Source organism: Allobosea sp. NPDC003192 (assembly GCF_050275675.1).
Classification (GTDB): Bacteria; Pseudomonadota; Alphaproteobacteria; order Rhizobiales; family Beijerinckiaceae; genus Allobosea.
Genome location: NZ_JBNNPK010000002.1, coordinates 167,326 through 278,501, shown reverse-complemented (window position 1 = coordinate 278,501; position 111,176 = coordinate 167,326). Strand labels below are relative to the sequence as shown.

104 protein-coding genes, 1 pseudogene and 1 CRISPR repeat array (2 of these 106 only partly in view) are annotated in these 111,176 nt (G+C 65.9%); of the genes and pseudogenes, 64 read left to right on the top strand and 41 right to left on the bottom strand.

Annotation, left to right across the window (positions count from 1 at the left end):
- A protein-coding gene (locus ACQKLX_RS04055; protein ID WP_427359719.1) for an NAD(P)/FAD-dependent oxidoreductase crosses the window boundary here: on the bottom strand, positions 1-186 show its start. It extends 1,155 nt beyond the left edge of the window; 186 of the gene's 1,341 nt are visible here — the first part of the coding sequence; it begins with the start codon at positions 184-186; its stop codon lies off the left edge, out of view.
- 141 nt (positions 187-327) lie between these two features.
- Here ACQKLX_RS04055 and ACQKLX_RS04050 point away from each other — a divergent pair, with 141 nt between their 5' ends.
- From ACQKLX_RS04050 to ACQKLX_RS04025, 6 genes are read left to right on the top strand one after another with little or no spacing between them, the layout of a single operon-like run.
- Positions 328-927, top strand: a complete 600-nt coding sequence (locus ACQKLX_RS04050) for a hypothetical protein (protein ID WP_427359717.1) — start codon at positions 328-330, stop codon at positions 925-927.
- Between the two features lie 30 nt (positions 928-957).
- Positions 958-1,320, top strand: a complete 363-nt coding sequence (locus ACQKLX_RS04045) for a DUF2147 domain-containing protein (protein WP_427359715.1) — start codon at positions 958-960, stop codon at positions 1,318-1,320.
- A gap of 50 nt (positions 1,321-1,370) precedes the next feature.
- Positions 1,371-1,988 carry a sigma-70 family RNA polymerase sigma factor gene (locus tag ACQKLX_RS04040; RefSeq protein WP_427359713.1) on the top strand — a complete coding sequence of 206 codons (618 nt, stop codon included), beginning with the start codon at positions 1,371-1,373 and terminating at the stop codon, positions 1,986-1,988.
- On the top strand, positions 1,985-2,608 hold the full coding sequence (locus ACQKLX_RS04035) for a ChrR family anti-sigma-E factor (RefSeq protein WP_427359712.1): 624 nt from the start codon (positions 1,985-1,987) through the stop codon (positions 2,606-2,608). The genes ACQKLX_RS04040 and ACQKLX_RS04035 overlap by 4 nt, the downstream gene beginning before the upstream one ends.
- Positions 2,605-3,408, top strand: a complete 804-nt coding sequence (locus ACQKLX_RS04030; protein WP_427359711.1) for a DUF1295 domain-containing protein — start codon at positions 2,605-2,607, stop codon at positions 3,406-3,408. Before ACQKLX_RS04035 ends, ACQKLX_RS04030 begins: the two co-directional genes overlap by 4 nt.
- A complete protein-coding gene (locus ACQKLX_RS04025; RefSeq protein WP_427359709.1) occupies positions 3,405-4,427 on the top strand; it encodes an SAM-dependent methyltransferase in 1,023 nt (340 codons plus the stop codon). Before ACQKLX_RS04030 ends, ACQKLX_RS04025 begins: the two co-directional genes overlap by 4 nt.
- A 33-nt stretch (positions 4,428-4,460) precedes the next feature.
- On the opposite strand, the gene ACQKLX_RS04020 is transcribed toward ACQKLX_RS04025, so the two are convergent.
- Positions 4,461-4,862 carry a DUF2177 family protein gene (locus ACQKLX_RS04020; protein ID WP_427359707.1) on the bottom strand — a complete coding sequence of 134 codons (402 nt, stop codon included), beginning with the start codon at positions 4,860-4,862 and terminating at the stop codon, positions 4,461-4,463.
- A gap of 137 nt (positions 4,863-4,999) precedes the next feature.
- On the opposite strand from ACQKLX_RS04020, the gene ACQKLX_RS04015 reads away from it, so the two are divergent.
- Together ACQKLX_RS04015 and ACQKLX_RS04010 are read left to right on the top strand one after the other, a co-directional pair.
- Positions 5,000-5,842 carry an alpha/beta hydrolase gene (locus ACQKLX_RS04015; RefSeq protein WP_427359705.1) on the top strand — a complete coding sequence of 281 codons (843 nt, stop codon included), beginning with the start codon at positions 5,000-5,002 and terminating at the stop codon, positions 5,840-5,842.
- A 162-nt stretch (positions 5,843-6,004) separates the two neighbouring features.
- Entirely contained in the window at positions 6,005-6,631 is a 627-nt protein-coding gene (locus ACQKLX_RS04010; RefSeq protein ID WP_427359703.1) for a tyrosine-type recombinase/integrase, read from the top strand.
- Positions 6,632-6,795: 164 nt separating this feature from the next.
- Here the strand turns inward: ACQKLX_RS04010 and ACQKLX_RS04005 are convergent, their stop codons facing one another.
- Entirely contained in the window at positions 6,796-7,734 is a 939-nt protein-coding gene (locus ACQKLX_RS04005) for a cucumopine synthase-related protein (protein ID WP_427359702.1), read from the bottom strand.
- Positions 7,735-7,822: 88 nt separating this feature from the next.
- The gene (locus ACQKLX_RS04000; RefSeq protein WP_427359700.1) at positions 7,823-9,040 is read right to left on the bottom strand and encodes a M24 family metallopeptidase; all 1,218 of its coding nucleotides are present in this window, start codon (positions 9,038-9,040) and stop codon (positions 7,823-7,825) included.
- A 208-nt stretch (positions 9,041-9,248) separates the two neighbouring features.
- On the opposite strand from ACQKLX_RS04000, the gene ACQKLX_RS03995 reads away from it, so the two are divergent.
- From ACQKLX_RS03995 to ACQKLX_RS03965, 7 genes are all read left to right on the top strand, one after another.
- Positions 9,249-10,151: a MurR/RpiR family transcriptional regulator gene (locus ACQKLX_RS03995; protein ID WP_427359698.1), complete on the top strand. Its 903-nt coding sequence runs from the start codon at positions 9,249-9,251 to the stop codon at positions 10,149-10,151.
- A 240-nt stretch (positions 10,152-10,391) separates the two neighbouring features.
- The gene (locus ACQKLX_RS03990; protein WP_326876521.1) at positions 10,392-11,102 is read left to right on the top strand and encodes an ABC transporter permease; all 711 of its coding nucleotides are present in this window, start codon (positions 10,392-10,394) and stop codon (positions 11,100-11,102) included.
- Positions 11,102-11,809: an ABC transporter permease gene (locus ACQKLX_RS03985; protein ID WP_427359695.1), complete on the top strand. Its 708-nt coding sequence runs from the start codon at positions 11,102-11,104 to the stop codon at positions 11,807-11,809. The genes ACQKLX_RS03990 and ACQKLX_RS03985 overlap by 1 nt, the downstream gene beginning before the upstream one ends.
- A 22-nt stretch (positions 11,810-11,831) precedes the next feature.
- A complete protein-coding gene (locus ACQKLX_RS03980) occupies positions 11,832-12,590 on the top strand; it encodes an ABC transporter ATP-binding protein (protein WP_326876523.1) in 759 nt (252 codons plus the stop codon).
- Positions 12,591-12,627: 37 nt separating this feature from the next.
- Positions 12,628-13,476 carry a transporter substrate-binding domain-containing protein gene (locus ACQKLX_RS03975; RefSeq protein ID WP_427359693.1) on the top strand — a complete coding sequence of 283 codons (849 nt, stop codon included), beginning with the start codon at positions 12,628-12,630 and terminating at the stop codon, positions 13,474-13,476.
- Between the two features lie 115 nt (positions 13,477-13,591).
- Complete coding sequence (locus tag ACQKLX_RS03970) at positions 13,592-14,035, top strand: RidA family protein (RefSeq protein WP_427359691.1); 444 nt, start codon at positions 13,592-13,594, stop codon at positions 14,033-14,035.
- A 458-nt stretch (positions 14,036-14,493) separates the two neighbouring features.
- Positions 14,494-14,718 carry a hypothetical protein gene (locus ACQKLX_RS03965; protein ID WP_427359689.1) on the top strand — a complete coding sequence of 75 codons (225 nt, stop codon included), beginning with the start codon at positions 14,494-14,496 and terminating at the stop codon, positions 14,716-14,718.
- A gap of 18 nt (positions 14,719-14,736) precedes the next feature.
- On the opposite strand, the gene ACQKLX_RS03960 is transcribed toward ACQKLX_RS03965, so the two are convergent.
- From ACQKLX_RS03960 to ACQKLX_RS03935, 6 genes are all read right to left on the bottom strand, one after another.
- Positions 14,737-14,949, bottom strand: coding sequence for a hypothetical protein (locus tag ACQKLX_RS03960; RefSeq protein ID WP_427359688.1), 213 nt, complete (start codon positions 14,947-14,949; stop codon positions 14,737-14,739).
- Between the two features lie 68 nt (positions 14,950-15,017).
- Complete coding sequence (locus tag ACQKLX_RS03955; RefSeq protein WP_326876508.1) at positions 15,018-15,311, bottom strand: DUF982 domain-containing protein; 294 nt, start codon at positions 15,309-15,311, stop codon at positions 15,018-15,020.
- Between the two features lie 126 nt (positions 15,312-15,437).
- Positions 15,438-15,914 (bottom strand): Hsp20 family protein, encoded by a 477-nt coding sequence (locus ACQKLX_RS03950; protein ID WP_427359686.1) that lies wholly within the window; start codon positions 15,912-15,914, stop codon positions 15,438-15,440.
- Positions 15,915-16,170: 256 nt separating this feature from the next.
- Positions 16,171-16,293: a hypothetical protein gene (locus ACQKLX_RS03945; RefSeq protein ID WP_427359685.1), complete on the bottom strand. Its 123-nt coding sequence runs from the start codon at positions 16,291-16,293 to the stop codon at positions 16,171-16,173.
- 14 nt (positions 16,294-16,307) lie between these two features.
- Positions 16,308-16,658 carry a hypothetical protein gene (locus ACQKLX_RS03940; protein ID WP_427359683.1) on the bottom strand — a complete coding sequence of 117 codons (351 nt, stop codon included), beginning with the start codon at positions 16,656-16,658 and terminating at the stop codon, positions 16,308-16,310.
- 108 nt (positions 16,659-16,766) lie between these two features.
- A complete protein-coding gene (locus ACQKLX_RS03935) occupies positions 16,767-17,036 on the bottom strand; it encodes an usg protein (protein WP_427359682.1) in 270 nt (89 codons plus the stop codon).
- Positions 17,037-17,298: 262 nt separating this feature from the next.
- Between ACQKLX_RS03935 and groES the strand changes: the two genes are divergently transcribed.
- The 14 genes from groES to ACQKLX_RS03865 all read left to right on the top strand — a co-directional run bounded on the left by groES (position 17,299) and on the right by ACQKLX_RS03865 (position 41,155).
- A complete protein-coding gene (groES, locus tag ACQKLX_RS03930) occupies positions 17,299-17,613 on the top strand; it encodes a co-chaperone GroES (protein WP_427359680.1) in 315 nt (104 codons plus the stop codon).
- A gap of 58 nt (positions 17,614-17,671) precedes the next feature.
- Positions 17,672-19,297, top strand: coding sequence for a chaperonin GroEL (gene groL / locus ACQKLX_RS03925; protein ID WP_427359679.1), 1,626 nt, complete (start codon positions 17,672-17,674; stop codon positions 19,295-19,297).
- Between the two features lie 656 nt (positions 19,298-19,953).
- On the top strand, positions 19,954-21,837 hold the full coding sequence (htpG, locus tag ACQKLX_RS03920) for a molecular chaperone HtpG (protein ID WP_427359677.1): 1,884 nt from the start codon (positions 19,954-19,956) through the stop codon (positions 21,835-21,837).
- A 114-nt stretch (positions 21,838-21,951) separates the two neighbouring features.
- Positions 21,952-22,977 (top strand): IS110 family RNA-guided transposase, encoded by a 1,026-nt coding sequence (locus ACQKLX_RS03915; protein ID WP_427359675.1) that lies wholly within the window; start codon positions 21,952-21,954, stop codon positions 22,975-22,977.
- Between the two features lie 503 nt (positions 22,978-23,480).
- Positions 23,481-24,248: a hypothetical protein gene (locus ACQKLX_RS03910; protein WP_427359673.1), complete on the top strand. Its 768-nt coding sequence runs from the start codon at positions 23,481-23,483 to the stop codon at positions 24,246-24,248.
- 1,297 nt (positions 24,249-25,545) lie between these two features.
- Positions 25,546-28,833 carry a type II CRISPR RNA-guided endonuclease Cas9 gene (gene cas9, locus ACQKLX_RS03905; protein WP_427359671.1) on the top strand — a complete coding sequence of 1,096 codons (3,288 nt, stop codon included), beginning with the start codon at positions 25,546-25,548 and terminating at the stop codon, positions 28,831-28,833.
- 2 nt (positions 28,834-28,835) lie between these two features.
- On the top strand, positions 28,836-29,810 hold the full coding sequence (gene cas1 / locus ACQKLX_RS03900) for a type II CRISPR-associated endonuclease Cas1 (RefSeq protein WP_427359669.1): 975 nt from the start codon (positions 28,836-28,838) through the stop codon (positions 29,808-29,810).
- A complete protein-coding gene (gene cas2, locus ACQKLX_RS03895; protein ID WP_427359667.1) occupies positions 29,807-30,145 on the top strand; it encodes a CRISPR-associated endonuclease Cas2 in 339 nt (112 codons plus the stop codon). The genes cas1 and cas2 overlap by 4 nt, the downstream gene beginning before the upstream one ends.
- A gap of 72 nt (positions 30,146-30,217) precedes the next feature.
- Positions 30,218-32,697: a CRISPR direct-repeat array (repeat unit 36 nt; unit sequence AGATTAGCGCTTCAGAGATCGCGGTCCAGCGGCAAC).
- Positions 32,698-33,042: 345 nt separating this feature from the next.
- Positions 33,043-33,696: a LuxR C-terminal-related transcriptional regulator gene (locus ACQKLX_RS03890; protein ID WP_427359665.1), complete on the top strand. Its 654-nt coding sequence runs from the start codon at positions 33,043-33,045 to the stop codon at positions 33,694-33,696.
- A gap of 125 nt (positions 33,697-33,821) precedes the next feature.
- The gene (locus ACQKLX_RS03885) at positions 33,822-34,541 is read left to right on the top strand and encodes a hypothetical protein (RefSeq protein ID WP_427359664.1); all 720 of its coding nucleotides are present in this window, start codon (positions 33,822-33,824) and stop codon (positions 34,539-34,541) included.
- 154 nt (positions 34,542-34,695) lie between these two features.
- Positions 34,696-34,926 carry a hypothetical protein gene (locus ACQKLX_RS03880; protein ID WP_427359662.1) on the top strand — a complete coding sequence of 77 codons (231 nt, stop codon included), beginning with the start codon at positions 34,696-34,698 and terminating at the stop codon, positions 34,924-34,926.
- Between the two features lie 229 nt (positions 34,927-35,155).
- Complete coding sequence (locus tag ACQKLX_RS03875; RefSeq protein ID WP_427359661.1) at positions 35,156-37,804, top strand: hypothetical protein; 2,649 nt, start codon at positions 35,156-35,158, stop codon at positions 37,802-37,804.
- Between the two features lie 47 nt (positions 37,805-37,851).
- A complete protein-coding gene (locus tag ACQKLX_RS03870) occupies positions 37,852-39,738 on the top strand; it encodes a type I secretion system permease/ATPase (protein ID WP_427359659.1) in 1,887 nt (628 codons plus the stop codon).
- Positions 39,739-39,805: 67 nt separating this feature from the next.
- Positions 39,806-41,155, top strand: a complete 1,350-nt coding sequence (locus tag ACQKLX_RS03865; protein ID WP_427359658.1) for an HlyD family type I secretion periplasmic adaptor subunit — start codon at positions 39,806-39,808, stop codon at positions 41,153-41,155.
- A gap of 141 nt (positions 41,156-41,296) precedes the next feature.
- On the opposite strand, the gene ACQKLX_RS03860 is transcribed toward ACQKLX_RS03865, so the two are convergent.
- The 3 genes from ACQKLX_RS03860 to ACQKLX_RS03850 are packed head-to-tail and all read right to left on the bottom strand — an operon-like array spanning position 41,297 to position 46,102.
- Positions 41,297-43,351 (bottom strand): S8/S53 family peptidase, encoded by a 2,055-nt coding sequence (locus ACQKLX_RS03860; protein WP_427359656.1) that lies wholly within the window; start codon positions 43,349-43,351, stop codon positions 41,297-41,299.
- Between the two features lie 10 nt (positions 43,352-43,361).
- The gene (locus ACQKLX_RS03855; RefSeq protein WP_427359654.1) at positions 43,362-44,483 is read right to left on the bottom strand and encodes a phosphatase PAP2 family protein; all 1,122 of its coding nucleotides are present in this window, start codon (positions 44,481-44,483) and stop codon (positions 43,362-43,364) included.
- 20 nt (positions 44,484-44,503) lie between these two features.
- A complete protein-coding gene (locus ACQKLX_RS03850) occupies positions 44,504-46,102 on the bottom strand; it encodes a tetratricopeptide repeat protein (RefSeq protein ID WP_427359652.1) in 1,599 nt (532 codons plus the stop codon).
- Between the two features lie 209 nt (positions 46,103-46,311).
- On the opposite strand from ACQKLX_RS03850, the gene ACQKLX_RS03845 reads away from it, so the two are divergent.
- Positions 46,312-46,527 carry a hypothetical protein gene (locus ACQKLX_RS03845; RefSeq protein ID WP_427359650.1) on the top strand — a complete coding sequence of 72 codons (216 nt, stop codon included), beginning with the start codon at positions 46,312-46,314 and terminating at the stop codon, positions 46,525-46,527.
- Positions 46,528-46,650: 123 nt separating this feature from the next.
- Here the strand turns inward: ACQKLX_RS03845 and ACQKLX_RS03840 are convergent.
- A pseudogene (locus ACQKLX_RS03840) lies at positions 46,651-47,100 on the bottom strand (HlyD family secretion protein); the annotation flags it as partial.
- A gap of 566 nt (positions 47,101-47,666) precedes the next feature.
- Between ACQKLX_RS03840 and ACQKLX_RS03835 the strand changes: the two are divergent.
- The 8 genes from ACQKLX_RS03835 (at position 47,667) to ACQKLX_RS03800 (ending at position 56,920) form a co-directional block, all read left to right on the top strand.
- A complete protein-coding gene (locus ACQKLX_RS03835) occupies positions 47,667-47,831 on the top strand; it encodes a hypothetical protein (protein ID WP_427359648.1) in 165 nt (54 codons plus the stop codon).
- A 159-nt stretch (positions 47,832-47,990) separates the two neighbouring features.
- On the top strand, positions 47,991-48,905 hold the full coding sequence (locus ACQKLX_RS03830) for a LysR family transcriptional regulator (protein WP_427359646.1): 915 nt from the start codon (positions 47,991-47,993) through the stop codon (positions 48,903-48,905).
- 227 nt (positions 48,906-49,132) lie between these two features.
- Positions 49,133-49,603 carry an NAD(P)H-dependent oxidoreductase subunit E gene (locus ACQKLX_RS03825; protein ID WP_427359644.1) on the top strand — a complete coding sequence of 157 codons (471 nt, stop codon included), beginning with the start codon at positions 49,133-49,135 and terminating at the stop codon, positions 49,601-49,603.
- Entirely contained in the window at positions 49,600-51,171 is a 1,572-nt protein-coding gene (locus ACQKLX_RS03820; protein WP_427359642.1) for a formate dehydrogenase beta subunit, read from the top strand. Before ACQKLX_RS03825 ends, ACQKLX_RS03820 begins: the two co-directional genes overlap by 4 nt.
- A gap of 10 nt (positions 51,172-51,181) precedes the next feature.
- Positions 51,182-54,064: a formate dehydrogenase subunit alpha gene (fdhF, locus tag ACQKLX_RS03815; RefSeq protein WP_427359640.1), complete on the top strand. Its 2,883-nt coding sequence runs from the start codon at positions 51,182-51,184 to the stop codon at positions 54,062-54,064.
- Entirely contained in the window at positions 54,051-54,896 is an 846-nt protein-coding gene (gene fdhD, locus ACQKLX_RS03810; RefSeq protein WP_427359638.1) for a formate dehydrogenase accessory sulfurtransferase FdhD, read from the top strand. Before fdhF ends, fdhD begins: the two co-directional genes overlap by 14 nt.
- Complete coding sequence (locus ACQKLX_RS03805; RefSeq protein WP_427359636.1) at positions 54,893-55,162, top strand: formate dehydrogenase subunit delta; 270 nt, start codon at positions 54,893-54,895, stop codon at positions 55,160-55,162. Before fdhD ends, ACQKLX_RS03805 begins: the two co-directional genes overlap by 4 nt.
- Before the next feature lie 99 nt (positions 55,163-55,261).
- Positions 55,262-56,920 (top strand): OFA family MFS transporter, encoded by a 1,659-nt coding sequence (locus tag ACQKLX_RS03800; RefSeq protein ID WP_427359635.1) that lies wholly within the window; start codon positions 55,262-55,264, stop codon positions 56,918-56,920.
- A gap of 43 nt (positions 56,921-56,963) precedes the next feature.
- On the opposite strand, the gene ACQKLX_RS03795 is transcribed toward ACQKLX_RS03800, so the two are convergent.
- From ACQKLX_RS03795 to ACQKLX_RS03760, 8 genes are all read right to left on the bottom strand, one after another.
- The gene (locus ACQKLX_RS03795; RefSeq protein WP_427359633.1) at positions 56,964-57,731 is read right to left on the bottom strand and encodes an amino acid ABC transporter ATP-binding protein; all 768 of its coding nucleotides are present in this window, start codon (positions 57,729-57,731) and stop codon (positions 56,964-56,966) included.
- A gap of 10 nt (positions 57,732-57,741) precedes the next feature.
- A complete protein-coding gene (locus tag ACQKLX_RS03790) occupies positions 57,742-58,386 on the bottom strand; it encodes an amino acid ABC transporter permease (RefSeq protein WP_427359631.1) in 645 nt (214 codons plus the stop codon).
- A gap of 10 nt (positions 58,387-58,396) precedes the next feature.
- The gene (locus ACQKLX_RS03785; RefSeq protein ID WP_427359629.1) at positions 58,397-59,059 is read right to left on the bottom strand and encodes an amino acid ABC transporter permease; all 663 of its coding nucleotides are present in this window, start codon (positions 59,057-59,059) and stop codon (positions 58,397-58,399) included.
- 27 nt (positions 59,060-59,086) lie between these two features.
- On the bottom strand, positions 59,087-59,905 hold the full coding sequence (locus ACQKLX_RS03780) for an aldo/keto reductase (protein ID WP_427359627.1): 819 nt from the start codon (positions 59,903-59,905) through the stop codon (positions 59,087-59,089).
- Positions 59,906-59,913: 8 nt separating this feature from the next.
- A complete protein-coding gene (gene aroQ / locus ACQKLX_RS03775) occupies positions 59,914-60,348 on the bottom strand; it encodes a type II 3-dehydroquinate dehydratase (RefSeq protein ID WP_427359625.1) in 435 nt (144 codons plus the stop codon).
- Positions 60,349-60,437: 89 nt separating this feature from the next.
- Positions 60,438-61,268 carry a transporter substrate-binding domain-containing protein gene (locus ACQKLX_RS03770; protein WP_427359623.1) on the bottom strand — a complete coding sequence of 277 codons (831 nt, stop codon included), beginning with the start codon at positions 61,266-61,268 and terminating at the stop codon, positions 60,438-60,440.
- Between the two features lie 122 nt (positions 61,269-61,390).
- Entirely contained in the window at positions 61,391-62,296 is a 906-nt protein-coding gene (locus tag ACQKLX_RS03765; protein WP_427359621.1) for an NAD-dependent epimerase/dehydratase family protein, read from the bottom strand.
- Positions 62,293-63,006 (bottom strand): hypothetical protein, encoded by a 714-nt coding sequence (locus tag ACQKLX_RS03760; protein ID WP_427359619.1) that lies wholly within the window; start codon positions 63,004-63,006, stop codon positions 62,293-62,295. The genes ACQKLX_RS03765 and ACQKLX_RS03760 overlap by 4 nt, the downstream gene beginning before the upstream one ends.
- A 154-nt stretch (positions 63,007-63,160) precedes the next feature.
- On the opposite strand from ACQKLX_RS03760, the gene ACQKLX_RS03755 reads away from it, so the two are divergent.
- The 3 genes from ACQKLX_RS03755 (at position 63,161) to ACQKLX_RS03745 (ending at position 65,551) form a co-directional block, all read left to right on the top strand.
- Positions 63,161-63,901 (top strand): SDR family NAD(P)-dependent oxidoreductase, encoded by a 741-nt coding sequence (locus ACQKLX_RS03755; protein ID WP_427359617.1) that lies wholly within the window; start codon positions 63,161-63,163, stop codon positions 63,899-63,901.
- 10 nt (positions 63,902-63,911) lie between these two features.
- Positions 63,912-64,727 carry a sugar phosphate isomerase/epimerase family protein gene (locus ACQKLX_RS03750; RefSeq protein WP_427359615.1) on the top strand — a complete coding sequence of 272 codons (816 nt, stop codon included), beginning with the start codon at positions 63,912-63,914 and terminating at the stop codon, positions 64,725-64,727.
- 134 nt (positions 64,728-64,861) lie between these two features.
- On the top strand, positions 64,862-65,551 hold the full coding sequence (locus ACQKLX_RS03745) for a GntR family transcriptional regulator (RefSeq protein ID WP_427359613.1): 690 nt from the start codon (positions 64,862-64,864) through the stop codon (positions 65,549-65,551).
- On the opposite strand, the gene ACQKLX_RS03740 is transcribed toward ACQKLX_RS03745, so the two are convergent.
- The 5 genes from ACQKLX_RS03740 to ACQKLX_RS03720 form a co-directional block, all read right to left on the bottom strand.
- Positions 65,540-66,319 (bottom strand): SDR family NAD(P)-dependent oxidoreductase, encoded by a 780-nt coding sequence (locus ACQKLX_RS03740; protein WP_427359611.1) that lies wholly within the window; start codon positions 66,317-66,319, stop codon positions 65,540-65,542. The genes ACQKLX_RS03745 and ACQKLX_RS03740 overlap by 12 nt on opposite strands.
- Positions 66,320-66,332: 13 nt before the next feature.
- On the bottom strand, positions 66,333-67,421 hold the full coding sequence (locus ACQKLX_RS03735; protein ID WP_427359609.1) for an ABC transporter permease: 1,089 nt from the start codon (positions 67,419-67,421) through the stop codon (positions 66,333-66,335).
- On the bottom strand, positions 67,418-68,224 hold the full coding sequence (locus ACQKLX_RS03730) for an ABC transporter ATP-binding protein (protein ID WP_427359607.1): 807 nt from the start codon (positions 68,222-68,224) through the stop codon (positions 67,418-67,420). The genes ACQKLX_RS03735 and ACQKLX_RS03730 overlap by 4 nt, the downstream gene beginning before the upstream one ends.
- Positions 68,225-68,258: 34 nt before the next feature.
- Positions 68,259-69,311, bottom strand: a complete 1,053-nt coding sequence (locus ACQKLX_RS03725; RefSeq protein ID WP_427359605.1) for an ABC transporter substrate-binding protein — start codon at positions 69,309-69,311, stop codon at positions 68,259-68,261.
- A gap of 115 nt (positions 69,312-69,426) precedes the next feature.
- Positions 69,427-70,854 (bottom strand): FAD-dependent oxidoreductase, encoded by a 1,428-nt coding sequence (locus ACQKLX_RS03720; protein ID WP_427359603.1) that lies wholly within the window; start codon positions 70,852-70,854, stop codon positions 69,427-69,429.
- Between the two features lie 165 nt (positions 70,855-71,019).
- On the opposite strand from ACQKLX_RS03720, the gene ACQKLX_RS03715 reads away from it, so the two are divergent.
- Entirely contained in the window at positions 71,020-71,991 is a 972-nt protein-coding gene (locus tag ACQKLX_RS03715) for a LysR family transcriptional regulator (protein ID WP_427359601.1), read from the top strand.
- Here ACQKLX_RS03715 and ACQKLX_RS03710 read toward each other — a convergent pair.
- Genes ACQKLX_RS03710 through ACQKLX_RS03695 form a run of 4 tightly spaced genes read right to left on the bottom strand, consistent with a single transcriptional unit; the run spans position 71,931 to position 75,417 of the window.
- Positions 71,931-72,629, bottom strand: coding sequence for a hypothetical protein (locus tag ACQKLX_RS03710; protein WP_427359599.1), 699 nt, complete (start codon positions 72,627-72,629; stop codon positions 71,931-71,933). The two genes, ACQKLX_RS03715 and ACQKLX_RS03710, sit on opposite strands and share 61 nt — an antisense overlap.
- Positions 72,630-72,648: 19 nt before the next feature.
- The gene (locus ACQKLX_RS03705) at positions 72,649-73,479 is read right to left on the bottom strand and encodes a sugar phosphate isomerase/epimerase family protein (protein ID WP_427359598.1); all 831 of its coding nucleotides are present in this window, start codon (positions 73,477-73,479) and stop codon (positions 72,649-72,651) included.
- Positions 73,480-73,508: 29 nt separating this feature from the next.
- Positions 73,509-74,366 carry an IclR family transcriptional regulator gene (locus tag ACQKLX_RS03700; protein WP_427359596.1) on the bottom strand — a complete coding sequence of 286 codons (858 nt, stop codon included), beginning with the start codon at positions 74,364-74,366 and terminating at the stop codon, positions 73,509-73,511.
- A gap of 4 nt (positions 74,367-74,370) precedes the next feature.
- On the bottom strand, positions 74,371-75,417 hold the full coding sequence (locus ACQKLX_RS03695) for a Gfo/Idh/MocA family protein (RefSeq protein ID WP_427359594.1): 1,047 nt from the start codon (positions 75,415-75,417) through the stop codon (positions 74,371-74,373).
- A 201-nt stretch (positions 75,418-75,618) separates the two neighbouring features.
- Between ACQKLX_RS03695 and ACQKLX_RS03690 the strand changes: the two genes are divergently transcribed.
- The 8 genes from ACQKLX_RS03690 (at position 75,619) to ACQKLX_RS03655 (ending at position 86,200) form a co-directional block, all read left to right on the top strand.
- Positions 75,619-76,890 carry an ABC transporter substrate-binding protein gene (locus ACQKLX_RS03690; protein ID WP_326874661.1) on the top strand — a complete coding sequence of 424 codons (1,272 nt, stop codon included), beginning with the start codon at positions 75,619-75,621 and terminating at the stop codon, positions 76,888-76,890.
- Positions 76,891-76,982: 92 nt separating this feature from the next.
- On the top strand, positions 76,983-77,852 hold the full coding sequence (locus ACQKLX_RS03685) for a branched-chain amino acid ABC transporter permease (RefSeq protein ID WP_427359592.1): 870 nt from the start codon (positions 76,983-76,985) through the stop codon (positions 77,850-77,852).
- Positions 77,849-80,371, top strand: a complete 2,523-nt coding sequence (locus ACQKLX_RS03680; RefSeq protein WP_427359590.1) for a branched-chain amino acid ABC transporter ATP-binding protein/permease — start codon at positions 77,849-77,851, stop codon at positions 80,369-80,371. The genes ACQKLX_RS03685 and ACQKLX_RS03680 overlap by 4 nt, the downstream gene beginning before the upstream one ends.
- 81 nt (positions 80,372-80,452) lie before the next feature.
- Positions 80,453-81,259, top strand: a complete 807-nt coding sequence (locus ACQKLX_RS03675) for a shikimate dehydrogenase family protein (protein WP_427359588.1) — start codon at positions 80,453-80,455, stop codon at positions 81,257-81,259.
- Between the two features lie 8 nt (positions 81,260-81,267).
- On the top strand, positions 81,268-82,989 hold the full coding sequence (locus ACQKLX_RS03670; protein ID WP_427359586.1) for an FAD-dependent oxidoreductase: 1,722 nt from the start codon (positions 81,268-81,270) through the stop codon (positions 82,987-82,989).
- Entirely contained in the window at positions 82,986-84,704 is a 1,719-nt protein-coding gene (locus ACQKLX_RS03665) for an FAD-dependent oxidoreductase (RefSeq protein WP_427359584.1), read from the top strand. The genes ACQKLX_RS03670 and ACQKLX_RS03665 overlap by 4 nt, the downstream gene beginning before the upstream one ends.
- A 21-nt stretch (positions 84,705-84,725) precedes the next feature.
- Entirely contained in the window at positions 84,726-85,340 is a 615-nt protein-coding gene (locus tag ACQKLX_RS03660) for an NIPSNAP family protein (RefSeq protein WP_427359582.1), read from the top strand.
- Positions 85,341-85,354: 14 nt separating this feature from the next.
- Positions 85,355-86,200, top strand: a complete 846-nt coding sequence (locus ACQKLX_RS03655; RefSeq protein ID WP_427359581.1) for a sugar phosphate isomerase/epimerase family protein — start codon at positions 85,355-85,357, stop codon at positions 86,198-86,200.
- A gap of 54 nt (positions 86,201-86,254) precedes the next feature.
- On the opposite strand, the gene ACQKLX_RS03650 is transcribed toward ACQKLX_RS03655, so the two are convergent.
- Complete coding sequence (locus ACQKLX_RS03650; RefSeq protein ID WP_427359579.1) at positions 86,255-87,256, bottom strand: 4-hydroxyproline epimerase; 1,002 nt, start codon at positions 87,254-87,256, stop codon at positions 86,255-86,257.
- A gap of 97 nt (positions 87,257-87,353) precedes the next feature.
- Between ACQKLX_RS03650 and ACQKLX_RS03645 the strand changes: the two genes are divergently transcribed.
- Positions 87,354-88,388, top strand: coding sequence for an Ldh family oxidoreductase (locus ACQKLX_RS03645; protein WP_427359578.1), 1,035 nt, complete (start codon positions 87,354-87,356; stop codon positions 88,386-88,388).
- Between the two features lie 48 nt (positions 88,389-88,436).
- On the opposite strand, the gene ACQKLX_RS03640 is transcribed toward ACQKLX_RS03645, so the two are convergent.
- Positions 88,437-89,396, bottom strand: coding sequence for a dihydrodipicolinate synthase family protein (locus ACQKLX_RS03640; protein WP_427359577.1), 960 nt, complete (start codon positions 89,394-89,396; stop codon positions 88,437-88,439).
- Between the two features lie 176 nt (positions 89,397-89,572).
- Positions 89,573-90,277: a GntR family transcriptional regulator gene (locus tag ACQKLX_RS03635; RefSeq protein WP_427359576.1), complete on the bottom strand. Its 705-nt coding sequence runs from the start codon at positions 90,275-90,277 to the stop codon at positions 89,573-89,575.
- Positions 90,278-90,424: 147 nt separating this feature from the next.
- Here ACQKLX_RS03635 and ACQKLX_RS03630 point away from each other — a divergent pair, with 147 nt between their 5' ends.
- Genes ACQKLX_RS03630 through ACQKLX_RS03610 form a run of 5 tightly spaced genes read left to right on the top strand, consistent with a single transcriptional unit; the run spans position 90,425 to position 95,495 of the window.
- Complete coding sequence (locus ACQKLX_RS03630; RefSeq protein ID WP_326874649.1) at positions 90,425-91,108, top strand: GntR family transcriptional regulator; 684 nt, start codon at positions 90,425-90,427, stop codon at positions 91,106-91,108.
- A gap of 24 nt (positions 91,109-91,132) precedes the next feature.
- On the top strand, positions 91,133-92,263 hold the full coding sequence (locus ACQKLX_RS03625; RefSeq protein ID WP_427359575.1) for a mandelate racemase/muconate lactonizing enzyme family protein: 1,131 nt from the start codon (positions 91,133-91,135) through the stop codon (positions 92,261-92,263).
- Between the two features lies 1 nt (position 92,264).
- On the top strand, positions 92,265-92,996 hold the full coding sequence (locus ACQKLX_RS03620) for an SDR family oxidoreductase (protein ID WP_427359574.1): 732 nt from the start codon (positions 92,265-92,267) through the stop codon (positions 92,994-92,996).
- A gap of 44 nt (positions 92,997-93,040) precedes the next feature.
- Complete coding sequence (locus ACQKLX_RS03615) at positions 93,041-94,117, top strand: Ldh family oxidoreductase (RefSeq protein WP_427359572.1); 1,077 nt, start codon at positions 93,041-93,043, stop codon at positions 94,115-94,117.
- A gap of 55 nt (positions 94,118-94,172) precedes the next feature.
- On the top strand, positions 94,173-95,495 hold the full coding sequence (locus ACQKLX_RS03610) for an MFS transporter (protein WP_427359570.1): 1,323 nt from the start codon (positions 94,173-94,175) through the stop codon (positions 95,493-95,495).
- A gap of 57 nt (positions 95,496-95,552) precedes the next feature.
- Here ACQKLX_RS03610 and ACQKLX_RS03605 read toward each other — a convergent pair whose 3' ends face one another.
- Genes ACQKLX_RS03605 through ACQKLX_RS03585 form a run of 5 tightly spaced genes read right to left on the bottom strand, consistent with a single transcriptional unit; the run spans position 95,553 to position 102,277 of the window.
- Positions 95,553-97,829 (bottom strand): glycoside hydrolase family 31 protein, encoded by a 2,277-nt coding sequence (locus tag ACQKLX_RS03605; protein WP_427359568.1) that lies wholly within the window; start codon positions 97,827-97,829, stop codon positions 95,553-95,555.
- Positions 97,830-97,849: 20 nt separating this feature from the next.
- Positions 97,850-98,920, bottom strand: a complete 1,071-nt coding sequence (locus tag ACQKLX_RS03600) for an ABC transporter ATP-binding protein (protein WP_427360090.1) — start codon at positions 98,918-98,920, stop codon at positions 97,850-97,852.
- Positions 98,917-99,969: a carbohydrate ABC transporter permease gene (locus ACQKLX_RS03595; RefSeq protein WP_427359566.1), complete on the bottom strand. Its 1,053-nt coding sequence runs from the start codon at positions 99,967-99,969 to the stop codon at positions 98,917-98,919. The genes ACQKLX_RS03600 and ACQKLX_RS03595 overlap by 4 nt, the downstream gene beginning before the upstream one ends.
- Positions 99,966-100,994: a carbohydrate ABC transporter permease gene (locus tag ACQKLX_RS03590; protein WP_427359564.1), complete on the bottom strand. Its 1,029-nt coding sequence runs from the start codon at positions 100,992-100,994 to the stop codon at positions 99,966-99,968. The genes ACQKLX_RS03595 and ACQKLX_RS03590 overlap by 4 nt, the downstream gene beginning before the upstream one ends.
- Before the next feature lie 5 nt (positions 100,995-100,999).
- The gene (locus ACQKLX_RS03585) at positions 101,000-102,277 is read right to left on the bottom strand and encodes an ABC transporter substrate-binding protein (protein ID WP_427359562.1); all 1,278 of its coding nucleotides are present in this window, start codon (positions 102,275-102,277) and stop codon (positions 101,000-101,002) included.
- Between the two features lie 146 nt (positions 102,278-102,423).
- On the opposite strand from ACQKLX_RS03585, the gene ACQKLX_RS03580 reads away from it, so the two are divergent.
- From ACQKLX_RS03580 to ACQKLX_RS03565, 4 genes are all read left to right on the top strand, one after another.
- Positions 102,424-103,461, top strand: coding sequence for a LacI family DNA-binding transcriptional regulator (locus ACQKLX_RS03580; protein ID WP_427359560.1), 1,038 nt, complete (start codon positions 102,424-102,426; stop codon positions 103,459-103,461).
- Positions 103,458-103,838 carry a cupin domain-containing protein gene (locus ACQKLX_RS03575; protein ID WP_427359559.1) on the top strand — a complete coding sequence of 127 codons (381 nt, stop codon included), beginning with the start codon at positions 103,458-103,460 and terminating at the stop codon, positions 103,836-103,838. Before ACQKLX_RS03580 ends, ACQKLX_RS03575 begins: the two co-directional genes overlap by 4 nt.
- Positions 103,839-103,859: 21 nt before the next feature.
- The gene (locus ACQKLX_RS03570; protein ID WP_427359557.1) at positions 103,860-104,240 is read left to right on the top strand and encodes a methylglyoxal synthase; all 381 of its coding nucleotides are present in this window, start codon (positions 103,860-103,862) and stop codon (positions 104,238-104,240) included.
- A 64-nt stretch (positions 104,241-104,304) separates the two neighbouring features.
- Positions 104,305-105,576, top strand: coding sequence for an NAD(P)/FAD-dependent oxidoreductase (locus ACQKLX_RS03565; RefSeq protein WP_427359555.1), 1,272 nt, complete (start codon positions 104,305-104,307; stop codon positions 105,574-105,576).
- Between the two features lie 6 nt (positions 105,577-105,582).
- Here ACQKLX_RS03565 and pgi read toward each other — a convergent pair whose 3' ends face one another.
- Together pgi and ACQKLX_RS03555 are read right to left on the bottom strand one after the other, a co-directional pair.
- Positions 105,583-107,211: a glucose-6-phosphate isomerase gene (gene pgi, locus ACQKLX_RS03560; protein ID WP_427360088.1), complete on the bottom strand. Its 1,629-nt coding sequence runs from the start codon at positions 107,209-107,211 to the stop codon at positions 105,583-105,585.
- A 181-nt stretch (positions 107,212-107,392) separates the two neighbouring features.
- Entirely contained in the window at positions 107,393-108,202 is an 810-nt protein-coding gene (locus tag ACQKLX_RS03555) for an IclR family transcriptional regulator (RefSeq protein ID WP_427359553.1), read from the bottom strand.
- A gap of 179 nt (positions 108,203-108,381) precedes the next feature.
- Here ACQKLX_RS03555 and ACQKLX_RS03550 point away from each other — a divergent pair, with 179 nt between their 5' ends.
- The 4 genes in view from ACQKLX_RS03550 to ACQKLX_RS03535 are tightly spaced (at most 5 nt apart) and all read left to right on the top strand, a layout consistent with a single transcriptional unit that may run on beyond the window.
- A complete protein-coding gene (locus ACQKLX_RS03550) occupies positions 108,382-109,437 on the top strand; it encodes an ABC transporter ATP-binding protein (RefSeq protein WP_427359551.1) in 1,056 nt (351 codons plus the stop codon).
- Complete coding sequence (locus ACQKLX_RS03545; protein ID WP_427359549.1) at positions 109,434-110,291, top strand: ABC transporter permease; 858 nt, start codon at positions 109,434-109,436, stop codon at positions 110,289-110,291. Before ACQKLX_RS03550 ends, ACQKLX_RS03545 begins: the two co-directional genes overlap by 4 nt.
- A gap of 5 nt (positions 110,292-110,296) precedes the next feature.
- Positions 110,297-111,091, top strand: a complete 795-nt coding sequence (locus tag ACQKLX_RS03540; RefSeq protein WP_427359547.1) for an ABC transporter permease — start codon at positions 110,297-110,299, stop codon at positions 111,089-111,091.
- A 1-nt stretch (position 111,092) separates the two neighbouring features.
- A protein-coding gene (locus ACQKLX_RS03535; protein ID WP_427359545.1) for a (2Fe-2S)-binding protein crosses the window boundary here: on the top strand, positions 111,093-111,176 show its beginning. Its footprint extends 207 nt past the window's final position; 84 of the gene's 291 nt are visible here — the first part of the coding sequence; the start codon lies at positions 111,093-111,095; its stop codon lies beyond the right edge, outside the window.

Sequence of the window (111,176 nt, the reverse complement as noted above, 5' to 3'; positions counted from 1 at the left end):
GTCGACCGCCGTCTCGCCGCCATCCCGGCCCGGCACCAAGACCGTGTTGGCATGCCCACCGAGACGCGGCTCGGCCTCGATCAGCACGACGTCGTGAGCCTGACCCAACAGCCAGGCTGCCGAAAGGCCAGAGATGCCGCCGCCAATGACGGCGATCTTCTTCGCATGTCCCTGAACCCGCGCCATGGCCACTCCTTACTCGTTTGAAGGCTATACGCCGGGCACCTGGCTTTGGATTTGCCGCCAGCTCGCAGAAATCGACGTGGACAGGTGAGCCGATCGCCACTGCCGGACGTAAGCTGACTGAGGCAACCGGGAGGCGGATCGATGCCCGCGACGGGTCTGAAGCGTCTGTTCGCAGCGATAGGCGCCTATGCCGCCCACCCCGGAGCACGCGAGGCGGTCGCGAACACGGTCGCGCTGGTGATCGTTTCGAACCAGCCCTTCTATCCGCTCTATCTCTATTGGGCGGTATCGCCCGTGATCGGCCCGTCCTTCCTGACCTTCCTGTCGACGCCCCTGTTTGCACTGGTGCCGGCCGTGATGCGGCGCAATTCCAAGCTCGGCCGCTCCCTGATGCTCTGCGCCGGCATCGGCAACACGCTGCTCTGTCGCTTCGTCTTCGGCAGCGCGTCGGGCGTCGAAGCCTTCCTGTTCCCCTGCCTGATGCTGGCGGTCCTGCTCTTTCGCAGCGACGAACGCCTCTATGCCGCCGGTTTCGCGGCGCTGGGCTTCGGAGCCTATCTCCTACCCGTCGACGTCATGGGGGGCCCGCTGCATCTCTATGAACGGCAGGAATATGTCGCCCTGCAGCGCCTGAACTTTCTGAGCGCAGCCTCGCTGACGGTCCTGATCGGCTGGCTCTTCGTCCAACGGCACCCCGATATCGGCAGGAGCGATGAAACCGGAAAGGGTCGACCAACGTAGAAGGGGCGCAACCTGCGGAAAGGACATCGCATGAGACGTCTTTTGCTCGCCCTGATCATCGCCTCGCCATCGGCTGCCAGCGCGACCACCCTGGACGGCACCTGGCTGCGCGACGACGGCAACGCCCGTGTCCGTATCGCGCCCTGCGGCGACAAGATCTGCGCCACCAATCTCTGGATTGGCGATACCAGCCAGGGCGAGGCGGCCGGCGATAAGCTCGTGATGACGCTGACGCGGCAGGCCGAAGGCAGCTTCTCCGGCACCGCCTACGATCCGAAGCGTGACTGGACTTACTCATTGACCGTCAGGAGGGGAGCTGGCGAGCTGAACACCCGTGGCTGCATTCTTGGCCGCCTGATCTGCCGCGATGTCGGCTGGAAGGCTGCCGACTAGCGTTTCGGCTGTGCGGTGATCCGTTCCCGCACCGTCGCCGTATCTTGGACATGGCCGCCGCATTTGCCTTCTCCGTCGAAGACATGCGCACAAGGTCAGCAGCGCAGGGGCACCGGTTTTTCGCCTTGTTTGACCCTAATGCCTTGATCGCCGCGATTGCGCGCTCGGGTGACCGGGACGCTTTCGTAGCTCTGTTCGACCATTTCGCGCCGCGCGTGAAAGGGTTGCTGATGCGCGGCGGGGCCTCGCCGGAATTGGCGGAGGAGATTGCGCAGGAGACGCTGCTCTCGGTCTGGCGCAAGGCCGCGATGTTCGATCCCGACAAGGCGAGCGCCTCGACCTGGATCGCCACGATCGCACGCAACCGGCGCATCGACATCGCCCGGCGCGAGACCCGCTCGCGGCTTTCACAGGTTTACGAGATTCTGGATGAAGAAGGCCCTCAACAACCTGACGAGACGATCTCTGGAGCTGAGCGTGACGCTCGGGTCAGGGCAGCGATGACCGGATTGTCAATTGACCAGTATCGGGTCGTCGAGCTCGCCTTCCTGGAAGGGTTCACCCATCAGGACGTGGCGAAGCATCTGGCGATCCCGCTCGGCACAGTGAAGTCGCGGCTGCGGCTGGCTCTGTCGCATCTGCGCGGCAAGCTGGAGGATCTGCGATGAGCGTCGTCCATCGTGCTTCTGACGAGACACTCGCCGCCTTCGCCGCCGGCCGGCTCGACGAAGGGCTAGCGCTCGTCGTCGCGGCCCATGTCGAGCTGGACGGCCAGAGCCGGCGCCGCGTGCAGGAATTCCAGGCAATCCAGGGTGCCATTCTCGATGCCGCAGAGCCTGTGGCGATGACGGCAGGGCCGCTGGACCCAGCCGAGCTGCGCTCGCTGCCGGATGCTGGCGTAGCGCCCCATCTGACCGAAGCAGACCTGCCCCATGCGTTGCGTCCCTATGCTCTAGGGCCGTGGCGGCCGATCGGCATCCGGATCGCGATGCGGCGGGTCGAAGTGCCTGGATCGGAGTCACGCGTGTTCATGCTGCGGGCCGGGCCAGGGATCGCGCTGCCGCACCATAAGCATACCGGCCTTGAATGGACGACGATCCTGTCCGGCGCCTACGAGCATGAGTATGGTCGCTACGCCGCGGGTGATTTCGACGAGGCGGACGCCGAGCACGAGCACACGCCGCGCGTCGATCCGGTCGAAGGCTGTACCTGCCTCGTCGCCATGACCGGTAACGTCCTGTTCCAGGGTTGGCTCGGCCGCCTGCTGCAGCCGCTGGTGCGGCTGTGACGCTGGCCTCCTTCGCGGCGGCACTGCTCTTTGCCGCCGTCGCGATGTCGGCCGCCATGAGCCTGGCGACCCGGGTCGAACGCCAGACCGGCAATTCCGGCTGGATCGATGTGGTCTGGACCTTCGGACTCGGTGCGACCGGCATTGCCGGCGCTCTGCTACCGTTCGGCGATGGGCCGCTCGCGCGGCGCCTCTTCGTTGCGGCGCTCGTTGCGGCATGGGCTCTGCGCCTCGGCCTGCATATCGCCGGACGCACGACAGGGATTTCCGATGATCCTCGCTATGCCCGCATGAAGCGCGACTGGGGGGCCCAGGCACCCAAGAAAATGGCCCGGTTGCTTCAATTGCAGGCGCTTGCGAGCATTCCACTCGCTATCGGCATCGTCCTGGCGGCGCATAACCCGGTGGCATTCGGCCAGCCTCAGGATTGGCTAGGTCTCGGCCTGTTCCTTGCCGGGATCATCGGCGGGGGCATCGCCGACCGGCAGCTTCGCGCTTTTGCACGCTCCGGCCGCGGTGGCGTCTGTGATGAGGGGCTTTGGGCTTATTCGCGGCATCCCAACTACTTCTTCGAATGCGTGCTCTGGAGCGCCTATGCGGTGATTGCTTCCGGCGCGGCTCACCCCTTTGGCTGGCTCGCCTGGCTCGCACCCGTGGCGATCACGCTGCTGCTTGTGCGCGTATCCGGCATTCCGCCGCTTGAGGAGCACATGCTCGCCAAGCACGGGGATGCCTATCGCGATTATCAGCTCCGGACCAGCGCCTTCATTCCACTCCCACCCAAAGGAGCCGGGCGATGACGATCATGCAGAGGCTGTCGAGCTGGGGCGAGGCCCTGCCGGTGCCCGATGCGGTCAGCCGTATGGTGATCGCCACGCTCGTCGGGCGAACGGATCGTACCCTCTCGGCCAAGCCCGGCAATGCGGCCGGCTTCGCGCGGGAGATGGCGGAACTTCCGATCGCGCTGCATGCCGACGCGGCCAATGCCCAGCACTACGAAGTGCCCGAGGCGTTCTTCGAGCAGGTGCTAGGTCCGAGACGGAAATACTCCTGCTGCTATTACGGCGACCCTGCAGACAGTCTTGCAACGGCTGAAGAAGTGGCGCTGGCGCGGACCGCCGAGCACGCCGGCCTTGCCGACGGTCAGGACATCCTTGAGCTCGGCTGCGGCTGGGGCTCGCTCTCGCTCTGGATGGCTGAGATGTATCCGAAGGCGCGCATTGTCTCGGTCTCGAATTCGGCCTCGCAACGCGCCTTCATCGAAAAACGTGCGCGCGAGCACGGTTTCGGCAATCTGCGCGTGATCACCGCGGACATGAACGACTTCGCGATCGAGGAGCGCTTTGACCGCGTCGTCTCGGTCGAGATGTTCGAGCACATGGCGAACTGGCGCGCGCTGCTCGAGCGCGTCCATGGCTGGCTGAAGCCGCACGGACGCTTGTTCATCCACATCTTCGCGCATGCGCGGAGCTGCTACCGCTTCGATGTCGGCGACAACGCCGACTGGATCGCCCAGCACTTCTTCACCGGCGGGATCATGCCGAGCGTGGCGCTGGCGTACGAATTCTCCGACCTCTTCGCAGTCGAGGAGGAGTGGCGCTGGAGCGGTGAGCATTATCGGCGCACCGCCGAGGACTGGCTGGCCAATTTCGACCGCAACCTGCCGGCGATCGAGCCCATCCTGCGCGAGGTCTATGGCGAGGACGCGCCGATCTGGCGCAGGCGCTGGCGCCTTTTCTTCCTGGCGACGAGCGGGCTGTTCGGGCACGCTGGCGGCGAAGCCTGGGGCGTCAACCACTACCGGCTGCGGCCGGTCTGACCGGCCAGCGATAGATCGGCGATGAGCCCCGCTTCAGCCACCAACGCGGCGCGCGACCTCGTAGGCGATCCAGCTACAGAAGCCGACCACCACGATGCCGTAGATGATGTCGGCGAGCGTGATCGTCAGCGTCCACGGCCGCAGCGTGGCGTAGTTCGTCAGGTCGTAGGTCGCATAGGCGAGCAGGCCGATCAGGGCGCCGTTGACGAGTGCGTCGTTCGCGCCGCCGCTGCGCACGGCCGGCATCACCGCAAAATGCAGCACGCCAAGCGGGAAGCCGAAATAGAACAGCGCCGCAGGCACATAGCGGGTCGGTTCAACGATCAGGTCGCCGAGCGCGGGGCGGTAGAGCCTCGCCGTCATCGTGCCGAGCCAGATCGCATCGCAGATGCCGAAGGCGATGAGAAAAGCGACGTAGCCGGCGACGAAGCGCATGACGATCTCCATTGGCATGTGCCATCAGATACGCAGGACCTGCTCCTTCGGATTACCTTGAGCAGATCGACCGACCCGGGGATCCAGCGCGCCTCGTCCGGCGTATCCATCGCACGGCCGGCAACACGAAGGCGCCCATGACGATCTTGAATTCCAGGCGTGCTGTCATGGCGGCGCTGTCGACCATCGTCCTTGCCGGCTGCGCCGCGCTGCGGCCGGGCGCCTTGAGCCAGGGCGCGCGCGATGTCGCCTATGGCCGCCACCCACGGCAGGCGATGGACATATACACCCCGAGCGACGGTGGAGCCGGACGACCGGTCGTCTTCTTCATCTATGGCGGCTCATGGGCGAATGGCGACAAGGAGAGCTACGCCTTCGTCGGTGACGCCCTGGCCACGCGCAGCTTCGTCACCGTGATCGCCGACTACCGGCTTGTGCCGGAGGTGCGCTTCCCGGCTTTCATCGAGGATGGTGCCGCAGCTCTGCGCTTCGTCCGTGACAATATCGCACGCTTTGGTGGCGACCCGCGCCGAATCCATCTGATGGGACATTCGGCGGGGGCCTACAATGCGATGATGCTGACGCTCGACAGAAGCTATCTCGCGGGTGCGGGACTATCGCCCGGCATTATCCGCTCGGCAGTTGGCCTCTCGGGCCCCTATGATTTCCTGCCGCTGGATATCGATGTGACCAAAGCCGCCTTCGGCAATGCCCCCAATCTGGAGCGTACCCAGCCGATCAATTTCGCGCGTGCGGACGCGCCGCCGATCCTGCTCGCCACCGGTGCCGACGATACCACGGTCCTGCCCCGCAACACCGAGCGGCTCGCCGCCGCACTACGCCGCGCGGGTGCCCGCTCGGTGACGCTCAGGATCTATCCCGGCCTAGGACACGCAGGGACGGCTGCCTCACTCGCGCGCATCATGAATTGGCGGGCGCCCGTTCTCGATGACGTGGTTGGCTTCATGGAAAACGCCTGACCGCAGCCAGATCTTGCAACTTCGATACGGACGCCGCGTCAAAATAGCGCCCGCGTAAACGTCTGCTTCCTGGCAGCCAGCCAATGTCGGCAATTGGCGCCGAGCGATGGGTTGGATGAGTTATAGTAGCTTCGGATGCGGCATCCCGATGGAGGATGCGTAATGCTTGTCGAAGCTCAACCGATCCATCAGCGTCCTGCCTGGAACACCGGCCGCAACATCGGCCCGAAGCCGCCGTTGAAGCCGCGCCACATCTGGGCGATCCGGACACGGCTACAGCACGATCGGCGTGTGCGAGATCTGGCAATGTTCAATCTCGCGATCGACAGCAAGCTGCGCGGCTGCGATCTCGTGCGGCTGCGCGTGGGCGATGTCGTGCTCGGCGGAACCGTAAGATTGATCACGTCGATTATCCAGCAGAAGACGGGTCGACCGGTGCCGTTCGAGTTGACGGATACGACCCGGGAGGCGCTTACAGCTTGGCTGAGGAAGCGCCCGGCCGACAATGGCGAATGGCTCTTTCCGAGCCGCAGTCGGTCACGCGATCACGTGACAACCAGGCAGTACGGCCGACTGCTCGATGGCTGGGTCGCTCTGATTGGCCTCGATCCCGCACTCTACGGGACGCACAGTCTGCGGCGGACGAAAGTTGCCCTGATCTACAAGCGTACCGGCAATCTTCGCGCATGCCAGCTCCTACTGGGGCACTCCAAACTGGAAAGCACCGTGCGCTACCTCGGCATCGAAGTTGATGATGCTCTCCTCATCTCCGAGCAGACGGACCTGTAACCTATCCGGCGCGGCGGGCAGCTGCCGCGCCGTGACCAATAGCCCCACAGCTGCGAACTTGCATCAGCTCGGACGGAAGCTCGGAGAATGAATGTCAGCTCTCCGGCCACAGCCCGCTTCTGCTTGTGACGCATCGCAGAGCTACACCCGTCGGCAGCTTGATTCTAGCGCGAGCTCAGCCGAATCTTTTCGCCGGGAGTCAAACCGCCGTGATCGTAGATTAGATGCATCCACTTCTGCATACGGTTCAACAGGATGACCAACGGAGCGGTCAGCTGTCGATACTCGTCCAGGCTTTGCAAGGTCGGAAGTGCATTCATATAAGCTTCGCCGATTTCCTTCATTTTTGGAAAGCCGAGGTCGGAGAGGAAGAGAAAATGGTCGAATGGTTCAGTTAGAAAAGATTTTGTGAGCCGCACAATAAACGGCAATGTCATATCGCTGTCGGTCGATACTGTCAGGAGCTTCGATCCAATATTCGGCCCGTCCTGAAGTAAGTAGCTGTTCATGAAGAACATTGTGGCAGGGGACGTGTCCGCCTGAATGAGCTCGAGGACTTCTTGCGGCTCGTTTAGCCACACCCGATCCACCTCATCGTTGATCCGATTGACCGCATGACGCCAGTGGTCACTCGGCAGATCTTTTCCGAATTGCACGATCGGAGATGACACCTCGACGGGACTGCTGGAGGAACGGATACCGATCTTGATTACCTTTCGCTGTGCCCTAGTCACCGTGTGGTCACGGACAAGCTCACCGAGCCTGATCAGAGCCGGCAGGTCGTCCGTGTGAATTTCTGCGAACTTGTTGACCGGCGCGCTCTCGGGGGTCTTGTCGTTATAGGTGATGCAGATTTGGGCGCTCGGCTGATAAAGATAGACGTCGCCCAGTCGCCGCGTGACCATGTTGCCTGGTTCGCTGTCGATGATCCGCGTTGGCATGTAGATCGCACGTCCCGAAAAGAGGACATGATGCAACACCGTCTGAAGCGGCAGTTCTGCGAGCACCTTTTCGACCAGTGCCGGATTCCGGTCGGTCAGGAACCGAGCCCGAAGCGAGAGGTCATATTCCGGGACGTCGAAACGAAGCGTTGCCGCATCCATTGTGAGCGATTCCTATGCGTTCAATGAGCAAAGGGGGCCGCGCGCTGAAAGCACGCAGTTGCAAAGGTGCTGGCGAACCTGACTGAGCTCAGACTTCCAGATATCCGGGGTGGGACAGCGTCAGGTACTCGCGCCCTTGGGCGGTAATCAGGATCGTGTCCGAAATCTGAGTCTGAACCTCGCCATAGATCTGGATGTGAGGCTCGAACGTGATCAGCATATTCGGCTCCAACACCTCGTCCGACTTTGCATCGATCGAAAACTGCTCATGGGCCCCAAGGCCGATGCTGTGACCAATACGGCCTGGGAGGTATGCGCCATAACCCCGTGACTCGAGCCGGCTTTTGCTCGCGTTGTAGATGTCTCTGAAGGGCACCCCCGGTTTAATCAGCAGGTCGACCTCGGAGCGGATTTCAAGAATGTCATCCATTGCCTTGCGGTAAGCAGAAGGCAGAGAGCCGACTGCCACCGTGCGCTCGTTCTCGGCATGAATACCGTTTGCAATCGTCCAGCTGAGAAGGGTGACGGCATCGCCGCGCTTTGGTGTGCGCTGACTGGGATTGTCGCAATTGTAGAACGTGCGCTCGCCGGACAGAGCCCAGAAGGACAGGTTGTTTTGAACTCCACCTTCCAGCGAGCCAAAATCGCACACTTCGACCTCTGGGTAATTGGCGGACCAGTGCTGGTTCATTGCATGCATGGCTGAGACGCAGATCTCGCGCTCATTCCCGCCCGCGCGTAGCGCCTCATAGGCGGCGTCCATGCCGATATCGGATAGCTTCGCCGCGATCCGGGCGTTGCCGATCTCGTCGGAATCCTTGATCAAGCGGCAGCGTTCGATAATGCGTCCGGCGTCGGTGAACTGCGCTCCCGGCAGCGCCTGGCGGAGCTGCTTCATGCGATCGATAGAAACGAAGTTTTCCTCGATGCCGATCCTCTTCGCCGAGCAGCCCAAATCGCCGAGGACGGTAGCCAGCGCATCGAGCCAGTTGGCTCCCAGCGTGACCTTGCTGGACCAGTAGCCGAACAGGCGGATGTCCGACAGCCAGGAACTGCCGCGGCTATGCTCGTCGCGAAGCGCATGCACGAGCATGATCGGCTCGTGGTCGGGAGTGATGATCGCGATGACCGGTTGAGAGTAGATGATCGGATTGAAGCCGGTCAGATAGAAGCTGTTTTCCGGCTTGAAGGAGATGATCGCATCGCAATCATGCTTCGCCATCAGCGCCTTGAGACGATCGATCCGAGCCGGGAGCGGTGCCGGGGTTGGTTTCGCCGGCGCCAGTGGTGAAGCTGCAGCTGCCACGAGAATCTCCCCAGGTGTCGAAGGCGGAAAAAGCGCGATGCGTGACGTTATTGAATATAATAATTCATGAGTCAACACGTTAGAGAATGGATGAATAGAACGGCGAAGCGAGCTACTGTGGATCTGGCAAGCCGGGAGGCGTGCACCGATCCGAGGCAATGCTAGTGTCCGGCGGTCGCTGGCCGCGACGCGTATCGAGGGAGCAACTATGACGAACACCCGCGCAGGAGGCCGTCGGCGGCCGCCTCAGAAGGAGGACGGTCCGCGTTCGCTCGACCGGTCCGCGCTTCAGGCGGAGCTCGATATGCGGACAAGCGGCCAGCGCCTGACGCCTGCGCAGCGCCGCATCGCGCAGTGTCTCGTCGAGCGCGGGTCTGAAATCGGATTCCTGTCGAGCACTGAACTCGCCGAGTTGGCGGGTGTTAGCCAGCCGTCGGTGACACGGTTTGCTATGGTGCTAGGCTTCGATGGCTATTTGGAGATGCGAAAGCACCTTCGCGGCGGCGTAGCCATGAACGAAGATGGCGTCGGCTCCGACAGCAACCGATATCAGACTGCTGTGCTCGCCGAAGTCGACAATCTCGAAGAGCTCGCTCGTGCCTTCGCCGACGCCGATGAGATCAACCGCATCGTCGATGCAATGGTCGAATCCAAACCTCTCGCCGTCGTGGGCTTGAGGATATCCACTGGGCTCGCGACGCAGTTCGAGTTCTATGCCTCCCGGATCCATTCGGATGTCCGGCTCATCGCCGATGGCGGCTCGATGACACAAGACCGACTTCAGCAGTGTCATCTCGCTGGCGGACGCACGGCCCTGTTCTTCATGCTGCCGCTTCATCCAAAGGAGACTGTGCAGGCGATCCAATTTGCGCGCGAACTCGGCATGCGGATTATTCTGGTGACTGATACCAGTTTCAGCAACGACGAAGGGTTGGCCGACTTTCTTCTCAAGGCGCGCGTCAACAGCCGCCTGCTATTCGATTCCTACGCGGCCTTCCAATTAATCGCTGCCGTTCTTCTGGATGCGATGTGCGCACGCATGAACGGAAAAGCGCAGCGCCGCCTCGAGACGATCCACGAATCGTCCAAAAAGCGCAGGGTCTTTCTCTGAGAAGTGGCATGCAGCGTGGCTGCCCTCAACCTGGAGCGCTGGTCGGGTCCGATGAGACTTGGCCCAATATGAATATGAATTTTCAGATGATATGATTGTTGAATAAATCATTCAGAGCGGTTATGCCTTGTCAATCCGCGGAGGTGAGGCGATGGATCACTCTGAGACGAAGGGCGCTCGCAGCAATGCATACCGGGGACGGGATCGGCTCTACCTGAGCTGCGCGCCTGGAGCGCATTCTTGAGCAACCTCGGGCTGTTCGGCTTTGGCCCAGACGGATGGGGCGCCGTGCTGCTTGCAGGAGCCGCCGTTAGCATCGGCGCTGCCGTGTGCGGCCTTATCCTGGCCTCGCTAATCGGAGCGGCTGCCGCGCGCGCTAAACTGCTGGGCGGCCCCATCGCGCGAACGATCGCACAGACTTACACCACCGTATTGCGCGGCGTGCCCGATCTGCTCGTGATATTCCTGCTCTATTTCGGGAGCAGCTCGGTGCTCTCAAGCGTCGCTGGGTTCTTCGGCTACCACGGCTTCTTTGCTCTACCCGGGTTCATCGCAGGGGTCCTGGCCATCGGTATCGTTGCCGGCGCCCTGATGACCGAGGTGTTCCGTGGCGCGTTCCTTGCGGTCAAGCCAGGTGAGATAGAAGCTGCGAAAGCGTGCGGGATGAGCACGTTCCTACGCTTTCGTCGAATAATTGCGCCGCTCACGCTAAGGCACGCCCTCCCGAGCATCGGGAACGTTTGGCTCGGATTATTGAAGGGGTCTTCGCTGCTGTCGGCCACGGGCGTCGCCGAGTTGATGCGCCAAACTCAGATCGCGGCTGGTTCTACCCGGTTACCATTCGATTTTTATCTCGCAGCGGCGTTGATCTACATCGCATTGGCAGTCTCAAGCGGGCTGCTGATCCAGGCTGCCGAAAGACGCTACTCCCGTGGCTTCGTGAGGCGCTGATGGAAATCCAGTTCATCTTCGAGACGTTTCTCAGCTTGCTAGGCGGTGTGCCGCTGACAGTGCAACTTGCCGCCCTGGCGATACTGGGCGGCTTGCTGATCGGGCTTCTAGTCGCGGGGATGCGGCTCTCGGGCCGTCGGGTCCTGATCTGGCCCGCCTGGCTATATGTCCAGATCGTCCGCAGCATCCCGCTGCTCGTGCTGATGTTCCTGATCTACTACGGACTCACCCAGTTCAGCTCGATCCGCGCAAGTTTCCTCTGGCCGATTCTGCGCGAGCCATACTGGTGCGCTGTCATCGCCCTTGTGATCAACAGCTCCGGCTATGCAGCGGAAGTGATCCGCGGCGGGCTCCAGTCGGTTGGTCGAAACGAGATCGAAGCCGCTCGCGCGTGCGGTATGTCCGGCTTTCTGCTCTTGCGGCGGATTGTGCTCCCTCTCGCCGTCCGGCAGGCGCTGCCGGCCTACAGCAACGAGATGATCGCCATGGTGAAGGCAACGTCGCTCGCTTCGCTCGTGACACTGATGGACGTGACAGGCATCGCTGCGTCGATCGCCTCTAGCAGCTACCGGCCGATCGGCGTGTTCGTCGCCGCTGGTGCCATTTATCTCGCACTGACCGCGGCGCTCACGCAGTCGGTCCGGCTCCTGGAGTATCGGCTGACGCCTCATCTGCGGCGAGCAGCTCTCCCAGCCGACGCACAATAACGGACTGTTAGGATCACACTCCATGAAAACGGCAGTTCGCCTCGAAAACCTTCGTAAGCGCTTCGGCGGGCTCGAAGTGCTACGGGGCATCAATCTCGAGGCCTACGAGGGAGAGGTCGTTTCGATCCTGGGTTCCTCAGGCTCGGGAAAGTCGACCATGCTGCGCTGCATTAACATGCTGGAGATCCCAAGCGAGGGCTCCGTATCGGTGGCCGGGGAGCAGATCAAAATCGCTTCGGACGGCAAAGGGCGACCCACTGGGCTGGATACACGTCAGATCGATCGGCTGCGCTCGCGCATCGGCATGGTGTTCCAGAGCTTCAACCTCTGGCCCCACATGACGATCTTGCAGAACGTCATAGAGGCCCCTGTCCATGTTCTGAAGCGAAACAAAGCGGAATGCGTCGAAGAGGCCCGAGTCCTTCTCGACAGAGTCGGGATCGCCGACAAGGCGGATCAATACCCCGCCCACCTCTCCGGAGGCCAGCAGCAGCGGGCAGCCATCGCTCGCGCACTCGCCATGCGCCCGAGCCTGATGCTGTTCGACGAGCCTACGTCCGCTTTGGACCCCGAACTCGTCGGCGGCGTTCTGCGCGTCATTCGATCCCTGGCGGAGGAGGGCCGCACGATGCTCGTCGTGACCCATGAGATGGGGTTCGCAAGAGACGTATCGAGCCGGGTCGTCTTCCTGCACCAGGGCTCAATCGAAGCGGATGGGAAGCCGGAAGATATCTTCACCAAGAGTCAGTCGCCCCATTTTGAACAGTTCTTGGGGCGTTGAGCGCGGCCGAGGTCGCAAAACAAAAAAGGGGAATGCAATGAAAACCGCCACACTGCTCGTCGCCGGAACTTTTCTTGTCGCCGCCATTCCATGTGGTTTTGCGCAAGAACAGAAGTGGAAGGAAGTCCGCATCGTGACGGAGGGTGGCTTTCCTCCGTGGAACTACACCAAACCGGATGGCACTTTGGCTGGCTTCGAGATCGATCTCTTCAAGGACATTTGCGCGCGCATGAAAGTCAAATGCGCGCTGACCGCGCAATCCTTCGACAGCATGATCCCTGCTCTGAATGCAGGGAAGTTCGACGCCATCGTCAACGACGTGTCGATAACGCCGCGGCGGGAGGAGGTCATTGCTTTCTCAATCCCGTATGCCGCGGTTTGTTATACCTTTGCGACAGCCAATCCCGATATCGCGAAGAAGCTCGGCAACGAGGACAAGATCATATCGCTCAATGACGAGGCGGCGACCAAGGCCGCGATGGATCCGATCAAGGCTCTGTTCAAGGACATGACGATCGGCACCCTTGCTGCTGGCGGATCAGTCGCCTTCGTCGAGACCTACTTCAAAGGTGTTGCGCTGATGCGCCAGTATAAGACCCCCGAAGCGCGAGACATTGATTTGGTCGCCGGCCGGGTCGACGTGGTCGTAGGCGGAAAGGACACACTGGGCATTGCTGCCGCGAAGCCGGGCCGCGAAACGATGAAGACATTCGGACCGTGCTTCCAGGGCGGCGTCGTCGGAAAGGGCGCCGGCGTCGGCCTGCGTAAGCAAGACACCGACCTGAAGGCGATGTTCGATAAGGCCATTGCCGAGGCTCAGGCGGATGGGACGATTAAAAAGCTCGCCTTGCCAGTGTTCGGCATGGACATCACGCCTCTCAATTGATCTTGCCGGATCGAAACACGACCGGTCGGCACATGCCGGCCGGCGAAGATAATCTAACGGTGCGCGCTTTAGTGGGTCGCTCTCTGCGGAACAATCGAAAACACGGGTGATTTTTATGATCAGCAAACAATCAGCTTATTTCGACCTACCATGGGAAGATACTTACGGGTATGCACAAGCGATCAAGGTTGGCGATACAATCTATGTATCTGGCCAGCTTAGCCATGATGAGAAAGGAGATCTCGTAGCACCGGCGTCTCTCGATGGAAATGGATTGCCCATCGATTTCTCGATGATGGAACCGCAAATGCGAGCTACCTACGCCAACGCGGCCCGAATTCTGGCACGCTTCGGAGCGACGCTAGAAAACATAGTTGAGGAGACGCTCTACGTGCTGGATGTGGATGCAGCCTTCGCCGTGGCAGGTGCTGTGAGAAAGGAAGCCTACGGCGCTGTCAAACCACGCTGTGCGAGCAATCTAATAGGCGTGTCGCGGCTGGCCTTCCGTGAGCAGCTCATCGAAATTACCTTCAGGGCGGTGGTTCCAACTTCTCCTTGAGCAATATGTTGCGGATGTGGGTCGGGAGCGGGAAGTCACCGGTAAGGGCGCAGCTGCCGAGGGCTAGTGAGCCTTGGGAGGAGACCGCGATCATGCGCGGCTGCAAGCGCTCCCGGCCGCTGCCGTGAGTAAGAGTCGAGCCTGACATAGGTGAAATAATCTAAAGGGCGGCGCTCGGAATGTCTGCTCGCGGGCCGCGACCGAAGGTCCGTTTATGGCACGGCAGTCGGATCGAAAACAGTTTTGTTGCAGATCCAACGAGCTGAAGTCGACCTGTCGTGCGCTTGCCCGAGAATCTGCCAATGGCGATATCGGAGGGTGCGAACCACCTGCTTAGCTATCAGTTTTGAAGCAGTCTCTCTGCACATGCGCGGCGCCGACTTCTTCGACACAATCGGCGCATAGCCGACCTTGCCGTTGCGCCGGAAGATTCAGACGAGGAGGCAAAGCGGGTTGGCTTGATCGATGCCGTCAATGCCTATTGGCTGAAACAGGATTCGCCAGCAACCGTGGCGATGACAAACCCCATCACCTCGTTGGAACAGTACGAGGCAGCGAACCAGAGAGTCACAGAGCTTTGCAACTTTGCCGAGGAAACGCCGCAGGCAGAAGAGTTGCATTGGCTGATAGCTGATATTTGCGCTTGGGATGAAGAGCGCGACGACGCGACCGGCCGGCGATGATCTGCGCGATGGACAAAGCTATTGCGGGGCCTTGAACCTGGCCTGCTCGGCATCAGCCTCTAAGAGCAGCGCCTGCAATCGAGCGACGGCCAACGCAGGCAAATGCAGTTCCAGATCGTTTGGATCGTCATGCATGTGGAACCGCAGGATTGCGCCCTCCAAAGGGTCGTCGCTGATCGTGATGCATTTTACGTCGGTGACGTGAAGTAGCAGGGCCGGCTTCCGTGGCATGGCCGCCTCCGAGGGCCGTCATTGAGGTTAGCACTGCGCCCGGCGCCCATGGGACGCCGGGCATTTCTTCAGGCGCGGCCTTGCGGGCCTTCCCGGTAGGCCGCGGCAAAGGCCGCGACGTCCGGCGCCAGAATGCCGTATTTCTCGGCCAGCGTCGCGAAGATGCCGCGAACGGTCTCCGCTTCCACTTCGCCGCGCATAGCGGCCAGACAGGATTTCATCGCGAAGTTGTGGGCTGGGTCGCGCTTGCTGGGCGGCCAGTCGACCAGGAACATGTAGGCTTCCATGACTGACGAAATCGCCGCGGGATGACCTAACCCGACAAGTATGACGACCGGGCGTTCAAAGTGTTCGGTATTCATCGGTCGCAGCCCCAGGCAATTATATCTCGAACGCTCATAGCAGTCCTCCTTGCGTTCAAAAGTACGATGCATCCAGACGCCGGGTTGCTCGCCCGGCGCCTGACATCCGCCTTCAGGCGCCTCTGCTCAGGCTGCGCGCTTCTCCGAGTCGATCTGCGGCCGATCGGCTTTCGGCAGTGCGGTGCCAGTGGCGATCCCGATCCGGCGCGGCTTCATCTCCTCCGGCAGCTGGCGCTTCAGATCGACCGTCAGCAAACCGTTCTCGAGGTTGGCGGCCACGACCTTGACGTGATCCGCGAGCTCGAAGCGGCGCTGGAAGGCGCGCTCGGCGATGCCGTGATGCAGATATTGGCCATTGTCCTGGCCGGCCTTCTGCCCGAACACCATCAGCATGTTCGGCTCATGCGTGATCGTGAGCTCGTCCTGCGAGAAGCCGGCCACGGCCATCGTGATGCGATAGTCGTCGTCACCGGTCTTGACGATGTCGTAGGGCGGCCAGTTACCGGCCGGGTCCAGCCGGCTCGCAGCTTCGAGCGCACCGAATATGCGGTCGAAGCCGATACTTGACCGATACAGAGGAGAAAAATCGAAGACGGTTCTCATAGCCACATCCTCCATTGAGCAACATGGGTACAAGTCGGCCATTCCGGGGTCTCACCGACGCTGGCTTGACCGGCCGATCCCATAAAAGGCGATCGGCAAGCATCGATTTGGATCAGATCAACCGGTGTTCAAGAGGGTCGGCGACATTTTTGACGCATCGTTCGATGGCTCGGACAACGGCGTCGCACGAAGGCCCCCCGAGCGCTGGCACCCGTGAAGCCGGAACTGCCCCGCCGAAAGCTCGGCGGGGTCCGGATCATGTCAGGATGATCGCGAGGATGAATCCGCTCGCAACGACGAGCATCGCAAGTGCAGCGAACCGAGCCAGGCTGGCCTTGTCAAAAGGTCGCCTGCTCCGGATGAGTTCGACAGCGGACATCTGAACCTCCACGCTCACAGGGAGAGGAGGTCGCCGAGTGCCGTCTGTCTGCTCGTCCTCCTGTCGCCGAGCGGCCTGCCGCTCTCGGCGCGATCGAGCGATGTGAGCGCGTCCATCACTTCGTCGAAGCCGATCGGATGGGATGCGAAGGATGGGTGTCGCAGCGCGGGACATGAGTCCACGGCGCAGGCGTCGGATGCCCAGGACGACAGGATCGCCCGCTTTTCAGAGTTTGGAAGCGAATTGTCGCGCAGGACATCACGCGGACGCTCATAGAACCGGCTCGGGTGCAGTAGCCGGGCAAGGGGTGCGTCATCCGTCTCCGGGCGAGCGGGCGGCACGATCGCGGTCAATGGCTGACTCATCGGTGTTCCTCCAAAAAGCTCCTTTCAGTTGCTGCGCGAGGTGCGCGGGATGAATTTGTGCCCTGCAGGGAGAGCGTCAAGAGGGTCGAGCGCCGAAGCGTTTCCTCGCTATTGCAGCCGGAATTCGCCGCTCACCGCGCTGAGGTCAGCGGGGCCGATCAGGTCCTTGTGAGCGACGGTGATGCGGAACAGCTTGCCGTCGAGCTTGGCCTGCCAGAAGGTGAGGAACTTGTTGAGCTCGGGAAAGCGCGGGGCGAGATCGTAGTCCTGCCAGATATATTCCTGCAGGATCGAAGGGTGGTCGGGCAGGCGGTAGAGGATGCCGGCGGTGGTCAGGCCATAGCCCGCGATCTGACGGGCGAAATCAGTGGAAGCCATTCCTTTTTAGCTCCGTGGTTGCGCTGCTCATGGCAGCGCAAATTCAATGCGCCCGCAAGTCGAAAAGTTCCTCTTAGCTGTACGAATTCAAGGCGTTAGCACTCATGCGAAAAAAGTGCTGCCAGCCTCTTGAAGGCAAAAATGGGGCAACCTAGATTTTCGCGCGGGCACGGCGCCTCAGGGGCGCGCGGAACCTCGCCGCGAGACCCGCATAGGGCCGGCCCGCTTTGACATGTGACCGACATGGAAATTGGAGGAACTCATGAAGTTTCGGCCACTGCATGACCGCGTCGTCGTGAAGCGCATCGACGCCGAGGAGAAGACCAAGGGCGGGATCATCATCCCCGATACCGCCAAGGAGAAGCCACAGGAGGGCGAGGTCATTGCCATTGGGCTCGGCGCCCGCGACGAGCAGGGCAAGCTCGTGCCGCTCGACGTCAAGGTCGGCGACCGCGTGCTCTTCGGCAAATGGAGCGGCACCGAGGTCAAGATCGACGGCCAGGATCTCCTGATCATGAAGGAGACTGACATCATGGGCGTCGTCGAGGCAACCGCGACCCTGAAGAAGGCCGCCTGACGGGGCCTTCCTCCCATCTCATCAACCTGAAACCTCAAGTCTGAAGGAGTGAGGAATCATGGCTGCGAAGGACGTAAAGTTTTCGCAGGACGCGCGCGAGCGGATGCTGCGCGGCGTCGACACGCTGGCCAATGCGGTGAAGGTCACGCTGGGACCGAAGGGCCGCAACGTCGTGATCGAGAAGTCGTTTGGTGCTCCCCGCATCACCAAGGACGGCGTCACCGTCGCCAAGGAGATCGAGCTCGCCGACAAGTTCGAGAACATGGGCGCCCAGATGGTGCGCGAAGTCGCCTCGAAGCAGAACGACGCCGCCGGTGACGGCACCACCACCGCGACCGTGCTGGCTCAGGCCATTGTGAGGGAAGGCGCCAAGGCCGTTGCTGCCGGCATCAACCCGATGGACCTGAAGCGTGGCATCGACCTTGCTGTCGAGGCGGTGACACAGTCCCTCGGCGAGCATTCCAAGATGATCACCGGCTCGGAGGAGGTCGCCCAGGTCGGCACCATCTCCGCCAATGGCGACCGCACCATCGGTGCGATGATCGCTGAGGCGATGCAGAAGGTCGGTAAGGAGGGTGTCATCACGGTCGAGGAAGCCAAGACTGCCGAGACCGAGCTCGACGTGGTCGAGGGCATGCAATTCGACCGCGGCTACCTCTCGCCCTATTTCGTCACCAACACCGAGAAGATGGTCGCGGAGCTCGAGGACCCGTACATCCTGATCCACGAGAAGAAGCTCTCGGGTCTCCAGACGATGCTTCCGCTGCTGGAAGCGGTGGTGCAGACCGGCAAGCCGCTGCTGATCGTGGCCGAGGACGTCGAGGGCGAGGCTCTCGCCACCCTCGTCGTCAACAAGCTCCGTGGCGGGCTCAAGATCGCTGCGGTCAAGGCTCCGGGCTTTGGCGATCGCCGCAAGGCGATGCTGGAGGATATCGCCATCCTGACCGGCGGCACTGCTGTGAGCGAGGATCTCGGCATCAAGCTGGAGAACGTCACCCTCGACATGCTCGGCCGGGCCAAGAAGGTCCGGATCGAGAAGGAGAACACCACGATCGTCGATGGCGCCGGCTCCAAGGCCGAGATCGAGGGCCGCGTCGCGCAGATCAAGGCGCAGATCGAGGAGACCACCTCGGACTACGACCGCGAGAAGCTGCAGGAGCGCCTGGCCAAGCTCGCCGGCGGCGTCGCGGTGATCCGCGTCGGCGGCGCGACCGAGGTCGAGGTCAAGGAGAAGAAGGATCGCGTTGACGATGCCCTGAACGCCACCCGCGCCGCGGTGGAAGAAGGCATCCTTCCGGGCGGTGGTGTTGCGCTGTTGCGTGCAGCCAAGGCACTGGAGGGCTTGAAGGCGGCCAATGACGACCAAAAAACTGGCGTCGAGATCGTCCGCAAGGCGATCACGGCGCCGGCTCGCCAGATCGTCGAGAATGCTGGGGGTGACGGCGCGGTCGTGGTCGGAAAGCTCCTGGAGTCGGGCGACTATGCCTGGGGTTACGATGCCCAGACCGGCGAGTACGGTGATCTGGTCAAGGCCGGTATCATCGATCCGACCAAGGTCGTGCGTACGGCGCTCCAGGATGCCGCTTCCGTCGCGGGCCTCCTGATCACCACGGAGGCGATGGTCGCCGAGCTCCCGAAAAAGGACCCGCCGCCGGCCATGCCCGCCGGTGGCATGGACTATTGAGAATCGAGGGCGCCGCCGCTTGCGCGGCGCCCTTCCCAACGCCGCAATCGCCTAGGCCTCCCGAGGGAAGCCGTGCCCTTTTCATCGCTGACCGATCCTATCGACTTGGCCCGCGCCGAGGCCGCTCTTGAAAAGGCTTGGGCGGAACTCCAGCCATCGCTTCCTTCTGGCTGCGGCGAGCGGGAGCGGACGAATCTCGCCTACGTCGTTGCTTCGCTAGTTCCTCTGGCTCTTGACGAGGACGACCTCGCGCAGCGAGCGATCGATCGGTTTCGCGAGAAGGCCTAGCGCCTCGGAAAGCCCCTACATTCGTCTCAATCGAGTTTGGCATCCAACATGACCGATGGCCCGCAGGAACCCAAGCAAATCTCCCCTTCCGACCGCTTCAAAGCCATGATTACGAGCGCCGAGAGCGCAACATACGGGCTCAAGGATAATCTCTTGGCCGTCATGACACGGGATGGATCGGCAACCTGGCAGACTGTCGCCGCTCATATCGAGGCCCAATTACCCGACGCGGGCGAGTTCGCGACTGCGCGGTTGAATGCCATACTCGCTTTGATCAGGACACTATCCAACGGGCGAGTGGCGGAGAGTAGATGATCGGCATCCGCCGCGAGATACCGCCTTTCTGCTCATCCAATCGAGAATTCCGAATGACAACGACTGCCACGGCCGAGCATCGCAGCTTCGAAGCCGACGTCTCCCGCCTCCTGCACATGATGGTGCATTCGGTCTATTCCGACCGAGACGTGTTCCTGCGCGAGCTGATCTCGAACGCCGCCGACGCCTGCGAGAAGCTGCGCTACGAAGCGATCGCCCATCCCGCGCTGCTCGGCGAGGAGCCCAAGCTCGCGATCACTATCGAGGCGGACGCCGAGGCGGGCCGGCTCGTCATCGCCGATAACGGCATCGGCATGGGCCGCGACGAGATGATCGAGGCGCTCGGCACGATCGCCCGTTCCGGCACACGAAGCTTCATGGAACGTGTAGCTACGGCCGAGGGCAAGGAAGGCGCCCAGCTCATCGGCCAGTTCGGCGTCGGCTTTTACTCTGCCTTCATGGTCGCCGGCGAGGTCGAGGTCGTCAGCCGCCGCGCCGGCAGCGACGAGGCCTGGGCCTGGTCCTCGAACGGCAAAGGCGAGTTCACCGTGGCGCCGGTCGCATTGGACGAGGCTCCCGCGCGCGGCACGCGGGTGACGCTCCATCTGCTGGACGATGCCAAGACCTATGCCGAGCGTTGGACGCTGGAGCGCATCGTCAGGGAGCAATCCGGCCATGTCCCGGTGCCGATCGCTCTGGTCGAGAAGCCCGGAGCGGAAGCGACGACGCTTGCCGACGGCGCCGCGCTCTGGACCAAGCCGAAGAGCGAGATTTCCAAGGATGAGTATATCGATTTTTATCGCAGCGTCGCTGGGCAATATGACGAGCCGGCGGCGACCATCCATTTCTATGCCGAGGGCCGGCACGAGTATAGCGCGCTCGCCTTCGTGCCGGGCGCACGCCCGTTCGATCTCTTCGACGCCGAGCGCAAGGGACGGATCAAGCTCTATGTGAAGCGCGTCTTCATCACCGACGAAGCCGAGTTGATGCCGCGATATTTGCGCTTCGTCCGCGGCATCGTCGACACGGCCGACCTGCCCCTCAACGTCTCCCGCGAGATGATCCAGGACAGCCCGCTGCTCGGCGCGATCAAGAAAGGTGTCACCAACCGGGTGCTCTCCGATCTTGCGAGGCTGTCAGAGCAGGATGCCGCGACTTTTTCCCTGGTCTGGGAGAATTTCGGCGCGGTGATCAAGGAAGGGCTCTACGAGGACTTCGAACGTCGCGCCCAGCTTCTCGATCTCTCCCGCTTCCGGACCACGGCTTCCGGCGAAGGCTGGCGGAGCCTGAAGGAGTATGTTGCCGCGCTGAAAGAGAACCAGACGGCGATCTACTACATCGCCGGCAACGATGCGGGCCGGATCGCGAACTCGCCACAGCTCGAAGGCTTCCGGGCGCGTGGCATCGAGGTCCTGCTGTTGTCCGATCCGGTCGACAGCTTCTGGGTTTCGGGCATGCCGGAATTCGAGGGCAAGCCGTTCAAGTCGGTGACGCAAGGCGCGGCTGATCTCGGCCTCGTCCCGTTGCTTGACGGCGCGGCGCCTCCGTCTCCTGAAACGGGTGAGAAGATCACCACTCTGCTCGCGTCGATGAAGGAGATTTTGGCCGATGAGGTTGCGGATGTCCGATCCTCCGATCGGCTGACCGAGAGCGCGGTCTGTTTGGTTGCGTCGGATCAGGGGCCGGATCGCCAGTTCGAACGCCTGCTCAGCGCGGCAGGTCGAGTCGAAAGCGCGGCAAAGCCGATCCTCGAGGTCAACCCGCATCATGCGATGGTTTCGGCCCTCGCTTCTGTCGAGGATGGCGCGCTGCGTAGCGACGTCGCACACCTTCTCTTGGACAGCGCCCGCGTCTTGGACGGCGAGCGCCCGGCAGACGCAAATGCATTCGCGGAGAGGCTGAATCGGCTCGTAACGCGCAGCTTACGCGACAGCTGAGCGACGAAGCCCTCAATGTCGGCTTTCAGGCGTGGGTCGAATGTCCGCAACTGATGCTGTGGACGGCTCTCCAGCCCCGCGGGAGCGTAGGCTCTCGCAGAGATGGAGGAGAGCATGAATCAGGCAGTCACGATCGGTTTGGACATCGCGAAGTCGGTGTTCCAGGTTCATGGCGTTGACGAGAGCGGCGCCGTTGTGGTTCGGCGGCAAGTTCGACGGGCGCAGTTGCTTCCGTTCTTCGCCAAGCTGCCGGCCTGCCTGATCGGCATCGAAGCCTGCGCGACAGCGCATTACTGGGCGCGCGAGCTGATCAAGCTCGGCCACCAGGTCCGGCTCATGCCACCGAGCTACGTGAAGCCATACGTCAAGCGGCAGAAGAACGACGCGGCCGATGCCGAGGCGATCTGCGAGGCCGTGACGCGCCCGACCATGCGCTTCGTCGCGGTGAAGAACCCCGAGCAACAGAGTGTGATGGTGCTGCATCGCGTTCGCCTGATGCTCATGCGCCAGCGCATCCAGCTCTCGAATGCGATCCGAGGCCACATGGCCGAGTTTGGGCTCGCCGCGCCGATCGGGAGAGAGGGGCTGGGTTCTCTCATCAGACTCATCGGCAGCGGTGACGAGCGTGTTCCTGCTGAGGCGCGAACTTGCCTTGCGATGCTGGTTACGCAGCTCGCTCTCATCAACACCCAGATCCTCGATACCGATCGTCGGATCAGAGCCGATGCGCGCGCGACCGAGATCGGGCGCAGGCTGATGGACGTGCCCGGCGTCGGGCCGCTCCTCGCGAGTGCGCTCGTGGCCGCCATCCCGGACCCCAAGGCTTTCCGGTCGGGTCGGAACCTCGCCGCCTGGATCGGCCTCGTTCCCCGGCAGAGCTCCAGCGGTGGGAAGGAGCGCTTGGGCGCCATCACCAAGCAAGGTGATCGCTACCTGCGTCAGCTGCTTGTCGTGGGTGCGCTGGCCGTCGTGAGGTATGCGCAGCGGAACGGGACACGGCGACCCTGGCTGGTACAGTTGCTTGCTCGACGAACCACGAAGATCGCAACCGTCGCGCTGGCCAATAAGACCGCCCGGATGGCCTGGGCCATCATGACCACCGGTGAGGCCTATCGCGAGCCGGTCCGGCTGGCCGCGTAGAGATCAGGCGAACCCCGCCGACGAGCTTGGGAAGGGCAACACGAACGTAACGCAACCAGCCGGTCGAACCGAAGAACGGGGAAACCCGCTCGCGCCAGAGCGCCTCGAGCGCGTGCAATTGGTTGGGACCCGTCCTCGCGGAAGGCATTATGGCCAGCGGTCATGCGCACCGCACCAACAGGTCGAACACATGGCCGCACCGACCAGCCTTGCACAGCGCTCGATAGTCCTTGCCAACGGAGAGCCGTCCACACATGGCGCTAACGCGTACCCAGTGAGTGGACCTAAGCGACAAGGGCAGTTGCGACTCCCGATACAGCGCCACGAGCTCTACTGGAACTTTGCCCAGAACAAGAAGACAGCCGTTTGGCGGCGATCGTCGAGCGTCGACATCCCAAGCGCCATCAAGCGCTCCGAAGGCTAGAGACCCGAGCTGTGTCCGCCAAAGGAACGACCGCAAGACGTGCGGCGTCCGTCATGGCATCGACAATGTGCGCGGAGTAATGCGCCTCGATCATCTCGCTCGAAGTATCGTGCAATGCAGCAACGAGGCGAACCGGCAAACCTACACGAAGAGCGCGGACGATGGACGAGTGCCTAAGCGCATAAGCGGTTACGTCGCCCGGCAGCTCTGCCCGCTGCACTATTTCAGCGAAGGGCTGGCTCAGCTCAGCAGGAAGCCATCCCCGGCGCTCATGTCGTTCCCACTTGAGCCCTCCCGCTCGGCGATAGCCCCACCGTTGGAACAGCAGCTCGTGGCCACGCCGTCCGGCAATGGCGGGCCGCAGTTCAGTGATAACGTCGTCGCCTATGGCGACGGCGGTGTGGCTAGCGGCCTTCCTTCCGCGGCCCTTTCGGGAGACAGGAACCATCAGGCGCCGAGTATCGAGCTGCAAGTCGGCGCCAATGCATCGAGCGATCTGGGAGAAGCGCGCGCCCGTGGCGGCGAGTGCAACGACGATGCGCGCGAGGTCGCCGCCCCATCCCCGCTCTGCGTCAATCTCCCTAGCCGCAATAATAAGCCGGCGCACGTCAGCGTCTGGCAAGATCACGTTCGGCCGGATAGCGACCATCGCCCTCTCATGCGTCGCAACGGCAAATCCCTCGCGGACCTCAACAGGGAAGCGATCAGGCAGCTTGCGTTGATGTATTCGCCCAGCCTCGTTCAGCGCCGCCCGAAGATCGTTCACAACCCGCTGCAATGTCGAAGCGGAAGCGCACTTTGCGCGCGCACTTTCGCGCCATTTACGGAGATCACTAGCCTTGAGTGAGTATAGTGTTCGATCCGCGAGGTCGTCGGCCCACAAATGGTTCTTAAATCGGCTTCGCGCATCCTTGGACACAAGTCGGCCAGCCGCGATTTGCCGCGCCTCTACCGTCTCGGCATAGCATTCTGTCGCCATTCGAACCGTCTGCGTAGGGCCATCCGCAACAGCTGCGGCATCCGCTCGCGCACGCTCGACATGGTCGCGTGCGGCGCGGCTGGCTTGATCAAATGTCATGGTGGTGCGGCCGTCTGCAGTCAAAACATCATCCGCCGTCGCGAGCGTAGCTTGCAGATATCCTACGCCGTTGCGCCACCTAACGAGCCATCGACCCGCCCGAGCGCCCTTGCGGTAGCCAAGGTGTGTGTCCGGATCCAGCCCCCGCCAGTGTAAGCCAGCAACAAGCCGCTTCCTGGCAGCTGCAGTCGTCAGCGGGGCATCGACGAGGGATTTCGACATGGCGGGCTCTCCGAATTCAAAAAATATACATCGAATAAGATGCCGCGTACAATGGTGGACGGCCACGGATGAAGCATGGGTATAAGCTTCTGGTTTTGCTGGATTTCGATGGACTTAGACAGACTTCAGCGCACAAGCCGCAAATGGATAAAGCTTTGAAATTCATGCCCTCCGAAGGCAAAGGTCACACGTTCGAATCGTGTCGGGCGCGCCATATATGTCGTTGATGTCATTGGCTTTTTGGCACCGCCGCTCGCGGCGCCGGAACTTTTCCCACGAATTCTTTTCCTAGCAGACGCTGGCAAGGTCCGGTTTGTGGCAGCTTGGCGCCCGATTCCACAAGGCCAAGGATGCCCGGCAAACGGCCTTCTAACGTGGTATGGCCTTGCGGAACCCGGCCCCTGCTCAATCATTTCGCCGTTGGCAAGCTCAATCGTACGCGCCCCTGTGTTGATGCAGCGGCAATGTATAAATTTATCAAGCAATCGATTTCGGCACGGCATAACAAAAAAGGCGACGCCGGAGCGTCGCCCTTATCTGGTGCAGACATGACTGCTTGTTAACAGCCAGACCGCGATCTCTGAAGGCATCAGGATAGCGCTACGAGGATCGCGGTCAAGCACCGTTTCAGAGATCGCCGGCCCAGCGGCAACACGCATATCGGTACCTAGCTCAAGAGCTTCTGAGTATCGCACGCACTCGGTTCATGGAAGGAAAGGGAATCAGTTCCTACGCATATCTGATAAGGAATTGACGCTGGCCGGCAACCTCTCCTAACGTCAGACTAATCCACAATCACAGATTGCAGGTCCAATAACAACAAGATCATGTCGGGGGAGCATTTATGCGTTGGCGTCTGGGAGCCGATCTCGGCACAAACTCACTCGGCTGGGCGGTCATTCGGCTCGATGAGAAGGGTGAACCCGCCGGCGTCGAGGTTGCCGGCTCGCGCATCTTCTCGGACGGGCGGGAACCGAAATCGGGCGCCTCCCTCGCAGGTGCCCGCCGCGATGCCCGCGCCATGCGGCGGCGGCGCGACCGTTTCAAGCAGCGCCAGGCGGCCCTGCTCAAATACCTAACGCTGGCCGGTTTCTTCCCCGCGGACGACGAGCCGCGCGCAGCGCTCGCCGGGCTCGACCCTTACGAACTCCGGGCGCGGGCGCTGGACGAACAGTTGCCGCTCTTCCATCTCGGCCGGGCGCTGTTCCATCTCAACCAGCGCCGCGGCTTCAAGTCGAACCGCAAGACCGACCGCGGCAAGAACGACGATGCCGGCATGGTCAGGATCGGCGTGGCGCGGTTGCACGAGCAGATGGCCGAGGCCGAAGCCAGGACTCTCGGAGAGTTCCTGCACAAGCGCCGGGCCGGTGCCGCCGATCCGAACACGATCCCGCATGTGCGGACCCGCATCGTCGCGCCCGAGGCCGAGGAGGGCAAGGCCGGCGAAGTCTACGACTTCTATCCCGATCGCCAGACGCTGGAGGAGGAGTTCGCAGCGATCTGGGAGGCGCAGGCTGCGCACCATCCCGAGGCGCTGACGCCGGAGCGGCGCGAGCAGTTTCACGAGGTCATCTTCCACCAGCGGCCGCTGAAGGAGCCGAAGATCGGCTTCTGCACCTTGCTGCCGCCGGAGCCGCGCCTGCCCAAGGCGCACCCGCTGTTCCAGCGCCGGCGCCTGCTGGAAGAGGTCAACGCGCTGAAGATCGTGCTGCCCGGCGCAGAGGCGCGCTTTCTCGACAGGCCTGAGCGCGACGCGCTGCTCTCGAAGCTCTCCGATCGAAAGGCCGTCACCTACGAAGCCCTGCGCAAGGCGCTGAAGCTCGACCCCGATGCGCGTTTCAACAAGGAAAGCGAGAACCGCAAGGAGATGAAGGGCGACGAGGTCGCCGCCGAGCTCGCCGGCAGCAAGCGCTTCGGCAAGGCCTGGCTCGGGATGACGCCCGAGGTGCAATGGCAGGTGATCGAGCGCCTGCTGGCGCTCGAAAGCGACGCCGAGGTCGCCGAGTTCGAGGCCTGGCTGCGGGACAGATTCAGCCTCTCCCGCGAGCAGGCGCAGGCCGTGACGGCTGCGCGCCTGCCCGAAGGCTATGGCCGCTTCGGCGCGACCGCCACGGCGGCGCTGATCGCGGAACTGCAGAAGGAGGTCATCGTCTACAGCGAGGCGGTGAAGCGCCGCCCGGAGCTCGGCCACCATTCCGACCGGCGGACCGGGGAAATCTGGCAGGACGGGCGGGAACGCCCCGCCCTGCCTTATTACGGCGCGGTGCTGGAGCGCCACATCCTGCCGGGCACCGCCGACCCTGACGAGACGGATGATGCCCTGCGCATCGGCCGGCTGACCAATCCGACCGTGCATATCGGCCTCAACCAGTTGCGCCGGGTGGTCAACGCGCTGATCCGGACCTATGGCCCGCCGGCAGAGATCGCGATCGAGCTCGCCCGCGAGCTCAAGCTCGACGAGGAGCGCAAGCGCGAGATCAATGTCGAGAACAGGAAGAATCGCGAGGCGGCACAAAAGCGCTCTGAGAAGCTCCAGGAGATCGGCCAGGCCGACAAGGGCGGCAACCGGGCGCTGCTCAAGCTCTGGGAGGAGCTCAACCGCGAGAACGTGCTCGACCGGCGCTGCGTCTATACCGGCCGGCAGATCTCGCTCGACATGCTGTTCTCCGGCGCAGTCGAGATCGACCACATCCTGCCCTTCAGCGCCACGCTCGACGATTCCAACGGCAATCGCATCCTCTGCCTGCGCGAGGTCAACCGGATCAAGCGCAAGCGCACGCCCTTCGAGGCGCGTGCCGATCTGCGCGCCCAGTTCGGCCCCGATGCCGAATGGGAGACGATCGCCGCCCGCGCCGCGCGCCTACCAAAGGAGAAGCGCTGGCGCTTCGAGCCCGATGCGCTCGGCCGCTTCGACGCGCAAGGCGGCTTTCTCGCCCGCCATCTCACCGATACCCAGCATCTGTCGCGGCTGGCGCGGGAATATCTCGGCGCGCTCTATCCGGAGACGGGCGAAGGCTCGAGCCATGTCTGGGTCTCGCCTGGCCGGCTGACCGAGATGCTCCGGCGCAACTGGGCGCTCAACCACCACCTGCCCGACCACAACCTGTCGGGCGGCGCCAACCAGCCGAAGAACCGCCGCGACCATCGCCATCACGCCATCGACGCCATCGTCGTCGCAGTGACGGACCGCGCCATGCTGAACCGCATCGCGCGCGAAGCCGGCCGGCAGGGCCACGAGGCGGCCGACCGGCTCGTCGCCGGCATCCCCGATCCCTGGGAGGGTTTTTCCGATGAGGTCGGCCGCGTCGTGCGCGCCATCACCGTCAGCCACCGGCCCGACCACGGCACGGCGAGCAAGGCCGGGCAGCCGAAAGAGCGCGACGCCACCGCCGCACGCCTGCACAACGAGACCGCCTACGGTCTCACCGGGGAGAAGGATGCGCGCGGGCTCGACATCGTCGTCACCCGCAAACCGCTCACCGCCTTCAAGAAACCCGCCGACCTCGATGCGATCCGCGACGCCGATCTCAAGCAGAAGCTCAAGGATTGGACTGCCGGCAAGGAGGGCGGCGCCTTCGAGCAGGCGATGCGCGCCTTCGGCCATCCCGAGCGCGGGCCGCGCTCCTATCCCGGACTGCGCCGCATTCGCGTCGTCGAGCCGCTCTCGGTGATCGCGATCCGCGATCGGCAGGGGCGCCCCTACAAGGCCTACAAGGGCGACTCCAACTACCGCTTCGACGTCTGGGAGCTGAAGACCGGCCGCTGGAAGGACGAGGTCGTCTCGATGTTCGAGGCACACCAGCCGGGCTGGTCCTCGCCGCTTCGCGCCGAGAATCCGACGGCGCGCAAGGTGCTTTCGCTGCAGCAGAACGATGTCGTCGCCGTCGAGCGGGAGGGCGAACGAGAGTTGATGCGCGTCGTCAAGTTTTCCGCCGGCTCACTGGTCCTGGCGCCTCCCCAGGAAGCCGGTAGCCTCAAAAGCCGCGACGCCGACAAGGACGACCCGTTCCGCTACGTCTACGGCTCGCCGAGTTCGCTGCAGCGCTGGAAAGCGCGGCAGGTGCGGATCGACGAGCTCGGCCGCGTCCTCGACCCCGGCTTCCCCGCCCGCAAGCCGCGCGCGAAGGGATAAGCATGGAGCGGGTCGTCGACATCGCCAGCGACGGCCGACACCTTTCCGCCCAGCGCGGCTTCCTCGTCGTCAGCGAGGGCAGGCGCGAGATCGGCCGCGTCCCGCTCGACGATGTCGCGGCGGTGATCGTCCACGCTCATGGCGTGACCTGGAGCACCAATCTCGCCGTGGCGCTGGCCGAGCGTGGCGCTCCCCTGGTGCTGTGCGGCCCGAACCATCAGCCGGTCGGCGTCTTCCTGCCGCTCGACGGCCATCACGGCCAGAATGCGCGCATGCGAGCGCAATGGGACGCCGGCCGCCCGCTGGCCAAGCAGCTCTGGAGCCGCATCGTCGTCGCCAAGCTGCGCTGGCAGGCTGCTGTGCTCGAGGCGCATGGCAAGGAGCGCGCGGCGCTCGACATGCTGATCCGCAAGGTCCGCTCGGGCGATCCCGACAATATCGAAGCCCAGGCGGCGCGACGCTATTGGCCGCTGCTGATGGGCTCGGATTTCCGGCGCGATCGCGACGCTGCCGACATCAACGGCCCGCTGAACTACGGTTACACCATCCTGCGCTCGCTAGTGGCGCGTTCGGTGGTTGCCGCAGGCCTGCATCCCACGATCGGCATCCACCACGCCAATCGCGGCAACGCCTTCGCCCTGGCCGACGACCTTGTCGAGCCCTTCCGGCCGCTTGTCGACGCGCTGGCGCTGCGCCTGGCCGCGAAGGGATTCGATACCGTCGAGCCGGCCGCGAAACGGGCCTTCGCCGGCTTGATCGCCGTCGACCTTCCAGGTGCAGACGGCACCACGACGGTGACGGTCGCGGCACAGCGCCTGGCGCAGTCGCTGGCCCGCGCCTTCGAGGCGAACGATGCCGCGGCGCTTGCGACGCCGCTGCCGCCGACGCCGATCGAGATCGCAGGGTTGGACAGCCTGGTCCCCGAGCTGGCAGAGTCGAAGGCTCCCGCCGGATCGGCGGCGGACCACCCATCATGACGCTCACCCAGCTCAGCGGCTACAGGCTCATGTGGATCTTCGTGATGTTCGACCTGCCGGTGACCAGCAAGGCGGAGAATCGCGCGGCGACGAAGTTCCGCCAATACCTGCTCGACGAGGGCTTCGAGAAAAGCCAGTTTTCGGTCTATGCTCGCTTCTGCAACGGCAAGGAGCAGTTCGAGGCCTATATGCGCCGGATCGAGGCCAACCTCCCCGATCGCGGCGACGTCCACATCCTGACATTCACGGACCGGCAGTATGAGAACATCGTACGCTTCTCGGGCCAGCGGCGCAGACGCCAGCGGAAAAATCCGGATCAGCTCGCGCTGTTTTGAGCCGAGCGGGGATTTCGATCTCGCCGCGAGCGCCCGGATCTCCTTTATTTTCAAGGAGATCCGGGCTGAGGCAGATTAGCGCTTCAGAGATCGCGGTCCAGCGGCAACTTGGCGATTCCGCGCTGCATTTCGACGCCAAGATTAGCGCTTCAGAGATCGCGGTCCAGCGGCAACTCGATCGCGCACCACATCTGATGATGCGCCAGATTAGCGCTTCAGAGATCGCGGTCCAGCGGCAACTTCGGCGACATGGCGGCGATAGAGCTTGGTAGATTAGCGCTTCAGAGATCGCGGTCCAGCGGCAACGTCCAGACGAAGGTCGCGCGCGAAAGCTCGAGATTAGCGCTTCAGAGATCGCGGTCCAGCGGCAACCTAAAGAAGCAAATCCAATAAATGTGAAATAGATTAGCGCTTCAGAGATCGCGGTCCAGCGGCAACTGTGGATTGCCGATGATGTAGTTGCCGGTCAGATTAGCGCTTCAGAGATCGCGGTCCAGCGGCAACCCGATGAAGATCGTCGCGGCGACGATGAACAGATTAGCGCTTCAGAGATCGCGGTCCAGCGGCAACTGCTGGACTATGCTCGTCTCGACCGACTTCAGATTAGCGCTTCAGAGATCGCGGTCCAGCGGCAACCGAACGCCGCATGTTGCAGTGTGCAATGCCAGATTAGCGCTTCAGAGATCGCGGTCCAGCGGCAACGCCGATCAGCGCCCAGCCCTTGTCGGTGAGAGATTAGCGCTTCAGAGATCGCGGTCCAGCGGCAACCAAGTCCACATCGTCGCCGAGGATCAGCGTAGATTAGCGCTTCAGAGATCGCGGTCCAGCGGCAACTTGGTTCGGCGCTTAACGACATTCGCAAGGAGATTAGCGCTTCAGAGATCGCGGTCCAGCGGCAACAACGATCCTGTGGGACTGCATACTCGTCGAAGATTAGCGCTTCAGAGATCGCGGTCCAGCGGCAACTGTGCTGGGTGTTCATCCTCGGTACCGGGGAGATTAGCGCTTCAGAGATCGCGGTCCAGCGGCAACCAAATTATCGCCCAAGGCGATTCCCATTTGAGATTAGCGCTTCAGAGATCGCGGTCCAGCGGCAACGGTCGGCGCGCCATTCCTCGCTACCACCGAAGATTAGCGCTTCAGAGATCGCGGTCCAGCGGCAACGTTGGAATTCTACATGCCGCCGCTCGTTGCAGATTAGCGCTTCAGAGATCGCGGTCCAGCGGCAACCATACCACGCTACTTTCGCGCGATGGGGCTAGATTAGCGCTTCAGAGATCGCGGTCCAGCGGCAACGATGCCGTGACGCTGACGCGCATCGCGCAGAGATTAGCGCTTCAGAGATCGCGGTCCAGCGGCAACAGCTGGTGGCCCGCGGTGACGAGCGGGTCGAGATTAGCGCTTCAGAGATCGCGGTCCAGCGGCAACTGGTGGCCCCGACGCGCAGTGGCGTCCCGGCAGATTAGCGCTTCAGAGATCGCGGTCCAGCGGCAACACCGACCGGCTCGACGCGCGGGTGCGGGGGAGATTAGCGCTTCAGAGATCGCGGTCCAGCGGCAACTAAGGGGGGATACGCGGGGGCGGGAGGGCTAGATTAGCGCTTCAGAGATCGCGGTCCAGCGGCAACCGCACCTCACGCACATAGCGGATCAGTTCGAGATTAGCGCTTCAGAGATCGCGGTCCAGCGGCAACTCTCCTGCGTCGGGTGCGAATCCGCTCGCCAGATTAGCGCTTCAGAGATCGCGGTCCAGCGGCAACAGATCCTCGATCCGACGCCGATCGCGCCGCAGATTAGCGCTTCAGAGATCGCGGTCCAGCGGCAACCAACCGGCGCGTTCAAGAGATTGAGAGCGGGAGATTAGCGCTTCAGAGATCGCGGTCCAGCGGCAACGGGTGTCGGCGTTTGCCCCTCAGTCCGGCCAGATTAGCGCTTCAGAGATCGCGGTCCAGCGGCAACTGTAGGGACCCGCGCCCATCTCCGATTGGAAGATTAGCGCTTCAGAGATCGCGGTCCAGCGGCAACTGCGTCGCTGCAGCCAGCAGGATCAGCACCAGATTAGCGCTTCAGAGATCGCGGTCCAGCGGCAACGATGGCGTAGTGCTGGATTTGTCGGGCGAAAGATTAGCGCTTCAGAGATCGCGGTCCAGCGGCAACTGTTATCGAGGGTGTGCGCTCGATGGAGAGAGATTAGCGCTTCAGAGATCGCGGTCCAGCGGCAACACCCACGATGTCGCCCACAAGATCGTCAAGAGATTAGCGCTTCAGAGATCGCGGTCCAGCGGCAACCCGTGGGCGAGTTGATCCGCAAGGCAGGCTAGATTAGCGCTTCAGAGATCGCGGTCCAGCGGCAACGGCCGGCATCGCTGATCGCGTCTATCAGGCAGATTAGCGCTTCAGAGATCGCGGTCCAGCGGCAACCACCGCCCGTTCATGCAGGAGAAGTATAGCAGATTAGCGCTTCAGAGATCGCGGTCCAGCGGCAACGCAGGCGCAGGCTGCTCGGTGCCAGCCGCGAGATTAGCGCTTCAGAGATCGCGGTCCAGCGGCAACTTCAAGGCCACGCTGCCGAAGATCGACGGTAGCTGGCGCGCCATCGCGATCATTGCAGCGTTTGCTCACAGCTGTAGCGGGCTGCCCAGACCAGTCGCGACCGGTCCAATTCACGTCCTTCTCACACCGCTTTCCGTCCAAGCTGTGGCACCAGAATGTCGCTGACTGGGTCCTCAAGTTCATTCCGTGCCGTGTTCCACATAGCGTGCGGCAGCGCGGCCCCGGACGAATGGAGCGCCCCTCGGCTCACCGTGGATGGAGGGCAACATGGCTGGCCAATCGATACCGACGTCTCCGAGAGAAACGCTCGTCGTCGCGGACAAGCTTGGGCTGCGGCGGCAGAGCTTGACGAGCTTCCTCGGCCCCTGGGCGCAGAGCGCCGGGCTGGAGGTGCTGGGGCTGGAACCTGACGATACCCGGCCGGAGTCGATCGAGACCTGCCGCCTCGTCCTCGTCAATGTCGGCACCATCGGCGGATGCGACGAGTTCCATGGCTGGATCGACTGGGCGCGCTGCCTTGCGCCGGAAGCTGCGATCGTCGTCATCGCTGAGTCCCACGACGCAGAGGACGTGCTGGCGGTCCTCACCCTCGGCATTCGCGGGTTCATCCCTTGCTCGATGGACCCTGGCCTCGCTTTGCAGACGCTCACCTTCATCCTGGCGGGCGGTGACTTCTTTCCGCCGACGGCCCTGCTGAACGTTCAGGACCGGACCGGCCTTTCCCTTCGCGCGCCGTCAGGTGCCCGCGAGGCCGGGGAGCTGACATCGCGCCAGGACGACGTCATGCGCCTGCTTCGACTCGGCAAGCCGAACAAGGTCATCGCCCGGGAGCTCGGGATGCAGGAATCGACCGTCAAGGTCCATGTCCGCCAGATCATGCGAAAGCTCGGCGTGAGCAACCGCACCGAGGCGGCGCTGCTGTCCTCGGCTGCGCAGGCGGATGTCGCCGCGAAGCTCGCATCGGCCCGGAGGCCGGCGCTGTTACGCGTCGAATCCTGACGACTCAAGTCGTACGCGAGCCTAAGTCAAAAGTGGATACGACGCTAACCGGATGATCGCTTTATTCGTCGCTGAGAAGACTAGGAGCAAGTGCTAGAATTACTCAGCGATAGTGGAGGTATGTCATGCGGACAAAGAATGCACCTTCTCCTCTGGAGGATATGTTCGATTCCCTCAGAAGTCAGTTGGCTGATTTCGATCAGCTGCGCGGTTTCATGAGCGCGTTCCGGCAATTCGAACGCGCCATGACCCGGCGAAACGCTGAGGTCGTCGCCGATGACGGCAGCGATGGTGGCCTGACGCTGGACATCGGCGGCGAGGCGCTCGCCGTCGGAGACGGGTCGAGAACCAGAGGCAAGGTCGATGCGGATATCCGCGACCTCGGCGATGTCCGGATCGCCCGCGGCGAGGCTGCTTTCAGCGCGCTGAGCACGGGAGATCGGGATGACACAGTGATCGCCGACACCGACGCTTACGCGGACATCTCGGGTGCGGACTTCGTCTTCACCTATGTCGTCGAGAGCGACGGCGGCCGCTCCGGCCGCAACGGCTCCTGGGCAGGCTCGGAGACGCGTCTCGAGGTCATCGCCATCGACATCGAAGGCTTCGACTTCGCGCAGGGCCCCATGGAGTTCTCTCGCGAGCGCGGTGGCTGCGGCGAAGGCCGCGGGATGCGCCCCGAGGGCGGCCGGCACGCGGGCTTTCAGCTCGAGGATCATGTGGCCGAGGTTTCGGCCACGGCCGACGCCTGGGGCGATGCGGCTTATGCCGGCAGCTTCGTCGACAGCTTCGCCGACGACGGCATGTCGATGGTTGCCGCCTACGTCACCGGCGCCATCGCCTGACACCGCGGCGGGCATTGATCGAACAATAAAAGTATAATAGCTCCTACACCCTAAGTTATATACACCTTCTTACTTCTTTAACTTCAGATATTATCTTTGTATGATTTTCTTGCTGGTGATTACTCCAGTAACCGCAAAATCTAGGAGAGACATCATGGACCAGACTCTTGCGATCGCCTGGGATTTCTACGGCAACACCGACATCTACAGCGACGTGTCGCACAACACCGACATCGACCTGCATCTCGACGGCTACGTCGCCGAGGCGGCGGCCGACGCCGAGGCGTTGGGCGAGAACGTCTACACCTTCGCCGCGACCGAGACGTTCGCCGGCAACGGTGGCGCCAACTCGAACGCCTACTCGATCTCCCAGGTCGACTGCTGAGATCTAGCCGCTGCTGGAGGGGCATGAGCTCCTCCGGCAGCAAGCCAGGTCCCGACGTCCTCCGTCGGGACCTGGTTCTCGGGGCGCCCGCCTCGAGCCCTCCCATGACGACAGGGATACCGGAAGGGCCGAGCCCGGCCTTCCTCGCCGACCTGCTCAATCAACCAACCGAGAGCCGCTCTGCGTCAGTCGGACCGGACCGTGCTCGAACCGACGAGGAGCGCGAGCGATGCCCCCGATCAAGCGGATTTTGACGAACGGCCGCGATAATTTCAGCCTTTCGCAGGCCGGCTCGCATGCGATCTACGGCCTCGACGGCGACGATTCGATCTCCGTCGGCATCCGCGTACGCGACCTCGATCCCGACTTCCTGTACGGCGGCAGCGGCAACGACATCCTGTCGGGCGGCCGGGCCAATGACCGGCTCGCCGGCGGCTCCGGCAATGATCGCCTCGACGGTGGCGACGGCAACGACATTCTCGACGGCGACGCGGACGACGCCGACCAGGACGGCATCCTCGATCCGGCGAGCTTGAACGACGAGGTCGGCGGCGCCGACTATCTCGACGGCGGCATGGGCGACGACCTCATCTTCGGCCGCGGCGGCGACGATGTCCTCTCCGGTGGCCTCGGCAATGACAGCCTGTTCGGCGGCGGCGGCAATGACCGGCTCTCGGCCGGCATGGGCGACGACATCCTCGACGGCGGCAGCGGCGACGACACCCTTCTCGGCTCCTTCGGCCGCGACAGGCTGCGCGGCGGCACTGGCGACGACGTCCTCGACGGCGGCATGGACGACGACCTCTTCTTCGGAGATGCAGGGGCCGACACGATCCTCGGCGGCATGGGGATCGACACGGCCGATTATTCCGCCTCGCTGGCGGGCGTCTTCGTCCGCCTGTCGAGCGACATCGCTGGTGTCGGCGGCGACGGCCAGGGCGACATCCTGCGCGAGGTCGAGAACCTGTTCGGCTCCGGCTTCAACGACATTCTGGTCGGCGACGGCGAGAACAACATCCTGCGCGGAGGTGCCGGCGCGGACGTGCTGGACGGCCTGGCGGGCGTCGATACCGCCGACTACTCGACCTCGAGCCGCGGCGTCCTCATCCAGCTTCGGCCGGATGGGCTGACGCAGGCCGCGACCTTCAACGGACAGCCCAATGGCGATGCGGCAGGCGATACGCTCGGCAATATCGAGAACATCGTCGGCACGGCATTCGCCGACGTGATCATCGCCGACGTCGCCGTTGCCGGCCGCCCGAACACCTCGACCGCCAATCGCCTCGACGGCGGCGCCGGCAACGACACGCTGGATGGCGGCGCCGGCAACGACACGCTGATCGGCGGCACGGGCGCCGACCTCCTGGTCGGCAACTCCGGCGCCGACACGGCCGACTATTCCGGCTCGGCCGCGCCGGTGAACGTAGTCCTGAACCTCTCGACGGTGGTCAACCCGGCGCTTGCCGTCGCCAGTTCGGGAGGCGACGCGCAGGGAGACCGCCTGCTTCTCGTCGAGAACGTGATCGGGACGGCGGGAGCCGACACGATCACCGGCAACGATGCCGCCAACATCATCGCGGGCGGTCGCGCCGCTGACATCCTCGATGGCGGGGCCGGCAGCGATACGGCGGACTACCGCACCTCCGCCGACGCCGTGCAGGTGAATCTCGGTGTCCTCATCCAGGCCGGTGGCGACGCGCAGGGCGACCGGCTCACCAGCTTCGAGAACGCCTTCGGCTCATCGGAGGCCGACACGCTGACCGGCAACGCGGCCGACAACCTCTTCCGCACCGGCGGCGGCGCCGACATCGTGGACGGCGGGGCCAACGGGGCGGCCGGCGACACGCTCGACTACATCGAGTCGCTCGTCGGCGTCACCGTCGCGCTGAGCGCGACGGGCGAGACGATCGGCATCGGCGGCCATGCCGAGGGCGACCGCATTCGCGGCATCGAGAACCTGTTCGGCTCGGCGCTGAACGACGTCCTGACGGGCAGCGACGCGAACAATCTGCTGCGCGGCGATGCGGGTGCCGACAGGATCGACGGCGGCGCCGGCATCGACACGGTCGACTACGCGACCTCGACGGCCGGCGTCACGGTGCGGCTCGGTGGCCCGGTGTCGGGCGGCCATGCGACGGGCGACGTGCTTCTCAACATCGAGAACGTCAACGGCTCGATCTTCGACGATCGGCTCGGCGGCAACGCTGCGGCGAACACGCTGATCGGCGGTGCAGGCATCGACACCGCCGATTACTCGGACGCAGCCGGCCCCGTCCAGCTCGCCATTCGACCCGACGGCATCATCGGCCAAGGCGGTCCGGGCGCGGCCGGAGATCGCCTGGGTGGAATCGAGAACCTCGTCGGCAGTGCCTTCGACGACCTCCTGATCGGCGACGTCGCCATTCCCGGTGCCCCGGTCGTCGCGACGGACAACGTGCTCGAAGGGCTGGCCGGCAACGACCAGCTCCGCGGCGGCGGTGGCAACGACACCCTGCACGGCGGAATCGGCAATGACCGTCTCTTCGGCGAGGCCGGCAACGACATCCTCGACGGTGGCGACGGCTTCATCGACCTGCTGATCGGCGGCGACGGGACCGACGAGTATCGCAACGCGACCGGCATCGACTACATCGCCGGCTACCAGGCCGGTGAGACGATCCGGCTCTCGAGCCTCGGCGACAACGCCGCGAGCATCACCCTGGTCGATCTCTCGACGATCGGGCTCGGGACCGGCACGGACTATGCCCTCGCGCTGAACGGCTCCGCGCAGACGACCTACGTCCTTCTCGGAACCAGCGATGCCGACGCGGCGCAAACCTCCGCGGACACGATCTTCGCCAGCGGCGCGATCGTCGTCGATCCGACCATGCTCGCGTGAACGCGGCAAGCCGTCCCGCGAACCGACAACACTCGCGGGTCCCCATGATGAGCTGGCCTCGTCCAATGGCCGAGCGGCTCCAGATCAGGGAGCGTCCGATGAAGGGCAAGTCGCTGGTGAGAACCTCCCTCTGGCGGGAGACAGAACTCGATCGCACGCTCGGCTCGTGCCGCTTCGCCCTCGGCGGCCTCGCGGTCCTCAGCATCGCGATCAACCTGCTGATGCTGGCGACGCCACTCTACACGATGCAGGTCTACGATCGCGTCCTGACGTCGGGGCATGTCGAGACGCTGATCATGCTGACAGGTGTCGCGCTCGCGGCCTTGCTCCTGCTTGGCGCCATCGATGCCCTGCGCACGATGCTGAGCGTGCGGATATCGACCTGGGTGGCCGCGACGCTGGGACCGATCTATCTCGCCGGCGGCGTGCGGGCCCGGGTCCATGGCGACATGGCCGGTGCGCAGCCATTGCGCGACATTGCGCAGGTCCAGAGTTTCATCACCTCCCAGGGACTGCCGGCATTCCTCGATATGCCCTGGGTGCCAGTCTTCTGCCTGCTGATCTGGCTCCTCCATCCGGCGCTCGGCGTTCTCGCGGTCGGCTCGGCCGTGGCCCTCGTGCTCCTGGCGATCGCGAATGATGTCCTGACCCGCAAGGCGACGCAGGCGGCAAGCATCGCCCAGATCGGTTCGAACAGCTTCGCCGAGGCCGTCATTCGCAACGCCGAGGTCGTGCGCAGCATGGGCATGATGGGCTCGCTCGGGCAGCGCTGGCGCGAGCAGAACGACGAGGTCCTGAATGCACTCGGCCAGGTCGGCGAGCGGAGCGGCATCCTGCTCGGTCTGATCAAGTTCGTTCGCTTCGCGGTGCAGATCGGCGTCCTGGCGCTGGGCGCTTGGCTCGTGGTCAAGGGCGGCCTGACCGGCGGGACGATGATCGCCGCCTCAATCCTGCTCGGCCGCGCGCTCGCGCCCGTCGAGCAGGGCACTGGCGCCTGGCGCGCCTTCCGGAACGCCTGGTTCGCCTATCAGCGCCTTCAGGCCCGGGCGCGCTCTGTCGGTCCCGAACCGGAGCGCATCCGGCTGCCGAGGCCGGAAGGCATGATCAGCCTCGTCGACGTCACGCTGGCCATCCCGGGCGTGCGCGAGCCCGTCCTGCGCAATATCAGCGTCTCGTTCAAGCCGGGCGAGGCCGTTGCGGTCATCGGCCCCTCCGCCTCCGGAAAGAGCAGCCTTTGCCGTCTTCTGGTCGGCATCCAGGCGCCGAGCGCCGGCACCGTGCGCATCGACGGATCGGACCTCCAGCACTGGGATCGCGGCCAGCTCGGCAGCCATGTCGGCTACCTGCCGCAGGATGTCGAGCTGTTCGCCGGCACGGTGAGCGAGAACATCGCCCGCATGGAGCCATCGCCGGACGAGGATGGAGTCCTGGCCGCTGCGGCGCTGTCGCGCGCCCATGTCGTCGTCCAGCAGCTTTCGAACGGCTACGAGACGCAGATCGGCGAAGGTGGAGCGCGCCTCTCGGGCGGCCAGCGCCAGCGCCTCGGCCTTGCCCGCGCGGTCTATGGCGATCCCGTGCTCGTGGTCCTCGACGAGCCGAATGCCAACCTCGATCAGGCCGGTGAAGCGGCTCTCGCCGCCGCCGTCAAGGATCTGAAGGAGCGCGGCGTTGCCCTGGTGATCGTCGGCCATCGTCCGTCGACTCTCGCGGAAGCCGACAAAGTCCTCGTCCTCCGGGAGGGCCGGATCGTGCTGTTCGGTCCACGCGAAGAGGTCCTCAAGGCCATGCAGGTGCGGTCGGCGGAAGCGGCGCGCGGCCGGGATGCGACCCTGGAGGAGGCCGATCAGCCGGAGGCTGCGCCGTCCGTCCTGCCCGCCGACAGCCCCGAAAGCGGCCAGCGGGTCCTCGCCGCGACCGAAGCCGTCATGCACTAGCGGATTTGGTTCGTCGGTTGTCTTCGCGCGACCGCTTCGCCCGAAAATGCTCCAGGGAGGGTCTGACATGTCGCGAACAAGAGCACTCACGATTCTGGCCGAGCCGGTGCCCACAGTCGATCCGGCGGTGCTGAGGCGCAGCCTGCGCGGCCCGATGCGGCTTGCATTCCTGGTGATCGCCGTCTTCCTGGTCGGGCTCGGGACCTGGGGAGCGCTGGTGCCGCTCGCTGGCGGCGCCGTGGCGCCCGGCATCATCAGCCCCGACGGCAGCAAGCGCACCGTGCAGCATCTGGAGGGCGGGATCGTCGAGACGATCCATGTCCGCGAGGGCGACCAGGTCGTCGCGGGACAGCCCGTGGTCGAGCTCGCGAGCTTGCAATCGCGCGCCGTCTACGAGGGACTCCTCGGACAATACCGTTCCGCGCTCGCGACACAGTCGCGCCTCCTGACCGAACAGGCGGGAGCCTCGTCCATCACCTTCGCTCCGGAGATCGCGGATGATCAGGGCGATCCCGTCCTGAAGGCGGTGCTCGACGGCCAGCGGCAGCTCTTCCGGACCCGCCGGGAGGCCCACGCCGCACGCCGCATGGTCCTCAATCAACGCATCGAGCAGCAGAACGAGCAGATCCGCGTCCAGCGGTCGCTGGTCGAAAGCACGCATCTGCAAGGCGAACTGCTCAAGGACGAGCTCCAGGGCAAGCAAGTACTGTTCACCAAGGGCACGATCGCCAAGCCCGAAGTCCGCCGGCTCGAGCGGGCACTCGCAGAGATCAAGGGCCGGAACGGCGAGGCCCTGGGTACGATCGCGCGGATAAAGGAGCAGATCGGCGAAACGAAGCTGCAGATCGTCTCCCTCGATGCCGAGCGCTCCGACGAGATCGCCACCAGGCTGACCGAGGTCCGGGTCGAGATCAGCACTCTGCGCGAGAGGCTCGTCGCCAGCCGCGACGTGCTGAAGCGGACGGTCGTCACTGCTCCGCTCGACGGCAGCGTCGTCAACCTGCGCGCCAAGACGGTCGGCGGCGTCATCCGGACCGGCGAGGTCATCCTCGACATCGTGCCGACCAATGAGGTCCTCCTGATCGACGCCCGCATCGCCCCGACCGATGTCGATGTCGTGCATGTCGGCCTGAAGGCGCAGGTCAAGTTCCCCGCCTTCAGCGCCCGCAGCCTGCCCGTCATCGCCGGAACCGTCAGGACCGTCTCAGCCGACCGGCTGACCGACGAGCGGACGGGGCTGCCCTACTTCCTGGCCCGCGTCGAGGTCGATCGCAGCGAGCTCGAAAAGCTGCCCAAGGTCCAGCTCGTCGCCGGCATGCCGGCCGAAGTCCTGGTCGTGACCAGCAACCGCACCATGTGGGCCTATCTGCTGCAGCCGTTGCTCGATGTCGTCTGGCGCGGGATGCGCGAGGTCTGAGGGCGCCGCGGCCGGGCATGCGCCATCACGCGCGTCGCCTGGTCGGCGTGTCGCGCGTGGCGGCCGCCCCTTTCGGAGCGGCCGCATCGCTGCGGGATGAGGAATGTGGGATGCGCAGCATTGCGCGCCCTCGTCGGCTTGTCAGACGAGATAGCCGGCTCCGAGACGCGCACGCGCCTGATCATCGTCGTAGTCCGGGATCGATCCGCCGACGAATGGCCGCCAATGGCTGTTCAGCAGGCCTGGGAGGCTCCCGTCTTTCGGGGCACCGCCGCCGTCGAGATAGGCCGACGCCATGGCGCGCGCGACCTGCGGAGCGGCAGTGCTCGTCCCGCTCAGGCGAAAGACGCTGCCGGAGCGCGTGCCTGCTCCGATCACACCGAGCACCGCCGGATTGGTCTCGCTGCGGGCGACGCAATGGACGCCGGCGAGGGCCATCTCCGGCATCGCGACCTCCGCGGCCGAGCTGTAGAAGGCCGGTCTCAGGGTCTCACCGACATAACCGCCGACCACCGTGACCTCATCGTGTGTCGCAAGGCCGTTGATCGTTCCGTAGCGCTGCACGAAGGCACCGGGGCCGGTCCGGCTCGGACGGCGCGGATCGCCGCCATGAGCCGGGTCGTCGAAATAGCTCTGCCGAGCCCCGACCGCATAGCCGAAGGGGTTGATGTCCCGCTGGATGCGGCAGGCGATCGGGCCACATGCCAGGATCCCGGTCAGTTTCGTGAGCTCGAGCCGCCACAGGCCTGAAGCCGCAGCCGCGTGGGCCGGGTGGTCCTTCGCGGTGGGCGCGAGCGCAATCACGATCCGCCGGCGCGCCGTGCCCGTCCTACTCGGGCAGATCTCGAAGCTGACCTGGCCGAACGGCGCCGAGGTGCCGATCGCAAGGTCGACGTGCCGGCTCGCCCTGAGAGAGCCGGGCCGTTGATCGAGCACGATCCGGCCGGCAGGGTCGCGCAGCGCCAGGTTCATCTTGCCGAAATCGGCGCCCTCGGGCAGCCAGATTTCAAGATAGTTCGGCGTGCGATCGGCCGGCTGAAGCCGCCATGGCACAGCGAACCCGGCAGTCTCGTTCAAGCTACGCGCCCTCAGCATCTCCGTCGAGATCTCACCGAACAGGCGCGACTCGAAATCGTTCCCCGCCGGCATCACCAGATGCGTCGGCGCGAGCTTGTTTCGATCCTTGACCAGGGCGTTGATCGCGCGCTCGAGCAGGTCGGTGCCGTCATGCGGACCGCCGCTGAAGCCGTAGCTGAAATTGATGACCAGCGGCAGGCTGGCGAGACCGTGGAGCCGGGCCAGTCGATCCGCCCGGTCGAAGATGTAGTGGAAGGCGGAGAGGACGAAGAAATCCTTGCCTAGCCCGGTCGTGTCGATTGTCGTCGGCGCCGGCAACTGCACCGCGATCAGCGCCAGATCGTCGAGCGCTCTTTCCCCGCCCTTGCGGGACTGCGGCTGCCCTCCCGCAGTACCGAGCACATGCGATCCATGCGTCCCGAAACGACGCGTCGTGCCCCCGGAGAAGACGCCGCGCTCTGATCCGATGGCGGCGTAGAGACGGTCCTCGTCGCCGGCGGCGCTGTCGATCGAAGCCTGGATGTCGGCCCCGAGCAATTCGCGACCGACCAGCACTGTATGCTCGGTCTCCTCGCATGATGCATCGGCGCCCTGGAGCCAGAGGCAGGCGAGCCGGGAGCGGCCATCGCTGCCTTGCAAATCGCGGTGAGCGAAGGCGATGCCATCGTCGATCACGGCCATGATGGCGGCAGGGCGTGCACGACGTCGACCGCCGAGGCACAGGCGCTTCTCGATACGGGTCGGGCAAAAGCCTGCATTGAGGCTCGATTCCGGAACGGGCGTATTGATCCGGAACTCCGCCTGCCTCCAGCCGCCGAGGACGCTCCTGAGATCGGCCGCGATCGCCGCCGGGCCGGCCGTAACGCAGCCCTGGTGCGAGGCCGTGCGCATCAGGAGCGGCAGGTCGACGAAGCCGTCCCCGTCGCGCTCGCCCTGCCAGAGCGTCGGCGTCAGAAGCGCGGGCGCCGCCATGATTCTCGCGATGTCGGCCCGTGGGCGCCGGGCCATCAACGACACCAGCCGGCTCGCGGCGGCGCAGGACCCGGCGAAGGATTGCTGGCGTCCGGAGCCGTAGATCCAGCGGGCATAGGCACCGAGCTCGAACGTCTCCCGGATCATCGCCTTCCCCTCAGCCGAGCCGGAACTCGTCCAGAGTCTTGTCCCAGAGCCATTTGAAAAGGGGGCTGGGCTCCCCGTCCGGCAGCGACTCGCCGCGTTCCAACCCTGTCCGCTCCGACGCGACCTCGCCGTCCCAGAGGTCGGGCCGGAACTCCGAGGCGAAGAAATCGATGTTCTTCGCCCGGTAATGGAGCGGCTGAAGCTCGGCCGCCACGCCGCATTTGCGCAGGATGAGACGGCCGACCGCTTCGCCCGTGGCGGCTCCGGCCCAACTGTCGATCGGGTAATGCACCCCTGCCACCGTCCGGTTGGCGGCGATGCGCTCGGCCTGCTTGAAGACGAGCTGGGTCAGGAGCCGCGGATTGCGATAGTGGCCCATCGCGGCCGTGGCCTGAAGCAGCCCCTCGAGCACAGTCGCGACCGAGAAGGCTTCCGTCGCGTGCCCGCTCGGCAAGGTCGGGTGCGCCGGTGTCGGTATCATCGGCATGACGGCGCCGAGCTTGTCCGGCCTGCGGCAGGACAGATAGTGCTTGGGCAGCATGACGATATGGGATGCGAGCACCTGGGCGATAGAGATGAGTTCGACCGTGCGCGGGTTACGGGCCGCCGTCAGTCCGAGGATGCTGGCGAAATAATCGGTGGGATAGCCGACCTGCGACAGGATCTCGGCACCGCGCTCGCCGCGCAGATCCATATAGTCGCGCACGAGGGCGACCTGGTCGACGAAGAGCGAGAGCGGCGGCCGTTCGATCGTCAGGATCGGGCCATCGCCGAGCCGCAGTTCGAAGGCGGGCGTAGTCGCGGCGGACATCCGCCAGTCGATGTCTCGCAGCAATTCGGTAATGTACAGCGAAGCCCTGACCCAATTGGCATAAGCCGGGAGGTTGCTCGGGCTGCCGGCCGGCAGGTCGGCTGCTTCGCCGGGGCCGCTCGCCGCATCGGCGATGTGCAGCAGCCCCTGGGCCGTCTGGATCAGACCGTCCGCCGTCAGAGGATCGGCCGCGGGGCTTGGCGTGAAAGCGCCGAGACCCGCCAGGCCGGTTCCGCCGCCGCTGCCGAAGCCGCCAAATCCACCGAAGCCACCGAAGCCCCCGAATCCTCCAAAGCCGCCAAAACCACCAAATCCGCCCATGTTTCTCTACTCCGCTTGGCTCAGGGGATGCCGACGGCGCGGAGCGCCCTGACCATCCGCTGACCTGTTTCGCAAGCAGCAGCCGGGTGCGTCCGGCAATAGTCGTCGAGGGTGAAGCGCGGCTGGCGCCGCATCAGCTCGTGTCCAGCCTCGCGCGCTTCATCGCCGCGATCGAGATAGTGAAGGGCGGCGATCCTCGCGCGCAGCGTCGGGATGTGCCGATCGTTCAGGCTCAGCGAGCGGTCGGCATATTCGAGTGTGGATTCGTAGTCCTCGACCGCCAGATAGGCAGCGGTGGTCAGCGAATCGTAGAAGTAGCCGAAAGGGTCGAGCGGAGAGAGGCGCCGAGCCCGCTCGGTCGCCTCCACCGCCCTGACGCCCTCGTCCTGGAACGCATGCAGCACGCCCTTCAGCAGCCAGGCGATGGCGCAGCTCGGGGTCGTGTCGATGGCGAGGTCGTAGCGCGCAGCCGACAAATCGAGCCGCTTCTTGAGATTGGTCTGCGCGAAGCCGTCGATCGTCAGGCAGAAGGCATTGTCGGGCTCGAGTTCGAGCCCGCGCGCCGTACTGGCGAGGGCAAGGCCGATCTCACGATCGGATTCAGTGCTGAAGCCGTTGAAGACGCTGAGCACATACCATTTGCCGAGCCAGGCGTGGATCTCGGCCGCATAGGGCGCGCGCCGCAATGCCTCCTCGATCAGCGTGCGGGAATAGGCGAATTCGTGCAGCGTCAGCCGGTGCATCAGGGCGACGCCCGCGATCAGCAGGCGATGACCGTCGATCCGGGCGGGCTCCTGGTCCCTGACATGGCGCAGGGCCTCGTCGGCGATGGAGGTTGCGACGCGCGACAGCACGATCTGCACGAAGTCGGCCGCACGTTCCGTGAAAGTGGCGGCCGGAATGTGGAACTGCTCGGTCCAGAGGAGTTGGCCCGACGCCGTGTCGATGAGGTCGGTGTCGAGTACGATGGCGCCGCTCACGCGATGCAGGCTGCCATTGACGCAGTAATCGGTCCTGAGCTTCGCGCGGACCGCCGCGATGTCGATGGTCTGGCGCACGAATTCGCGCCCCGACAGATGCGAGATGACGGCGATGAGGCGGGAACGCCCGAGCGAGCGGCAGACCTGCTCGGCGAACCAGTCGCCAAGCGCGGCATCGACCGGATCGGCGCCGAGTGCGGTGAAGGGGAGCACCGCGACGACCGGCTGGACCGGCGAGCGCAGGGCGCGGGAGCTGACGTAGAGACCGCCGATCTGGTCGGGGTTCGCCCGAATGCCCTCGGCCCAGGCCGCGAACCCCTTCTCGCGCACGTCGATGCCTTCGAGGAAGATGCCGTCCTCGATCCGGCCGAGAAACCGGACCTTGCGCAGGTCGAGCGTGATGTCGCCATGGGTCGCATCGAGTAGTTCGGTGTACTCGTCGCCCATCTGCTGCTTGATGTCCGACAAGGCCCGCCTGAGGCTCTGCCGGCCCGTATCGTAGCAGGTCGTCCCCCAGAGCGTGGTCTGCAGGAAACTGCGCGTGCGGCGGCCGAATGGAGCCGTCGCCAGGAGCGCGAGCAGAGCGCGATGCTTGACACCGGTGATCGAATATCCGTCGGGCCGCGCAGAGCGTATCAAGCACGGACCGAAAAGAGACATCTCAAGGAGAGGCGAAGTCATCCCGGTGACCTTTCCTGCTTGATACTGCCTCTTGGGAACTCGAAGCCGCCTCTAGGGAAGGATCATTTCACCGATGCTGCTGCGGACCAAGCCGGTTCACGCTTTTTTCACGCCCGCCCCGCGCGGCCATGTGTAACGTTCCGCGTATGAAATTGGACAAATGCGACATGGCCACTTCCGGCACCAAGGCGAAGGGACAAAAGCCCGGACGGAAGCACCCACCAGCGCCACGAGACGTCCTGGATTTTCATCTTCGATGGTCCGAGTTCAGAACGCTGGCGTGCTCGCTGGCCGAGCGACCCGAATTGACCGAGCCGGAGCGGGCCGTCGTCCGCTGGCTCACCGAACTCGCGGACCGCGTCGGGCCGCGCGACCTCGGCTGATCGAACCTGTCGTCCCGGGGCGTTTCGGGAGACCAGCATCAAAGCCGCGTACAATGCGACGACGACGGATCAGATGCCGCTCATGATCTTTCTTCCCCTCCGCGCTGATGGGCCTGCGCGCCATCAGAACGGATTGAGGCAGTTCATGATGGCGATCTGTCTCAGGACGACTTTGCGGATGACATGGGTCGACTTGACGCGGTCAGTGAAGATCGCCGCCGTTCCGGCGCTTCCCGCCGGAAGAGAACGGACGAAGGCCTCATCGTCGAGCCTCACCCGCACCACGAAGGGCGCGGCCGGAGCCACCGCAGTGCCGGAGATTCGGACCTGTTCGGTCGCGAGAGCCTGCAGGATGCTCTCGACCTTGCCGATCTGCACCGTCCCGGGCGTCATCTTGAAGGTCAGTTCGACCGGCTACCCCGGCACGAGATAGCGCGCGCCGAACTGATTGACCTCGACGCCGACGATCATGTCGGAGGTGTCGACGAAGGCCATCACCGGGGAGAGTGACAGGCTGGCGACGCGCGCACCCTTGCGCAGGGCAAGATTGGTCACGTAGCCGTCGGCGGGCGCGACGCGATACGAATACACAATAGAATGCCTTCATTAAATTCTACAAAAACTTCTCTATTATAAGGAAAATCATAAATTCGACTCAGTGAATCTTGTATCTCCGACACTGCATTGCGATATCATCATAAGATTCTATTTGTTCGCAAGGAAAAATTACTGATTGGCGCGAATGAGCGGCCATTAAACACAGACTGCCCTTTACGCCCGGGCCCGAAGGCTTCACGAACTTCTTCTTCCAAGCCTAAAGCGAGCATGGGTTCCCCAAGGACCACCGGTCCGGCGCGGCAAACTGAATTCCTGACGCTCGTCCGCCCCCTGGTCGCTGACGACTGGGAAGCACACCAGCGGCGTGTCTAATCCTGCCTGGGCTGATCGTCAGGCCGTCGACAGTCCCGGCCACGGAGCGTCACGGGAACGTGAGCACCGGCCCTGGCACCGCGATGTTGGAAAGTTCCGTGCGGTGACTAGCTCAACCGAGGGCGACCCAAGTCAAACAGGAGATTGTCATGCTTTCACGCAAGTTGACCGCCCTCGCGGCGGCGCTTTTGCTTTCGGGAGCAAGCTCCATGGCCTATGCAACCGAACTCGGTGCCGAGAGCATCGTGCACGAGCAGGCCCAGAACCAGCGCGCGCTCGCCGAACAGGCGCAATACCTCGCCTATCACGACCATTTCAAAGGCGCGGAGAGCCAGCCGGGCCGCGGTGCGGGCGTGTTGCCGCATCACAACTGAGCCCTCGGCATTCGTCGGGAAGGGGCCGCCCCGGCGGCCCCTTTTCGTTGCTCCTATCGGAAACCGCCAGAATCTGGAAAGACTGGCCGTGACGCGCCGCGCGAACTGGGAATTGAGCCGGAGTTGGCGCCGTTCGACAGGAACGCCTGAGATGCGGCCATGATCATCCGCCAGCTCGTCTATCTCGACGCGCTCGCCCGCGAGAAGCATTTCCGCAAGGCGGCCGAAGCCTGCCATGTCTCGCAGCCGACGCTGTCGGCGGCGATCGTCCAGCTCGAGGAAGAGCTCGGCGTGCTGATCGTCGAGCGCGGCCGGCGCTTCCAGGGGCTGACCAAGGAGGGCGAGGCCGTGCTCGCCCATGCCAGGCGCATCCTCGCCGAGGCCGACCTGATGAAGGAATCGATCGCCGAGCTGCGCGAAGGTGTCAGCGGCCGCATCCGGCTCGGTGCGATCCCGACCGCCCTGCCGATGATCGCGCACATCACTGCGCCGTTCTCGTCACGTTATCCCGAGGTCTCGCTGACCGTGCTGTCGCTGACCTCCGCCGAGATCCAGCAGCGCATCGACGATTTCGAGCTCGATGTCGGCCTGACCTATCTCGACAACGAGCCGCTCGACCGGGTGATCTCCAAGCCGATCTACCTGGAATCCTACGTGCTGCTGACGCGCGAGGACGGCGAATTCGGCGAACGCGATACGATCACCTGGGCGGAAGCGGCCGAGCTCAAGCTCTGCCTGCTCACCTCCGACATGCAGAACCGGCGCATCATCGACGGCATCTTCCGTTCGGTCGGGCAGTCGCCGCGGCCGGCGATCGAGACCAATTCGATCTTCAATCTCTGCTCGCATGCCGGCATTCAGGGCGTGGCCAGCATCGTCTCGATCCAGTTGCTCGAATTCTTCGGCGTCCCGATCGGCACCAAGGCGCTGCCTTTGGTCGAGCCTGCCGCGCAAAGGACCATCGGCCTGATCGTCGCCGACCGTCAGCCTTTCGCTCCCCTGGCACGCAACCTCCTGATGATGACGCGCCCGGTCGCTGAAGCCGCGCTCCCGAGGCGGTCGATCGTACGATAGCCCTGCCCTATCGCGTCGCAGCGCGCGTTTTTTGTGCGCCGCAAAATTGCGTGATAATCGATGCTTATCAGCCAGATCGTGCTATACTCGGCTGAGCCTATCCGCGCTTTGGCCATTTTTGATAGCTTTTATCTATCGTACGGTTGGAACAAACGATTTGAAGCTGTTCCAAGCTTAGTTCTCAATTCCTCCAATCGAGAGCCGAAGCGGCTGGGGACGGAGGAGACATGGCGGCATACCCGGCCTGGGACGAAGACGGCGCTCGCTTGATCATCGCGGGGCTTTCGCATCTCGAAGGAGCGGCCCTGCCGATCCTGCATGCGCTGCAAGATGAGTTCGGCTATGTCGACCCCAGGGCCGTGCCGCTGATCGCCGACGCGCTCAACCTGTCGCGGGCCGATGTGCACGGCACCATCTCCTTCTATCACGACTTCCGCACGGCCCCGCCGCCGCGCCGGATCGTCAAGCTCTGCCGGGCCGAAGCCTGCCAGGCGCTCGGCTGCGAGACGCTGGTGCAGGATCTGGCCCGCGATCACGGCATCGTCGTCGACGCTCATGCCGGAAGCCATGATGCGGTGGTCGAGACCGTCTATTGCCTCGGCAATTGCGCGCTCGGTCCGTCCGCTCTGGTAGAGGGTGAGTTGATCGGCCGGATCAATGCCGACCGCATCGCCGCCTTGTGCGGAGCGCGGCAATGAGCGAGGCAGTCCGCATCTATGTGCCGATCGACGCCGCCGCCCTCTCGGTCGGGGCGGAAGGCGTGGCGCAGGCGATTGCGAGGGAAGCGCAGGCTCGCGGTCTCGACGTCGAGCTCATCCGCAACGGCTCGCGCGGCATGCTCTGGCTCGAGCCGATGGTCGAGGTCGAGACCTCGGAGGGGCGGATCGGCTATGGCCCGGTCATGGCCAAAGACGTCATCGGCCTGTTCGAGGCCGGCTTCCAGAGCGGGGGCGCGCACGCCTTGCGCCTCGGTCCGGTGGAGCAACTCGACTGGCTGAAGCGCCAGCAGCGCCTGACCTTCGCGCGCGTCGGGGTCACCGACCCGCTCTCGCTCGCCGACTACCGCGCCCATGACGGGCTGAAGGGCCTGGAGAAGGCGCTCTCGCTCACCGGCGCTCAGATCGTCGAGGAAGTCCGTGAGTCCGGCCTGCGCGGCCGCGGCGGCGCCGGCTTCCCGACCGGAATCAAGTGGAAGACCGTCCACGACGCGAAAGCGAAGCAGAAATACATCGTCTGCAATGCCGACGAAGGTGACAGCGGCACCTTCGCCGACCGCATGCTCATGGAAGGTGATCCCTTCCTGCTGATCGAGGGCATGACGATCGCTGCGATCGCGGTCGGCGCGACCAAGGGCTATATCTATCTGCGCTCGGAATACCCGCACGCCCACAAGGCGCTGCAGCGGGCGATCCTGAAGGCGCGCAATGCCGGTGTGCTCGGGCCATCCGTGCTCGGCTCGGGCAAGGCCTTCGAGCTCGAAGTTCGGCTCGGGGCCGGCGCCTATATCTGCGGTGAGGAAACCTCCCTGCTGGAAAGCCTGGAAGGCAAGCGTGCCATCGTCCGGGCCAAGCCGCCGATCCCGGCTTTGCAGGGCCTGTTCGGCAAGCCGACCATCGTCAACAACGTGCTCTCCTTCGCCGCGGTGCCGTGGATCCTGACCCATGGTGCCAAGGCCTATGCCGATTACGGCATGGGCCGCTCGCGCGGCACATTGCCGGTCCAGCTCGGCGGCAATGTCAGGCGCGGCGGACTGATCGAGCTCGCCTTCGGCATCTCGCTGCGCGAGATCATCGAGGATCTGGGCGGCGGCACGCTGTCGGGCCGCCCGATCCGGGCGGTGCAGGTCGGCGGCCCGCTCGGGGCCTATCTCACCGTCAAGCAGCTCGATACCCCGATGGACTACGAAGCGCTGGCCGGCATCAAGGCGATGCTCGGCCATGGCGGCATCGTCGTCTTCGACGACAGCGTCGACATGGCCAAGCAGGCCCGCTTCGCCTTCGAGTTCTGCGCCAAGGAGAGCTGCGGCAAGTGCACGCCCTGCCGCATAGGCGCGACGCGCGGCGTCGAGCTGGTCGACAGGATCATCACCGGTACCGAGCGGCCGAAGAATCTCGCCGTGCTGCGCGATCTCAACAGACTGATGACCGACGCCTCACTCTGCGCCATGGGCGGGCTCACGCCGATGCCGGTGATGAGCGCGCTCAACCATTTCTTCGAAGATTTCGACCGCCCGCCGGCACCGAAGCTGCCGCTGGCGGCCGAGTGAGGAGACATCGATGAGCCTGATCAAGGAGATCGATTTCGGAACGCCGATCCGTGTCGCCGAGAAGACGGTGACACTGACGATCGACGGCGAGAGCGTCACCGTCCCGGCCGGCACCTCTGTGATGGCCGCGGCGATGAGCCTCGGCACCAAGATCCCCAAGCTCTGCGCCACGGATTCGCTCGAACCCTTCGGCTCCTGCAGGCTCTGCCTGGTCGAGATCGAGGGTCGGCGCGGCACGCCCTCGTCCTGCACGACGCCGGCCGAGGACGGCATGGTCGTGCGGACGCAATCGGAGAACCTGTCCTCCTTGCGCAAGGGCGTGATGGAGCTCTACATCTCCGATCATCCGCTCGACTGCCTGACCTGCTCGGCCAATGGCGATTGCGAATTGCAGGACATGGCCGGCGCGGTCGGCCTGCGCGAGGTCCGCTACGGCTATGACGGTGAGAACCACGTCAAGCCGGCGGCGATGGACGGCTACGCCAACGAGAACTGGCTGCCAAAGGACACCTCGAACCCCTATTTCACCTACGACCCCAGCAAGTGCATCGTCTGCAATCGCTGTGTGCGCGCCTGCGCCGAGGTGCAGGGCACGTTCGCGCTGACCATCACCGGCCGCGGCTTCGATTCCCGCGTCGCCGCCGGCCCGACCGATTTCCTCGGCTCCGAATGCGTCTCCTGCGGCGCCTGCGTGCAGGCCTGCCCGACGGCGACACTGATGGAGAACAAGGTGATCGAGCTCGGCCAGCCCGAGCATTCCAAGGTCACCACCTGCGCCTATTGCGGCGTCGGCTGCTCGTTCAAGGCCGAGATGCAGGGCGACCGCGTCGTCCGCATGGTGCCCTACAAGGACGGCAAGGCGAACGAGGGCCATAGCTGCGTCAAGGGCCGCTTCGCCTGGGGCTATGCGACCCATCAGGACCGCATGACCAAGCCGATGATCCGCGAGAAGATCACCGATCCCTGGCGCGAGGTCTCCTGGGACGAGGCGATCAACTACGCCGCCAGCGAGTTCAAGCGCATCCAGGCCAAATATGGCCGGGAATCGGTCGGCGCCATCACCTCCTCGCGCTGCACCAATGAGGAGGTCTTTCTCGTCCAGAAGCTGGTGCGCGCCGCCTTCCGCAACAATAATGTCGATACCTGCGCCCGCGTCTGCCACTCGCCGACCGGCTACGGCCTCAAGACCACGCTCGGCACCTCCGCCGGCACGCAGGATTTCAAATCGGTCGCGAAATCCGACGTCATCATCGTCATCGGCGCCAACCCGACCGACGGCCACCCGGTCTTCGCCTCGCGCATGAAGAAGCGCCTGCGCCAGGGGGCCCGGCTCATCGTCGCCGACCCGCGCCGCATCGATCTCGTCAAGTCGCCGCATATCAAGGCCGATCATCACCTGCAATTGAAGCCCGGCACCAATGTCGCGCTGCTCAACGCGATCTCCCATGTCGTGGTGACCGAGGGACTGATCGCCGAGGATTATGTCCGCGAGCGCTGTGATCTCGCCGATTTCGAGCTCTGGGCCCGTTTCGTCGCCGAAGAACGCAACTCTCCGGAGGCGAGCGAGGAATTCACCGGCGTGCCCGCTGCCGATGTCCGTGCGGCGGCGCGGCTCTATGCGACCGGCGGCAATGGCGCGATCTATTATGGCCTCGGCGTCACCGAGCACAGCCAGGGCTCGACGACGGTGATGGCGATGGCCAATCTCGCCATGGCGACCGGCAATATCGGCCGCGACGGCGTCGGCATCAATCCGCTGCGCGGCCAGAACAATGTCCAGGGCTCCTGCGACATGGGCTCGTTCCCGCATGAGTTCTCCGGCTACCGCCACGTCGCCGACGATGCGACGCGGCAGGTCTTCGAGATGATGTGGGGCGTGCCGCTCGATGCAGAACAGGGCCTGCGCATCCCCAACATGCTGGACGAGGCTGTCGGTGGCTCCTTCAAGGGCCTCTATGTCCAGGGCGAGGACATCGCCCAGTCCGACCCGAACACCCAGCACGTCACCGCCGGCCTCGCGGCGATGGAGTGCATCGTCATCCAGGACCTGTTCCTGAACGAGACGGCGAAATACGCCCATGTCTTCCTGCCGGGTTCCTCCTTCCTGGAGAAGGACGGGACGTTCACCAACGCCGAGCGCCGCATCAACCGCGTCCGCCAGGTGATGGCGCCGCTCTCCGGCAAATCGGAATGGCAGGCGACGATCGACCTCTCCCGCGCCCTCGGCTACGAGATGGCCTACGGCCATCCCAGCGAGATCATGGACGAGATCGCCAGGCTGACGCCGAGCTTCGCCGGGGTGAGCTACGACAAGCTGGAAAAGCTCGGCTCGGTGCAGTGGCCCTGCAACGACAAGGCACCGGCCGGCACGCCCCTGATGCATGTCGACCGCTTCGTGCGCGGCAAGGGCAAGTTCATGATCACCGAATACGTGCCGACGCAGGAGCGCACCGGCCCGCGCTATCCGCTGATCCTGACCACCGGCCGCATCCTCTCGCAATACAATGTCGGCGCGCAGACCCGGCGTACTGAGAACCAGGCCTGGCACGACGAGGACATGCTGGAGATTCACCCCTTCGACGCCGAGAGCCGCGGCATCAAGGACGGCGATCTCGTCGCGCTCGCCAGCCGCTCCGGCGACATCTCGTTGCGTGCCGAGATCACCGAGCGGGTGCAGCCGGGCGTGGTCTACACCACCTTCCACCATGCGCAGACCGGCGCCAACGTCGTCACCACCGACTATTCCGACTGGGCGACGAACTGCCCGGAATACAAGGTCACGGCGGTCGAGGTCCGCAGGACGAATTATTATTCCGAATGGCAGGAACGCAATCGCGAGCAGGATGTCTCGCTGCGCCTGATCGCGGGACGCTTGCCCGATGCCGCGGAATAGCCCGCCTGCCCAGCCACCGGCGAGTCATGCGGTCCACGTCCGGACCGTGCGCTTCGACGCGGCCGACCAGGCCCTCGATGCGAGTGCCGAGGTCGCGATCGAGGCGCCCGTCAACATCGTATATGGCAATCTGCCCTACGCGGTGATGATGACGACTCCCTCGGACCTGGAGGACTTCGTCGCCGGTTTCAGTCTGACCGAAGGCATCGTCCGCAGCGTCGACGAGATCAGAGGGATCACGGCCACCCCGCAGCAGGATGGCATTGTCGTCAGCGTCGAGCTTGCGCCCGGCCGTTTCCGCGAGCACCTCGCCCGCCGCCGCAACCTTTCGGGCAGGACCTCCTGTGGGCTCTGCGGCGTCGAGGGGTTGGCCGATCTGCCGACGGCGGAAGCGCGCGCAGCCGCCGCTACGCCGATCGCACCCGCGGCGGTCGGCGCTGCCCTGTCCGCCTTGGAACGCCAGCAGCCGCTGCACCGGCTCACGCGCTCGGTCCATGCTGCAGCCTGGTGCGATCGGAATGGTACGATCCTGGCCGTGCGCGAGGATGTCGGCCGCCACAACGCGCTCGACAAGCTGATCGGCGCCCGCCTGCGCGCCGGCCACGACGCAAGTGACGGCTTCGTCCTGGTCACCAGCCGCGCTTCCTTCGAGATGGTCGAGAAGGCAGCGATCTTCGGAGCGGGCATGCTGGTCTCGATCTCGGCGCCGACCTCGCTGGCGATCGAGCGGGCGAACGCGCTCGGCCTGACCCTGGTCAGCATCGCGCGCGCCGATTCCGCGACCGTCTTTGCCGGGCGCCTCGCCGACCCCGTGGAGAGCGAAGCGAGATGATCGAGGCCACGAGCAGCGAAGTGATGCACCGGGATCATGCGGGCGAGAACCTCGCCAAGCTCGCCCTTATGGCCAACCAGATTGGCGACTTCTTCAAATCCTATCCGGAGGAGCAGGCGGTCGCCTCGATCGCCGACCACATCAACCAGTTCTGGACGAAGCGCATGCGCGAGGATTTTCGCGCCGGCTTCGCGAAGGATGCGTCACCCCTGTCTCCGCTCGTGCGGCAGGCGCGCGCCAAGATAAGGCCCGCGCCAAGCGGGTAAGTGGCCGCGACGGCCGATCAAGCGTCGCGAACAGGCAGTTGCAGCGCGCCGGGCAGCCCCTCGGCGCGAACGGCAGCGCTTTGGGGAAAGGGACGAGGGATGAGCATCGCACAAGGAATCGGCGAGACGGCCCCAGGGATAGGGCTGCTCGACCGCAAAAGGATCATCGCCAAGGCCGGCTTCAACCGCTGGCTCGTGCCGCCGGCGGCGCTGTGCATCCATCTCTGCATCGGCATGGCCTATGGCTTCTCGGTGTTCTGGCTGCCGCTCAGCCAGGCGATCGGCATCGGAAAGCCCGTCGCTTGCGGCGCGGATGTCGGCCTCGTCGCCTCGCTGTTCACCACCTCCTGCGACTGGAAGGTCGCCGATCTCGGCTGGATGTACACGCTGTTCTTCGTGCTGCTCGGCTCCTCTGCGGCGATCTGGGGTGGCTGGCTCGAGCGCGTCGGCCCGCGCAAGGCGGCCTTCGTCTCGACCTTGTGCTGGTGCGGCGGCCTCTTGATCTCAGCCTTCGGCGTCTACACCCACCAGCTCTGGCTGATGTGGCTCGGCTCCGGCGTGATCGGCGGCATCGGCCTCGGCCTCGGCTACATCTCGCCGGTCTCGACCCTGGTGAAATGGTTCCCGGACCGCCGCGGCATGGCGACCGGCATGGCGATCATGGGCTTCGGCGGCGGCGCCATGATCGGCTCGCCCCTCGCCGACATGCTGATGAACTACTTCAAGACCCCGACCTCTGTCGGTGTCTGGGAAACCTTCGTCGTGATGGCGCTGATCTACTTCGTCTTCATGATGGCCGGCACCTTCGGCTACCGCATCCCGCCCTCCGGCTGGCGCCCGGAAGGCTGGACGCCGCCGGCGACGCAGAACGCGATGATCACGTCCGGCCACGTTCACCTCAAGGACGCGCACAAGACCCCGCAGTTCTGGCTGATCTGGGCCGTGCTCACCCTCAACGTCTCGGCCGGCATCGGCGTCATCGGCATGGCGTCGCCGATGCTGCAGGAGATCTTCGCGGGTTCCCTGATCGGTAAGCCCGAGATCGGCTTCGCCGCGCTCGATGCCGAGCAGAAGAAGCAGATCGCCACGATCGCGGCCGCCTTCGTCGGCCTGCTCTCGCTGTTCAACATCATGGGTCGCTTCTTCTGGGCCTCGCTCTCCGACAAGCTCGGCCGCAAGCTGACCTACGCCACCTTCTTCGGGCTCGGCATCCTGATGTACGGGCTCTCGCCCTGGGCGGCGCACGCCGGCTCGCTGGCGCTCTTCGTCGCCTTCTTCTGCATCATCCTGTCGATGTATGGCGGCGGCTTCGCCACCGTGCCGGCTTATCTCGCCGACATGTTCGGCACACAGTTCGTCGGCGCGATACATGGCCGGCTTCTGACCGCCTGGTCGACGGCGGGCATCATCGGCCCGGTCGTGGTCAACTATATCCGCGAGGCGCAGATCAGCGCCGGCGTGCCGCGCGCTCAGGTCTATGACCGCACGATGTACATCCTTGCCGGAATGCTCGTCGTCGGGTTCCTCTGCAATCTGCTCGTCCGCCCCGTCGCGGCCAAGTGGTTCATGAAGGACGCGGAAGTCGCCGCGCTGCAGGCCAGGAGCGCCAGCGCCAATGCCACGGTCCAGTATGGCTCCTATGGCATCGGCAAGGGCGGTTTCGATGGCGCAGCATTGCTCGCCTGGGCCGTGGTCGGCCTGCCGCTCGCCTGGGGCGTCTGGATCACGCTGAGCAAGTCGCTGGCGCTGTTCCGGTAGGAATCACTGTAAGGCCGGACGCGCTTCACGGCGCGTCCGGCAGTCAGTGATGCAGGATCTCGCCCAAAAAGGCGCGGGTGCGGGCATGCGCCGGAGCGCGGAAGAAGCTCACGGGATCGTTCTCCTCGACGATGGCCCCGTCCGCCATGAAGATGACGCGGTCGGCCACCTGCCGGGCGAAGCCCATCTCATGGGTCACGCAGATCATGGTCATGCCGTCGCGGGCGAGCGAGACCATGGTGTCGAGCACTTCCTTGACCATCTCCGGATCGAGCGCCGAGGTCGGCTCGTCGAACAGCATCGCCTTCGGCTCCATGCACAGGGCCCGCGCGATCGCGACGCGCTGCTGCTGCCCGCCGGAGAGTTGCGCCGGATATTTCGCCGCCTGGTCGCCGATCCGGACCCGCTCCAGATATTTGCGGGCCGTCGCCTGCGCCTCGCTGCGCGACAGGCCGCGTACCCGCATCGGTGCCACGATGCAGTTCTCCAGCACGGTCTTATGCGGAAACAGGTTGAACTGCTGGAAGACCATGCCGACCTCGCGGCGCACCGCGTCGACCGCCTTCTGGCTGTCGCTCAGCCGGTGGCCGGCGACGGTGATCTCGCCGCTCTTGATCGATTCAAGATGATTGATGCAGCGGATCAGCGTCGACTTGCCCGAACCCGACGGGCCGCAGAGCACGATCTTCTCGCCTTGGGTCACGTTGAGATTGACGTCCTTCAGGGCATGGAAGGGGCCATAGAACTTCTCGACATGCCGCATCTCGATCATCGGAGCGGCGGCGTTCCCGGCGCTGTTGGGCTCGGTCATGGTCATCCCCTCATTTTGCCGCCGCAGCCGCCATCTTCTGCTCGAGCCGGCGACCCCAGAGCGAGAGCGGCCAGCACAGGGCGAAGTACATCGCACCGACCACGCCGAAGACGAGCAGCGGCTTGTAGATTTGGTTGGACACGATCGTGCCGGCCCGGGTCAGCTCGATGAAGCCGACGATCGCGGCGAGCGAGGTCCCCTTGAGCAATTGCACGAGGAAACCGACGGTCGCCGGCAGCGACAATTTGAAGGCCTGCGGCATGACCACGTCGACCATGCGGCTGCGGGCGGGAAGGCCGAGCGCATCGGCGGCCTCGCTCTGGCCGCGCGGCACCGCCTGGATCGCGCCGCGCCAGATCTCGCCGAGAAAGGCCGAGGCATGCGCCGTCAGCGCTACCGAGACCGCGGCCCAGGCCGGAAAGTCGAAGCCAAGCAGGGGCAGCCCGAAATAGGCGACGAACAACTGCATCAGCAGCGGGGTGCCCTGGAACAGGCCGATCCAGCCGATCGCCGGGATGCGCAGCCAGGGCGATGCCGAGACCCGCATCAGCGCGACGATAACGCCAAAGACGATGCCGCCGACAAAGCCGATCGCGGCAAGCAGCAGGGTCCAGAGCAGGCCCTGCAGGAGATAGGTGAGTTCCTGGACGCCCATCCTATCCTCCTCAGCGCTGCGGATAGTTGAAGGCGCGGCGACCGATCGCCGCGAGCAGCCACATCGTCACCAGCGAGATCACCAGATAGATGCCGGTCAGGGTGAAATAGACCTCGAAGCTGCGGAAGGTTTCCGCCTCGATGCGCTGGCCGACCGAGGTCAGTTCATAGGCCGAGATCGAAGTGCAGATCGCCGTGGTCAGCGTCAGCAGGATGAACTGGCTCGACAGTGACGGGTAGATCGCCCGCAGCGCCGGTTTCAGCACGATCAGCCGGAAGACCTCGTGCTTGTGCAGGCCGAGCGCCAGACCCGCCTCGGTCTGCCCCTTGGGCACGCTCTCGACGCCGCCGCGGATGATCTCGATCGCATAGGCGCCGCCATTGACCCCGAGCGCCAGGATCGCCGTCAACGTCGGGTTGAGGCGGATGCCGGCGAGCGGCAGGGCGAAGAACAGGAAGAAGATCTGCACCAGGAACGGCGTGTTGCGCACGATCTCGATGAAGGCGTTGACCAGCAGCGAGGGCAGCCGAAGTTGCATCCTCAGGATGACCACGCCGAGAACGCCGATGATCATCGCGAGCGCCATGCCTGAGAAGGCCAGGAACAGGGTTCCGACTGTGCCGAGGAGCAGCGACTGCCAGGCGCCGGTCACGACGCTGAAATCGAGTGTCATCGGTCCTCCCCAATCCCCTGTTCTTGCTTAGTCGTCCCAGGCCGGTTCCCAGTCGAAGCGCGAATAGCGCTGGCCACTGGCGAGCCCGTGGATCGCCGCCATGTCGTCCGGCGACAGCTCGAAGTCGAAGATGTCGAGATTGGCGCGCATGTTCTCCGGGCGGGCCGAGCGCGGGATCGCCCCGACCCCGTCCTGCTGGACGAGCCAGCGCAGCGTCACCTGCCCGGCGCTCTTGCCGTATTTGCGGCCGAGCGCCGCGAGCAGGTCGTTGTCGAAGACCTTGCCGCGCGCGATCGGCTGATAGGCGTTGAGCAGCATGCCGGCCCGCCGCATCCTGGCGAGCAGCTTCTGCTGCGACAGGAAGGGGTGATATTCGACCTGGTTGCAGAAGAGATCTGCCTTGTGCACGTCGAGCGCCTCGTCGAGCAGCGCGACCGTGAAATTGCTGACACCGATCAGGCGGGTTCGCCCTCGGCCCTTCTCTTCGGCGAAGGCCGCCAGCGTCTCGCCGAGCGGGATGTCCTTTGCCGGCCAATGGACCAGCAGAAGATCGACCTGATCGAGCCCGAGCCGCTCCAGGCTCTCATCGACGCGCTGGTGGACTGTGTCGGGCTGAAGGTCGTTGAACCAGATCTTGGTGGTGACGAAGAGCTCGGCCCGCGCCACGCCGGAGCTGCGGATCGCCCGCCCGACCTCGACCTCGTTGCCATAGCGGATCGCGGTGTCGATCTGGCGATAGCCGATATCGATCGCGGCGCGGATCGCGTCTTCGCCCGCCGGTCCGGTCAGTTCGAAGGTGCCGAGGCCCAGCACAGGGACGGCTTCGCCCTGGATCGTCTTCGTCATCGGCGAGGTCACCGGGTCATCTCCGCCATGGCGCGCAGAGCGAGCCGGTAGCCATAGGCGCCGAGGCCGGCGATGACGGCGGTCGCCGTCTTCGAAACCAGCGAGTTGTGATAGATCGCCTCGCGCTGGTGGATGTTCGAGATGTGCAGCTCGATCTTCGGGCGATCGAACATTTTGAGCGCGTCGAGGATCGCGATCGAGGTGAAGCTGTAGCCGGCCGGATTGATGATGATCCCGGCCGCATTGCTGCGCGCCGCGTGGATGGCCTCGATGATCTCGCCCTCGAAATTCGACTGGCGGAACGCGACGGTGAGGCCGAGTTCGGCCGCGTCGGCCTCGCACCAGCCGCGGATTTCGTCCAGCGTCGTGTGGCCGTAGATCTCCGGCTCGCGCTGCCCCAGCAGATTGAGGTTCGGTCCGTTCAGGATGAAGATCGTCCGCATTCCCGTCCTCCGCGACAGCGGTGATGCCGGCGCGGCGGCGAGAACCGCCGCGCCCATGCCTGTCCTGGCGTATAGGAGCTGAGCCGCCCTTACTTGGCGACGGTGAAGGGCACGCCCTCGACCGCGGCCGGGAAGGTCGGCAGCGGCTGCGCCAGCCATTTCTGGCTGATCTTCTCGAGCCGGCCGTCGGCCGTGGCCTTGTCGATGAACGCGTTCAGCCAGGCGTTGATCTCGGCATCGCCGAGCTTGGTGGTGACGCCCTGCCACTGTTCGTTGAAGACGAGTTTCTGCTCGAAGTCGTTGCCGGGCGCGGCCTTGTCGAGATTGATCTTGTAGGTGGTGTTGCCGCCGATCGCATCGACCTGGCCCGAGACGAGCGCCTGCATGGTCGAGCTGTCGTCGTCGAAGCGCCGGATGTTCGGGACATCGCCCAGCAACGCCGTGATCGCTTTGTCCTGGGCCGCGCCGCGCGGCACGCCGATGCGCAGGCTGCGGGCGTCCTCGATCTTCTCGATCTTGTTCTTCTTGCTCGACAGAAGGATGATCTTCAGCCCAGCATAGGGCTTGGAGAACTGCACCGCCTTGGCCCGATCGGGATACATCCCCATCACGGCCATCTGCAGGTCGACCTTGTTGGTCAGCAGGTTCGGAATCCGCGCGGCGACCGCGTTCGGCACGAACTCGACCTTGACGCCGAGCTCCTCGCCAATCAGGCGGGCGACGTCGACATCGTAGCCGATATTCTGGCCGCTGGCGTCGATCGAGCCCCAGGGAGCCTGCTCACCCATGACGCCGACGCGGATGACGCCGGCTTTCTTGATCTTCTCCAGCGCCTGCGCATCGGCCTGAGACACGGTGCCGAAGAGAGCGAAACCCGCGACCATCGCGAGTGCCGCACGGCGCGAAAACTTGCTCAACATGATTCCTCCTCCGAGTTATTGTGTCGTCATCAGCTCTTGCTGCCGCGATGGTCTTGTGGTGGCCGCTCCGGGCCCCGTTTTCGCGACGGCAATCTCCTTGATCGGCCTGTGTGCTCCTTTGCTCAGGCGGCCGGCGCAAGCGCCCGATAATGCGCAAGCGTCCGCGCGATGCCCTCGCGCAGCGATGTCCGCGGGATCGTCCCGAGAACCGCTTCGAACGGCGTCGACGCGATCACAGCCGCCATCGGCACCGGCGGCCCGTCGAAGCCGATCCGTGCGCCCGACGCTTCGGCCTCGATCACCGCGATTACGTCGGTGACGTCTGCTGTTCCGCCGGTCAGCGAGAAGGCATGCGCGCCGGTGATCGGCCTCGTCGCCGCCGCCGCGAAGGCAGCCGCAACATCCGCGACGAAGATCAGGTCCTGTGACCCGGAATAGTCGATCGTGTAGGGCTGCCCGGCGGCAGCGGCACGGCAGGCAAGCGTCGGGCCGGCAGTCAGACCGATCTCGCGGCCCGGGCCGTAGACGATGGTCGGGCGCAAGCCGACGCTGGCGATGCCGTCATCATGCCAATAGGCGCGGGCGCAGCCTTCGGTCGCGAGCTTGAAGGCGCCGTAATGGGTGATCGGCTCCGGCCTTGCGCCGTCGTCCGGCCCGAAGACGGCGCCGCTGCTGGCATAGGCGACCTGCGCGATGCCGTTGGCCTTGGCCGCCGCGAAGACGTTGAGCGTCCCGATCAGGTTGACCTGCGCACCGAGGACCGGATCGGCCTTGCAGGCCGGCGTCAGCAGGGCGGCGAGATGGATGATCGAAGAGCAGCCGCGCGCCGCCTGCACCAGGGCCGCAGCATCGGTGATGTCGCCCTGGACCCATTCGGCCTGCTCGGCCAGTTCGCCGGCGATCTCGCGCAGCACGCGCCGGTCGGTCGAGCGATCGAATATCCTGACGGCATGACCGTCCTCGGCCAGGCGCTTCAAGATCCAGCCGCCGAGAAAGCCGCCGCCGCCGGTGACCAGGATGCGCTTCATGCCCGCACCTGCCGGTTCGCTTCCTGCATGTCCTCGCTGGTCAAGCTGAAGGCGGTCTCATAGAGGGCCACCACCGGCGCGGCCAGCGTCCCCGTCGCGATGGCCAGCCGTTCGATCTCCGGCCTGGCCGCTTCGAGACCGGCGCGCTGCGAGCCCTCGACCAGGATCACCGCGTCGAAGCCCTTTTCCGCCATCGCGCTGCGCAACTCGGTCTCGCGGGTGCGTACGCCCGAGACCTCGTTGCGGGCGATGCCGAGATGGACGCAGGATACGCCCGGCAATGTCAGGATCAGGTCGACGAGACTCTGCGCGGCCTGTTTAAGTGCGGCTTCTGCCCCCGGCTGCGCGAAATCGAAGCGGATGGTCGCCATGCAGCCGCCATCGCCGGCACCGGCGCTCGCCACACGCTCGCAGGCGACGCGCAGGAAATTCTGGAAGCTCGGCGCCACCGCCGCCGTCCACGGCGTCGGATTGTTCAGCCGGGCGAGATAGCCGGGCGAGCGGAAGACCTCGAGGTCATCGCCGGCATAGATCGTGCCGAAGACATAGCGGGCCGCCTGCGGCGCATGCAGGCGCTTGCCCGTCCGGAATCCCGGAACCGAGAGGCGCTCGGGCATATGTTCCCGCGTATGCCACTCGATGTATTCGCCATGCTGGCCTTCGGCGATGTCGTGCCAGATCGCCAGGAAGGCCGATCCCTTCAGTCCCATTGCATCCATCTCTCAGGCGCCCCGCTGTCCGCCCGCCTGTTTCCGGCGGCTTGACAAGGGGATCGTTTCCTCTCCATCTAGCCCACTAGAATGTTAGTATGTTGGATGAGTCAAGCGGTTAATCGCTCGGACGATCCGGCAGGGAGGACGGCAGATGCAGGCAGCGGAAACGGCTCGGGTCGCGATCGTGACCGGAGGAGCAGGCGGGTTGGGTTTTCCGATCGCCGAGCGGCTCGCCGCCAAGGGGCACAAGGTCGCGATCTGGGACATCGATGCCGGCCGTGCCGAGCAGGCCGCGGCAAAGCTGCCGAATGCGAGAGGCTACAAGGTCGACGTCACCGATGCTGCCGCGGTCACGGCCGCGACCGCCCAGGTCGTGGGCGAACTGGGTCCGCTCGGAATCCTCGTCACCTGCGCCGGCCATAACGGCCCGCTCGCCCCCTTCGCGGAGTATCCGACCGAGGGCTGGCGCTTCGTCATGTCGCTCAACCTCGACGCCGTCTTCCACTGCTGCCAGGCGGCCGTGCGCGAGATGCTGAAGACCGGCTATGGGCGCATCGTCAATCTCGCCTCGATCGCCGGCAAGGAGGGCAACCCGAACGCGGTCGCCTATTCCGCCTCGAAGGCCGGCGTGATCGGCCTGACTAAATCGATCGGCAAGGAGCTGGCGGCAACACCGATCGTGGTGAACTGCGTGACGCCGGCGGCGATCGAGACCGAGATGCTCAATCAGCTCACGCCGGAGTTCAGGGCCTTCGTCACCTCGAAAATCCCGATGGGCCGCCTTGGCCAGGCGGAGGAGGTCGCGGCGCTGGTCTGCTGGCTCGCGTCGGAGGAGTGCTCGTTCTCGACGGGCGCAGTCTTCGACATTTCCGGCGGTCGCGCGACCTATTGAGGAATTGGCCGTGCACCGGAACTATCCCCTGTCGCTCGCTTATCTGACTGTTTTTGGCTGCCCGCCGATCGAGCATGTACAGGCCGCCGCCGCAGCCGGATACGACGCCGCTGGCCTCAGGCTGATCGCACCGCATGGCCTGGAGCTCGCCCACCCGATCGTCGGCGACAAGGCCCTGATCCGGCAGATCAAGACCGTGGCCGCCGATCTCGGCGTCTCCTTCCTCGACGGCGAGGTCTTCACCTTGCTGCCGCACACAGATGTCGAAGCCTGGTTGCCGGTGATCGAGACCGCTGCCGAGTTCGGCATGCCGATCATGCAGATCGCCTCGGAAGACCCGGAAAACGCGCGCGCGGCCGACAATCTCGGGCGGATCGCCGATGCCGCCGCCCGGCACGGCATCAAGATGGCGATCGAGTTCATGCGCTGGCGCTCCGCAGCGACGATCGAGGGCGCAGCCGAGCTGGCGAGAGCTTCCGGCCGCGGCAATGTCGGCATCCTCTTGGACACGCTGCATCTGTCCCGCTCGGGCGGCAGCCCGGCCAGTGTCGCGACCCTGGCCGACCTCGTCCTCTATCTCCAGCTCTGCGATGCGCCGGCCGTGCAGCCCGCCACCGACGGGGATTGCATCGCCGAGGCGCGCGGAGCCCGACTATTGCCGGGCGAGGGCGATCTCTGGCTGAAGGAGCTGATGGCGGAGCTCCCGCGCGACATCTGGATCAGCGTCGAGACTCCGCATGCGAGCGTCGCGGGATTGAGCTTCCCGGCAAAAGCACAACGCGGAATGGATGCGACACGGCGATTTCTCGACTCGCTGGCGACTTGACAGCAGGGCGGTTGCCGGAAGACCGCTCTTCTGACTGACAATGCATGGTTGCGAATGCTGCTCGTCTCGTTCAATGCGAGCCGCATCCGGTAAGGCGGGAGTCCATCGCAGTGGAGGCAAGGCCACGAGGACTGTTGACGGCGCGCGTCACCGAGCGACTGCGCCGGGCCATTCTCGACGGCGAGGTCGAGCTCGGCGATGCCTTGTCCGAGGACAAGCTCGCCTCCAGGCTCGGGGTCAGCCGCAGCCCGGTCCACGAAGCCCTGACCGCGCTGGAACAGGAAGGCCTGATCGACATCCGGCCGCAGCGCGGCAGTTTCGTCTTCCTGCCGACACGGGAGGACATCGAGAATCTCTGCGAGTTCCGCCGCATGATCGAAGCCGAGGCGCTGAGTCTCGCAATGGCCCGCAAGCGCAGCGAGACGCTCGCCGCCATGACCATCGCCGCTCGCAAGATGCACGAGGCCATTCGGGCCGACGATCATTACGGCAGCGCCAATGCCGACACCGAATTCCACCTCGCGGCGATCGAGAACAGCGCCAACCCCTATCTCATCAACGCCTATCGTCTGATCTCCAGCAAGGTCTCGGCGCTGCGCTCCCACCGGTCGACCGCCTCCGTCCGGAACGAGGCGAGCGCCGAGCATTTCGACATCATCGAGAAGCTCGAGACCAGTGACCTGCCGGGCGCCCAGGCCGCGCTCAACACGCATATCCTGAAGATGGCCAAGCGCTACGACATCGAGCCGATGCCCGGCCGCAGGGCGACGGGACGTGCCACCCGCAGTTCGTCGTTGGAGCAGTTCAGCCCGTTACTGGACTGAACCAGGCTCGCCCTCGACGAAGCCCGGCTGCGGCGCGAGATGGGTGCCGCCGCAGACATGGATGACGTCGCCGGTGATGAAGCTCGCCCGCGGCGAGGCGAGGAAGGCGATCGCGCCGGCAACATCCTCGGGCGTGCCGACCCGACCGAGCGGCGACATCTTGCGGAAGGATGCCGCCAACCCTGAATTCTCCTGCACGATCCTGTCGTTGAACGGCGTGTTGAGAAAGCTCGGCGCGACCGCGTTGACACGAATCCGGTCGAGGCCGAGCTGGACGGCCAGCACGCGCGTCAGCCCGATCAGCCCGGTCTTGCTGGAGGTGTAGGCGACGCCGGTGCCTGACAGGTAAACCCGTGAGGCGACGTTGACGATGCTGCCACCGCCGCTTCGCTTCATCAGGGGCTGTGCCGCCTGGCAGAGCAGCATCGGCACTGTCAGGTTCAGCGCCAGCACGGCGTTCCAGGCCGGGAGATCGACCTCGCCGATCCGTGGCGCACCAGTCATCCCGGCATTGTTGACGAGGCAGTCGAGGCGGCCGAAACGCTCCTCCACCCGCGCAATCAACCGGGACGGCGCGCCTTCTTCCAGCAGGTCGACCGCTTCGACGACTGCCTGCGTCCCGTGCTCGCGCCGGATCTCGGCGCAGATCGCTTCCGTCCGCTCGGCCTCGCGATCGGCCAGCACGACATCGAAGCCGTCGGCCGCCAGCATCTTCGCTGCCGCGGCGCCGACAGCTCCCGCGCCTCCGGTGATCAGGGCGACTTTCATCACGGCCTCCATCTCACCGCTGCCACGGCATCAGCCGACGCTGCAGCCATTGCAGCCCGTAGGTCAGCAACACGCCGAGCGCCATCACCACGACGAGGCCGGCATACATCTTCTCGGGATTCAGCACCTCCCAGTAGTAGAAGGTGATGTAGCCGACGCCCTGCTTGGCCCGCACGAACTCGACCGAGATGATCACGATCATCGCCGTGCCCAGCGCGATGCGCAGGCCGGCGAAGATCACCGGCATGGCGCCGGGCAGGATGACATGGCGCAGCATCGACCAGCCCCTGGCGCCATAGTTGCGCCCAGCCATCAGGTAGACCTTGTCGATGCCCCGGACGCCGGCCATCGTGTTGATCGCCATCAGGATGAAGACGGCGAGCGCGACCACGACGATCTTCGGGGCTTCGCCGAAGGGATCGGCGAACATCAGCATCACGATCGGGAAGATCGCGATCTTCGGCAGGACATAGATCGCCGACAGTGTCGTATCGAGCATCAGCCGCACGGTCTGGTTCATGCCCATGACGACGCCGAGCAGCACACCCGGCACCGCGCCGAGGATGAAACCGCCGAGGACGCGCCCTATCGTCGCGAGAAGATGGCTTTCTGACAGCAGTTTCCAGACGCCGGCCATGCCGTCCACGGCATAGACCTCTGGGATCAGCCAGGGGCGCCCGAGCAGGCTGGTGCCGGAGAAGCGGTCATAGCGCACCGTCAGGTCCCAGAGCCCGGCGGCGATGCGCGAGGGCTGCGGGAACCAGGTGGTGTTGAGCAGGCCGTAATCGCCGGCGAGCTGCCAGGTGAGAAGCACCAGCGCAGGAAAGCCGAAGGCGAGCGTGCGCTCGTAGAGACCCCTGTTTCGCACCGGCACGATGCGGCCGGCGCGCTCGCCAATCAGCACGAGCAGGATGAAGCTGAGGCCGATCGCCGGCCAGGCGACGGCACGCCAGAGGCCGAGCACGGCGAGCAGCGCATGCGCCGCCAGCCCGCCGGCGACGAGCAGGACGAGGGCACGCTTGTCATTGCCCATCACCGAGTTGCGCGGCGCCGACTCGCGGCCCTGCCGATCTGCGATCTCGTTCGCGGAGGTGATCGTCATGGCCGCGCCTCCATCGCCCGCGTCACCTCGGCACTGAGCTGCTCCCAGATCGCAGCGCGATATTCGGCGAAACGGGGCAGGTTCATCGTCGCGATGCTGCGCGGGCGCGGCAGGTCGATATTGAAGGTCGCCAGATGCCGGCCGGGCTGGGCACTCATCAGGATGACGCGGTCGCCGAGCAGCACGGCTTCGTCGAGGCTGTGGGTGATGTAGAGCACGGTCTTGCGCGTCTCCTCCCAGATCCGCAGCAATTCCTCTTGGATAACGACGCGGGTCTGGGCGTCGAGCGCACCGAGCGGCTCGTCCATCAGCAGCACCTCGGGATCGTTGGCGAGCGCCCGGACGATGCTGACGCGCTGCTTCATCCCGCCCGAGATCTGGTGCGGGTAATAGTCGGCGAATTTGGAGAGGCCGACGCGGTCGAGCCAGAAGCGGGCGGTGTCGAGCCGCTCCTTGCGCCCGATGCCGCGCATCTGCAGGCCGAAGGCGACATTGTCGGCGAGCGTCTTCCAGGGAAAGATCGCATATTCTTGGAAGACGACGCTGTTCAGCGGCTTGGCCGCATCAGTGCCGGACCGGATCTGGATCGCGCCCTGCGAGATCGACTCCAGCCCGGCCACCATGCGCAGGAAGGTGGACTTGCCGCAGCCGGACGGGCCGACGATGCAGACGAATTCGCCGTCGCTGACGTCGAGCGAAAAATCCTCCAGCGCGACCATGACACCGTCGGCCGTGGGGTAGTGCTTGCTGACATGGCGCGCGCCGATCTTCGGCGCCGCCACGGCCTGCATGGCGCTCGTCATCGCAGGGTCCTCCGGGCTAGCAGTCGCCAGCTCCTCACTTGGCCGGAGCGGCCTTGCCGAGAGTCTCGATCGCCTTGTTGGCGAAGCGCACGTCGATGGCCTTGGCCATGTCGAGCGGCTTCTCGTATTCGGTCCGGCCGTTCTCGCGGTGGACACGCTCGATATCGGCGAGGCCGGCGGTCGGGATCGCCATGTTGGGGTCGAAGACGATGGCGCCACCACCCTTGATCGCCTCCGGAGTCGAGGCGGTGAATTTGAGATAGGCGTCCATATTGGCCTGCGCGAGATAATCGGCGCCCTGCATCAGCCGCGCCGCCTCGGTCATCGCCAGCACGAAGCGCTCGGCGACCTCCGGGCGCTCCTTGATGAACTTGCCGGAGCCGACGAAGGCGACCGTCATCAGCCCGGGCGTGATGTCCTGCATCAGGAGCTTGCCGGTGCCGGCCTTGAGGATCTGGTCGGAATAGGGCGAGGAGGTCAGCACCGCATCGACCGATTTGCCCTCCATCGCAGCCGGCATGTCGGCATTGCCGACATTGAGCAATTGCGCGTCGCGCAAGGTGAGCTTGGCGCTCTCCAGCGCCTTGCTGACGAAGTATTCGCCGCCGCTGCCGGGCCCCCCGGCCGCGGCGATGCGCTTGCCCTTGAGGTCGGCGACCGTCCTGACCGCGCCGCTGTCGATCAGGTCCTTGCGGACGATCAGCTTGGTCGGCCCGTCCGTCATCGGATCGAGCGCGCCGGGTGCGATCACGCGAATGTCGAGCCCACGATTCCAGGCCGACCAGAGCGAGGCGACGATCGAGATGCCGCCGACATCGACCGAGCCCTTGTCGAGGAAGGCGATCGCCTCGGTACCGGACTTGACGCTGTCGAGCTTGACGTCGAGCCCGTATTTCTTGAAGAGCCCGCGCGACTCCGCGACATAGGCGGTGGCGAATTTCATGATCGGCACATAGGCGACGCGCACTGCTTGCGGCGGATCGAGCGGCTTCAGAGCCGGTGCCTGCGCAAGGGCGGGCCATGCCCCGGCCAGACAGAGAAACACGACGGCACAGGCGCTACGCCAGCGAGCGAATCGAAACAACATCCTCTGGTCCTCCCCTTGGGAGCGGCTTGCCGCCGCTTTCCCTTCAATGTCCGGCAAGCTTCTTCGGCCTGCTCACAAGCTCTCGTCAACCGCATGGCGCGCGGCCGGCGCATGTTCATCCTTCCGCCATCGCGGGAGCCTCGTTGAGATAGGCCCCCTGCAGGAGAAGCGCCGCGCGCAGGTCGGGGATCGGCACCTCGCTCGGCGCCAGCGCCCGGTCAGCGGCGATTGCCGCGGCTATGCCGGCGGCCTGGCCGGTCAGCCAGCATTGCGGGATCTCGCGCATGAAGGAGTGGCTGGTGGCGTCGCAGGAAAGATGGCGGCCGGGCGCCAGCAAACCGTCGACCTCGCGCGGCACGATCGCGCCATAAGGCACCGAAACGTTCCGGAATTTCGGCGCGAGCGAGGGCGAGACGCCGATCTCGTCGGGCGCTACCGCACCGTCCCAGTTCGCGCGTGTCAGCTTGCCGCGCCCGGCAAGGCGCCGGCCGTGCCGGACACCGAGCTGCGAGCCCGACAGCATGATGAAGGCGTCCGAGAACCCTGGCGCATGGGCGCGATAGAAGGAAAGGTGCTCCAGCATCAACTGGTGGCTCCGGATCTCGACCTCCGAGAGATCCTCGACCTTGAGCGCCGAATAGCCGGCGAGCCGCGGCCCCATGAAGACGGCGATGTCGTCGCGCCATGACACCGACGGCTTGTCGAAGAAGCGCAGCGCCTCGCGCCCGCGCGCCATGAACTGCGTGAACTGCTCCGGCGTCTCGGCACGAAAGCGCAGGAACGCCTTCATGTCGACGCCGCCGAACAGCCAGGAGGTGTTCATGCAGCCATGGATGTCGCGGGTGTCGACCTCGGTATCGTAGGCCGAGCCGGCGCCGGCATAGAGATCGCCGTCGCCGGTCGCATCGACCGTCACCCGGGCGAGGATGGCGCGCCGTCCCTCCTTGCTCTCGAAGGCGCAGCCGGCGACGCGTTGCCCCTCCATGATCGGGCTCGCGCCCCAGCCGTGGAAGATCGGATGGACGCCGGCCTCCAGCACCATGGCGAGCGATTCCGCCTTGAGCCATTCCGGGTCGAGCGTCGGCGCATGGGTCACCGTGCCGTTGAAGGCGGCGTTGCGCTGGCCCCAATACGCCACGCGCTGCGGATCATGCGAGCCCCATTCCGCCGGTTCGGGCCCGGCGATCTTGTCGCGGGTCAGGCGCGCCAGCAGTTCCTCGGCGAAGCCGCGGATAACGTGGCGGCCCTGCCAGTCGCTCATCCGGTCGATCCAGATCACGAGCCCGCCGGTCGAGAGCCCGCCGAGATGATTATAGCGCTCGAGCAGCACGACATCGGCCCCGAGCCGGGCTGCCGCGACCGCGGCCGCCGTGCCGGCCGGCCCACCGCCGACGACCAGGACGTCGCATTCGGTGTGGACCGGCAGATTGCGCGCCGGCTCGGCGACCGTCTTGTCGGACGGGCGGCGGCGGTCGAATTTCTGCGTGTCGAAGGTTTCGGAGCGGAAGAACAGCCGTCCTCCCTCGCCTTCCATCGATCCCATGGTCCGTTTCCCCAAGGGGGCCTTGCGTCCGGGCGTCAGCGCGCTGTGACGCGCAACACCCGTCAGGGCCTCATGCCAGCCAGGATAGGAGCGTCGCCAGGCCCTGTTCAAATGAATTTGAAGGCCTTATTCATGAGCCAAATTGCTCAATTACCGGATGATGCAATGGATGTCGCCGGGCTCGAAGCCTTCATCCAGATCGCCGAATTCGGCAGCTTTCGCCGCGCCGCCGAGGCGATGCGGCTGTCACAGACGGCCCTGAGCCACCGCATCCGCAAGCTGGAGGAGGATGTCGGCGTCACCCTGTTCCAGCGCACCACTCGCAGCCTCGCCTTGACCCGGGCCGGACAGGACTTCTTCCCGGAAGCGCGCGACGCGCTGATGCGACTCTCGAGCCTCTACGAAAACCTGAGACGCGAGGGCCGGCAGGCGCAGGAGCGCGTATCCGTCGGCTGCCTCGGCTCGCTCGGCGAGCATTTCCTGCCCGAGGTGCTCCGGGAGTTCCGCCAGCGCCATCCAGGGGTCTCGGTCACGGTCTTCGACGAGCCGGCGGCGGCGCTGCGCGAGCGCGTCGCCTCGGGCGAGGCCCAGTTCGCCCTCACCATCCTCGGCGCCCAGCTCTGGACCCAGAAATCCCGCGCCCTGTTCGAGGAGGATTTCGTCGCGGCCGTCCCCGCCGGTCATGAACTGGCGGATCGGGCGGAGCTCACCTGGGCCGATCTCGTCGGCCATCCGCTGGCGCGTGTCGCCACGACCACGAGCCACGGCTTCATGCTGAGCGAGAGCCTCGGCACCTTCGGTGAGCGGCTCGACTGGGCTTATGAGGTCCAGCGCGTCAACATGGCCGCTTGCTTCGTCGCCAGCGGCATCGCCATCACCGTGCTGCCGCGCCTCGCCATCCCGCCGAGCACGGAACTGCGCGTCATCCCGATCACCGCACCGCTGATCCGGCGCACGGTCGGCATTATCGCCCGGGACGGCGTCCAGCTACCTGCTCCGGCGCTGCAGCTGCAGCGCATGCTGCTGCACGCAATCGCGCGCCATCCCAAGACTGCGGCGGCGCGAGCGGCCAGGGTTCAGCCAGGAGGTGTCGACAAGGATACGACGGAAGCGAGCTCGTCCCCACCAAGCACATAGGCGAGGTCGTAACTGGTCCAGGCTTCCCGGCCCCTCGCCAGGCCGCGCGTGTCGAGCGCAGCATCGAGCACGCCGGCGATCTCGGGAAGACGTTCGCGATCGTAGCATTCGACCATCAGCGCACCGCCGTCGGCATGAGAAATCCCATCGCCCGACGGGACCGAGAACGGCACCGGCGCAACCGCTGGATCCTTCGCCAGGACATGGACTGCCGTCGCTGCGGTTTTCTGCAGCACGAGTTCCACCACCGCTTCCCAACGACCAGCGGGCGCCGCGGCATCGGCGAAGACGGTTGCCATCAGCGCGCCGCCCACGCCGCCGCCGCGACTCAACTCGATGAGATGACCGACGCGGAAGAAGCCGCGGAAGGACGGGCGCATGCTGCGTGACCACGGTGTCGGGTTCTGTAGCAGAGCCCGGTAGGGCTCGCTGTCGAGCACCCCGGTGTTCTCAAGCTCGTAAAGCGTCAGGAATTCCGGAAGCGGCCCCTCGCCGCGGTGATAGCGCCGGGCCCGCAGCATTCCGGGGATGGCGAGCCGCTCCGGCACATGCTCGCGGGTATGCCAGAGATCGTACTCGCCGCGCCGTTCGGGATCGACACCGTTCCAGAGCGAGAGCAGGCCGCAGCCCTTGAGCATCGCTTTACGTCCTTGTCCTTCAGCCTTGCGGCAGCGGTCCGTCGAAGCGCCAGCCTTGCGCTTCCAGCCGCGCTACTCCGTCGAGCAGCCCGGCGAGCGCTGCCTCCGACAGGATCTCCAGCGCCACCGCCCCGGCATAGCCCTGCCGCTCCAGCTCGCGCCTGATCGCGGAAAAATCGATGGCGCCGCTGCCGATCGGGTCGTGCCGCCATTGGCCGGCGGGGCTGTCCGAGAGATGGACGATGCCGATGCGCCCGGCGAGCAGGCGCAGGCCCTCGGCCGGGTCCTCGCCGATCGCGAAGCCGTTGGCGACATCGTAGATCACGTTCACGTCGTCATAGCCTTCCTCGTCAAGGAAGCGCGCGATCACCGCCGCGCTGTCGAGCAGCCCCTGCGGATGGTTCTCGAGGATCACCCCGACACCGGCCCGGCGCGCCTCCTCCACCACCTGCCGGAAAGCCGGCCGGAAGCTCTGCATCAGCCGGTCATTGGCCTTGGCAAGCAGCGCATGGCGCCGCCCGGAGCCGACGCAAGCATGGCGCGCGCCCAATTCGGCGCATCGCAACGCCAACCGGCGATAAGCCTCGACCGAGAAGGCGACGACCTCGGGAGCGGCGCTCGCGAGATTGATGTCGCTGCTGGCGAGGTCGGCAGCCAGCAATTCGAGACCATGCTCCGCAACAAGCTGGCGCAATCCTGCAGTTCGAGCCTCGTCCTCGCGCCAGGGATCGAAATGCGGCGGTGTCGCCATCAGCTGGATCCGGCGGAAGCCGGCACGGGCGAGGGCCGCAACCGCTGCCTCCGCCTCCTCCTGCCAGACGAAACCGAAGGTGTGGGCCGCCAGCTGCATTCTTTGACTTGTCCCTATGAAGGTTGGCCTCAGCCGAAGAAGGGGCCACGCGGCTGATGCGAGACCAGCGTCGGGCTCGCCCCCAGCGCCAGCGACAACTCCCTGGCGGCGCTGAGCAGCATCGGCGAGAAGGTCAGCATCTTCTCCTCGGTCAGGCGGATATGCGGCCCGGCGATCACCAGCGCGCCGATGACCTCGCCGCTCTGGGCGCTGCGGATCGGCGCCGCCGTCGCGCTCATCCAGGGCGAATAGGTCTGGCTCACCATGCTGAAGCCGCGCTTGCGCGCCTGGCGCAGATATTTGAGCAAAGCGGCCGGCGTCTGCGGCGCCTTCGGACCGAACTCCTCGCGCGAGCCGTAGCCCTGGCGCTCGACCAGCGCGAGCGCCTCCTCCTCCGGCAGACAGGAGAGCCAGGCATGGCCGCTGGCCGAGCAGGAAAGCCGGCCCGACTGGCCCATGTCGGGGTCGTAGCGCAATCCGAACGGCGAGCCTTGCGATTTTGCCACCCAGATCAGCTCGCGCCCGTCGATCAGGGCGAGGCGGACCAGCTCGGCCGTCTCGCGCGCCAATTGGTCGAGCACCGGCTGGGCGAGATCGGTGATGCCGCTGCCGGCCAGGAAGCTGAAGGCGAGCGAAGCGATCTTGGCCGTGAGCTGGTACATGCCGTGATGGCGCTCCTGCCGGACATAGCCGCGCTCGACCAGGCTCGTCAGCACGCGATGCGTCGCGCTGCGCGGAATGCTGAGCCGCTCGGCGATCTCGTAGAGCGGCAGCCCGTGCGCATGAGCCGCCAGGAGCTCGATCACCCCCAGCGTCCGCTCGAGCAGCCCGCTCGGAGCCTGATCGGCCTCGGACTCTTCCGTGTCAGCGACGAGCTTCTTCGCCATGGCCCTATCCATAATGGAGTTCCTGGCGTTGTCTCTGGCGTGCCGCTTCATGGACGGCAAGTGTGGCCCGCAAGGTGCGGGTCGCATCGGCGGCGTCGATCAGCGGCCTGGCGCCATCGCGCACGACATCGCGCAGATGGCCGAGCTGGCGCAGATAGGGGCTTTCGCGCGTGATCGGCAGCGCCTGCCGCGTGATCGGCGCGAACCAGCTCTTCTCGCCGTCATAGCGCCAGAGATCGAGCCCGGGCAGCGTCAGCGAGCCTTCCGTCCCCGAGAGGAAATGCGAGGTCACCGGCGCAGGCTGCGCCGGATAGTTCGGCAATTCGCCCGAGGACAGGTCCCAGCTCCAGGGCGTCACCGCAGTGTCGGACAGGCTGACCGTCACTAGCGCCCCGTTTTCCAGTTCGAGCAGCACCGCCGCGGTGTCCTCGACCGGCAGGCCGCGGATACGGTCGGAGGTGACGGCCTGCACCGCGGCGATCTCGCCGCAGATGAAGCGGATCAGGTCGATCTCGTGGATCAGGTTGATCAGGACCGGCCCGCCGCCGGGCTCGCGCCGCCAGGCCAGGTCGAAATAGGCGTCGTGCTTGTAGAAGGTGTAGAGCACCGTGGCCGTGTTCAATCGCCCGAGCCCGCCGCTCTGCACCGTCTCGCGCGCGGTAGCGATGATCGGGTTGTAGCGCCGGTGATGGCCGACGAGGATCGGCACGCCGGCGCGGGCCGAGGCCGCCGCGAGCTCCTCGCCCTCCGCCACCGTCACCGCGACCGGCTTCTCGATCAGCGCCGGAATCCCCTGCGCGATCGCATCGAGCCCGATCGGCAGATGGGTCTGGTTCGGCGTCGCCACGATCAGCGCCTCGACGCCACCTGCCGCGATCAGGGCGTGATGGTCCTTGAACCAGCGCAGGCCACGTTCCTCGCAATAGGCCCGGCCGGCATCGGTGGGATCGGCGACGCCGGCAACCACCGCAAAATCCGTCTTCGCGATCACGTCCGCATGCAGACGGCCGATCGCTCCGGCCCCGACGATCCCGACTGAAAATGGCGCCATGGGCCTGCCTCCTGCGTTGCCCCTCCTTATCCCGCTGGTCGCGGCTGCGGTCAAGCTGACTGGAATAAGATTCCAATTTTGAAAATAAGACTGGAATTACATTCCAATCATGTTAGAGGATCGCCGCCGGCCCGCATCGCGGAGCCAGCCAATCGGAGCCAGGCAAGGCTTCCGGGGAACGCCAACGCAGGGAGGGACGTCGTGACCGACGCAGACAAGCCGCAGCGGATTTCCACCATCAGGCGCCGAAGCCTGCTCCTCGGCGCCGGCTCGCTCGGCGCGAGCGGCCTCGTCTCGGCCCGGCTCGGCATGCCCTATATCGGCAACGCCGCCGCGGCCGAGCCGATCAAGATCGGCATGATCTGGGCGAAGACCGGCAGCATCGTCGACCAGTCGGAATATCTAGCCCAGGGCGGCATGCTGGCGCTGGAGCAGCGCAACAACACCCTGCTCGGCCGCCCCGCCGAGATCGTCTGGCTCGACGAACCCAATCCGCAGGGCGCTCAGCAGAACGCCGAGCGCCTCGTCGGCGAGCACAAGGTCGTCGGCATGGTCGGCGGCGCGCTGAGCTCCTTCGCCCTCGGCATCTCGGCCGTGGCGAAGAAGGCTAAGATCCCCTACATCGCCGCCAATGCCGCCACCGGCGACCTCACCGGCAAGTCCTGCAACAAGTACACCTTCCGCCTGCAGCCGCCGGTCGAGGTGCATGTCCGCGCACTCGCGCCCTATTGCGGCGAAATCGGCAAGAAGTGGTATTTGCTGACGGCCGCCTACGCTTTCGGCCAGGACATCAAGAAGGCCTTCGAGGCCTATGCCAAGGCGAACGGCATCACCATCGTCGGGGCCGACGAGGTCCCGGTCGGCACGCCCGACTACAGCTCCTTCATCCTGAAGATCCGCGCCGCCAAGCCCGACGTCGTCATCGGCGGCGTCGCGGCGAGCGACCTCACCACCTTCCTGAAGCAGTGGAACGAGCTCGGCATGCGCGGGCGCATCCCCTTCGCCGAGATCTCGGTGGGGAACACCGATCTCTGGGGCGTCGGGCCGGAGGCTGCGGACGGGCTCTACACCCTGACCTGGTACTACAAGAACCCGAACAATCCGCCGGAAGAGCAGGCGATGGCGGCGGCCTATGAGAAGAAATACAACCGCCCCGCCGCCGACAAGGCCTGGATGGGCTGGTTCGGCATGAAGAGCCTGCTCGACGCGATCGAGGCCGCCAAGTCGACCGAGCCGGCGGCGATCGTCGCCGCGCTGGAAAAATGGCAGGTCAAGCGCGGCGACCTCGACGTCCACTATCGCGACTTCGACCACCAGATGGTCAACCGCCTGCTGATCGCCGGCATCAAGCCGAAGATCACCGACAAATGGGACTATTTCGACATCAAGGCCGAGCTGCCGAAGACGCAAGGGGACATCGACAAGGCCTTCGGCTCGCAGGCCGAGAGCGCCTGCAAGATGGACGCGCTCTGACGCTCCGCCCAGCCGGATGAAGGGCCGGCCGAGCCACGCGCCGGCCGGTCCCTTCTTCTTCCCTCGCCGCGCCCGCTCGAGGAGCGCCTGCCATGCTCGATATGATCCTGTCCCAGGCCGTGAACGGCTTGGTGTTGGGCTTCCTTTATGTGCTGATCGCCGTCGGCCTCTCGATCATCTTCGGGCTGCTCGGCATCGTGAACTTCGCCCATGGCGCCTTCTTCGCCGTCGGCGCATATGTCGCCTTGGTGCTGGCGCGCGAATTCGGCTGGTGGGCGGCGCTGCTCGCGCCCTTCGTCACCGGCGCGCTCGGCATGCTGGTCGAGATCGTGCTGATCCGCCATCTCTACGGCAAGGAGCCGCTGCTCGGCCTGATCCTGACCTTCGCGCTGGCGCTGCTGTTCGAGGCGGTGCTGCGCATGATCTTCGGCGGCGCGCCGCTGCCGTTCAGCGCGCCGCGCTTCCTCTCCGGCTTCGTCGAATACGGGCCGGTCCTGCTGACCAAGTACCGGATGTTCGTGCTCCTGGTGACGGTCGCCGCCCTCGTCGCCTTCTGGGCCTTCCTGACCTACACGCCCTTCGGCCGGATCATCCGGGCCGGCTCGCGCGATGCCGAGATGGTCGGCCTGCTCGGCATCAACCTGCCGGTGGTATTCAGCTTCGTCTTCGGCATCGGCTGCCTGCTCGCGGGCCTCGCCGGCCTCCTCGCCGCGCCGCTCTGGACAGTGACCCCGACGATGGCGGCGAGCGCGATCATGCCGGCCTTCGTCATCGTCACCATCGGCGGGCTCGGCTCCTATGCCGGCGCCATCGTTGCCGGCCTGCTCGTCGGCGTCACCATCGCCATGACCATCCAGTTCCAGCCGGAATGGTCGGGGGCGGCGATGTATGTGCTGATGGCGGCGATCCTGCTCGTGCGTCCCCGTGGCCTCTTCGGTGAAAAATGGGAGCGCTTCGAATGAACGCCCGCGGCTTCCTTGCGCATCCCGCCCTCTGGGCCGGCCTCGTCCTGTCCGGCCTGACGCTGCTCTGGCTCGGCCTCGGCGCGCCGATCGGCCTGATCACCCAGATCGCGATCTACACGCTCTACGGCATGGGCGTGAACCTGCTCGTCGGCTATACCGGGCTTGTCCCCTTCGGCGCCTCGGTGTTCTTCGGCTGTGCCAGCTATGCCGCCGCCTTCTTCGTGCTCGGGCGGATCAGCAACGACCTCTTCGGCATCGTGCTCGCCGTGCTGTTCTCGCTGGCGCTCGCTTTCGTGCTCGGGGCGCTGATCCTGCGCCGCAAGGGCCTCTATTTCTCGCTGCTGACCCTGGCCTGCTCGCAGATCGCCTTCGAGGTCGCCTTCAAATGGACGGCGGTGACCGGCGGCGAGAACGGCCTGCAGGGCGTCGCCCGCGCCAGCTTCGCCAGCGACCTCTCCTTCCATCTCTTCGTGCTGGCGGCCGTCGTCGCCGGCATCTGCCTGCTCTGGCGGCTGGTGCATTCGCCCTTCGGCCGGGCGCTCCAGGCCGTGCGCGACAACGAACAGCGCGCCCGCAGCCTCGGCTTCAACGTCTATCTGCTCAGGCTCGGCTCCTTCGTGGTCATGGCCGGCTTCGTCGGCTTTTCCGGCGCGCTGCTGACCTTCCTGCTGCAGGGCGTCTACGCCAACAATCTGAGCTGGCAGCATGCGGGCGACGCGCTGCTGATGACGGTGCTCGGCGGCGTACACCACTTCCTCGGCCCGCTCTGGGGCGCGATCACCTTCATCGTCCTGGAGAACCGGCTCTCGGCGATCACCGAGAACTGGTGGCTGATCTTCGCCCCGGTCCTGATCCTGTTCGCGCTGCTCTCGCCGGAGGGCATCCAGGGCCTCGCCCAGCGCCTGTTCGGCAAGCAGCGCTGGACCCTGACCCGGGGCAGCATCCCGCCGCGGCCGGCGCTGATCGAGCCCTATGTCAGCGCCGGCCAGGCGATGGATCCGGACAAGCCGATCCTGGAGACGCGCAAGCTCTCCAAGCAGTTCGGCAGCCTCGTGACGGCCAAGGAGATCGACCTTCAGGTCAGGCCCTTCGTCCTGCACTCGATCATCGGCCCCAACGGCGCCGGCAAGACCACCTTCTACAACATGCTGACCGGCGTGCTGCCGCCCACCAGCGGCCAGGTCTTCTTCGAGGGGAACGAGGTCACCCGCCTGCCTATGCATGCCCGCGCCCGGCTCGGCATGGGCCGCTCCTTCCAGATCCTCTCAATTTTCCCGAATCTCAGTGTGTTCGAGAATGTCCGCATCGCCGTGCAGGCGCAGCGGATCGGCGCCCGCGGCCTGCTGCGCGATGCCCATGCCGACGCGGCGATCAACGCCCGGGCCTGGTCTATCCTCGACGCGGTCGGCCTTGCCGACCAGGCGGCCGAGCTCGCCCAGGACCTGCCGCATGGCGCCAAGCGCCTGCTCGAGATCGGCGTCACCCTGGCGATCGAGGCCAAGCTGCTGCTGCTCGACGAGCCGCTGGCGGGCCTGGCAGAGGCCGACCGCATCGTCGTCGCCAACCTCATCCGCAAGCTCGCCCAGCGCCATGCCGTGCTGCTGATCGAGCACGACATCGACCGCGTGCTGGCGATCTCGGACCGCATCTCCGTGCTGCATCAGGGCCGGATGATCGCCGACGGCAAGCCGGCCGAGGTCGCGCGCAATCCCGAGGTGATCGCCGCCTATCTCGGCGCCGCCAAGGACGGCGAGCGGGCGTCCGCTCCAGCCGTGGCCCGCCGCGCGGGCGCAACGAGCCCGGTCCTGCTCGATGCAAAAGGCATCGCCGTCGGCTATGGCGGCAGCACCGTGCTCTCCGGGGTCGATCTCACCATCCGCGAGGGTGAGGCTGTCGCACTGCTCGGCCGCAACGGCGTCGGCAAGACCACGACGCTGCGCGCGCTGACCGGCAGCCTGCCCCTCGACTCAGGCTCGATCAGCTTCGCCGGCACGGAGCTGCGCAAGCTGCGGCCCTTCGAGATCAACCGGCTCGGCATCTCTCTGGTGCCGGAGGGACGGCGGCTCTTCCCCAACCTCACCGTCACCGAGAACCTGCTCCTGGCGCAGCGCCCGGGCGGCATCACGCTGGAGGAGGCCTTCGCCCTGTTCCCGCGCCTCAGGACGCGCCAGGCCGCCAAGGCGGAGAACCTCTCCGGCGGCGAGCGCCAGATGGTCGCGATCGCCCGCGCCCTGATGGTGCCGAGCAAGCTCGTCCTGCTCGACGAGCCCTTCGAGGGCCTGGCCCCGGCCGTGGTCAATGAAGTCATGGAGGCGCTGGTGAAACTGCGCGGCCGCGTCGCCATGATCATCGTCGAGCACCATGCCGAGCTCGTGCTGCCGATCGTCGACCGCGCCTATGTGCTGGTCAACGGCCAGGTCGCCTTCGCCGGCGACGCCGCCCAGCTGGAACATGACGAAGCCTTGCAGGCGCGCCTTCTCGGCGTCGTCGAAACCCAGGACACTCGTGCGGCCTGAAGCATTTTCGAGCGAAGTGGACACCGGTTCGCGTGAAGAAAATGCGCCAACCAAAAACTGCCGTCGACGGAGGATACGACCGTGAGCATCACCATCACCGGCGCGACGCGCCTCAACGTCATCGTCGGCGAGCCGATCGCGCAGGTGAAGTCGCCAGCCGGCATGACGGCGGCCTTCGCTGCGCGGGGCCATGACGGCATCGTCGCACCGGTACGCGTCGCGCCCGAGAATCTCGCCACCTTTCTCTCCGCGCTCGACCATGTGCCGAACTGCGACGGCATCATCGTCACCGTGCCCCACAAATTCGCCTGCCATCGCCATTGCGCCAGCGCCACCGAGCGCGGCGACTTCCTCGGCACGGTCAACATCATGCGCCGGCGCAAGGACGGCTCCTGGCATGGCGACATCGTCGACGGACTCGGCTTCGTCGGCGCCGTCAAGGCCAATGGCGGCGAGCCCGCCGGCAAGCGCGCGCTGCTGGTCGGCGCAGGCGGCGCCGGCTCTGCGATCGCGCTCGCCCTCGTCGATGCCGGCGTGTGCGAGCTCGCCATCCATGATGCCGACGCCGAGCGCCGCGACCGGCTCATCGCCCGCCTCGACGGCCGCAACGGCGCAAAGGTCCGCGTCGGCTCGGCCGATCCGACCGGATTCGAGCTCGTCGCCAACGCCTCGCCCGCCGGCATGAAGCCGGGCGATCCGCTGCCGGTCGAGGTCGACAAGCTCGCACCCGATACCTTCGTCGGCTGCGTCATCACGGTTCCCGTGGTCTCGCCGTTGATCGAGGCGGCCCGCAAGCGCGGCTGCCAGACCTCGACCGGCAGCGACATGTACCAGGCGCTGCAGAGCGCCATGGTCGACTTCCTGCTCGCCGGCGAGCGTATCGGCTGAGGTCCATGATGTTCACGACGCTGGCGGCACTGCCGGAGCAGACATCCTACGACGTCATCGTCGCCGGCTCCGGCGCCGCGGGACTGGCAGCGGCCGTCTTCGCCGCGATCGAGGGCCGCTCGGTGCTGGTCGTCGAGCGCACCGATCATGTCGGCGGCACCAGCGCGCTTTCCGCCGCCACGACCTGGGTCCCGAACTCGCTGCATGCCGAGAAGGTCGCGACGGGGGACTCGCTGGAGAAGGCCGCCCGCTTCCTCGACGGCGTCGTCGGCAACCACTCCTCGGCACGTTTGCGCGAGGCCTTCCTGCGCGCGGGACCGCAGGCGATCGCCACGCTGGAAAAGCGAACCGCGGTCCATTTCCGCCCTTATGCCACCCATCCCGACTATGAATCGGATGTCGAAGGCTCGACCTTGCGCGGGCGTGCGTTGGAGCCGATCCCCTTCGACGGACGCCGGCTCGGCGCCGATCTCCAGCGCATCCGCCCGCCGATCCCCGAATTCACCCTGTTCGGCGGCATGATGATCGACCGCACCGATATCGGCCATCTGCTAAGGCTCAAGACCTCCTGGGTCTCCTTCAAGTACGCGGCCGCCATTCTCGGCCGCTACGGGCTCGACCGCCTCCGCGGCAAGCGTGGCACGCGCCTCGTCATGGGCAACGCCTTGATCGGCGGCCTGCTGCTGACGCTGAAGCAGCATGGCGGCACCGTCCTGCTCAATGCCACGATCACCGAATTGCAGAGCGGTCCCGAAGGCGTCACCGGCGTCGTCGTCGAGCAGGGCGGCGTGACGCGCGCGATCGCAGCCGGCCTCGGCGTCGTGCTCGCCGCCGGCGGCTTCAATCGCCACCCGCAGCGTCGCGGCGCCATGCTCCATACCCCGACGCCGGCGCTCAGCCCCGCCGCTCCCGGCCATACCGGTGCGATGCAGGACCTCGCACTGAAGCTCGGCGCGCGCTACGGCGAAGGCAGCCGCGACAACGCCTATTGGGCGCCGGTTTCGACGCGGCAACGGTCGGATGGCTCGACCGCCGTCTTCCCGCATTTCGTGCTCGACCGCAGCAAGCCGGGCACCGTCTGCGTCGACCAGACCGGCCGGCGCTTCGTCAACGAATCCACCTCCTATCACCTGTTCAGCCGCGCCATGTTCGAGGCGAACCGCACGCGCCCGACCATCCCTTGCTGGATCATCACCGATGCCGAGGGTCTCAGGCGCTACGGGCTCGGCATGGTCAGGATGGGCACGCGCGACCTCAGGCCCTTCCTCGCCGACGGCTATCTCGTCGAAGGCGCGAGCATCGCCGAGCTCGCCGGCAAGCTCTCGATCGACCCTGCGACGCTCACCGAAACCATCGCCCGCATGAACGATCACGCCCGCAAAGGCGTCGATCCGGAGTTCGGCCGCGGCACCACCGACTATCACCGCGTCAACGGCGACGCCTCGCGCGGCCTGCCCAATCCGACGCTCGGTCCGATCGCGACCGCGCCCTTCTATGCGGTCAAGCTGACGCCCGGCGACATCGGCGCCGCGACCGGGCTCGTGATCGACGAGAACGCACAGGTGCTGGGCGAGGGCGACCAGCCGATCGGCGGGCTCTATGCCTGCGGGAACGAGGCGCAGTCGATCATGGGCGGCACTTATCCGGGGCCCGGCATCACCATCGGCCCGGCCATCACCTTCGCCTGGTGCGCGGTCCGCCACGCGCTCGGGGAGCATACTGCGGGATGAGCGGTGACCTGCCCAGCTCCTGCGATTTGTTGGTGATCGGCTCCGGGGCCGGCGGGTTGGCGAGTGCCGTCACCGCCGCCGTGCTCGGCCTCGACGTCGTCGTGATCGAGAAGGAGCGCCATTTCGGCGGCACCACCGCCTGGTCCGGCGGCTGGATGTGGCTGCCGCGCAATCCGCTCGCCCGCGCCGCCGGGATCGACGAGGACGAGGAAACGATCCGGACCTATCTGCGCCACGAGCTCGCCGAGGGCTATGACGAGGCCTTCGTCACCATGCTGATCGAGCAGGGGCCGCGCATGGTCGAGTTCTTACGGCGCGAGAGCGCTGTCGACTTCATCGACGGCAACCGGATGCCGGATTTCCACGGCAACACGCCCGGCGCCGGCACCGGCGGCCGCTCGCTCTGCGCCAAGCCCTTCGACGGGCGCGAGCTCGGCACGCGCCTACAGGATCTGCGCCCACCGCTGGCCGAAATCGCACCCTTCGGCATGAACATCGCCTCCGGCGCCGACCTCCAGCACTTCCTCAACGCGACGCGCAAGCTCTCTTCCTTCCTGCACGTGCTGCGCCGGTTGGCGCGCCATTTTGTCGACCGTGCCAGCCATGGCCGCGGCCTGCATCTGGTCAATGGCAACGCCCTCGTCGCGCGCCTGCTCAAATCCGCCGACGATCTCGGCATAGCCTTGCTCAAGGAGACCGCGGCGGTGGAGCTGCTGCGCGATGGCGAGCGCATCACCGGCGCGGTCGTCGAGCACGAGGGCCAGCGCCAGACGATCCGGGCGACGCGCGGCGTCGTGCTCGCCACCGGTGGCTTTCCGCATGATCTTGCCCGCAAGTCGGCGCTATTCCCGCATGCGCCGACTGGCCGCGAGCACTGGTCGGCGGCGCCCCGCAGCAACACTGGCGACGGCCTCCGGCTTGGCGAGGCGGCGGGCGGACATATCGAGGCGGACCTGCCGCATGCGGGCGCCTGGGCTCCTGTCTCGCTGGTGCCCAAGTCCGGTGGCGAGCCCGGCCGCTTTCCGCATCTGGTCGAGCGGGCCAAGCCCGGTGCGCTCATGGTCCGCCGCGACGGCAGGCGCTTCGGCAACGAAGCCGATTCCTATCACGACGTGATGCAGGCGCTCTTTGCAGCGACTCCGGCGGGCGAGCCGGCAGAGGCCTGGCTGCTCTGCGATCACCGCTTCCTGCGCCGCTACGGGCTCGGTCGCGTCCGGCCCCGCCCCTTCCCGATCCAGCCCTGGCTGAGCAACGGCTATCTCAAGCGCGGCGCCACGATCGCAGAGCTCGCCGCTGCCTGCGGCATCGACGCCGCCGGGCTGGCCCATACGCTCGACACCTACAACGCCGCCGCCGCCGAAGGGCGCGACCCCGAATTCGGCCGCGGCGACACCCCCTATAACCGCATCCAGGGCGCGGCCGACAATCAGCCGAACCCTTGCGTCGCGCCGCTCGGGCCGGGGCCCTTCTATGCGGTCAGGATCGTGCCCGGCAGCCTCGGCACCTTCGCCGGCCTCAAAACGGACGCGCAGGCGCGCGTGCTCGATGACCGCGATGCGCCGATCCCGGGCCTCTATGCCGTCGGCAACGACATGTCGAGCATGATGGCCGGCCGCTATCCGGCTGGTGGCATCACCCTGGGCCCGGCCATGACCTTCGGCTATGTCGCCGCCCATCATGCCGGCGGCATCCCGCTCGCCAACAACCGTTCCTGATTCCGCGTCCGGAGACCCGCCATGCGCTATGAAATCGCCACCCTCACCGTTCGCCTCGGCAAGGCCGGGGCTGTCGTTGCCGCGATCGACGCTGCGTTGAAGGCGCCGGAAGCCAAGGGCCGACTGCTCGGCTGCTGGGCGAGCGAGATCGGCACGCTCAACCAAGTCATCCTGCTGCGCAGCTTCGCCGACGAGGCCGAGCTCCTGTCCGAGCGCCAACGCCTGCTCGCCAGCGGCAATCCGTTCGGCGCCGGCGAAGATATCGCCAGGCTGGCCTTCGACAGCTATGCGCCCTTCCCCTTCCTGCCGCCGGTCCAGCCCGGCAAGTTCGGTGCCGTCTACGAGATCCGCACCTATATGCTGAAGCATGGCGGCGTGCCGGCGACGATCGCCGCCTGGCAGGCCGCCGTGCCGGCGCGCGTCGAGCTCTCCCCGCTGGTCATCGCCATGTATGCGCTCGACGGGCCGCCGCGCTTCACTCATATCTGGCCCTTCGCCAGCCTCGATCAGCGCGCCGCCGTCCGGGCCGACTCCGTCGCCAAGGGCATCTGGCCGCCGAAGGGCGGGCCGGAATGGTTGACCGGCGAAATGTATTCGACGATCGCCCTGCCGACCGCGATCTCGCCGCTCGCCTGACAAGGGTATCGATCATGCCGCTGATGTCGCTCGCCTATCTCACCACCGTGCCGCTGAGCCCGCCCGATGCGGTCCGGCTCGCCGCCGAGCTCGGCTACAACGCCGTCGGCCTGCGCGCGCTGCCGGCCGCGCCGGGCGGCGACACCAGCCCGCTGATCGAGGACGCCGCGCTACTGGCCGAAACCCGGCGCGCCATCGCCGGCGGTGTCCCGGTCTTCGATGTCGAGATCATCCGGCTCGGTGCCGATTTCTCCGTCGAGGCCATCAAGCCCTTCCTCGAGGTCTGCGGCGCGCTGCAGGCACGCGCCGTGCTGGTCGCCGGCGACGATCCCGACGAGAGCCGGCTCACCGCCTCCTTCGCCGCCTTCTGCGCGGCGGCGGCGCCTTATGGCCTGACCGGCGATCTCGAATTCATGCCGTGGACGAAGGTTCCGGACGCCAGCACGGCGCTGCGCATCGTCAGCGCTGCCGATCAGCCCAATGGCCGCGTGCTGGTCGACGCGCTGCATGCCGGCCGCTCCAGCACCACGCTCGCGGACATCGCCGCGATCCCGGCCGCGCGCCTGAGCTATGCCCAGCTCTGCGATGCGCCGGCCGAGATTCCAACCACGACCGGAGGCCTGATCCACACCGCCCGGCAGGCCCGCCTGCTGCCCGGCGAAGGCGGCATCGACCTCGTCGGCATCTTCAGCCAGCTCCCGGCAGAATTGCCGGTCAGCGTCGAGGTCCCACATCTCGAACGCACCGCGCAGCTCGGCGTCCGCGAATGGGCCCGCCAGGCGCTGGCCGCGGCACAAGCGACCCTTTCCGCCCGCGATGTGGCGGTGGCCAGGGGTGCGTCGCTGCGGCGGGATGCGTGAACGCCCGCTAATGAAGGCTCAGGCTGGCCAGCGTAACGGCCGGCGCGCCTTCGCCTACTTTACCACGAAGCCGTGGGCGAACGGGTCGCGGTCGTCGATGAAGATGGTGTTGTAGCCGGTCATGCGGGCCCAGCCGGCGATCGAGGGGATGATCGCCTGATGGTTCGCCACCGTCGTCGCCGCCTCGACCCGCCCCTTGAACAGCGAGCCGATGATCGACTCGTGCACGAACTCGTCGCCGACCCCGAGCTTGCCCTTGGCGGCGAGCTGCGCCATCCGCGCCGAGGTGCCGGTGCCACAGGGCGAGCGGTCGATCGCCTTCTCGCCGTAGAACACGGCGTTGCGGGCATGGGCGCCTGATTGCGTCGCCTTGCCGGTCCACTGGATGTGCGACAGCCCCCGGATCTCCGGATGCTCCGGATGGACGAATTCGTATTTCGCGTTCAGCGCCGCCCGCAGCTTCGGCGACCAGCCGACCAGCTCGCCGGCAGTATGGTCGGCCATGTCCCGGAAGTTCTTCTGCGGCTCGACGATCGCATAGAAATTGCCGCCATAGGCGACGTCGACGACGATCTCGCCGAGCCCCTCGACCTCGGCGGTCAGCCCTTCCGCATAGAGGAAGCCCGGAACGTTGGTGAGGCGAACCTCCTCGACGAAGCGGCCCTCTTGGCGATAGCTGATCTCGACCTTGCCGGCCGGCGCATCGATCGAGAGCCTGCCCGGCTCGCGCGGCGTGATCAGCCCGTTCTCGATGCCCATGGTGATCGTGCCGATCGTGCCATGGCCGCACATCGGCAGGCAGCCCGAGGTCTCGATGAACAGCACGGCGACGTCGCAATCGGGCCGCGTCGGCGGATAGAGGATCGAGCCCGACATCATGTCGTGCCCGCGCGGCTCGAACATCAGCCCGGTCCGGATCCAGTCGAACTCGCGCAGGAAATGCGCCCGCTTCTCCAGCATGGTCGCGCCTTCCAGGCGCGGCCCGCCGCCTGAGACGAGACGGACCGGATTGCCGCAGGTGTGGCCGTCGATGCAGGAGAAGGTATGGCTGGCCATGGAGCAGAACCTTCCTGAGGCGTTACGCCCGCTTGAAGTCATGTCGGCTTTTTGAATACAGCAAGTATGCAGATTTGCAACGAGCGGAACGCGCACCATGACCGACACGACGATCCTCAGCATGGAGGCGCTGACGCGCCGGATCGAGGCGGTCTTCCGCAAGGGTGGATTGTCGCCGCTTCATGCCGCGGCGCTGGCCCGCGTGATCGCCGCCGGCGAGCGCGACGGCTGCAAGTCGCATGGCGTCTACCGCGTCGAAGGCTGCCTGCGCACCATCAAGGCCGGCAAGGTCTCGCCTGACGCCGAGCCGGTGCTGCACGATGACGGCTCGGCCGTGCTGCGCGTCTCGGCGGGCGGCGCCTTCTCCTGCGCCGGCTTCGAGCTCGGAGCTCCTGCTCTCGCCGAGCGAGCCAGGAAGCTCGGCCTTGCCGCTCTGGTGATCAACGACTGCACGCATTTCTCGGCGCTGTGGCCGGAGGTGGAGGTTCTGGCGGGAATGGGCGTCGCCGCGCTGGCGATGTGCCCGAGCTACGCTACCGTCGCGCCTTCCGGCGGAACCAGCGCCCTGCTCGGCACCAACCCGCTCGCCTTCGGCTGGCCGCGCCAAAGCGGGCACCCTTATGTCTTCGACTTCGCTACCAGCGTCGCGGCGCGCGGCGAGATCGAGCTGTATCGCCGGGCCGGCAAGCCCCTGCCCGAGGGCTGGGCGCTCGATTCCGCGGGCGAGCCGACCACGGACCCGACCGCCGCGCTCGCCGGGGCGATGCTGCCCTTCGGCGGGCACAAGGGCTCGGCGATTTCGACCATGATCGAATTGCTGGCCGGTGTGATGATCGGCGACCTGACCAGCCAGGGCGCGCTCGATTTCCTGGGCACCACGACGCTGGCGCCGCAGCATGGCGAACTGATCCTGGCGTTCTCACCCGAACGCTTCGCCGCCGGCCGCCCCGGCGATCCCTTCGCCCGTGCCGAGATCCTGTTCGAGGCGATCGCCGGACAGGGCGCGCGCCTGCCTTCGCAGCGCCGCTTCAAGGCCCGCGAGGGCGCGCTGGCGGAGGGGATCACCCTGACCGCCGCCGAGATCGAGCAGCTCGACCGGCTGGAGGCGCTGGGGCTCAACGCTGTGTCCTGACAGCAAAAAGGCCCTCCCGTCGCCAGGAGGGCCTGCCCTGAGCAATCCTCAGGCGGCGTGCCTGAGCGCACCGGCCTGCTTTGACCACTGCGCATACCAGCTGTCGAACAGCTTCAGCTGCGCCTCGACATAGCCGCGCTGGCTCTCGCCGAGCACATCGGTCGGGTTGAAGTGCAGCGTATATTCGGCGTCCCCCTTCAGCACCATCATGTGCTTGAAATAGAGGACGAGCTCCGGCCCCTCGTCGAAGGAGGAGAGCACCGCGAGCGCCGCCTCCAGCTCGAGCGCGAGGCGCCGCGCCTCGACATCGCCCTTCGCCGCCGCCTGGCTCAGGCTGACGAGGTGCAGCACCTCCCTGGGCAGCACGCAGCCGATGCCGGTGATCGCGCCGGTCGCGCCGCAATTGACGAAGCCGTGGAAGACGCAGGTGTCGACGCCGATCATCAGCGAGACGTCATCGTCGCGGCTGGTGATGTTTTCCGCGGCGTAGCGCATGTCGGCGCCGCCGCCGAACTCCTTGAAGCCGACCAGGTTGGGGTGCTCGGCCCGCAGCGCGAAGAACAGGTCGGCGCGGGTGGCGAAGCCGTAATAGGGGCTGTTGTAGATCACCGCCGGCAGATCGGGCGCCGCCGCGAGGATCGCCTTGAAATGGTGGCGCTGCGCCTCGACCACGGAACCGCGCGACAGCACGCGCGGGATCACCATCAGGCCCTTGGCACCGATCTTCTGGGCATGGGCGGCATGAGCGACGGCCGAGGCGGTGTTGACCGCGCCGGTTCCGACGATCACCGGCACGCCGGCCTTCACCAGCGCCTCGACGCCTTCCATGCGCTGCGCATCGGTCAGCAGCGGCCAGTCGCCCATCGAGCCGCAATAGACCACGGCCGACATGCCGGTGGCAATCAGCTCCTTGCCCTTGCGCACCAGCGCCTCGAAATCGGGGCTGCGGTCGTCCTTGCAGGGGGTCATCAGCGCCGGCATGCAGCCGGAAAAGATCTGGGCCTTCATCACGCGCTCCTCGGGCTGGCGTTTCCACGGGCGGCCTGTCGCGCCGCCTCGATCGACAGACATAATACTATTTGTATTTTATTTGTCGACAAGAAAAACTACGACGCAAGAACTCGCCGTTCCGGGACGTCACAGACGGCTCCGGAGTGGCGAAAAGGCGAGGTTTGGGGTGCGCGCTACAGCGCCAGCGTCTGGCGCCGGTCGCGGGCGATCAACTGCTGGATCTGCTGGACGATCTGGTCGGCATGGGCCTTGGCCAGCCGGTCGGCGCCCTCGACGTCGCGGGCCGCGATCGCCGCGATCATCTCCTCATGCTCGGCGACATAGCGTTGCGGCAGGCGATCCTCGAAGGAGGAATAATAGAGCCGCAGGATACGCCGCCCCTCGTCGAGCAGGCGGCAGAACAGCCCGGTGTAGTAGGGATTGCGCCCGGCCTCGGCGATCGCGGCGTGGAAATCGCGGTTGGTCGCGATCATGGCGAGCGCGTCGTGGGCCTCGACAGCCCCGGCGAAAGCCGCCTGCCGGGCGCGGATGACGTCGAGATCGGCCGGGACGTGGAACTGCGCCGCCAGCCTCGTGGTGACGCGATACATCAGCGTGATCGCGTCGAAGAAGGTGTGCAGGTTGAGGAAGTCGATATTGGACACCACCGTCGAACGGTTGGGCAGCGTCGTCACCAGCCCTTCGCTCGCCAGACGCACCAGCGCTTCGCGGATCGGGGTACGCGACATCGACAGCCGCTCCGCCAGTTGGATCTCGTCGATCGGGCTGCCCGGCGGCAGCACGAGGTCGATGATGTCGTCGCGCAGGATGTCGTAGACGAGCTTGACGCCCTCGCCCCGCTTGCGCTCGGCCGGAGCGGCCATGGTCTTGTCGGTCATGTGCAGTCCCTTGTCGACATGACGAATACAGCCCCACGGAGGTCGCGGCAAACAGCCTTACATCATCGTTTCATCGATCATGCACGATCGGTCATTGACGATCGTTGGCCTTTGAACGATAAGGGCCGTCAAGGGAGGAGACTGGAGATGATCCGCAAGCCCGTGCTGGCGCGCGTCGCGCTGGTCGATCAGGTGACGGCGCTGCTGATGGAGCGCATCCTCGATCGTGACTATGCGCCCGGCGAGAAGCTCAACATCGATGCGCTGTCGCGCGAGTTCGCGGTCAGCGTCTCGCCGATCCGCGAGGCGCTGACGCGGCTGGCGGGGCTCGGCCTCGTCGCGGCGGCGTCCTTCACCGGCTTTTCCGTCGCACCCGAGCCATCACGCGACTGGTTCGAGCAACTCCGCGACTTCCGCATCCTCAACGAGGGCTGGGCCGCCAGGCAGCTCGCCCGCAGCCGCGATCCCGATGCCATCGCCCGCATGCGCGAGAGCATCGCAGCCATGGCGGCGGCCCCACCACAGGGGCAGACATCGGACTATGTCGGCGCCAGCCAGGCCGACGAGGCCTTCCATGAGGCGATCCTGACCGCCAGCGGCAACGAGATCCTGGCCCAGGCGGTGCGCAGCCTGCATCCGCACCTGCACCATGCCCGCCTGTTCAGCCGCATCCCGCACGATATCGGCCCGATGCTGGACGAGCACCGCGCCATCCTCGACGCAATCGAGCGCGGCGACGAGGACGGCGCGCAGGCCGCCGTCGCGGCCCATCTGACGACCTCATGGCGTCGCTACGGCAGCTGGCATGCCGACCAGCCGAACGCGCGCTGAAATATCCCGACAAGGAACCCCGGAATGGCCAAGATCGTATCCGTCGACGTGCTGCAGGCTGACCTCAAGCCCAAGGTCAAGCGCACCGACGCCGTGCAGAGCTTCGAGCTGCAGGAGACGCCGCTGGTGCGCATCACCGATGCCGACGGCGTCACCGGCACCGGCTACAGCTACACCATCGGCACTGGCGGCTCCTCGGTCTGCAAGCTGATCGACGACCATCTCGCGCCCGTGCTGATCGGCCGCGATGCCGAGGAGATCGAGGGGCTATGGCGCACGCTGTTCTACCGCGTCCACGCCACCACGGTCGGCGCCATCACCTCGATCGCGCTGGCGGCGATCGACACCGCGCTCTGGGACCTGCGCGCCCGCAAGGCCGGCCTGCCGCTGCACCGTCTCGCCGGCGGCGCCAAGACCGGCATCGACCTCTACTACACCGAGGGTGGCTGGCTCCATATGGACGAGGCCGAACTCGTCGACGAGGCCGTCAAGGCCAAGGAGCGCGGCTTCGGCGGCACCAAGGTCAAGGTCGGGCGCCCGCATGTCGCCGAGGACGTCAAGCGCCTCTCGGCCGTGCGCGACAAGGTCGGCTTCGGCTGGGAGATCATGACCGACGCCAATCAGGGCCTCTCGCTCGACGAGGCGATCCGGCGTGCCCGCCACTACGAGAAGCTCGACGTCGCCTGGTTCGAGGAGCCGATCCATGCCGACGATGTCGGCGGCCATCGCCGCCTGTCGCAGTCGACGACGGTGCCGGTCGCGGTCGGCGAGTCCATGTATTCGCTCTCGCAGTTCAAGGACTATCTCGAGGCCGGTGCCTGCTCGATCGTCCAGGTCGATGTCGGCCGCATCGGCGGCATCACGCCCTGGCTCAAGGTCGCGCACATGGCCGAGGCCTTCAACGTTCCGGTCTGCCCGCACTTCCTGATGGAGATCCATCTCGGCCTGTGCTGCGCCGTGCCCAACAGCCGCTGGCTCGAATACATCCCGCAGCTCGACCTCGTCACCTCCTCGCCGATCCGCATCGAGAACGGCAAGGCGATCCCGTCCGACCAGCCCGGCCTCGGCATCGACTGGGACTGGCAGGCGCTGGAGCGCACGATCGTCCATCGCAGGAGCCATGGCGCGGCCCCAGCCCTCAAGACGGAAGCCTGAGATGGCCGAGCTCACAGGACAGGTCGTCGTCATCACCGCCGCCGGCCAGGGCATCGGCCGCGCCACCGCCGAGGCCTTCGACCGCGCCGGCGCCATCGTCTGGGCGACCGACATCAACGAGGATGCGCTGGCCGCGATTAAGGCCGGGCCGAACCTGCAGCGCCGCAGGCTCGACGTGCTCGACGCCGCCGCCGTCACTGCCTTCTTCGCTGGGGTCGGCCGGGTCGACGTGCTCTTCAACTGCGCCGGCATCGTCCAGAGCGGCACGGTGCTGGAGGCGAGCGAAGCCGATCTCGACTTCGCCTACGACCTCAACGTCAAGGCGATGGTGCGCACGATCAAGGCGGCTCTGCCGGGCATGCTGGAGCGCAAGTCCGGCTGCATCGTCAACATGGCCTCGGTCGCCTCCAGCGTGAAGGGCGTGCCGAACCGCTTCGCCTATGGCGTGACCAAGGCCGCTGTCCTCGGCCTGACCAAGTCGGTCGCTGCCGACTATGTCGCCGAGGGCATCCGCTGCAATGCGATCTGCCCCGGCACGGTCGAGAGCCCATCGCTGCAGCAGCGATTGAGCGCACAGGGCGACTATGAGGCGACCCGCGCCGCCTTCGTCGCCCGCCAGCCGATCGGGCGGATCGGCACGCCACAGGAGATCGCCGATCTCGTCGTCTACCTGGCAGGCGCGACCTACACCACCGGCCAGGCCCACATCATCGACGGCGGCTGGACGATCTGAAGGCCCGACGACCTCACGGGCATGAGGCGACAGGAGGATTTCGCATGGGCCAGCCTTCTCGGCACGGAGGAGCGCGCTATCGCGCCGACGAGCTCGAAGCACTGGCGCGCAGCCTGCTGGAGCGTGCCGGCTTGCCGCATGACAAGGCCGGCGACATCGCCGAGGTTCTGGTCGAGGGCGACCTGCTCGGCAAGTCGACGCATGGCCTTGCCCTGCTGCCGCTCTATCTGCGCGAGATCGAGAGCGGCGGCATGACCGCTGACGGCGAGCCCGAGATCCTCCACGATATCGGCGCTTGCCAGACCTGGGACGGGCACAAGCTGCCCGGCCCCTGGCTGGCACGCCGCGCCACCGCCGAGGCGATCGCTCGGGCCAAGCGCTTCGGCCTCGGCGCCGTCGCGATCCAGCGCAGCCACCACACCGCCTGCCTCGGCGCCTATCTCCAGCCGGCGATCGACGCCGGCTGCCTGATGCTGCTGACATTGACCGATCCCGGCCACAGCAGCGTCGCTCCCTTCGGCGGCGTCACGCCGGTGCTGACCTCAAACCCGATCGCCTTCGGCGCGCCCGCGCCGGATGCGCCGATCCTGATCGACATGTCGACGGCGCTGATGACCAATGGCGGCGTCGCCGCCTTCCGCCAGCGCGGCGAACATCTGCCGCACCCTTTCCTGATGGATGCGCAGGGCCGCCCTTCCGCCGATCCGAACGTCATCGCTGCCGAGCCGCCCGGCTCGATCCTGCCGCTCGGCGGGCTGGAGGCCGGCCATAAGGGCTTCTCGATCGGGCTCATCGTCGAGCTCCTCACCGGCTGCCTCGCCGGACGCGGACGCGCCGAGGGCGGCGACGGCTGGAGCGCGGCGGTCTTCATCCTGGTGATGGACCCCGCCGCCTTCGGCGGCACCGAGAACTTCAACCGCCAGGTCGCGGTCCTGGCGGAGCGCTGCCATGCGGCGCAGCCCCGCCCCGGCTTCGACCATGTCGATCTCCCCGGCGCCAACGCACTCGCCCGGCGCGAGCGGCAATTGCGCGACGGCGTCCAGCTTTCCGCCGGGATCGTCGCCGGCCTCACCGAGAGCGCGGCGCGCTTCGGCCTTCCCATGCCGGCCGCCATCGCGTGATCCCGCGTTCGCCGGCCTTTCTTCCCACAGAACAACAAAGCTTCGAGGAAACCCCATGTCCCAGGCGATCGCGGCCGGAAAGTCACCGGCCGAACAGGCGAATATCCGGCGCGCCGTCACGGCGGCGACGATCGGCACCGTCATCGAATGGTTCGACTACGCGCTGTATGGCGCAGCCGCCGGCCTGATCATCAACAAGCTGTTCTTCCCGCAATTCTCGGAATCGGCCGGCGTGCTCGCCGCCTTCGCGACCTTCGCGGTCGGCTTCTTCAGCCGGCCGCTCGGCGGCATCGTGATCTCGCATATCGGCGACCGCTTCGGCCGCAAGCCGGCCCTGATCTTCACCATCGCGCTGATGGGCGCCTCGACCGTGGCGATGGGCCTGCTGCCGACCTATGCCCAGATCGGCATCTGGGCGCCGGTGCTGCTCGTCATCCTGCGGCTGCTGCAAGGCTTCGGCGCCGGCGCCGAATATGCCGGCGCGGTCACGCTCGTCGCCGAATACGTGCCGCCGGAGCGCAAGGCCTACTACACCGCCTATCTCCAGGCGGCGACCGTGGTCGGCATCATGCTGGCGACGCTGAGCTTCCTGCTGGTCTCGCTCTTGTCGGAGGAAACCCTGTTCGGCTGGGCCTGGCGCGTGCCGTTCCTGGCCTCCGGCATGCTATTCTTCGTCGCTCTCTACATCCGCAAGCATCTCGACGAGACGCCGGAATACGTCGCGGCGATGGAGAAGGCGGCCGAGAAGCGCCATGAGGCGCAGGTCCCGCTGCGCGAGCTCATCAGCAAGAGCCCGCGCGAACTGCTCTTCGGCTTCCTGTCGGTCACCGGTCATAACGCCAACGCCTATATCCTCAGCGCCTTCAGCCTGAGCTATATGACCAATACGCTCGGCATGACCCGCACAGACTCGCTGACCGCGGTGATGATCGCGACCCTGACCGGCATCGTCACGACGCCGATCATCGGGGCCCTCGCCGACCGCGTCGGGCATGCCAAGGTCTACCTGTTCGGCGCGGTCTTCGTGTTCTGCTACGCCTTCCCGATGTTCGCGCTGCTGGACACCGGGAACATCGTCCTCTGCACGATCGCCCTCAGCATCGGCTACGGCATCGGCTTCGGCGGGCTGGCGAGCGCGCAGGGCGCCTTCCTCGCCAACCTGTTCCCGACCCGCTACCGCTTCTCGGGCATCGCCATGACGCGCGAGCTCAACAGCGTCGCGATCGCGGGGCCGACGCCCTTCATCGCAGCCGCGCTCGTCACGGCCGGCGGCGGCAAGCCGACTTATGTCGTCGCCTATCTGATGCTGTGTTGCGCCGTGACGGCGATCGCCGTCCTCGCCGTCCGCTCGCGCTCCTATGAGCGCGGCAGCGAATGAAGTGACGCCTCGGCTGAGCCTGCAGTCGAAGCCGCAGGCTCAGCCCGCTTTCCCGGTCTACTGCCCGATCTGCCGGATCGCGATCTTGTTGAAGCGCGGCTTGGCCTCACCCTGCTGCTCGATCGCAACCTCGCCATTGCGGACATGGAAGCGGATCAGCGTCGAACCGGCGCCGCGCCAGTCGGCAGTCTCGCCATCGTCCTCGTAGAGCTCGCCGGACGCCCCTTCGACCACGCCGCAGACCAGCACCTCGCGCTCGGTGCTGATGCCCTTGGCATCGCCGAGCGGGATCAACGCTCCGGCGCGCACGAACAGCGGCAGCCGGCCGAGCGGCGCGGGAACCGTGACGGTGACGCCGCCGGGATAGTGCATGCCGTCATGCCAGTCATACCAGCCGCCCCCGTGCTGCGGCAGGTAGACGGCGCGCTCGCGCGCGCCCTCCTCCAGCACCGGCGCGACCAGCACGTCCGGGCCGAGCATGAAGACGTCGTCGACCGCAATGGCAGCCGCGTCCTGCGGGAAATCGTAGAGCAGCGGGCGCACGGCTGGGATACCGTCGCGGCTCGCCCGCCACATCTGGGTGTAGAGATAGGGCATCAGCCGGTAGCGCAGCGAGATCGCCTCGCGCACCTGCGGCACCATCTCCGGATACATCCAGGGCAGGTTGACGACGCCGTCATCGTTCCAGGAGTTCATCACCATGCGCGGCCAGAGCGCGCAGAACTCGTTGAAGCGGACGAACAGCTCGGGACCCGGCGTCGGGCCATGGAAGCCGCCGACATCGTGGCCGATCGAGAACATGCCCGAGAGGCTCATATTGAGCCCTTGGGTCAGGTTGTAGCGCAGCGTCTTCCAGGCAGTCTCGTTGTCGCCCGACCAAGTCTGGGCATAGCGCGAGATGCCGGCGCAGCCGCCGCGCGTGATCGAATACTGGCGCTTGCCCGGCTCGCGCGCAGCTTGAGCCTCATAGGAGAGCTTGGTCATCAAGAGCGGCTGCGCGGGGCGCGCCAGAGCCTGCCGGAAGGGCCGCCCGTCGCCGTCGCAGACCGCGTCCTCGTCCCAGATCTCGTATTCGTTGTTGTCGTTCCAGACCGTGGTGAAGCCGTGATCGAGCAGCGCCGTCTCGATGCCGGCGCGCCACCAGGCCCGGCCCTTCGGGTTGGTGAAGTCGATATGGAAGCCGAGCCCGTCCCAGAACTGCGCCACGGCAGGCTCGCCGGTCCTGGAATCCTTGACCAGGAAGCCCTGGTCGAGCGCTTCCTTGAGGCGTGGATGGTCGTCGAGCAGGCAGGGCTTCAGATTGGCGACGGTGTGCATGCCGGCCTTGTTCAGCCGCTTCATCGTCGCCAGCGGCTCCGGGAACTTGTCGCGGTTCCAGTTGAAGGCGTAGCGGCGCTGGCCGATCTGGGTGTAGCCCGAGCCGAAATGGAAGCTGTCGCAGGGGATGGCGTGCTTGCGGCATTTGGCGATGAAGTCGCTGATGCGGGCGTCGGCGTCGGGCGCATCGGCGATCGCCATCGAGGTCACGCCGAAGCCGAAGGACCAGCGCGGCGCAAAAGCCTGCCCGCCGGTCAGCCAGGAAAAGCGGCGGACCACATCCGGCACGGTCGGGCCGGCCATGACGTAATAGTCGAGATCACCATCGTCGCCTTTCCAGGAGCGGAACAGGCCATGATAGTTGTCGAGCGTGCAGCCGAGATCGACGCTGCCGGTCGAGAGGTTGTCGTAGAAGACGCCATGGGCACCCGCCTTCCCGTCGACGATGAAGAAGGGCAGCATCTTGTAGAGCGGGTCGGAGAGCTCGGCGTCGAAGCCGCAGGGGTCGACCGCGTCGATCGCAAAGCGCCGCCCCGTCCGGTCGAGCGGGCCGGCCTTGTCGCCGAGCCCATAATGCCGCTCGGCATAGTCGCGCGCCATGAAATGCGAGACCGCGCCGGTGCGCGGCGAGATCAGATAGGCCTGCGTCGTGCGGTCCTGCAGGAAGGGCTCAGCCTCCCCCTCGCGCCGCCAGGCGATGCCGAAGGGCGAGAGCGTCACTTCGGCGGAGAGACCGCCGGCCGAGAGCGTGACCTTGCCCTGTCCCTCGCTGACGCTCGCCTGCGGGCAGGTGAAACCGGAGAGATCGTCGCGCGGACGCCCTTCATAGGGCGGCTCGAGCCCGCCCGGCGCGATCGACCAGCCGCGGTCGAGCCGGTAACCGTCCTGCGGCTTCAGCGTCACCCGGCCGATATCGCCTTCGAGGATGCGGACGGCGATCGTCGCGCCGAGGCCGACATCGAACAAGGCGGCTTCGCCGTCGCGGCCGAGATAGCGGCCTTGCGTCAGGGCTTTCATGGGATCTCTCTAGTCAGTCGTCAGGACCGGACGGCCCGGCCGTTCTCGTCGAACAGGTGCAGATGCTGCTGCGGGAAGGCGAGCGCGACGCCGGCGCCGCGCTGGTGCTCGCTCTGGCCGTCGAGCCGGAGCGTGATCTGGGGCAGGCCGGGCGAGGCGCCATAGAGGTAGCTCTCGCCGCCGAGACGCTCGACCAGCTCGATCGCGAGCGGCACGCCGCCATCCTGCGCAGCGAGCGCAAGGTGCTCCGGCCGGATGCCGAGCGTGACGGAGGCGTCCGCAGAAAGGCTCCCGGTCCGGCAGGCAACCTCATGTCCGGCTTCGCCGATCGCGACCGTGCCCGGTCTCACCACCTTGCCCGGCAAAAGGTTCATGCGCGGAGAGCCGATGAAGCCGGCGACGAAGAGATTGTCCGGCCGGTTGTAGAGCTCGAGCGGCGTGCCGACCTGCTCGATCTTGCCGCCATGCAGCACGACGATGCGATGCGCCAGCGTCATCGCCTCGACCTGGTCGTGGGTGACGTAGATCATCGTGCCGCCGATCTCGGCGTGGAGCGCGGCGAGCTCCTTGCGGGTGGCGACGCGCAGTTCGGCGTCGAGGTTCGAGAGCGGCTCGTCGAACAGGAAGATTTTTGGATCGCGCACGATGGCGCGGCCGATGGCGACGCGCTGGCGCTGGCCGCCGGAAAGCGCCTTGGGCTTGCGTTCGAGATAATCAGTCAGGCGCAGCATGCCGGCGGCGCGCTTGACGCGGCGATCGATCTCGTCGCGCTTGAAGCCCATGTTTTCCAGCGCGAAGGCCATGTTCGCGTAGACGCTCATATGCGGGTAGAGCGCATAGGACTGGAACACCATGGCGAGGCCGCGCTCCGAGGCCGGCAGGCCGGTGACGTCGGCGCCGTCGATCGCGATCGTGCCGCCGGTGATGCTTTCCAGCCCGGCGATCGAGCGCAGCAGGGTCGACTTCCCGCAGCCAGACGGGCCGACGAAGACGACGAACTCGCCATCGGCAACATCGAGGTCGATGCCATGCAGCACCGTGGTCGCGCCATAGGCCTTGCGGACGCCAGAGAGGCTCAGTCCCGCCATTATTTCATTCCCGTATTGGCGATGCCGGTGGTGATGAAGCGCTGCAGGAAGACGAAGACCAGCGCGACCGGCAGCAGCGTCACCACCGTCATCGCGAGCAGGTAGTGCCACTGCGTCTGCAATTCGCCCTGGAAGGCGTTGAGGCCGATCTGCAGCGTATAGGCCTCGGTCTTGGTCAGCACCGCGAGCGGCCAGAGGAACTCGTTCCAGCGCCACATGATCGAGAAGATCGCGAGCACGGCCAGCGCCGGCATGGCGAGCGGCATGACGATCCGCCAGTAGATCTGCCACTCCGAGGCCTTGTCCATGCGCGCCGCCTCGATCAGGTCGCGCGGCAGGGTCAGCATGTATTGGCGCAGGAGGAAGACGCCGGTCGGCGTCGCCGCGCCCGGCAGGATCACCGCCCAGAGCGAATTGACCAGGCCCAGCTTGGTGATGACGAGATAGACCGGCACGAGGATGATCGTGATCGGGATCATCAGCGTGCCGATCACCATCAGCATAACCGCCGTCTTGCCGCGGAACTCGTAGATCGAGAGCGCATAGGCCGCCATCGAGTTGATCACCAGGGTGATCAGCGTCGCGACCGCGGTGACGAAGACCGAGTTCCACAGGAAGCGCATGAAGGCGAAGCGCTCCAGTGGCTCGGTATAGTTCTCGGTCGCGAGCTTGAACTCGCGCACCGGGGTGCGCTTGTCGATCGGCACGCGGATGCTCTGGCCGGGATTGGCCGGGTCGACCATCTGCGCCTGGATGCCAATGCGGCGGACCTGCGCCAGCACCCGCTTGCTGCCGTCCTCCAGCGTCACTTCGAAGAGCGGCAGCGGCTGGGCGTGGCCCTCGACCCGGACCTCCTTCTGCGACATCGGCAGCAGCGAGGGCGGGAATTCGAGCAGGCCGGCCTGCGTCTTGAAAGAGGACAGGCCGAGCCAGAGCACCGGCCCGAACATCAGGACGACGCCGAATGCGAGATAGGTATAGGCCGCGATATCGGTCCAATGCCAGCGGCCGGGGTTGCGGCGGGCCACCGCCATGCGGGCGAGCCTGTTCATGCCGCCCCCTTGCGGCGGCTCGCCGCGAGCTGGGCCAAAGTCAGCGCGAACAGCACGACGCCGAGCACGACGGAGGCGGCTGCCGCCAGGCCGAAATTCTGGACCTGGTTGGCGAAGGCGGTCTCGTAGATGTAGTGCACCACCATCAGCGTCGCGGTGCCGGGCCCACCGCCAGTCAGCACGAAGACCTCGTCGAAGGTCTGCACGCCGCGGATCAGCGCCAGCACGATCACCACGATCATGTTCGGCCAGAGCAGCGGCAGGGTGATGCGCCAGAACACCCGCCAGCGCGGCGTCGCATCCATCTCGGCGGCTTCATAGAGATCGGCCGGGATCGCCTGCAGCCCAGCGAGCAGGATCAGCGTGTAGAAGCCCATATGGGCCCAGATCGAGACGAAGACGATCCAGAACATCGCCCAGCTCGGATCGACCAGGAACAGGATGCGCTCGCCGCCGAGCGAGGTGATCGCGGCGTTGAGCAGGCCGTCGCGCTGCAGGATCCACTTCCAGGTCAGCGCCACCACCACCGGCGAGAGCAGCACCGGGAAGAAATAGACCGCGCGGAAGAAGCCGCGCGCCCGGATCTTCATGTTCAGCACCACCGCCGTCAGCAGCGAGAACAGCACCATCGCCGTGACCTGAAAGACGGTGAAGCGCGCGGTATTGGCGACGCCGCGCCAGAAATGGTCTTCGCGGCAGGAGGATGGATCGAGGAAAGAGCCGCAATCGAAGAGATAGGCGTATTGCTGCGTCCCGACATAAGGCCGCTCCGAGGGGAACAGCCCCGCTCCGCCCGTCACCGAGAAGACGAAGTTGATGATCAGTGGCAGGAAAACGAAGAGCGAGAAGAAAACGAGATTGGGAGCTAAGAAGACATAGGCCATCCGGCGCTCGCCGATCAGCCGCTGCAGAACCTGCATCGGCCAGTCGATCAGCCGCATCAGGACCGCAAGCGGCGCAGCGAAGAGGCTCGCTGCGCCGGCGCGGTCCGAGGACGCCGCGGGGGTGGGAGCGTCGGAGGCCATCCGCCTTACTTCTTGCGCTCGGCGATCTGCTGGGCGATGTCCGACTCGATCCGCTTATAGGCCTCGTCGAGGCTGCCCTCGCCGGAGATCGCCTGGCCGAGCCGGCTGATCACCGCGTTGAAGATAACCCGATTGCTCGTATAGCCCTGCAGCTGGTAGGCGACCGGCGAGAGCTGCGCGACCTGGTCCGAGAAGACCTTGAGCGCGGCCTTGGCCGGGGCGCTGGCGCCTTGATAGTCGAGGCCCTTGGCGGCGATGCCGAGATGGCCGGGCACGAACAGCGAACGGGCATAGAACTCGCTCAGCACCGGCTCGCTGGCGAGATACTCCATCACCTTGGCGACGGCTTCCGGGCTCTTGGTCGTCTTGATCGCGACGAGGCCGGCCCCGCCCGGCATGCCCGAGCAGCCGCCCGCGCCGCAGGGCGAGGGAACCGCGACCCAGTCGAAGGCGTCACCGACGGTCTTGTCGAACTGGGCGATCTGCCAGGAGCCCGACTGGTACATCACGACCTGGGCGTTCTTGAACTCGTCATTGGCCCCGCGATAGGCGGTGCCGGAGACCGAGCCCCAGAGCTCCTTCTTCATCACGCCGTTGTTGTGCCAGTCATAGACCAGCTTGGCGCCGCGCTTGAAACCGTCGTCGATCACCGCCGGCTCGCCCTTGGCGTCGAAGACCTTGGCGCCTTCCGAGACGGCGACAGAGAAGAAGCGGTGGCCGGAGCGGTCCATCGCCAGCGGGAACGGCGCCTGCACCTTGGCGGCGACGTCCTTCACCGCCTTGCCCCAGTCTTCCCAGGTCGCCTTGGCTGATGGCATGGCGATGCCGGCCTGCTCGAACAGGGTCTTGTTGACGAAGGGGCCGGTGACGGTGAGCTGCGTCATGAAGCCGGTGATCGCCTTGCTGTCGCCTTCCGGGCGCATCCAGGGCAGGAACGGCCCGAAATTCTTTTCCCAATAGGCCGCGTCCTTGAGATGCGGGCGCAGGTCGAGCGCATAGCGGGCGATGCCGCCGAGATCGACGACGCGGGCGATATCCGGCCCCTGGCCGGAGGCGAGCTGGACGGGCAGGTTCTCGGTGATGGCCTTGTAGGGCACCTGGTCGAGCACGACCTTGATGTCCTTGTTCTGGGCCTCGAAGCGCTTGAGCAGGTCGGTGATGACCTCGCCCTCATTGCCGTCGGAATACCAGGCGATGCGCACCGTGGTCTGGGCTTGCGCGATCCCGCCCATGACGAGGCCGGCCGTCAAGGCGAGTGCCGAAATCCAATGCTTGCTGTGCATGAGCGTTCCATCCCCGCTTGAACCGGCGCCTCGATGAGCACCTTGACAATCATTTAGGCAAACGTTTGCCTTGCTTGTCAATCCCGAAGTGAGCCGGCATCTCTTGGGTGCCGGTTCGCCAGGCGCAGAATCGGGGATGGAGCGCGATGAAGAGCAGGGCCGCCAGGGCACATCAGGGTTCGGTATCGCTCACCACCGTCGCGGAAGATACCGGCGTCTCGATCTCGACGGTGTCGCGCATCGTCAATGGCGAAAGCGGGCGGGCCTCGCCCGAAACGGTGGCCCGCGTCGAGGAGGCGATCGCCCGCCTCGGCTATCGGCCGAACCCGGTCGGCCGGGCGCTGCGCCAGCGCGCCAGCCGGGTCGTGGCGATGCTCTCGCCCAATCTCGACAACCCCGCCATGGCGGCGATCGCGGTCTCGACCGAGGCGGCGCTGCGTGCCGCCGGCTACGTCATGATCCTCTGCGACACCCATGACCGCGCCGAGCTTCAGGATGACTACCTCCAGGCGATGCGCGAGCAGTTCGTAGCCGGCTATGTGATGGTCAGTGCCGTGCGCAGCCGCGGTCTGGAAGAAGCGTTGGATCGCGGCGATCCGATGGTCTTCGTCGCCCGCCACAATCCGCTCGGCGGCGGCGCCTATGTCGGCATCGACAACCGCGCCGCCGGGGCCGACGCCGCCGACTTCATGCTGGCGCGCGGCATCGAGCGCCCGGCCGTGCTGATGGCCGCGCAGAACGTCTCGAGCACGCAGGAGCGCGCCGCCGGCTTCATCGATCGCCTCGTCGCACGCGGCGTACCGGAGGATGCGATCCGCCGCGCCAGCGGCCCCGGCCTGTCGCATATCGAGATCGGCTACGCCGCCGCCAGGGCACTGGTGCAGGACGACGGCTGGCCGCAAGGCGCGCTCTGCGTCAGCGACCTGATCGCCTATGGCGCCTATCGGCTCGCGGTCGAAAGCGATGTGCCGATCCCGCAGCGCTGCACCCTGGTCGGCGTCGACGGCAACGCGCTCAACCACTGGATCGCGCCCTGGCTGACCTCGATCCGCATCCCCTATGAAAGCTTCGGCGGCCACGTCGTCAGCCAATTGCAATCGCTCTGGAGCGGCGAGCCGACGGCGGAGGTCCGCATCCCGCACGAGCCGCCAATGGTTGGGCTGGCACAGAAGGCAACGGCATGAGCCTCATCGACCACGAGACCCAGCCACTTGAGCAATGGCGCGAGGGTGTGATGACGCTGATGCGGGTCTCGGCGCTGGTGCGCTCGGCCCAGCTCTGCATCTTCGAGCAGTTCTGCGATCCCGGCCTCGGCGCCCCCATCCATCTCCATGCCGTCGAGGAGGTGCTGGAGGTGATGGCGGGCGAAGCCGAGGTCACCTTGCGCGGCGACCGCCTGACCTTACGCGCCAACCAGTCCATCGTGATCCCGGCCGGCGCCCGCCATGGCTTCCGCAATATCGGCGACGGCATCCTCAAGGTCCGCGCCACCCTTGCTTCGCCGATCTTCGAGGCAAGCTATGACGACCGCGCCGAGCAGTCGCGACGCTGGGTGCCCTGAGGCAAACGAAGGAAATCGACGATGCCGCTGACGATCGGGATGATCGCGCATGACCGCAAGAAGCCGGAGCTGGCGCAATGGGCGAGCGACCATGCCGAGCTGATCATGCCGCACCGCATCGTCGCCACCGCCACCACCGGCTCGGTGCTGAAGCAGTCGATGCCCGATCTGGAGATCCGGCTGGTCAAGAGCGGCCCGCTTGGCGGCGACCAGCAGATCGGCGCAATGATCGCGCAGGGTGAGCTCGACGCGCTGTTCTTCTTCCCCGACCCGCTGCAGGCGCAGCCGCACGACGTCGACGTCAAGGCGTTGCTGCGGCTGGTCCTTGTCTACGACATCCCAGCCGCCTTCAGCCCGCGCACTGCGACCGCGCTGGCGCAGTCGGGGCTGCTGAAGGCCTGATTCGCGCTTCCGTGGGCAGAACCGTGCTACACAAGGCCTGTTCTGCCGGAACGAGGGATTGCCGATGAGCGAACCGCATCATGTCGTGGTGATCGGCGGCGGCTTCGCCGGGCTCGAGACCGTGCACCGCCTCGCTGGCGCCGATGTGCGCATCACCATCGTCGATCGCCGCAACCATCACCTCTTCCAGCCCTTACTCTACCAGGTCGCCACCGCCTCGCTTGCGACCTCCGAGATCGCCTGGCCGATCCGGCATCTGTTCCGGCGCCGCAGCGACGTGACCACGCTGCTCGCCGAGGTGACCGGCATCGATACCGTCAGGCGCGAGGTCTCGCTCTCGACCGGCGAGGTCCTGCACTACGACACGCTCGTCATCGCCACCGGCGCGACCCATGCCTATTTCGGCCATGACGACTGGGAACCCCATGCGCCAGGCCTGAAGACCCTCGAAGACGCTACGACGATCCGCCGCCGCATCCTCACCGCCTTCGAGCGCGCCGAAGCGGAGACCGATCCCGAACGGCGCGCGGCGCTGCTGACCTTCGTCGTCATCGGCGCCGGGCCGACCGGCGTCGAGCTCGCCGGCACGATCGCGGAACTGGCGCGCGCCACTTTGCCAAAGGAATTCCGCCGGATCGATACGCGCACGAGCCGGGTCGTACTGGTCGAAGCCGGCCCACGCATCCTGCCGAGCTTCGATGAGGAGCTTGCAGCCTATGCGCACAAGGAGTTGCAGCGGATCGGCGTCGAGATCCGCACCGGCGCGCCGGTCACCGCTTGTGACCGCGACGGCGTCATGATCGGCAAGGAGCGCTTGCCGGCGGCAACGGTGATCTGGGCCGCGGGCGTGCGCGCCTCGCCGGCTGGTGCCTGGGTCGCTGCGCCCATGGATCGCGCCGGCCGCGTCGAGGTCGAGCCCGATCTCAGTGTGCCCGGCCATCCCGAGATTTTCGTCATCGGCGACACGGCGAGCGTGATGGACCAGGACGGCAAGCCGGTGCCCGGCATCGCACCGGCCGCCAAGCAGCAGGGCCGCCATGTCGCCGCGACGATCCAGCGCCGGCTCGCGGGGGATAAGGCGGCGCGCCCCTTCGCCTACAGCCATGCTGGCAGCCTCGCCACCATCGGCAAGCGCGTCGCCATCATCGATTTCGGCCGCGTGAAGCTGAAGGGCTGGCTCGCATGGTGGCTCTGGGGCCTGGCGCACATCTACTTCCTGATCGGCGTGCGCAACCGGCTCAGCGTCGCGCTGAGCTGGCTCTGGATCCACGCCCGAGACCAGCGCAGCGCGCGTCTGATCACCCAGCGCGACGTGAAGCGCGATGAACGCGGCTGACGGCGCCTAACGCCCGGTCAGATAGCGCGCCAGCCCCGCCGTCGAGGCATCATGCGCCTCGGCGGGCGCCTTGCCCTCGATCACCGGCAGGAGCGCCGTCGCCAGCTCCTTGCCGAGCTCGACGCCCCATTGGTCGAAGGCGTTGATGTCGAACACTGCCGCCTCGACGAAGACGCGGTGCTCGTAGAGCGCGATCAGCCGCCCGAGCGTGAACGGGTCGAGCTTGCGATAGGCGATGGTCACGCTCGGCCGGTTGCCGGGGAAGACCTTGTGCGGCGCGAGCTGCTCGATCGCCTCCGCCGACAGCCCCTGCTTGGCGAGCTGCGCTTTCGCTTCCTCCAGCGTGCGGCCCTTCATCATTGCCTCGCTCTGGGCGAGGCAGTTGGCGAGCAGCAGGCGGTGCTGATGGATAAGCTCTGGCTCGTGCCCCTCCGCCGCGACCAGGAGTTCGCAGGGGATGATGTCGGTGCCTTGGTGCAGCAATTGGAAGAAGGCGTGCTGGCCGTTGGTGCCGGGCTCGCCCCAGACCAGCGGGCCGGTCGGCCGCGTCACCGCACCGCCCGCCTTGTGCACGCGCTTGCCGTTCGACTCCATGTCGAGCTGCTGCAGGTAGGCCGGCAGACGCGCGAGGCGCTGGTCGTAAGGAAGGACCGCGCGGGCCGGATAGCCACAGGTTTCGCGATGCCAGAGCCCGATCAGCCCGAACAGCACCGGCAGGTTCTTGTCGAGCGGCGCGGTCCGGAAATGCTCGTCCATCGCATGCGCGCCGGCGAGGAAGGCGCGGAAGTTCTCCGGGCCGATCGCTATCATCACCGGCAGGCCGATCGCCGACCAGACCGAATAGCGCCCGCCGACCCAGTCCCAGAAGCCGAAGATCCGCTCCGGCTGGATACCGAAGGCCGCGACCTTGTCGAGCGCCGTAGAAACCGCGGCGAAATGCTTGGCCACAGCGTCCTCACCGAGCGCCCCGGCGATCCAGCGCCGCGCTGTCGCGGCATTGGTCATGGTCTCGATCGTGGTGAAGGTTTTTGAGGCCACGATCACGAGCGTGCGAGCCGGATCGAGCTTTGCCAGCGTATCGGCGATATGGGCGCCGTCGACATTGGAGACGTAATGCAGGCGTGGCCCGTCATGATAGGGCGCCAGCGCCAGCGTTGCCATCACCGGTCCGAGATCGGAACCACCGATGCCGATATTGACGACATCGCTGAACCGCTCGCCATTGGCCGCGGCGATCTTGCCGCTGCGGATGCCATCCGCGAAGGCGGCCATCCGCTCCAGCACGGCATCGACCTCGGGCATGACGTCGACGCCATCGACCTTGACCGGACGGCCCGACTGGTTGCGCAGCGCCGTGTGCAGCACGGCGCGCCCTTCCGTCGTGTTGATCGGCTCGCCCGCGAACATGGCATCGCGCTTGGCTTCGACATCGGCCGCCTTGGCGAGCGCAAGCAGCAGCTCCACGGTCTCGCCCGTCACCGCCGTCTTGGAATAGTCGAGCAGGAGATCGTCGAGCCGGGCCGAAAAGCTGGAAAAGCGCTTGTTATCGGCGGCGAAGAGTTCGCGCAGATGCTGCGAGACGGTTCGGGTGCGATGCGCGGCAAGATCCGCCCAGGCCTTCTCCAGCACGATCAGTCTCCGTGGCGATTGCGATCGGCCGCCATGGCGGCAAACCGAGGTAGCATACCGATAGCGGCAAGGTCACGGCGGCAACGAGACAGGGGAGCCATGCAGACGGATTAGTATCAGCCCGGACGAGCGAGCTTGGCGTCGACCTCTACCGCTTTCGGGAGGCCAACCAGCCCCTCGCCGCAGATCAAGAGACCGCGCTCAGGCTACGCGAGGGATGGCGCAAGGCCGTGTCGAACGGGTTGAGCATTGCGCCCAAGGTCGCAGCCTCGGCCTTGAGGATCGCGACGACGCCCGGCAACCGCTCGGGCCGCAGGCGATCCGCCAGCGTGCCGACGCTGAGCGCTGCGACGGCGCGCCCCTGCGCGTCGAAGACCGGCACCCCCAGGCCCGCCATGCCCGGGATCAGCCCGGTGTTGAGATTGACCCAGCCCTGCGTCCGCGCCTTCTCCAATTCGACCCGCAGCGCCGCCTCGTCGAGGAAGCCGCGATCGAGCAGGCGCGGCACGTTGAAGCGGATCACCGCCTCGCGCTCGGCCTCGGGCAGATGGGCGAGGATGGCCAGACTCCCCTGCCCCAGGCCGAGCGGCACTTTACCGCCGATATCGCCGGTGAAGGAGCGGATCGGGAATGGTCCCTCGATCCGATCGAGGCAGACCGCATCATAGCCGTTGCGCACCAGCAGAAAGATCGTGTCGGTCAGCGTGGCCGAGAGGCGCAGCAGCACCGGCTTGGCGAGATCGCGCAGGCCATCGGCGTGGCCGGCGCGCGCCGCCAGCACGAAGAAGTCGAGCGCCAGCCGGTAGCGCTTGCCGATCTGCTCGACGAAGCCCTCGGCGGCGAGGTCCTGCAAGGCGCGATGCGCCGTCGGCTGGCTGCAGCCGGCCTGCTCGGCGAGATCCTTCAGGCGGATACCGCCGGCCTCGGCTGCCCCGACGAGGCGCAGCAGGCCGAGCGCACGGCGCAAGCTTGAGAGAGGCTCGGCAGAATCGATCATCCGTCCACGCTAATCGCCTTCGGATAGCACCGCAATAAATTTCATATATCGGAATTTATGAGATAAAAATTCTTTCATATGGAATTATGCATTGACGAAATTCCACTGCTCCGGCTTCTGGAACGCACGAGGGCAAGAGACCCCGACGAGCGGGCGGGGCGAGCCAAGCGGGAGAGGTCATGGGCTTCCTGACGCTGGAGAAGCTGAGCAAGGTCTATGGCGACTTTGCCGCCGCGCGCGACATCGACCTCAGCGTCGCCAAGGGCGAGTTCGTCTCGCTGCTCGGCCCTTCCGGCTGCGGCAAGACCACGACGCTGCAGATGATCGCCGGGCTGGTCGAGCCGACCACCGGAACGATCATGCTCGATGGCCGCGACATCACCAGTGAGACACCGAACAGGCGCGGGCTCGGCATCGTCTTCCAGAGCTATGCGCTCTTCCCGCACATGACGGTGGCGCAGAACGTCGCCTTCGGCCTGGAGATGCGCAAGGTCGCCAAGGCCGAGCGCGACGAGCGGGTTGCGACCATGCTCGGCCTCGTCCATCTCGGCGGCTTCGCCGAGCGCTATCCGCGCCAGCTCTCCGGCGGCCAGCGCCAGCGCGTCGCCATCGCCCGCGCCCTCGTGATCCAGCCGCCGGTGCTGCTGCTCGACGAGCCGCTCTCCAATCTCGACGCCAAATTGCGCGAGGAGATGCAGTTCGAGTTGCGCCGCATCCAGCAGCGTGTCGGCACCACCACGATCATGGTGACGCATGACCAGGCCGAGGCGCTCTCGATCAGCGACCGCGTCGTCGTGATGGAGCAGGGCCGGATGACGCAGGTCGACGCGCCCTACAAGCTCTACGAGAACCCGGCGACACCGTTCATCTCCACCTTCGTCGGCAAGATGAACCGGCTCGAAGGCACCTGGCGCAAGGGCGCGGCGGAGATCGCCGGCATCGCACTGCAGGCGGAGGCTGGCGGCCTCCAGGAAGGCCAGGCCGTCGCGCTCTCGGTCCGCCCGGAAAAGATCATGCTCAAGCCGCCCGGACAGGGGCGCGTAGACGGCACCATCGCCAACCGCTTCTTCCTCGGCAGCGCCTGGCTGTTCACGGTCGAGACGCCGGCCGGCGCAGTCCTGGTCTCGGCGCCGAACGATGGCGATGAGCCGGCCCGCGAAGGTGCGAAGGTTGCGCTCGACTGGGCCGTGGCGAGCCAGCGTATCGAGAAGTTGGCGCAGGGAGCGACGGCATGAGCGTCGGGCGCTCCGCGGCGACACCGTTCTGGCTCGCCGGGCCGGGCGCGCTGCTCTTCACCGGGCTGATCATCCTGCCGCTCGTGCTGACGGTGATCCTCTCCTTCCACGTCTACGACCACACGACCGGCATCAAGAACGAGTTCACGCTCGCCCATTACGCAGCGGTGTTCTCGGACGACTACTATCTCGGCATCTTCTGGCGCACGCTCCGGCTCGCCGCGCTGACCACGCTGATCTGCGCCGTCATCGGCGCCCCCGAGGCCTATATCCTGTCGCGGATGCGCGATCCCTGGCGCTCGGTCTTCCTCCTGGTGATCATCGGGCCACTCTTGGTCTCGGTCGTGGTCCGCGCCTTCGGCTGGAGCATGCTGCTCGGCTCGACCGGCCTGGTGAACCAGGCCCTGCAGGGCCTCGGCTTCGACAGCGTGCGCCTGCTCTACACCGAGACCGCGATCGTGATCGCGCTCGTCCACGTCATGCTGCCCTTCATGGTGATTCCGGTCTGGACCGCGCTGCAGAAGCTCGATCCGATGGTCGAGGCCGCCGCCTGGAGCCTCGGCGCCTCGCATTTCACCGCCTTGCGCCGGGTCGTGCTGCCGCAGGTCTCGCTCGGCATGCTTTCGGGCAGCCTGATCGTCTTCGGCCTCTCGGCCTCGGCCTTCGCCATTCCCGGCCTGCTCGGCGGGCGCCGGCTCAAGATGGCGGCGACTTTGGTCTATGACGAATACATGCACGAGCTGAACTGGCCGCTCGGCGCGACGATCGCGATCATCGTCCTCGCCGCCAATCTCGTGATCATGCTGGCCTATAATCGCGTCATCGAGACGCGCGCCCGCAAGGCCTTGGGGTGAGATCGATGCAGAAGAACGGCCCCGTCGCGCTCCTCTTCCATACCCTCGTCGTCGCCTTCGTGCTGGCGCCGCTCGTGGTGATCTGCCTCGTCGCCTTCACACCGGAGAACACGCTCTCGATCCCGACCACCAGCTTCTCGCTGCGCTGGTTCCGCGAGATCTTCCGCCATCCCGATTTCGTCGCCTCCTTCGTCAACAGCCTCTGGCTGGCGACGCTCGCCGCGACGCTTTCGGTCGCGATCTCGGTACCGGCCGCGCTCGCCATCGACCGCTACGACTTCCCTGGCCGCGATGCGCTGAACGCGCTCTTCCTCTCGCCGCTGATCATCCCGCATCTCGTGCTCGGCGTCGCTTTCCTGAGGCTCTTCGCGCTGATCGGCGCGACCGGCAGCTTCGCCTGGCTGGTGGCGTGCCATGTCGTGGTGATCACGCCCTATGTCCTGCGCCTCGTGATGGCCGCCTTCACTGGGCTCGACCGCTCGGCCGAGCAGGCGGCGATGACGCTGGGCGCCTCGCACTGGACGGTGTTCCGCCGCGTCACCGCGCCGATGATCCTGCCCGGCATCACCGGTGGCTGGCTGCTCGCCTTCATCAACAGCTTCGACGAGCTGACCATGTCGATCTTTGTGACTTCGCCGCAGACCGTAACTCTGCCGGTGCGGATGTACATGTACGCAACGGAATCGATCGACCCGATGATGGCTGCGGTCTCGGCGCTGATGATCGCCCTCACCGCCGGCGCCATGCTGGTGCTCGACCGGGCCTTCGGCCTCGACAAGATCCTCGTCGGGCAGAAGTGACATGCCGTTATTGCATCGCCTTGTTCGGGCCGACCATCCGGCCATCCCCTTCACCCTCGACGGCGTCGCTTGCGAGGGCCGCGCC

What these genes read in the sequence shown, in the direction of transcription:
- ACQKLX_RS04050 (WP_427359717.1), top strand. Translation starts at nt 328, where the DNA reads ATGCCCGCGACGGGTCTGAAGCGTCTGTTCGCAGCGATAGGCGCCTAT.
- ACQKLX_RS04045 (WP_427359715.1), top strand. Translation starts at nt 958, where the DNA reads ATGAGACGTCTTTTGCTCGCCCTGATCATCGCCTCGCCATCGGCTGCC.
- ACQKLX_RS04040 (WP_427359713.1), top strand. Translation starts at nt 1,371, where the DNA reads ATGGCCGCCGCATTTGCCTTCTCCGTCGAAGACATGCGCACAAGGTCA.
- ACQKLX_RS04035 (WP_427359712.1), top strand. Translation starts at nt 1,985, where the DNA reads ATGAGCGTCGTCCATCGTGCTTCTGACGAGACACTCGCCGCCTTCGCC.
- ACQKLX_RS04025 (WP_427359709.1), top strand. Translation starts at nt 3,405, where the DNA reads ATGACGATCATGCAGAGGCTGTCGAGCTGGGGCGAGGCCCTGCCGGTG.
- ACQKLX_RS04020 (WP_427359707.1), bottom strand. Translation starts at nt 4,862, where the DNA reads ATGCGCTTCGTCGCCGGCTACGTCGCTTTTCTCATCGCCTTCGGCATC.
- ACQKLX_RS04015 (WP_427359705.1), top strand. Translation starts at nt 5,000, where the DNA reads ATGACGATCTTGAATTCCAGGCGTGCTGTCATGGCGGCGCTGTCGACC.
- ACQKLX_RS04010 (WP_427359703.1), top strand. Translation starts at nt 6,005, where the DNA reads ATGCTTGTCGAAGCTCAACCGATCCATCAGCGTCCTGCCTGGAACACC.
- ACQKLX_RS04005 (WP_427359702.1), bottom strand. Translation starts at nt 7,734, where the DNA reads ATGGATGCGGCAACGCTTCGTTTCGACGTCCCGGAATATGACCTCTCG.
- ACQKLX_RS03995 (WP_427359698.1), top strand. Translation starts at nt 9,249, where the DNA reads ATGACGAACACCCGCGCAGGAGGCCGTCGGCGGCCGCCTCAGAAGGAG.
- ACQKLX_RS03985 (WP_427359695.1), top strand. Translation starts at nt 11,102, where the DNA reads ATGGAAATCCAGTTCATCTTCGAGACGTTTCTCAGCTTGCTAGGCGGT.
- ACQKLX_RS03980 (WP_326876523.1), top strand. Translation starts at nt 11,832, where the DNA reads ATGAAAACGGCAGTTCGCCTCGAAAACCTTCGTAAGCGCTTCGGCGGG.
- ACQKLX_RS03975 (WP_427359693.1), top strand. Translation starts at nt 12,628, where the DNA reads ATGAAAACCGCCACACTGCTCGTCGCCGGAACTTTTCTTGTCGCCGCC.
- ACQKLX_RS03970 (WP_427359691.1), top strand. Translation starts at nt 13,592, where the DNA reads ATGATCAGCAAACAATCAGCTTATTTCGACCTACCATGGGAAGATACT.
- ACQKLX_RS03960 (WP_427359688.1), bottom strand. Translation starts at nt 14,949, where the DNA reads ATGCCACGGAAGCCGGCCCTGCTACTTCACGTCACCGACGTAAAATGC.
- ACQKLX_RS03955 (WP_326876508.1), bottom strand. Translation starts at nt 15,311, where the DNA reads ATGAATACCGAACACTTTGAACGCCCGGTCGTCATACTTGTCGGGTTA.
- ACQKLX_RS03950 (WP_427359686.1), bottom strand. Translation starts at nt 15,914, where the DNA reads ATGAGAACCGTCTTCGATTTTTCTCCTCTGTATCGGTCAAGTATCGGC.
- ACQKLX_RS03945 (WP_427359685.1), bottom strand. Translation starts at nt 16,293, where the DNA reads ATGTCCGCTGTCGAACTCATCCGGAGCAGGCGACCTTTTGACAAGGCC.
- ACQKLX_RS03940 (WP_427359683.1), bottom strand. Translation starts at nt 16,658, where the DNA reads ATGAGTCAGCCATTGACCGCGATCGTGCCGCCCGCTCGCCCGGAGACG.
- ACQKLX_RS03935 (WP_427359682.1), bottom strand. Translation starts at nt 17,036, where the DNA reads ATGGCTTCCACTGATTTCGCCCGTCAGATCGCGGGCTATGGCCTGACC.
- groES (WP_427359680.1), top strand. Translation starts at nt 17,299, where the DNA reads ATGAAGTTTCGGCCACTGCATGACCGCGTCGTCGTGAAGCGCATCGAC.
- groL (WP_427359679.1), top strand. Translation starts at nt 17,672, where the DNA reads ATGGCTGCGAAGGACGTAAAGTTTTCGCAGGACGCGCGCGAGCGGATG.
- htpG (WP_427359677.1), top strand. Translation starts at nt 19,954, where the DNA reads ATGACAACGACTGCCACGGCCGAGCATCGCAGCTTCGAAGCCGACGTC.
- ACQKLX_RS03915 (WP_427359675.1), top strand. Translation starts at nt 21,952, where the DNA reads ATGAATCAGGCAGTCACGATCGGTTTGGACATCGCGAAGTCGGTGTTC.
- ACQKLX_RS03910 (WP_427359673.1), top strand. Translation starts at nt 23,481, where the DNA reads ATGCGCCTCGATCATCTCGCTCGAAGTATCGTGCAATGCAGCAACGAG.
- cas9 (WP_427359671.1), top strand. Translation starts at nt 25,546, where the DNA reads ATGCGTTGGCGTCTGGGAGCCGATCTCGGCACAAACTCACTCGGCTGG.
- cas1 (WP_427359669.1), top strand. Translation starts at nt 28,836, where the DNA reads ATGGAGCGGGTCGTCGACATCGCCAGCGACGGCCGACACCTTTCCGCC.
- cas2 (WP_427359667.1), top strand. Translation starts at nt 29,807, where the DNA reads ATGACGCTCACCCAGCTCAGCGGCTACAGGCTCATGTGGATCTTCGTG.
- ACQKLX_RS03885 (WP_427359664.1), top strand. Translation starts at nt 33,822, where the DNA reads ATGCGGACAAAGAATGCACCTTCTCCTCTGGAGGATATGTTCGATTCC.
- ACQKLX_RS03880 (WP_427359662.1), top strand. Translation starts at nt 34,696, where the DNA reads ATGGACCAGACTCTTGCGATCGCCTGGGATTTCTACGGCAACACCGAC.
- ACQKLX_RS03875 (WP_427359661.1), top strand. Translation starts at nt 35,156, where the DNA reads ATGCCCCCGATCAAGCGGATTTTGACGAACGGCCGCGATAATTTCAGC.
- ACQKLX_RS03870 (WP_427359659.1), top strand. Translation starts at nt 37,852, where the DNA reads ATGAGCTGGCCTCGTCCAATGGCCGAGCGGCTCCAGATCAGGGAGCGT.
- ACQKLX_RS03865 (WP_427359658.1), top strand. Translation starts at nt 39,806, where the DNA reads ATGTCGCGAACAAGAGCACTCACGATTCTGGCCGAGCCGGTGCCCACA.
- ACQKLX_RS03860 (WP_427359656.1), bottom strand. Translation starts at nt 43,351, where the DNA reads ATGATCCGGGAGACGTTCGAGCTCGGTGCCTATGCCCGCTGGATCTAC.
- ACQKLX_RS03855 (WP_427359654.1), bottom strand. Translation starts at nt 44,483, where the DNA reads ATGGGCGGATTTGGTGGTTTTGGCGGCTTTGGAGGATTCGGGGGCTTC.
- ACQKLX_RS03845 (WP_427359650.1), top strand. Translation starts at nt 46,312, where the DNA reads ATGGCCACTTCCGGCACCAAGGCGAAGGGACAAAAGCCCGGACGGAAG.
- ACQKLX_RS03835 (WP_427359648.1), top strand. Translation starts at nt 47,667, where the DNA reads ATGGCCTATGCAACCGAACTCGGTGCCGAGAGCATCGTGCACGAGCAG.
- ACQKLX_RS03830 (WP_427359646.1), top strand. Translation starts at nt 47,991, where the DNA reads ATGATCATCCGCCAGCTCGTCTATCTCGACGCGCTCGCCCGCGAGAAG.
- ACQKLX_RS03825 (WP_427359644.1), top strand. Translation starts at nt 49,133, where the DNA reads ATGGCGGCATACCCGGCCTGGGACGAAGACGGCGCTCGCTTGATCATC.
- ACQKLX_RS03820 (WP_427359642.1), top strand. Translation starts at nt 49,600, where the DNA reads ATGAGCGAGGCAGTCCGCATCTATGTGCCGATCGACGCCGCCGCCCTC.
- fdhF (WP_427359640.1), top strand. Translation starts at nt 51,182, where the DNA reads ATGAGCCTGATCAAGGAGATCGATTTCGGAACGCCGATCCGTGTCGCC.
- fdhD (WP_427359638.1), top strand. Translation starts at nt 54,051, where the DNA reads ATGCCGCGGAATAGCCCGCCTGCCCAGCCACCGGCGAGTCATGCGGTC.
- ACQKLX_RS03805 (WP_427359636.1), top strand. Translation starts at nt 54,893, where the DNA reads ATGATCGAGGCCACGAGCAGCGAAGTGATGCACCGGGATCATGCGGGC.
- ACQKLX_RS03800 (WP_427359635.1), top strand. Translation starts at nt 55,262, where the DNA reads ATGAGCATCGCACAAGGAATCGGCGAGACGGCCCCAGGGATAGGGCTG.
- ACQKLX_RS03795 (WP_427359633.1), bottom strand. Translation starts at nt 57,731, where the DNA reads ATGACCGAGCCCAACAGCGCCGGGAACGCCGCCGCTCCGATGATCGAG.
- ACQKLX_RS03790 (WP_427359631.1), bottom strand. Translation starts at nt 58,386, where the DNA reads ATGGGCGTCCAGGAACTCACCTATCTCCTGCAGGGCCTGCTCTGGACC.
- ACQKLX_RS03785 (WP_427359629.1), bottom strand. Translation starts at nt 59,059, where the DNA reads ATGACACTCGATTTCAGCGTCGTGACCGGCGCCTGGCAGTCGCTGCTC.
- ACQKLX_RS03780 (WP_427359627.1), bottom strand. Translation starts at nt 59,905, where the DNA reads ATGACGAAGACGATCCAGGGCGAAGCCGTCCCTGTGCTGGGCCTCGGC.
- aroQ (WP_427359625.1), bottom strand. Translation starts at nt 60,348, where the DNA reads ATGCGGACGATCTTCATCCTGAACGGACCGAACCTCAATCTGCTGGGG.
- ACQKLX_RS03770 (WP_427359623.1), bottom strand. Translation starts at nt 61,268, where the DNA reads ATGTTGAGCAAGTTTTCGCGCCGTGCGGCACTCGCGATGGTCGCGGGT.
- ACQKLX_RS03765 (WP_427359621.1), bottom strand. Translation starts at nt 62,296, where the DNA reads ATGAAGCGCATCCTGGTCACCGGCGGCGGCGGCTTTCTCGGCGGCTGG.
- ACQKLX_RS03760 (WP_427359619.1), bottom strand. Translation starts at nt 63,006, where the DNA reads ATGGGACTGAAGGGATCGGCCTTCCTGGCGATCTGGCACGACATCGCC.
- ACQKLX_RS03755 (WP_427359617.1), top strand. Translation starts at nt 63,161, where the DNA reads ATGCAGGCAGCGGAAACGGCTCGGGTCGCGATCGTGACCGGAGGAGCA.
- ACQKLX_RS03740 (WP_427359611.1), bottom strand. Translation starts at nt 66,319, where the DNA reads ATGAAAGTCGCCCTGATCACCGGAGGCGCGGGAGCTGTCGGCGCCGCG.
- ACQKLX_RS03735 (WP_427359609.1), bottom strand. Translation starts at nt 67,421, where the DNA reads ATGACGATCACCTCCGCGAACGAGATCGCAGATCGGCAGGGCCGCGAG.
- ACQKLX_RS03730 (WP_427359607.1), bottom strand. Translation starts at nt 68,224, where the DNA reads ATGACGAGCGCCATGCAGGCCGTGGCGGCGCCGAAGATCGGCGCGCGC.
- ACQKLX_RS03725 (WP_427359605.1), bottom strand. Translation starts at nt 69,311, where the DNA reads ATGTTGTTTCGATTCGCTCGCTGGCGTAGCGCCTGTGCCGTCGTGTTT.
- ACQKLX_RS03720 (WP_427359603.1), bottom strand. Translation starts at nt 70,854, where the DNA reads ATGGGATCGATGGAAGGCGAGGGAGGACGGCTGTTCTTCCGCTCCGAA.
- ACQKLX_RS03715 (WP_427359601.1), top strand. Translation starts at nt 71,020, where the DNA reads ATGGATGTCGCCGGGCTCGAAGCCTTCATCCAGATCGCCGAATTCGGC.
- ACQKLX_RS03710 (WP_427359599.1), bottom strand. Translation starts at nt 72,629, where the DNA reads ATGCTCAAGGGCTGCGGCCTGCTCTCGCTCTGGAACGGTGTCGATCCC.
- ACQKLX_RS03705 (WP_427359598.1), bottom strand. Translation starts at nt 73,479, where the DNA reads ATGCAGCTGGCGGCCCACACCTTCGGTTTCGTCTGGCAGGAGGAGGCG.
- ACQKLX_RS03700 (WP_427359596.1), bottom strand. Translation starts at nt 74,366, where the DNA reads ATGGCGAAGAAGCTCGTCGCTGACACGGAAGAGTCCGAGGCCGATCAG.
- ACQKLX_RS03695 (WP_427359594.1), bottom strand. Translation starts at nt 75,417, where the DNA reads ATGGCGCCATTTTCAGTCGGGATCGTCGGGGCCGGAGCGATCGGCCGT.
- ACQKLX_RS03685 (WP_427359592.1), top strand. Translation starts at nt 76,983, where the DNA reads ATGCTCGATATGATCCTGTCCCAGGCCGTGAACGGCTTGGTGTTGGGC.
- ACQKLX_RS03680 (WP_427359590.1), top strand. Translation starts at nt 77,849, where the DNA reads ATGAACGCCCGCGGCTTCCTTGCGCATCCCGCCCTCTGGGCCGGCCTC.
- ACQKLX_RS03670 (WP_427359586.1), top strand. Translation starts at nt 81,268, where the DNA reads ATGTTCACGACGCTGGCGGCACTGCCGGAGCAGACATCCTACGACGTC.
- ACQKLX_RS03665 (WP_427359584.1), top strand. Translation starts at nt 82,986, where the DNA reads ATGAGCGGTGACCTGCCCAGCTCCTGCGATTTGTTGGTGATCGGCTCC.
- ACQKLX_RS03660 (WP_427359582.1), top strand. Translation starts at nt 84,726, where the DNA reads ATGCGCTATGAAATCGCCACCCTCACCGTTCGCCTCGGCAAGGCCGGG.
- ACQKLX_RS03655 (WP_427359581.1), top strand. Translation starts at nt 85,355, where the DNA reads ATGCCGCTGATGTCGCTCGCCTATCTCACCACCGTGCCGCTGAGCCCG.
- ACQKLX_RS03650 (WP_427359579.1), bottom strand. Translation starts at nt 87,256, where the DNA reads ATGGCCAGCCATACCTTCTCCTGCATCGACGGCCACACCTGCGGCAAT.
- ACQKLX_RS03645 (WP_427359578.1), top strand. Translation starts at nt 87,354, where the DNA reads ATGACCGACACGACGATCCTCAGCATGGAGGCGCTGACGCGCCGGATC.
- ACQKLX_RS03640 (WP_427359577.1), bottom strand. Translation starts at nt 89,396, where the DNA reads ATGAAGGCCCAGATCTTTTCCGGCTGCATGCCGGCGCTGATGACCCCC.
- ACQKLX_RS03635 (WP_427359576.1), bottom strand. Translation starts at nt 90,277, where the DNA reads ATGACCGACAAGACCATGGCCGCTCCGGCCGAGCGCAAGCGGGGCGAG.
- ACQKLX_RS03630 (WP_326874649.1), top strand. Translation starts at nt 90,425, where the DNA reads ATGATCCGCAAGCCCGTGCTGGCGCGCGTCGCGCTGGTCGATCAGGTG.
- ACQKLX_RS03625 (WP_427359575.1), top strand. Translation starts at nt 91,133, where the DNA reads ATGGCCAAGATCGTATCCGTCGACGTGCTGCAGGCTGACCTCAAGCCC.
- ACQKLX_RS03620 (WP_427359574.1), top strand. Translation starts at nt 92,265, where the DNA reads ATGGCCGAGCTCACAGGACAGGTCGTCGTCATCACCGCCGCCGGCCAG.
- ACQKLX_RS03615 (WP_427359572.1), top strand. Translation starts at nt 93,041, where the DNA reads ATGGGCCAGCCTTCTCGGCACGGAGGAGCGCGCTATCGCGCCGACGAG.
- ACQKLX_RS03610 (WP_427359570.1), top strand. Translation starts at nt 94,173, where the DNA reads ATGTCCCAGGCGATCGCGGCCGGAAAGTCACCGGCCGAACAGGCGAAT.
- ACQKLX_RS03605 (WP_427359568.1), bottom strand. Translation starts at nt 97,829, where the DNA reads ATGAAAGCCCTGACGCAAGGCCGCTATCTCGGCCGCGACGGCGAAGCC.
- ACQKLX_RS03595 (WP_427359566.1), bottom strand. Translation starts at nt 99,969, where the DNA reads ATGAACAGGCTCGCCCGCATGGCGGTGGCCCGCCGCAACCCCGGCCGC.
- ACQKLX_RS03590 (WP_427359564.1), bottom strand. Translation starts at nt 100,994, where the DNA reads ATGGCCTCCGACGCTCCCACCCCCGCGGCGTCCTCGGACCGCGCCGGC.
- ACQKLX_RS03585 (WP_427359562.1), bottom strand. Translation starts at nt 102,277, where the DNA reads ATGCACAGCAAGCATTGGATTTCGGCACTCGCCTTGACGGCCGGCCTC.
- ACQKLX_RS03580 (WP_427359560.1), top strand. Translation starts at nt 102,424, where the DNA reads ATGAAGAGCAGGGCCGCCAGGGCACATCAGGGTTCGGTATCGCTCACC.
- ACQKLX_RS03575 (WP_427359559.1), top strand. Translation starts at nt 103,458, where the DNA reads ATGAGCCTCATCGACCACGAGACCCAGCCACTTGAGCAATGGCGCGAG.
- ACQKLX_RS03570 (WP_427359557.1), top strand. Translation starts at nt 103,860, where the DNA reads ATGCCGCTGACGATCGGGATGATCGCGCATGACCGCAAGAAGCCGGAG.
- ACQKLX_RS03565 (WP_427359555.1), top strand. Translation starts at nt 104,305, where the DNA reads ATGAGCGAACCGCATCATGTCGTGGTGATCGGCGGCGGCTTCGCCGGG.
- ACQKLX_RS03555 (WP_427359553.1), bottom strand. Translation starts at nt 108,202, where the DNA reads ATGATCGATTCTGCCGAGCCTCTCTCAAGCTTGCGCCGTGCGCTCGGC.
- ACQKLX_RS03550 (WP_427359551.1), top strand. Translation starts at nt 108,382, where the DNA reads ATGGGCTTCCTGACGCTGGAGAAGCTGAGCAAGGTCTATGGCGACTTT.
- ACQKLX_RS03545 (WP_427359549.1), top strand. Translation starts at nt 109,434, where the DNA reads ATGAGCGTCGGGCGCTCCGCGGCGACACCGTTCTGGCTCGCCGGGCCG.
- ACQKLX_RS03540 (WP_427359547.1), top strand. Translation starts at nt 110,297, where the DNA reads ATGCAGAAGAACGGCCCCGTCGCGCTCCTCTTCCATACCCTCGTCGTC.